This window comes from Desulfuromonas sp. (assembly GCF_002868845.1).
In the GTDB taxonomy this organism is placed as follows: domain Bacteria; phylum Desulfobacterota; class Desulfuromonadia; order Desulfuromonadales; family BM501; genus BM501.
The window spans coordinates 1-91,926 of record NZ_PKUB01000022.1; the positions used below are offsets into that span (position 1 = coordinate 1).

Below are 91,926 nucleotides of genomic sequence, written 5' to 3' on the forward strand. Positions count from 1 at the left end.
TTAAACTTCCTTCCGGTGAGCTTCCCGTCCCCTGCTACCAGGTCCCCATGGATCTCGTCGTTCAGGACGAGGCGGTCATGGAAAGGGCGTTTAACCCCTTTTTGCGAGAAGGAGTTGAGATGGCAATTTCGGAAAAGTTGCTTGAGTTGCTGGCATGTCCCAAGTGCAAGGGGGAGGTGCATCTCCGAAAAGAGAAGAACCGGATCGTCTGCGAAGAGTGCCGGCTGCTGTACCCGATTCTGGACGACATCCCGGTCATGCTCATTGACGAGGCGGAGAGTTTTTGATCCCTGACCATGGGGCCCCGGGCCCAAAGCCCGGAGTGGGCACGGTAGATAAAGGCATGCTGCGTTCCCTGCATATTATCGGCAGCCGCAAAATGGGCGGAGCCGAACAGTTTTTCCAGCGGTTGGTCCGTGGACTGAACGGGCCGGATCACTGCGCCACGGCCGTGGTGCGGCCGGGCAGCGAGCTGCGCCCCGTCGTCGGAGACTCCACGCGCCAGTTCCACGTTCCCATGCGAAACGGCTGGGACATCCTCTCGGGCCTCGCAATCCGCCGCCTGGTGCGGAAGGAGCGGATCGATATCGTTCAGAGCTACATGGGCCGCGGCACCCGCCTGACCCGCATCCCCCAAGGATGGGGAGTTAAGCACGTGGCGCGACTGGGGGGGTACTACAAAATCGACGGCTATTACCGGCACGCCCACGCCTGGGTCGGCAATACCCGGAAGCTGTGCGACTATCTCGTTCAGCAGGGGCTGCCCTCGGAGCGGGTGTTCTACATCGGCAACTTCGTCGAGCCCCGACCCGCGACCTCCCCGGAGGACCGGGAAACGCTGAGAAACTTACTCCGATTGCCGGAGGACGCTTTCGTCCTTTTCGCCCTCGGGCGGTTCACCGAGGTCAAAGGTTTCGACGACCTGCTGCCGGCCTTTGCGCGGCTTCCTGCTGAGGTCGGGGGGCGGCCCTTTTTCCTGGTCATTGCAGGGGACGGCCCCCTCAAACAAAAGCTTTTGGCCCAGGCCGCAGAGCTTGGCATCGAGAAGCGGTTGCGCTGGGCGGGCTGGCAGAACGATCCCCATCCCTATTTCGACCTCGCGGATCTCTTCGTTTGCCCTTCCCGGCACGAAACGCTGGGCAACGTCATCCTGGAGGCGTGGGCTCATCGGTTGCCGGTCGTGTCGACCTCCTCGCTGGGCGGTGCGGAGTTGATCCGGGACGGGGAAAACGGTCTGCTGGTTCCTTGCCAGGATCCGGTCGGGATGGCGGACAGGATGTCCGAGCTGATCCGGGCCAGTGACTCTGACCGCAGCCGTATCGCCGAGAGGGGGTACCAGACCCTTTGCTCCGAGCACAGCCCTGAAGCCGTACTTGCGGCATACCGCGCTCTTTACCAGGAACTGCTGACCGCATAGACATCCGGGGAGGAGACGATCGCCTCCCGCTCCTTGGAATATGAAAAAGATACTGATCATCAGACCGAGTGCCATCGGCGACGTGGTCATGGCATCGCCCATGATCAAGGTGCTGCGCTGTGCCTACCCCGGGGCAAGGATCGCCTGGCTGGCCGAGCCCCAGGTCAAGGATTTGCTTGCTTCCAATCCGGACCTGGACCAGGTTTTCCTCTGGCCTAAAGGGCATTGGCGCCAGCTTCTCCGCCGGGGCCGCCTGCTGGCACTGGCCAGGGAGGTGTCGGTCCTTGCGCGGCAGTTGCGCCGCGAGGAGTTTGACCTCGCCATCGACGCGATGGGGCTCCTTAAGAGCCGGGTTCTGGCCTGGCTGTCCGGGGCGCGGCAGCGGGTCGGGTTCGATTCCCGCGAGCCGGGCCGGTCTCTCATGACCCGGATCGTCGCCCGGGGCTCCGGCGACAAGAGGATGAGCTCAGAGTATATTCGCATGATGGAGGACCTCGGCCTCAGTCCCGGAGGGTTCGAACCGCACATCGCGGTCTCCCCCGAGGACGAGGAGAGCGCCCTGGAGAAGCTCCGCGGGGCGGGCGTGGAGTTCCCCTTCGCGGCCTTCGCACCCTTCACGACCCGGCCCCAGAAGCACTGGCTGGACGAACGATGGGCCGGGGTGGCCCGGGGAGTCAGGGACAAGTTCGGGATGCAGGCGGTCATGCTCGGCGGTCCCGGGGACGTCGAGCGTGGAGCCCGGATCGCTGCCTGCGAAGAGGGGACGTTGGTCGATTTGGTGGGGAGCATGACTCTCGGCCAAACCGCCGCGGTCCTCAAGAATTGTTCCCTTCTGATCGGGGTGGACACCGGCCTGACCCACATGGGCGCCGCTTTCGATCGTCCGACCGTCGCCCTGTTCGGATCGACATGTCCCTACCTCAGGACACCGAGGGACAAGTTCCGGGTGCTCTACAGCCCCATGGACTGCTCCCCCTGCCGTAGGCGACCCACCTGCGAGGACGGGTTTCTCTGCATGGAAGCACTTGGCCAGGAGGACGTTCTTCGTGCCGCCCAGGAAGTGGTCGCCTGAGATGAAGATTCTTCACATCGAAACCGGTTTGCATCTTTACGGAGGCGCTCAGCAGGTCCTTTATCTGCTGGGCGGGCTGAAGGCGGGAGGCGGCGTAAATATTCTCGTCTGTCCCGCCGGCAGTGCCATTGGCGCTGCGGCCGTCTCTAGCGCCGATGTCGTCGAAGCCCCGATGGGCGGAGAACTCGATCCGAGGTTTCTGTTCAGTCTGGTGCGGGTCATCCGGGAAAGGCGCCCCGACCTGGTTCATGTGCACAGCCGGCGCGGAGCTGACCTCTGGGGCCCCATCGCAGCCCGCCTCACCGGAACCAGGGCCCTTCTGACCCGTCGGGTCGACAATCCCGAACCGCCCTGGCTCGCGCGCATCAAGTACAGCCCCTATGAACGGGTCGTGACCATCTCCGAAGGGATACGACGGGTCCTTCTTTCCGAGGGGCTTCCTCCGGAACGGGTCCGCTGCGTTCGCAGCGCCGTGGACAGCCGTCCATTCAAAGGAGAGCGAGACCGGGAATGGCTTAGGCGGGAGTTCGGTGTCGGGCCGGAGGAAACCGCCGTCGCCGTAATCGCCCAGCTCATAGAGCGCAAAGGGCATCGTTCCCTTATCCAGGCTGTGCCGGGGATTCTGCGCAAGTGTCCCCGCGCCCGGTTCCTGTTTTTTGGCAAGGGTCCTCTTCGGGGAGAGCTCGAACAGCTCTGCCGTGAGGCCGGGCTCGGCGAAAAGGTTCTTTTCGCCGGCTTCCGCAAGGACCTGCCGCGGGTCTTGCCCTGCCTCGATCTGGTCGTCCATCCGGCTTTTATGGAGGGACTCGGGGTCTCTTTGCTGCAGGCTTCTGCCGCCGGGTTGCCGATCGTGGCGGGTCGGGCGGGCGGTATCCCCGAGGTCGTTCGGGACGGCGTCAACGGCTACCTGGTGGAGCCGGGCGATGTTTCCGCCCTTGAGGAGTCGGTGGTGAAGGTCCTCCTCGATCCCGGCCTGGCCCGCAGGCTTGGGCATGCCGGGCAGGAGATCGTCGGGGGGGAATTTTCCCTGGAGGCCATGGTCGAGGGGAACCGGAGGGTCTACCGGGAGATCCTCGGACTAAACGAGGCCGGCGCGCCGTAAGACGGCGGCGATCCCTTTTGCGGCCGCCGTTTTGCGGCCAGTGCAGGATTGAAGAGATGAGACCGATTTTCATCGGCGGCTGTGACCGCAGCGGAACGACCATGCTCGGGGCGATGCTCGGAGCGGGCTCGGGGAATCTGTGCACCCCGGAATCCCAGTTCATCGTCAAGGTTCACGAAAAGGCGGCCCTGAAGGGCAGGGGGAACGATTCCGCTTTTCTGGCCCGGGCGCTGGTCGACCACTGGCGCTTCAAGATCTGGGGTCTGGACGTTGCTCCGGAGGAGGCGGTGTCCGCCGCGGGGAAGGGGAGCTTCAGAGACCTCGTCGAATGGGTCGTCGGCCGCTACGGGGAGAAGGCCGGAAGGTCCGCTCCCGAAGTCTGGATCGATCACACTCCCTGGAACCTCCGGTACGGACTGCTTCTCGATAAGCTCTTCCCCGAGGGGAAATTCATTCACATCGTTCGCGACGGCAGGGGGGTCGCCTCCTCGGTGATCCCTCTCGACTGGGGTCCCAACAACGTCAGGGACGCCGCCCACTGGTGGCTTGAAAAGCTCTCCTACGGCCTGGCGGCAGAATCGTCCCTGGGCACGGGGAGAATCCTCCGGGTGCATTACGAAAAACTCCTGCAGGACCCCGAGGGGGAATTGCAGCGGATCTGCGCGTTTGCCGGAATTGAGTATCAACCGGAGATGTGTCGGGGGGAGTTCAACGTGCCCGGGTACACCGCCCGACAGCATCGCCTGGTCGGCAAAGCGCCCGACAAGGGGAGGGCCGAGGGGTGGGTCGACTCCCTCTCCGGCCGCGAGGTTGAGGTGTTCGAAATGATCGCAGGGCAGATGCTGGGGTATCTCGGCTATCGGCGGCGGAGCCCTTATCTTACCGAGAACATCAGCAGCAGGGAGAACCGCAGGTTTTCCCTGGGTCATTTTTTCAAGAAAAACCTTTCCCGGAAATTTTCCGGAAAAAAAGGATTATTCCCGGGGCTTCCGGGGGATCTTCCGAAAACGCATTGTAGTCGGATTTGCCCCGTCATAAAGAAAAAACAGGGCGCAGGGTCGCCTTTTTCGGATTCCGTTCTGGAAACCAGGCGATCAGCCATGTCATGCTCAACCTGATGAACGCCATGGTGGACCAGGGGGTATCCGTCGATCTTCTTCTGAACAAGACCGACATTCCGGAGCTCTCCCGGGTGCGCCCCGAGATCCGCATCGTGGAACTGGGCCACGGCAGCGTCTGGTACCGGGTCCGGGCGCTGGCCCGCTACCTGGAAGAGGACGAGCCGCAGGTTCTGTACACCAATCACAAGGAGCGGGCCAACCGGGAGGCGATATTCGCCAAAAAGATGACCGGTTCCGGGGTCCACCTGGTCTTCCGCATCGGAACCACTCTCTCCAAGGCGCTGGAACGGCGGAACGCCCCGAAGCGCTTCCTCATGCGGACCTCGGTGAACTACTGCTATCGTCGGGCCGATACCATTATCGCCAACGCCCGGGGGGTGGCCGCGGATGTTTCCGCCATTACCGGCATCCCCCTGGAAGAGATCCACGTGGTGAACAACTCGACGGTGACTCCCACCCTTTATGAGCGGGCTCTGGAACCCCTCGACCATCCCTGGCTGCAGGGAGACGGGGTGCCGGTCGTCGTGGGGGTGGGGCGTATGACGAGGCAGAAAGATTTTCCGACCCTTTTCCGTGCCTTCGCCCGCATCCGGGCGACCCGAAGCTGCCGTTTGCTCATTCTCGGCGAGGGCAAGGAGCGTGGGCGCCTGGAGCAACTGGCCAGGGAACTCGGTATCGAAGCCGATCTCGACATGCCCGGCTTTGTGGCCAACCCCTTCGCCTACATGCGCCGGGCCTCTCTCTTTGTCCTGTCCTCGGCGTGGGAGGGATCTCCCAACGTGTTGATCGAAGCCCTGGCCCTCGGAATTCCCGCCGTCGCCACCGATTGCCACAGCGGGCCTCGGGACATTCTTCAGGGAGGAAAGTACGGCCCCCTCGTTCCGGTGGGCGATGTCGATGCTCTGACCGAGGCGATGCTTGCGGGGATGACCCGCCCCCATCCCGCCGAGTTTCTGAAAAGGGCCGCCGAGCCCTTTCACGCCGATCGGTGCGCCGGCGAATACCTGGCCGCCGCCGGTTCGGCCGTTGCCGAAGAGATTTTTTGATGCCACCCGGGAAAACGCCTAGCAGACCGAGGATCGCCGTCTTTGTCTCCTTCTCCGGAAAGGGCGGGGTCGAGAGAATGATCACGCGGCTGTGCGGAGGCTTCATCGACCTGGGGTGCCAGGTGGACCTGCTCCTGATCAAGTCCCAGAGCGAGCACCTGAACGAGCTTCCGCCTCAGGTCCGGTTGGTCAAGCTGGGGGCCTCGCACAGCCTGACTTGTCTTTGGCCCCTTGTCCGTTACCTGCGGAGGGAACGCCCCGATGGGTTGCTCGCAGCCAAGGACCGCGCCAACCAGGTGGCCATTATCGCCCGCTGGCTGGCCCGGGTTCCGACCCGGCTGGCGATTCGCATGGGAACGACCATTTCGGCGGCCCTGGAGGGCAAGGGCACTCTGAAAAAATGGCAGTGGTATCTCCCCATCTGGCTGCTCTACCGCCAAGCCGACGAAATCGTAGGGATCTCCCAGGGCGTGGCCGACGACTTGGCCTCGATCACCGGACTGCCCCCGAAGCGTTTCCGGGTGATCACCAACCCTGTCATCGATCCGCAGACCGGAGAGTTGGCCCTGCAGGAGGTTGCCCACCGGTGGTTTGCCCCCGGGGAGCCGCCGGTCGTTCTCGGCGTCGGTCGTTTGACCCGGCAAAAGGACTTTCCCACCCTTATCCGCGCCTTTGCGCGGCTGAGGGAGCAGAGGGCATGCCGCCTGGTGATCCTCGGCGAAGGGGCGGATCGAGAGAGACTCTCGGCCTTGACGGAGGAGTTGGGAATAGGGCAGGATGTCGATTTTCCGGGGTTCGTGGCAAATCCCTTCGCCTACATGAGCAAAGCCTCCCTTTTCGTCCTTTCCTCGGCGTGGGAGGGGTTCGGCAATGTTCTGGCCGAGGCGATGTCTGTCGGCACGCCGGTGGTCTCAACGGACTGCCCCAGCGGTCCGCGGGAAATGCTGCGCGGCGGCGAGGTTGGCCCGCTGGTTCCGGTCGGCGATGTCGCCGCTCTGGCCGAGGCGATGCAGGCCGTCCTGGCCGACCCTCCCGACGGCGAACTGCTGAAAGAGGCGGTCTGCGAGTATACCGTGGAAAACAGCAGCCGGGCCTATCTTGCAGCCCTGATGGGGGACAATCTCCCAGCGGACAAAGGATGATGACAGGATGTTGCTCTCCCTTAAATACAAGTTCCTCTTTGTGCACATCGCCAAGACCGGAGGCACGAGCGTTCGCGCGACCCTGAACCGCTACCGATGGCGGGACCCCTGGTATTACCCCATGTTCATGTGCAGCCGCCTCAGCTCTCTCTCCGGCCACAGTATCGGGGCGAAACTGCCGCGCCACGCCAGGGCGATTTGCGCCTACGAGATGCTGCCCCGGGAGCTTTACGACTCCCTTTTCAAGTTCGCCTTTGTCCGAAATCCCTGGGATCTGCAGGTCAGTTCCTTTCATCACATCGGGCGCGAGAGACCCCACCTGATGGAAGGTCGGGAGGACTTTGAAAGTTTTCTGCGCTGGAAACTCGATCCCGAGAGGCCCCACCAGTACCATATCGACACCTCCATCGAACTGCAGTCCGATTATCTCGTCGACCTTCACGGCAAGGTCATCGTCGATTTCGTGGGACGCTACGAACGGCTCCAGGACGATTTCCGTCAGGTCTGCGAGCACGTCGCTCTCCCGGCGCCGAAGCTGGCGCACAAAAGGCAAGCCAAAGACCGGGGTTCTTTCCGCAAATACTACACCGATGACACAGCCGCCCTGGTGGCCGAACATTTCAAGGCGGACATCGACATGTTCGGCTACACCTTCGATGGGGATTAGCCGCCCCTTCAGGGGCATGGCTTGTCAACAAGGCAGGGAATGGTTATGACAGAGCAAATCAAGCAAGTGTTCGAAGAGCACCTCCGGACCATCGAGCGCACCGCAAATACTTTGACCGGACCGATCGAGGCGGCGGCGGCGCTCCTTACGGGCGCCCTGGAGGCGGGGAATAAAATTCTGGTCATGGGCAACGGCGGATCCGCGGCTGACGCCCAACATTTTGCGGCGGAAATGGTCGGGCGTTTTCTGATGGAACGCAAGGCTCTACCCGCCCTGGCCCTGACCACCGACAGCTCGATTCTCACCGCACTGGGCAACGATTACGGTTTCGAAAGGGTCTTTTCACGGCAGGTTGAGGCCCTGGCCGCTCCGGGCGACGTCGTTATCGGCATCTCGACCAGCGGGAACTCCGAAAATGTTCTCGCGGCCATGAAGGCCGCCCGGGAGATCGGTTGCCGAACCGTCGGACTGCTGGGGGGCGAAGGAGGAGGCATGACCGGGCTCGTGGATGTGGCCCTGACCGTCCCTTCGGACAGGACCCCTCGGATTCAGGAGGCGCACCAGACCGTCATCCACATTCTGTGCGATCTGGTTGAAACGCGGCTGTTCTCCGAAGGGACACCGTAGCCGGTCGCCATCGTCAAAAACTCTTACGGATTCCTTTGCTCTTATCGGGCGGGGCCGAATCCGTTGCAAGGAGGGCAAGAGTGAATCGCAGCGAGGCTGAAAAATTCCTGTCCCGCCTCGGAGATATCCGGGTACTGGTCATCGGCGACCTGATGCTCGACGAGTATCTGTGGGGTCGGGCCGAACGCATTTCTCCCGAGGCTCCCGTTCAGGTGGTGGACGTCTCCCGTGACGAGATGCGGCTCGGCGGGGCGGGAAACGTTCTGCACAATCTGCTCGCTCTCGGCTGCCAGGTCCAGCTTGCCAGCGTGGTCGGCAACGACCGCGAAGGGGAACTCCTTCGGGATGCGCTCGTTGCCAAGGGGATCTCCGACGAGGGGGTTTTTCGGGAGCCGGGGCGGCAGACGACGCGCAAGACCCGGATTCTGGCGGGCAACCAGCAGATGCTGCGCATCGACCGCGAATGCCGCCAGCCGATCGGTGCAGCAGCCGAGGACCGGCTCTTCGACTACATTTCCGGGACGGCGAAGGGGTGCCAGGCGATCCTGGTTTCCGATTATCTGAAGGGCGTCCTGACCGAGGGGCTGCTGGCGAGGATCATCGCTCTCGGTAAGGAGTTTGAAATCCCCGTGGTGATCGACCCCAAAGGGGACGACTATGCAAAGTACCGGGGGGCCACCCTGTTGACCCCCAACCGCAAGGAGGCCGAGAGGGCGTCCAAAGTCGCCATCGTGGACGAGGAGAGCCTCGTGCAGGCCGGCCGTCTGTTGCGCGACAGCCTCGAACTGGACTCCCTGGTGCTGACCCGCAGCGAGGAAGGGATGACCCTCTTTGCGGCCCAGGGCGGGGAACTTCACCTGTCAGCGGAGGCCAGGGAGGTTTTCGATGTCTCCGGGGCCGGCGACACCGTCCTTGCCCTGCTCGGGGCAGGGCTGGCCGGAGGCCTGGTCCTTGAGGATGCCGCACACCTGGCCAATATCGGCGCTGGGATTGTCGTCGGCAAGGTCGGGACATCGACCGTCTCCCCGCAGGAAATCCTTCTGGTGTTGGGCCGGCAGCACCACGACTCTGACCTCAAGATCAAGGATCGGTCGATTCTCGAGGGGCTCATGGCCCTGGAGAGGGAGCAGGGGCGGACGATCGTTTTCACCAACGGATGTTTCGACCTGCTCCACGCCGGTCATGTCAAACTTCTGCAGCAGTCCCGGAGCTTCGGGGATGTGCTGGTGCTCGGCCTCAACTCCGACGCCTCCATCCGGCGCCTGAAGGGACCCCGCCGCCCCCTCATCGAGCAGGATGAACGGGCGCATCTGCTGGCTGCCCTTGACTGCGTCGACTATGTGGCGATCTTTGACGAGGACACCCCCCTGGAATTGATCCGGCAGTTGCGGCCCCACGTCCTGGTCAAGGGAGGTGACTACGCCCCGGAACAGGTGGTTGGAAAAGACGTCGTGGAGAGTTGCGGCGGGCGGGTGGAGATCGTGCCCCTGCTCGGAGGGAAGTCGACCACCGGCCTGATCGAGAGAATCAAGCGGGACCATTAGGCCGGACGGGGACCTATGAAAAAGTCAAGACGACCAGCGGTCTTCCTCGATCGGGACGGCACCATCAACGTCGAAAAGTCGTACCTGCACCGGGTGGAGGATTTTGAATTCATTCCCGCTGCCGCTGCCGCCATCCGCCGGCTCAATGAGGCCGGTTTCCTGGTCATCGTCGTGACCAACCAGTCGGGAGTCGCCCGGGGGTACTACGGTCTGGACGATGTGGATGCGCTCCATCGCCATCTTCAGGGGGAACTCGGCAAGGTAGGCGCCTTTATCGATGCCTTCTATGTCTGTCCTCACCATCCCAGCGAGGGGGTCGGCGCTTTCGGAATTGACTGCTCCTGCCGCAAGGGGAGGCCGGGCATGTTGCTTCGGGCCGCGGAGGATCACCATATCGACCTTGCGCGATCCTTCATGGTGGGGGACAAGGCCGCGGCCGTGGAGGCCGGCTTGCGGGCCGGTTGCCGTTCCCTTCTCGTTCTGACCGGCTACGGAAAAAGCGAGGCAGAACTTGCCAGTGCCCTGGGGGGGCGCCCCGTTGCCGACCTGGCAGCCGCGGTGGACTATGTTTTGGGTCAGGGTATAATCAAAACCGATTGAATAGAATTTAATACCGGTGCAACAGGCGTCCGGTGGCCGTCTCTTCGGACGGATCCTTCGATGTCAGAGGGGCAGCCAGGGGCTTTAACACGGCCGGTGATGAGACCGGGTTCATCGGTTCCTCCATCGTGGAAGAACTCCCTGGTCGGGAGGCTTTCCGCAACCGGGGCGCCTTGAACGAGGCTTGACCGCAGGCCCCCGCTGGTTTATGCTCCTGTCCGGCCGCCATCGATGATGGTCGGCCCATCCCACTTTGTTAAGGAAAATTGACATGATAAAGAGCATGACCGGCTACGGCAAGGGACGCAGCGCCAATGAAACACTCGGGCTGACCGTCGAAATCAAATCAGTGAACCACCGTTTCTGCGACGTCTCGGTCAAGGCTCCCCGCTCCCTGATGGGGCTTGAGGCAGAGATAAAGAAAAAAGTCGGCGAGCGGCTGCGCAGAGGCAAGATCGACGTCTTCGTGAACCAGGAAATGATATCGATCGCCCCGGTCGTGCCGACTCTGAACCGAACGCTGGCCGGTGCCTACGTAGAACTTTTTGAACAGATGCGCACCGAATTCGCCGTCGATGGCGGGATACCTCTTGGCCTTCTCGCCGCACAGAAAGATGTGGTCGTCCTTCGCGACGCGGACCTGGACACGGAGATGGTCGGGGACTGTCTCGCGCAGGCCCTTCGGCAGGCCCTGGACTCTCTGGAGGCAATGCGCAGCGCCGAAGGCGAAGCGACGGAAAAGGCGATGGAGAGCTACCTCGATTCCGCCGAAGGACTTTTGGGGGAGATTGAGAAGCGGGCCCCCGAAGTTTCGGTAGAGTGGAAGGAAAAGCTGACCGAGCGTCTCGGTCGGTTGAGCAAGGATTTCGAATACGACCCCCAGCGGGTTGCCCAGGAAATCGCCCTCTTTGCCGACCGCTGCGATATCTCCGAGGAGGTCGTTCGCTTCAACAGCCATCTCGACCAGTTTCGCAAGTTGTTTGCCCAGAACGAGCCGGTGGGGAGGCAGATGGATTTCCTTCTTCAGGAATTGAACCGGGAGACCAACACCATGGGTTCCAAATCGAACGATGCCGAATTGACCCGCCGGGTGGTGAGTATCAAGGCCGATTTGGAGAAGATCAGGGAGCAGGTTCAGAATATCGAGTAATATGAGCGACCTCCCGAGGGGCCGAGCCCTCTCGAGGCAAGTCCGTTCCGGGAAAGCCGGTTTTGAACGGGCTCTTTTTTCAGAGAAGGGAAGTATGAAACGTAATGGTATCGTCTTCGTCGTATCCGCACCGTCAGGGGCCGGCAAGACGACTCTATGCAAGGAACTTATTGACTTGTTCCCCCGCCTGCGGCATTCTGTCTCCTACACGACGCGGCCCAGGAGGCAGGGTGAACGCGACGGTTCCGACTATCACTTCGTCACCGCGTAGCGATTCTCGGCCATGGTGGCGGCGGGGGAATTCGCCGAGTGGGCCGAAGTTCACGGCAACTGTTACGGGACGGCGATCCAGACCCTGGATGATTGGCGGGCCGCCGGCGAGGACGTCCTGCTGGAGATCGACTGCCAGGGGGCCGCTCAGTTGAAGCGAACCTGCCCCGGCGCCGTATTTGTCTTCATCCTCCCTCCCGGTTTCGCAGAGTTGAGACAGCGCCTTGAGGGCCGCGACACCGATGCCCCCGAAGTTATCGAGCGGCGCATCGCCAACGCAAGCATTGAGGTCCGGGAAGCCGCCTGGTACGATTACGTGGTGGTCAACGATGAGCTGCCCAGGGCCCTTGAGGAGCTGAAGGGCATTGTCGTTGCGGAGGGGGCGCGCGCCCGCAGGGTATTGCCGGGGGTGGCCGAAGAGTTCCGCATCCCATTGCCTGCGGCGGACAGCGGCGGACAGGGTTCACAACCATAATCCTCTAAGGAGATTATCATTCATGGCACGCATCACCGTTGAAGATTGCCTGCATCAGGTTCCCAACAGATTCCTGTTGGTCATGGTGGCCGCCAAGCGCACCAAGCAGTTGTACAAAGGAAGCCAACCCCTGATTGAAAACAAGGGCGGTAATAAAAAAGTTGTACTCAGCCTGAGGGAAGTCGCAGCGGGGAAGGTCGACTTTGAGATGCCCGTCCGCAAGGGTTGATCAGAAAGGCTGTGCCTTTTCCCGGCAGGAAGGAACGCTATCGGCTGCCGTTGCCACTGATTTTCCTGCCTTTTGTCTCTTCCTAACGATTGCCGGCGCTCCTTCGCCGGCAATCGTTTTTCTTGGTTAGGGTCGCCATGGTTCGCATCGGCGATATTCTAGAAAAAATCCATTCCTACGACACCTCGGCAGATCTCGACGCGGTGCGTAAGGCCTACGTTTTTTGCGCTCACGTGCATAAAGGACAGGTCCGCCTCTCCGGCGTACCCTACCTGACCCACCCCATGGAAGTGGCCAATATCCTCGCCGACCTGCGCCTGGACGTGGCCACGATCATCACCGGCCTTCTGCATGACACCGTAGAGGATACTCTGGTCACCAAGGACCAGCTCGAAGAGAATTTCGGCCCAGAGGTCGCAGCCCTTGTCGACGGGGTCACCAAACTCGGCAAGATGACCTTCCGTACCCGGGAGGAGCGGCAGGCGGAAAGCTTTCGCAAGATGCTCCTCGCCATGGCCAGGGATATCCGTGTCATCCTGGTCAAACTGGCCGACCGCCTCCACAATATGCGCACCCTCGACCATCAACCGGAAGCGAGGGGGCGGGATATCGCCCAGGAAACTCTCGATATCTACGCTCCGCTCGCTAACCGTCTCGGTATCAGCTGGATTAAGGGCGAAATGGAGGACCTTTCCTTTCGTCATGTCAGGCCGGAGGTCTTTTACGACCTTGTCGGCAAGGTCGCCAAGAAGAAGACGGAGCGTGAAAACTATATCGGAGAGGCCAAGTCCGGTATTCTCAAAAAACTTGAGGAACACCGCATTGAGGGGGAGGTTTCGGGCAGATCGAAGCATCTGTATTCCATCTACCTGAAGATGGAAAAGCAGGGAATCGACTTCGACCAGGTCTTCGACCTGATCGCCCTCCGAATCATCGTCAAGACGGTGCGGGACTGTTATGCCGTGCTCGGCATCATCCATTCGTCATGGAAGCCGATACCGGGGCGCTTCAAGGACTACATCGCCATGCCCAAGGCGAACATGTATCAATCCCTCCATACCACCGTCATCGGACCCCACGGGGAGCGGATGGAGGTCCAGATACGCACCGAGGACATGCACCGGGTGGCTGAGGAGGGGATTGCCGCTCATTGGGCCTACAAGGAAGGAAAGGCTCTTGTCGGGGGCGGCCCCGGGGACGACCATCGCTTCGGCTGGCTGCGTCAGATGCTCGAGTGGCACCAAGAACTCAAGGATTCCAGGGAGTTCATGGACTCGGTCAAGGTCGATCTGTTCCCCGAGGAAGTCTACGTTTTCACCCCTCAGGGGGATGTGAAAGAACTTCCCAAGGGGGCCACGCCCATCGATTTTGCCTACAGCGTACATACCGATGTCGGGCATCGTTGCGTTGGAGCCCGGATCAACGGAAAGCTGGTCCCGCTCAAGACCCATCTCAAGAACGGAGACATGGTCGAGGTGATGACCGCGGCCAACCACACGCCCAGCAAGGACTGGCTGAAGTTTGTCAGCACCTCCAAGGCTCGTAATCGAATCCGCCAGTGGGTCAAGACCCAGGAGCGGGAACGAAGCATCGAAATGGGCAAGGAACTGGTGGAGAAGGATCTCCGCAAGTACGGAATAGGGTTTAAGCGGCTTCTGACCACTGAGGAGTGGGCGCATGCCGTGGAGGAGTTGGGATTCCAGGGGGGCGATGACCTGCTCGCCGCTATCGGCTACGGAAAAGTCTCTCTCGGCCAGGTGCTCGGCCGCGTCGTTCCCCAGGAGAAACTGAAGGCAGAACGCGCCAAGGCGGCCCCCAAGGCAGGACGACTCGGACGGGTCCTGGAGAAAATCCGAAAAAAGCCGACCAGCGGAATAAAAATCGACGGTGTTGAGGATATCATGGTCCGGTTTGCCAAGTGCTGTAATCCACTTCCGGGGGATCCGGTCGTCGGTTTCATCACCCGGGGACGGGGAGTGACGGTGCATGCCAATGAGTGCCCTCATGTCCTTGAGGCGGACCTCGAGAGACGCGTCGAAGTGGAGTGGGACCAGAAGAAAAAGGCCTCTCGTCCGGCAAAGATTCGAGTGCACTGTGCGGATCAGAAGGGGATGCTGACCGGGATTGCCGGGGCCATCTCAACCTGCGAGGCCAATATCATCAGCGCCAATGTCCATTCGACCGTCGATCGAAAGGGAGTAAATACCTTCGAGGTGGATGTGCAGGACCTGGATCACCTCAACCGGGTGGTCAACGCCATTCTCAAGATCAAGGGAGTGTACAAGGTGGAGAGAATGCGCAATTAAATGGCGGTCGAAAAAACAAGGAAGGGGAGGTTGTCATGACGATTACAAGAATCGAAACGGAGCAGGCCCCTGCGGCTATCGGACCCTATTCGCAGGGGGTCAGGGCGGGGGATTATGTCTTTTTTTCGGGGCAGATTCCCCTCGATCCTGTCAATGGAGAGATGATCGCCGGAGGTATCGAGGCTCAGGCGGAGCAGGTGATGAGCAACATGGGAGCTGCTCTCGAGGGGGCCGGTCTGTGTTTTGAGCAGGTGGTCAAGACTACCATCTTTCTGACGGATCTGGCGGAATTCGCCGTTGTCAACGAGATTTACGGAAGGCGGTTTCCTGGGATTTCCCCTGCACGAGCCACGGTTCAGGTTGCAGCTCTGCCGAAGGGCGCCAGGGTCGAGATCGAGTGGACGGCTTTTTGCGGTTGAGTCAGGGGCACCCCGGCAGGAATCCGGAAAAACGAACAGGGGGAACGGCGTGAGCCGTTCCCCCTGTTCGTTTTTTTTACCCGTCGATATCAGAGCGCCTTGGTGACAGCCCCTGACCGGATGCAGCGGGTGCAAACCTTTACGGTGCGCACGGTGCCTTTGTCGATCGCCTTGATTTTCTGCAGGTTGGGATACCAGACTTTCCGGGTCTTGTTATGTGCATGACTGACATTATTGCCAGTCGTAGGTCTTTTTCCACAGATTTCACAAACTCTTGCCATTTTGGTTACCTCCTGAATGTTTTGAACGTGATTAGATACCACGGTTTGTTTTGTATTGCAACTTTTTTTTGGTCTTTCCACTGGGCCGCTTCGTCCTGATGCGAACTCAGGTCTTGCCCTTTTTGTCCAATCTTTTCAGCAGGTAGTTGGCCGTTGAAAGGCCCAGGATCACCCCTCCGAGAGTGCCGAGGTGGGGCAAGACCATGGTTTCGCTGCAGAGAAGGGACTGGCGCCCGCAACGGATAGGGCTTGCCCCGGCGGGAAAAGCCTTTGCGGCCGTTTTTCCAGCGGGATCATCGGAATGCTCAAGAAGGTCTTCTCCTGCGAAATTGATCGTACAGAAGGGCAGGACCTGGGCCAGGCGGGCTATGATTTCCTGCTCGGACGGGGCCTTCTCTTGCAGGGGCGCGGCATATTGCACGGTGCATGACGTATTGCCCGGACTTGGCGCAAAGGTCAGGCGCAGGGGGAAGGGGGCCGCCTGGATGACTTCCGGTGCGAGCAGGGGGGAGATGTCACCCGTCAGCTCGGCGTGGAGGGTTCGGCTTGCGGTTTCGGGTGCCTTAAGTCGGTCGCAAAGAAACGCCGGAAGCAAGGGGAGCGCCGTTGCGCTGCCGATGAGGTAATGGCGGGCCGTACATTCGTGTCCGCCCTTCAGTACGATGCCGACCGGTCGCCCCCCCTCGGTCATGAATTCCTGAAGGCGGGAGAGCTTTTCCTGCGCTCCTCGAAATTGTCGATAGCGATTTTCAAGGATCTCGTCGAGCTCAGCAGGTGAAATACCACCGGGGCGGGTAGCCCAGTGCCAGAGAAGGGCCGCCTCGGCGACCGAGAGCGTTTCATGGGGGACCAGGGCCAGTCCGGCGAAGAGGGTCGCCATCGCTTCGGTGACCTTCCCATCTCCGAGCTCTTCCAAGGCCTTGTCCAGGGGCTTATTAAGCTTCCTGGAGGTCAGGCGTTTTTTGAACAACTGTCGGGAAAAACGCAGCCGGCTGGCTATCCCCAGAGAGGGTAGGCCGCCTGAGTCGAAGAGGGATTCTTCCAGAGCGTTTCCCAAATATTTCAGGTCGGTCAGAAACTCTCCGATCCGTTCCGAAGCTTCGGGAAACTCCCGCGCCAACTCCTCCTTGAGCGGGGCGGCTCCGTTGAAGTCGATTCGTATATCCTCGGAGATAAGTTGAAAGGGAGGGGGAGAGCACTTGGTGGAGGCGGAAACCAAGTTTTCGAGGAGCCGGTCCAGGTGTAAAGACGACAACGGCTGGACGGAAGCGGCGGGACCGGCCTCATCAAGGACGAGAGTACGCCAGCCTCTTTTTGCAAGGAGGGTGAGAGCAATGCGGGTTGCCCGGCTGCTGCCCAGAGCTATGACATCGTAATGGTGTTGGGACACGGGGCGGGGTCTTGGTCGTTGCTGGGCTCTCCTTCGCACATGGATGCCGTGGAGAAGAGCAGGGTTTTTAATAGGGACCGGTCAGGGGCCACCCTTAGGGGCGCCACGCCATCAGAGGTCCTCTTCGGAGCGCACTTGAAAGCCGCGGCGCGACAGAAGAGCGCATGCCACTCCCTGACCCGGGACAATCGTCTCTTCCAAATAGACCTGATGAACACCACAGGAGGGGCTGCGCTCCTTGAGCAGGGCTTCAGTGCAACCGGACAGACGGGCGACTTCCAAAGTCTCTGACGCGCCCCTCAGGAAGGCATCGTTGACGATCTTCCCCTCGCTGTTTTTGACCGTTCCGGTTCCGTTAAGCACCCCGGTTCCGTCGCCAGAGGTGAATCGGGTGGCAGGCCGTGGCGTGGCCAGTCCCGCGAGCTGTTCGGGACAGACCGGTACGGGGGTCAGGTTCCGGTCGGCAAGGTAGCGGAGCACTGCGGCGTTGCGTTTCGCGGCTCCGTCGTACCGGGTCTGGAGACCGAGCAGGCAGGCGCTGACCAGGATGGGGCGGGGCATGGCGTGCTCACTTGCCTGGAAAATCAGGCGTCCAGGGGCGGATTGGCCAGGGACGCTTCTGCCGGAGTGAGGGGCGGAGAGATGCGAACCCGGCGTCCCTCGATCTGCAACCGTCCTTCGGCGAAAAGCTGGATGGCCCGTGGATAGACCCGGTGTTCCTGCACGAGGATGCGCGCCGACAGGGATTCTTCCGTGTCGTCGTCAAGCACCGGAACCACCGCCTGGATGATGATGGGGCCGGTGTCGACCCCCTTGTCGACGAAATGGACCGTGCACCCGGCAAAGCGGGCCCCGTATTCCAGTGCCTTTCGTTGGACATGAAGACCAGGAAAGGCCGGCAACAGGGCCGGGTGGATATTCATGATCCGTCCTGGGAAGGCGTCGAGGAAGACCTCGGAAATCAGGCGCATGAAGCCTGCCAGGATCACTAATTCCACCCCGGCATCCTGAAGGGTCTGTACGACCGCGCGGTCGAAATCCTCACGACTCTGGAATTCGCGGTGGTCGAGAACACTGCAGGCGATGCCGGCCTTTCGCGCCCGCTTCAGGGCGCCGGCCTCGGGGTTGTTGGTGAAGACGAGGGCGATTTCAGCATCGAGCGAACCGTTCTGGCAGGCGTCGATGATGGCTTGCAGGTTGGTTCCCCCGCCGGAGGCAAGGGCCCCGATGCGCACTTTTCGGGCCAAGACTTCCTCCCTTTGTTACACCAACTGGATTCGCTCGTCCTCTTTGGAGCACTTGGCGATTTCGCCGATCGGGAATGCGGTTTCCTTCAGACCCGAAAGGCGCAGCATCACGTCTTCTGCTTCTTCTTCCGGAACCACCAGCACCATGCCGATGCCGTAGTTGAAGGTGCGGTACATTTCCAGTTCGTCGATATTGCCACCTTGGCGAAGGACCTCGAAGATGGGGGGCTTGTCCCAGCTGTTCTTCTCGATAATGGCCTGGCAGTGCTTGGGCAATATCCGGGGGATGTTCTCCACGACCCCGCCCCCGGTGATGTGGGCGATTCCCTTGATCTGGAAGTCCCGCAGGAGATTGAGTATCGCTTTGACATAGATCCGGGTGGGGGTGATGAGTTCCTCTCCCAGGGGCCGGCCGATCTCGGGCAGGGTCGCATCCAGGGCAAGGCCCATCCGCTCAAACAGGACCTTGCGGGCCAGGGAATAGCCGTTGGAGTGAAGGCCGCTGGAAGCGATGCCGATCACCCGGTCGCCGACGGTGATGGACGATCCGTCGACGATGCGGCTGTTGTCAACGACACCCACGGAGAAGCCTGCCAGGTCGTACTCTCCATCGGCATAAAACCCGGGCATCTCGGCGGTCTCACCGCCGATGAGGGCACAGCCGCTCTGCTTGCACCCTTCGGCGATTCCCCGGACAATGTCCGCTCCCTTCTCCGGGGCGAGCTTGCCGGTGGCCAGGTAGTCGAGGAAGAACAGGGGCTCGGCGCCCTGCACGACGATATCGTTGACGCACATGGCCACCAGGTCGATGCCGACCGTGTCGTGCTTGTCCAGAAGGAAGGCAAGCTTCAGCTTGGTCCCCACCCCGTCGGTCGCCGCCACCAGGGTGGGCTTTTCGTACTTGTCCACGTGCAGGGAAAAGAGTCCCCCGAACCCGCCGATGTCGGTCAGCACTTCTGGCCGCGAAGTGGCTCTGACAAGAGGCTTGATGAGTTCGACAAAACGATTGCCGGCATCGATATCGACGCCGGCATCCTTATAGGTAGCCTTCGGTTCTTTACCCAATGGTCTATACTCCCGTAGCAAAGTCGCTAATTAATAGATCAATCTTCCAGGGCTTGTCAACGCCAAAGTCTCCCCGCGGAGGCCATTAATTTCTTCCGTCCTCGCCGATTCGGGACTCGGGGCCGAACGGAGGGGTTTTGCTTCGCGTCCCAAGCTGGCATAATCCCTTTACAGGGCCATAGGGGTGCCTTATTATACTATGCTCCGCCGGCGGGCTGTTCCTACATGAATTATAGCCATCCGGTCGCTGAATACTACCCCCATGACCTGTCGCTTTCGGGTTCCGTTTCGACCTTCGGGGGACATTAGACGATCATGCCCGACTGCCACACCATTCGCCAGATGACGCCGGAAGACCTGGAAGCTGTCCTGGCCCTCGAATCGACCTGCTATCGACAGCCCTGGTCGAGAGAGCTGTTCCTTCGGGAGCTTGAAAACCCCCATGCCGAAATCGATCTTTTGTGGATTGGTAACCGCCTCGCAGGTTTCCTCTGTTCCTGGATGATCGGCCCGGAGTTGGAAATTCACAACGTGGCCACGTCACCCGAGCTGCGCAGGGGCGGGGTGGGGAGTTCTCTTCTGCGCCACGTCCTTTCACGCGGCAGGTCCCGGGGGCTGGAGCGCGCTTTTCTTGAAGTGCGAAAGGGGAACTTGGCCGCCATAGCCCTTTACCGGGCTTTCGGGTTTTCTACTGTCGCGGTACGGACGGGGTATTATCAGGACGGCGAAGACGCCCTCATCATGGAGCTTCACGAGGCTGACGCGCCGGAATAGGCATGCGCCGCCTGTTAGGTTTTTCGCCGGTTCAGACAAGGACGGGCCTGCCTGAGGCCGTGCCCGGGAAGGACAGAGACGAAGCATGAAAGATTACAAAACCGTTGTACTCTCCAATCAGGAAATCTCTCCCGGTTACTTCCGGATGCGCCTTCTGGCCCCGGGAGCCGAAGAGATGGTCCGGGCGGGTCAGTTTGTTATGCTTCGGGTAGGAAGGGACCTGGCCCCTTTGCTGCGCCGCCCCTTCGGGGTCTTTCGCACAGGCTTTCTGCCGCCCGACTGCGAGGGGCTTCCCCCCAAGGAGTATATCGAACTGCTCTACAAGGTGGTGGGGCGCGGCACTGCGACTATGAGCGCCCTTCACGAAGGGGATCAGGTCGAACTGATGGCTCCGCTCGGCAAGGGGTTCGATCTCGGTGCCCCGGGGGGGCAGAGCATCCTCGTCGGAGGCGGGATCGGACTTGTTCCTTTGTTCCTGCTGGCCGCAGAACTGGCCAAAACGGGTCGGGTCAATCTTCTCATCGGAGTACGCACCCGGGACGACATCATCGCCGTGACCGAGTTCGAGAGACTTGGTGTGGAGACCTACGTCTCCACCGAAGACGGCAGCCTGGGCGAGCAAGGTCTGGTGACCCGGGTTCTGCAGAGCAAACTCGACGAGGAGCCCGGCGCTGGCGTGTACGCATGCGGGCCGATGCCCATGCTTGAGGCGGTTCATTCCATCTGTGCCGATCGGGGAGTGCCCCTGCAGGTCTCCCTTGAGGCGCTCATGGCATGCGGTGTCGGGGCCTGCCTCGGTTGCGTCGTCAAGGGGGCGGGTCACAGCGAGGGGAAACCGCGCTTTTTGTGCACATGCAAGGAGGGTCCCGTGTTTCGGGCCGAGCAACTTGATTGGAGCAGGATCGGTCAGGAGGAAGGATACTGCGAGGGGTGCAGATCATGAGACAGGGAGAAGCTATCGTGTCGGAGGGGGACGAGCGTCCTAGCCTGGCCGTGGAGGTCGCGGGAATCCAAATGAAGAACCCGGTCATGCCGGCTTCGGGGACCTTCGGTTACGGCGAGGAGTATGCCCCTTATCTCGACCTGGAGAGGATCGGTGCCATTGTCACCAAGGGGCTGTCCCTGAAGCCCAAGGCGGGCAATCCCACGCCCCGCATCGCCGAGACGCCCGGCGGCATGCTCAACGCCATCGGGCTGCAGAACGTCGGCATAGACGCCTTTGTCGAACACAAACTGCCGTTCCTGCGCGAGGTCAACACCCCCGTCATCGTCAATTTCTTCGGCAACACCCTGGAGGAGTACGGTGAAGTGGCCACTCGCCTTTCGGACCTTCCTGAAGTCGCCGGGGTGGAGCTTAACATTTCCTGTCCCAACGTCAAGCAGGGGGGGATCGTCTTCGGCACCGACCCGGAGGCCGCCGCCGCCGTCGTCGGCGTGGTTCGCCAACGCCTGGCCAAACCCCTGATCGTCAAGCTGACTCCCAACGTGACCGATATCACGGTCATGGCGAGAGCCGTCGAGGAGGCCGGCGCCGACGCAATCAGCTGTATCAACACCCTGACCGGCATGGCGGTGGACATCCGCACCCGCCGTCCTAAACTGGCCAACACGACCGGCGGACTCTCCGGCCCGGCCATTCGGCCGGTTGCCGTGCGCATGGTCCACCAGGTCGCCCGTGCGGTAAAGGTCCCGGTCATCGGCGTGGGGGGCGTCATGGAAGCCGAAGACGCTCTGGAGTTCCTTGTCGCCGGGGCCACCGCCGTGCAGGTCGGCACCGCCAACTTCGTGGAACCGACGGCCATGCTGAAGGTCATCGAGGGGATAGAGCAGTTCTGCATCGAGGAGGGGATCGCGGATATCCGGGAACTGATCGGCAGTCTCCGCCCGTAAGGGCGAGGAAGGGACGGGTTTCGGTCATGGAAGTCATCACCACTCACGTCAATGCCGATTTCGACTGCCTCGGCGCCATGATCGCGGCCAAGAAGCTCTATCCCCGGGCCCAACTTGTTTTCGCCGGCGCCCAGGAGCGCAGCCTCCGTGAATTTTTTCTCAGAAGCGCTCTTTATGCCTACGACTTCAAGCGAATCCGGGATATCGACCTCGATGCGATCACCCGCCTGATTCTGGTCGATGTCCGGCAATCGCAGCGCATCGGCCCCTTTGGAGCGGTTGCGGAACGGGACGGCGTCGAGATCCACATCTACGATCATCATCCGTCCGGACAGGCCGACATCCGTGGAACCCTCGAGCTCATCGAGCCGGTCGGGGCCACCGTCACCGTCTTTTCCCAGCTCTTCATGGAACGGGGTATCACCCCCGATCCCGAAGAGGCCACCATGATGATGCTTGGGCTGTACGAAGACACCGGCAGCCTGCTCTTCAGCTCCACCACCGTCCGGGACTACCAGGCGGCGGCCTTTCTCCTTTCCTGCGGCGCCAACCTCGACACCGTCTCCGACTTCCTCACCCAGTAGTTGACCCCCGACCAGGTCGCCCTGCTTCACGAACTCATCAAAAATCGCACCGTACTCAACGTCAACGGTGTTGATGTCTCCATTGCCCACGCTTCCCTGGATCATTTCGTGGTCGACCTGGCGGTTCTGGTCCACAAGCTCAAGGACATGGAAAACCTTCAGGCGCTGCTCGTGGCCGTTCGCATGGGGGACCGGGTATTTCTGGTCGGCCGCTCCCGGCTTCCCGAAGTGCATGTGGGGGAGATCTTCGCCGAGTTCGGTGGGGGGGGACACGCCTTCGCGGCCTCGGGAACGGTTCGCGACCTGACCATGGTCCAGATTCTTGAACGGCTGCCCGATGTCCTCAGGCGCCACGTCAATCCCTTGTGGGAAGCCCGCCACCTGATGTCCTCTCCGGTCAAGAGCGTCAATGCCTCGGACACCATCGGGGACGTTCGCAAGACCCTGACCCGCTACAACATCAACTCCCTGCCGGTCATGGACGATGGCGAGATGGCAGGGATCATCACCCGGCAGGTGGCTGACAAGGCCGCCCACCACGGGCTTGGCAAAATCCCCGTTCGGGAATATATGAGCAGGGAGTTTGCCTCGGTGACCCCGGATGCCTCCGTAGAATCTCTCAAGGAACTCATTGTCGGGAACAACCAGCGCTTTGTTCCGGTGTTCGAAGAGGGACGTCTTGCCGGGGCCATCACGCGCACGGATCTCCTGCGTCACATGGTGGCAGGGGTTCGCGCCAACCACCGTCAAGGTGCGGGGAACGGGAATTCGGAACTGATTCCTCGAAAGCGGTCGGTGGCACGGCTGCTGCGCGACCAGTTGCCCCCCCCCATACTGAAAATGCTGCAGGACATGGGACAGGTCGGGGACGCTCTGGGAATGAACATTTTTGCCGTCGGCGGCTTTGTTCGGGACCTCCTGCTGCGCCAGGAGAACCTCGATGTCGATATCGTTGTGGAGGGCGAAGGGATCGCCTTCGCCACCGAATATGCCAAGCAGCACGAGTGCCGGGTCCGCGCCCACCGCAAATTCGGCACTGCCGTGATCATCTTTCCCGACGGCTTCAAGGTTGATGTCGCCTCGACCAGGATGGAATACTACCTCGAGCCCGGGGCCCTCCCCACCGTGGAGCATGCCTCCATCAAGCTCGATCTCTACCGGCGGGATTTTACCATCAACACCTTGGCGCTGGCCATCAACGGCGAACACTACGGAGATTTGCACGATTTTTTCGGGGGCCAGCGGGACTTGGAGGAGAGGGCCATTCGGGTTCTTCACAATCTCAGCTTTGTCGAAGACCCGACTCGAATGTTTCGCGCCATCCGCTTCGAACAGCGCCTCGGGTTTCACATGGGCGTACATACCGAGCAACTGCTGCGCAGCGCGGTGCGCATGGGGTTTCTCGACAAGGTCGGGGGGGGACGTGTTTTCAACGAACTCGTCCTTATCTTTATGGAGGCCGACCCCCTTCCCGCGGTTCTGCGCATGGCCGAACTGGACCTTCTCAAGTACATCCACCCCTCCCTGGCTGGAATCAAGAAGGCCCGTCCCCTGTTCGAGGCCGCAAGCCAGGCCCTCCATTGGCATGCCTTGCTCTACACGGGTGAGACATGCCGGCGCTGGCTGGTCTATTTTCTCTGCCTGACCGCAAGTCTCGATCGGGACGCCATTGAAGGGGTCTGTAGCCGCCTCAGTATAACGGCCCGCTACCGAATGGTGGTGGCGCAGGAAAGAGAGGAGTCTCACCGCGTTTTGCAAGATATTCACCGCTACCGATCCCGGGGCCGCACTCCGCGGGCCAGCCAGGTTTACCGCTGGCTGACCCCCTTTTCAACCGAAACACTGCTCTACCTCATGGCCAGCGCCGGTCACGAGGAGGTGCGCCGTTGGATCTCCCAGTACTTCACCCGTCTGGCCGGTGCCTCAAGCATCCTCACCGGAAGCGACCTGAAGCGTATGGGGTTACCGCCCGGGCCCCGTTACAGGGAGATCCTCGATGGCCTGCTCGATGCCCGGCTCAACGGCAAGGTGGTTACCAGGGAGGACGAGGTCGCCCTGGTGAAAAAGCGGTTCCTCCGGTCGGCTCCGAAGACCTAAGACTCCTGCGTCCCTCTCGGTTCCCTTTGTCGGCCGCATTGACTTCCCCCCGCCCCATCTGCTACAAAGACTGTGTTTTCCCTTTGGAGATGCGCAATTAATGGAAAGCATTGTCGCCAAAATCTCCGTCATGCTGGTGCCAGCCCTGCTGGCGGTGACCATCCACGAGGTATCCCACGGGTACGTTGCCGAGCGCCTCGGCGATCCGACCGCGCGAATGCTCGGCCGGCTGACCCTGAACCCCCTCAAGCACCTCGACCCCATCGGGACCTTGGCTCTGCTCTTTTTCGGCTTCGGCTGGGCGCGGCCGGTTCCGGTCAATTTCCGCAATCTCAAGCGTCCCAAACCTCATATGATCTGGGTGGCGCTGGCCGGGCCGAGCGCGAATTTTTCCCTTGCCCTGGCCTCGGCCCTTCTTTTGCGCGGTCTGGCTCTGCTCGAGGGGGACCTGGCCCCCGGCGCCGGGACGCTTTCCGCGATGCTGGAGCCGGTGAAGCTGATGGCCGGATTCAGCCTCTTCATCAACATTATTCTGGGGGTCTTCAACCTGATCCCTATCCCGCCCCTCGACGGGGGAAGGGTCTTGAGCGGGATTCTTCCCCAGCGCCAGGCCGACCTGCTGGCCCGGCTTGAGCCCTTCGGCTTCGTACTCGTCATTTTTCTGGTCTTTTTCACCGATCTCTGGCGGCTGGTCTTGCAGCCGATCGTCTTTCAGCTTGTGGCCTTTCTGTCCGGTCCCCAGGCGCCGACTGTGGAGAGGGCCATCCACTTTCTCTTCGGGCGCTAAAGGGTCCTCATGGGCTATCAGTTCAAAATTGACAATTTCGAGGGGCCCCTTGACCTGCTGCTCCATCTCATCCGCAAGAACGAGATGGACATCTCCGACATTCCCATCGCCGAAATAACTGTCCAGTATCTGGCCATTCTCGAAGGGATGAAGAGCCTGAACCTCGAGGTCGCCGGCGAGTTTCTTCTCATGGCCGCCACCCTCATGCACATCAAGTCCCGCATGCTCCTTCCGGCATCCGCCGACGAGGATACGGACGATTTCGAGGAGGACCCCAGGGCCGAACTGGTTCGGAGGCTGCTGGAATACCAGCGCTTCAGGGAGGCCGCCGCCTCTCTGGAGGAACTGCCCCGGCTCGGGCGGGAGGTCTTCACCCGCACTCTTTCGCCAACCGAGACGAAGGAGCGTGAAGAGCAGGAGGAACAGTCTCTTCAGGCCGTCGGACTGTTCGAACTGGTCGAGGCTTTTCGATCCCTTCTGAAGGGAGCCCCGGAGCCGGGGGTTCATGAGGTTGAGCCAGAGAGTTTGTCGGTGTCTGAGCGGGTTAACAGTATCCTCGGCCTTCTTTCACAACGGCCGAACCTGGCCTTTTCAGAGATTTTCTCCCAGGCCCCCGGGCGCCAGGAAGTGGTGGTCACCTTTCTGGCCATGCTCGAACTCGTGCGGCTGCGCCTGGTGCACTTCATGCAAAACTCTCTGAGGGGGCCCATCTTGCTCTTCCCCTCAGAGTCAGCCGTGGCCGTGGGCGATCTCTGGATCGCGGAGTCTTCTCTTGGATACGGCTGAGCTGAAGGGGACGATCGAGAGCCTGCTGTTCGCTTCTGCGGAGCCGCTCGTCCCGGAACGGCTTGCCGAGATTCTCGAGATCGACCTGGAGGATCTGGAGACGGTCCTGGCTGAGATGGAAGAGCACTTCCGTCAGGGGCACGGACTCTTGCTTGAGCGGGTCGCGGGAGGCCTTCAGTTCAGAACCCGGCCTGAACACGGGGAGTGGGTACGGCGCCTGCATCGCAGCCGGCCTTTCCGTTTTTCCCGGGCCGCCCTGGAAACTCTCGCGATCATTGCTTACCGTCAGCCCATTACCCGCGCCGAAGTCGAGTACCTGAGGGGCGTCGACTCGGGCGGAGTGCTCAAGACCCTGATGGAGAAGCACTTGGTGCGCATTTTGGGCAAGAAGGATTCCCCGGGTCGTCCCATGATCTACGGCACGACGCGCGGCTTTCTCGAGCTTTTCGGCCTGCGGGATCTTGCCTGCCTGCCCACCCTGAAAGAGTTCGGCGAACTTTCCGCCGGGTCGGGCCTGGAGGGGGAGGGGACCACCCCGTCACTTTTCGAGACCGCGGAAACCTCAGAAGACTAAGAGCCATTTACAGGAGTGCCGCCCGATGCGGGTGGGGTTTTACATGAAACAGCGCTTGCAGAAACTCATCGCCCAGGCCGGTCTGGCCTCCCGCCGCGAGGCCGAACAGTGGATTGCCGCCGGCCGGGTTACGGTTAACGACCAGCCGGCTTCCTTAGGCGACGGTGCCGACCCCGATCAGGATCTGGTCCGGGTCGACGGGGCCCTCCTCGGGCAGGGGGAAAAGAAGGTTTATCTTCTGCTCAACAAGCCCGTCGGATACGTGACCACCTTGCGCGACCCGCAGGGAAGGCCGACCGTTACCGACCTGGTCAAAGATATCCCTGCCCGTCTCTTTCCGATCGGCCGTCTCGATCTCAACACCGAGGGCCTGCTCCTACTCACAAATGACGGCGATCTGGCTCACCGGCTCGCCCATCCACGCCACCGCGTGGAAAAGACCTACTTGGTGAGGGTGCGGGGTGCGCTTTCCTCCCAAGCCAGGCACCATCTGCAAAAAGGGGTGATGCTGGAGGACGGTCTCACCGCGCCGGCACGGGTCGAACAGGTGAGGTCCGGGGGCAGTCACACCTGGCTTCAGATCACCATCCGTGAGGGGCGCAACCGCCAGGTGCGGCGCATGTGCGAAGCGGTCGGATACCCGGTCAGTCGCCTGAAGCGTCTCAGTATCGGGTTTCTGGATCTCGGGAACCTTCCCGCCGGAAAGTTTCGCCGCCTTTCCTCCGAAGAAGTAGTGCGCTTGAAAAAAACATGAATTCCGGCATACTTACTACTTGGGTTCCCTCAGCAATTCAACTTTTAGTTTGAAATGGCTTCCTTTTAAAGATGGGCATGCCGAGGATTGAGCTCTTCGACTGACGCTGAGCCAGTCGTCTCGGGATATCCCTCCCGGGGCGGTTCCGCTTTTCCTTGGGACTTGTAGGAATGCGTTTTTTCTAGCTTATTTCCTCTTCCATTTTCTTGACAGGGCGGCGCTTTTTGCCCTAAGGTATGCTGATACCCAATTAACTATAGACAGGGGACGGCTTTGGCCAAAAAAGAAAAATTATTTGCCTCCGCGCAGAAAAATCTTCAGAAGGGGCAAATCACCCGGGCCATCAAGGATTATCAGAAGCTCGTTGAGATCGATCCGGGAGAGGTTCGCCATCGGCAAAAACTTGCGGAACTCTTCAGCCGGGCAGGGTCCAAGGACAAGGCTCTTAGTGAATATGAGACGGTGGCCAACTACTATGCGGAGAACGGTTTTCACCTCAAAGCCATTGCCGTCTGCAAGCAGATTCAAAAACTCGATCCGGGACAGGTCAAAATCTACTACCGTCTCGCAGAGCTGAATGAAAAGCAGGGCCTTGTCGGCAATGCCCTTTCGGAATACCGGAATCTGGTCAACTATTTCGAAAATCGCAAAGAGCCTGACGAGGTTGTCAAGACCCTGGAAAAAATGAAGGATCTTGCGCCGGATAATCTGAATATCCGGGTCAAACTCGCCGAAAGCTATGCCGCGGCGGGGCAGAATGACAAGGGCTTGGAGGAGTTCCGGGAGATTCAGGAATCTTTGCGGCAGAAGGGGGATATCTCCAAGATCCTCAAGCTCTATGAGATTTTCCTTCCCCTCTTCCCCGATGCGTCGGAGATGAAAACAGGGCTCGCTCAAGCCCTGATAGAAAAAGGAGAGGTAGAAAAGGGCATCGCCATTCTTCGGAAGGTGCTCGAAGAACACGCCGGGCACACCGGGGCTCTTCGCCTGCTGGCCCAGGGGTACGAATCTCTGGGAAGAGGGGGGGAGCAGGAGGAGGCTTTGCGGCAGCTTCTGGAGGACGACTCCTCCGACCCCGATGCGCGGCTGGGGCTTGTCCGACTACATCTTCGGGAGGGGCGTTTGCACTCCGCACTGGGTGAACTCGACCCCTGGCGGCAGGCTCTGCTCGATGACGGACGCTGCGCCGCCCTTCAGGAGATCTATGAGCAACTCAAGGAGGCTCTGCCGCAGGACGAGCAGGTGCTCCATTCTCTTCGCGCCGTTTATGAGCATGCAGGAGAGGGCAACAAGCTCTTCGACATGATTTCGAGCTCCAGCGGAGAACCCGAATCGTCCGCTTTCATGGAGGTCGACCTTTCCGCTGGCGAAGAATCCTGCGATCATCCTTCGGCGGACCTGCCTGTCGACATCGAGGCTCTTGGTTGCAAAGGCGGAATCCCTGAAGATGCGGATTTTTCCGGTGGCTCCGATGGTGAGGATGGTTCAGGTGAGGTCGAGGAAATCCCCCTGGAATTCCTCGAAGAGGTCGCAGAAACCGCCGCAACATCCGTTGTTCCCAAACCTTCCGAGGAGCCCGAGGAGCAGGAACTCGAATTCGAGATAGAGCTGGAACTGGACGAACCGGCGACGGAGGAAACTTCCGCCGCCGGCAGAGACGTGAGGGTTGAGGTGGCCTCCGAAACCGATGCCCCGGCAGCGGTCTCGGCCTCTGGCGCCCCCAGCGAATCCGATGAGGAACTTCTTCTTGACTTGGCCTGGGAGGAAGAACCTGAAGTTGGCCCGGAGGCATCGCCCGTTGCCTCGGCGGCCGGGTCTGCCGAACTGGAAGAAGCCGAATTTTACCTGCAGCAGGGTCTTCTCGAGGAGGCCGAGGGCGTCTGTCGTGCCATTCTGGATCGCGATCCGGACAACGCTCAGGCCTGCGGCAAGCTTGCCGTTATCGTCGAAAGGCTCGGGTCTGAGGCAGCGTCTCTGGAGCCGCCGACGGACGGGGATCCCTTGGGAATCTTCCCGGCCGATGACTCCGTTGGCGGGAGCGGCGATGGGGATGAAGCCTTTGCTCTTGAAGAGACCCTCAACGAACTGAGCGGCCCCGAGGTCTCCGCGGAGGAGGCTGAAGATCTCGAATCCCATTACCACCTCGGTATCGCCTACAAGGAGATGGGACTGCTCGATGAGGCTCTCGGCGAATTCGACAAGGCCATGAAAAGACCGGAGCGCCGAGTGGACTGCCTGACCCTGAAGGGGCTCTGCCTCGCCGAAAGGAGCTCTTTCGAGGAGTCAGAAGGTGTTTTCAGGGAGGCCCTGGCCGATAAGGGACTCAGTTCCGGCCAGCGGGTCAGCCTGCATTATGAAATGGGCGCGATGTACGACAACTGGGGGCTGACAGACAAGGCTCTGGAGAGTTTTCAGGCCGCGGCCGGCATCGATTCCTTTTTTCGGGACGTCGGCGAGAGAGTCCAGCAGCTGCAGAAGACCCTCGGGGTCGAAGGTCCTGTTCCGGAGAGCACGGGGCAGGGCAAGGGTAAAAAGGACCGCATCTCCTATGTTTGAGGGGAGGGCCGCGAGCCCTGGGAGGGAGCATGAGTTATATTGAGCATTTTGGCCTGGAACGGGAACCGTTTTCAAACGCCCCCGATGCCCGATTTTATTTCAATACCGAGCAGCACAGCCAGGCCCTCATCCGGCTCATGTATGCCGTCGACTCCAACAAGGGGCTGGCGGTTCTGGTGGGAGGGGTCGGGACGGGGAAAACCACCCTCGCCCGACGCATGCTGGACAACCTTCCCGAGGAGCATTACGAGTCATCGCTCCTGGTCATGGTTCATTCCGGCATCACGCCCGAGTGGATTCTGACCCGGATCGCCATGCAGCTGGGCGTCGAAGACCCCGCAACCGACCGGCTCAAACTGCTCCGGCAGCTATACGAACGGCTCGAGGAGATCGAAGCCTCAGGGCGCAAGGCGGTGGTCCTTATTGACGAGGCCCAGATGCTTCAGAGCCGGGAGTTGATGGAGGAGTTCCGGGGTCTTCTCAATTTGGAGATCCCAGGGAAAAAGCTCCTTAATATCGTTTTTTTCGGCCTTCCCGAGGTGGAGGACTGCCTCAGCCTTGACGAGCCCCTCGCCCAGAGGGTCGCCGTGAAATATCATCTTCACTCGCTCCCAGTCGATACGACCGAATCTTATATCAAGCACCGCCTGCAGGTGGCGGGCGCCAGCAAAATGCCTTTCACCGGCGATGCCATCCCGGCGCTTCATCGCTATGCCGGCGGTGTGCCCCGGCTCATCAACACCCTCTGCGACAACTGCCTGTTCGAGGCCTACATGCGCAAGATGAACAAGGTTGACGCTAAGATCGTGTTCAGCATCGCGGGCGATTTCGGTCTGCTGCGTCAGTCACCCAAGGGGGCCGAGCCCCGGAACAAGCTCGAAGACCTCGACGAGATCGAGAGCATGCTCGACAGCCTCGAGCAGAAGATGTAAACCAACCATCAACTGAGTACTGGAAGACGGCCGGCGTCGCCGGCCGTTCGCGTTTCCGCTCGATGCTGCCAATCACGAGACAGTCGTCTCCAGGACGTTCCTTGTGGATAAACATAAAATAAGCATTTTGCCTGAAACCCTCTGCAACCAGATTGCCGCCGGCGAGGTCGTGGAGCGGCCGGCCTCGGTGGTCAAGGAACTGGTGGAAAATTCACTCGATGCCGGGAGCAAGGATATTCGGATCGAAGTGGAGAAGGGGGGCAAGCGTCTGTTGCGGGTAACCGATGACGGCGAGGGGATGGGCAAGGATGATGCCTTCCTCTGCCTGGAGCGCCACGCCACCAGCAAAATCACCTCTTCCGAAGACCTTTTCCAGTTGCGCACCCTCGGTTTCCGGGGCGAGGCTCTGCCCTCGATCGCCTCGGTTTCCCGCTTTACCCTCCGGACCCGCTCGGCCGAGGCTCAGGAGGGATGGGAGATCTACGCCGAAGGGGGAATTGTCCGGAGGGCGGAGGCGGCGGGTCTGCCCGGCGGTACGGTTATGGAGGTTAGAGACCTCTTCTTCAACACACCGGCGCGGCGCAAGTTCCTGCGCCGCGAGGAGACCGAACTGGGCCACATCGGCGATGTCGTGACCAAACTGGCCCTGGCCCATCCGGAAGTGCAGTTTCGCCTGGTTCATAACGGACGCGCAATCCTGGAGGCCTACCGGCAGGGCTCCCTCGAGGAGCGGGTCGGGGCGCTTCTGGGCCGTCCCCTCCTTAAAGACCTACTGGCCATTGAGATGGATGATGGTGACGGCCTTAAATTGACGGGGCTCGTCTCCCAGCCCGCCGTCACCCGCTCGACAACCGGCTACATTTACACCTTTATCAACGGGCGCTACGTCCGGGACAGGGTCGTCCAGCATGCTGTGCTTGGGGGGTACAGGCACCTGCTTATGAAAGGGCGCTATCCCGTTGCGGTTCTGTTCCTCGAGATCGATCCCGAAATGGTCGACGTCAACGTTCATCCGACCAAGCACGAGGTTCGGTTCCGCTAGCAGGGACGGGTCCACGACTTTCTCGCCTCCTCGGTTCGACAGACGCTGAGCCCCTCCGAGTGGCTCTCCCATGCAGATGAGGCTCCTACCCCCGAGACCATACCCGCCGCATCGATTCGCGAAGGTGGGTCTGCGGGCGCCGTTCCTGATCGCCCTGCCCAATCGCCCGTTGCCGCCCCTCAGGTTGCTCTGACGGGGGTTCGGGAGGCTCTTACGTCCTATGCGGGCGGCGCACCGGCCGTTCCAGGCTCTTCCTCCGCCCCCCCTCGCCGGTTCGAGAACGCCCCCGAACCGCTCATGATCGCCACCGGCGGGTTTTTCTCCTCCCTGGAGCTTATCGGGCAGTACCGTTCCAGTTACATCCTTTGCCAGGACGGGGAGGACCTGATCCTGGTCGATCAGCATGCAGCCCACGAGCGAATCGGTTTCGAGCGCCTTCGTGCCCAGTTCCGGCAGGGAACGGTCGAATGCCAGGCACTGTTGTTCCCGACGGTCATTGAGGTCGATTTTCGCGAAGCGGCCCTTCTTAAAGAGCAGTTGGGGGAGTTGGAGCGGCTTGGGTTTGAACTCGAACCGTTCGGGGGGAAGAGTTTTGCTCTCAAGGCCGTCCCCCGCTTGCTGCGAGACGCCGAGGCGGAGCAGCTCGTTCTGGACGTCGCGGCCGAAATTGCTTCCGTCGGCAAGAGCGGGCTCGCCGAGGAGGCCCTTGACAAGGTCCTCATGCTCATGGCCTGCCACGGTGTAATTCGGGCCAACCAGGGCCTGGCCCCTGCAGAAATGCTCGCCCTGCTTCGCGATCTCGACGGGGTCGATTTCAAGGCCCACTGCCCCCACGGCCGGCCCGTTATGTCGCGCCTGGCCGGTGTCGAGGTTGAACGCATGTTCAAGAGGACCTGATGGGGGAGGTGTCTAAAGACCCCGGGGCCTTGCCCCTGCTGGTCATCTGCGGTCCCACCGCATCGGGAAAAACGGCGCTGGCACTGCGTTTGGCCCAACGGCTCGAGATGGAAATCATCTCGGCCGACTCCCGCCAGGTCTATCGTCATCTCGATATCGGCACCGCCAAGGCGACCCGGGAAGAGCGCGGGCGGGTTCCCCACCACCTGATCGACGTGGTCGATCCGGACCAGGATTTCAGCGCCGCCGATTTCGCCCGGCTCGGCAGAGAAACTGTTGGGCAGGTCTTTGGCCGGAGCCGTCTGCCGGTGGTGGTTGGGGGAACCGGACTATACATACGCACTCTTACCGAGGGGCTGCTCCCGGGACCGCCCGCCGATCCCGGTCTGCGGCGCGAACTGCTCGAGGCGGAGGGCGCCGAGGGTGAGGGCGCCCTGCACCGGCGCCTCGAACAGATCGATCCCACGCTTGCCCGGCGCCTTCAGCCCCGGGACCTGGTGCGCATCGTGCGGGCCCTGGAGGTTTACGATCAAACAGGGCGACGCCTCTCGGATCTCCAGGCGGAGCACGGTTTTCGGGAGGCTCCTTACCGAATCCTTCAGTTGGCGGTCTCCTCATCGCGGGAAGAGTTGTATCAGCGTATCGACCGGCGGGTTGAGGCGATGGTGCAGGAGGGGCTCCTCGACGAGGTTCGCACTCTCCTGGACATGGGGTACTCGCCCTCGCTAAAGGCTCTGCGTACCATCGGGTATCGTGAGTGCATCGCCCACCTGAAGGGGGAACTCTCCCTGGATGAGGCGGTAAGGCTCATCCAGAGGGACACGCGGCGGTACGCGAAACGGCAATTTACCTGGTTTCGCAAAGACAATTCAATAATTTGGGTTGATTCCTGTGGAGAGTTTGATAGAATCCTCGCATTGATTGAAGATTTTTATGCAGAGTAAAAGGAGCGGACATGGCCAAGACCCCATTCAACATTCAGGATCAGTTTCTTAACCAGGCCCGCAAGGAGCGGGTTCGCGTGACCGTGGTGATGATGTCGGGGGAAAAACTGGAGGGGTTTATCAAGTCCTTCGACAGTTTTTGCCTGCTCGTGGAAAGCAGTGGAGACATCCTGCTCTACAAGCACGCCATTTCCTCGATCACCTCCTCTGACGGGTCCTTCCGACTGCACGGTGGAAGGGACTGATAACCCGTCCCCAGGGGGTGTCCCCCGCGAACACAATTTGGGTCCCCGCTCGGAGGCTGTTGCAGCCTAGTGCGGGGGCCCTTGTCTTTTCGAGCGATACCGTACTGGGAAACTCACCAAATTCCGGTTCGCTGAGAAGGGGCCCATGGCGCATGGGATGAACATCCCCAATGCTCTGACCCTGCTGCGATTGCTTTTGGTGCCGGGGTTCCTGATCGCCGTCATTTACGGGCGGTTGCCGGCGGCCCTTACTTTGTTTGTCGTAGCGGCTATCACCGATTTTCTCGACGGCTTGCTCGCACGCATCCTCGGGCAGGAGACGCTTCTCGGTGCCTACCTCGACCCGGTCGCCGACAAGCTGCTTTGCATCACCGCTTTTGTGTCCTTGGCTGCCGTTGGGGTTTTGCCGGCTTGGCTCGCGGTTCTCGTGGTGGCCAAGGACCTCTACGCCGCTCTCGGGGCACTGATCGTTCTATTCTGCAACCGACCGCTTCCCGAAGGACCATCCCCGTGGGGCAAACTGGCTACCGGTCTGGAACTGCTGACTGCCGGAATAGCCCTGCTTGCCGTTGCCGTTGGGGCGGGCGGCGCGTTTCTGCCGCCCCTGTTTGCGTTGACCGGTGCGATGACCGCCGTAGCTGGTCTTCATTATGTCGTCGGCGGCGTTCTCTTCCTGTCGCGCTGACCTCAGAGCACGGTGGCTCCGGCCGGAACCTTCCATGGCGCGGTGGCCAAGTGGTCATGTTTTCTGATTCCCGAGACAAACATATGATAGAAATCCTATCGGTAGACCCCGGCAGCATCGGCGCTGAACTCGACCTGGAACCGGGTGATTGCCTTCTTTCCATCAATGGCGAAGTGGTACGCGATCTGCTCGACTTTCAATTGCAACTCTCAGAGGAAGAGCTCCTCCTCGAGGTGCGCAAGAAGGAAGGCGAACTCTGGGACATCGAGTTGGAAAAGGACGCAGGCGCCCCGATGGGTCTGCATTTCGAGCACCCGGAGCCGAAGCAGTGCGGCAACAACTGCATTTTCTGCTTCGTCCACCAGCTGCCGAGCGGCATGCGCTCGACGCTCTACGTCAAGGACGAGGATTTCCGCTTCTCCTTTCTTTACGGATCCTATATCACTCTGACCAATCTGGATGAGGCCGATATCCAGAGAATCATCGACCAGCACCTTTCGCCTCTCTATGTGTCGGTACACGCCACCAACGACCAGCTTCGTTCCAGGCTTCTCGGGGTCGAAGGCCCGCCGATCCTCGATCTGCTTCGGCGTTTGACCGCCGCCGGGATCGAGGTGCATACCCAGATTGTGCTCTGTCCTGGGTTGAATGACGGTGAGGAGTTGGAGCGGACCGTGGAGGATCTTCAGGCCCTCCATCCGGGCGTCATTTCCCTGGCGGTCGTTCCCCTCGGGCTGACTGGGTACCGGCAGCGGCTTCCCACGTTGGAATCAGTCTCTCCAGAGATTGCTCGGAGTGTTCTGGAAGTCCTCGAGCGCTATCAGGAGCAGCTGCTGGATCGATGCGGAACCCGCTTCGTCTTCGCAGCAGACGAGTTTTACCTGAAGGCAGGAATTGATTTTCCTCCTATCGAGGCCTACGAGGATCTGGGGCAGTTGGAAAACGGCGTCGGGATGGTCCCTCTGTTCCGGTCCGACGCTGCCGAAGCGCTGGCCGAGGCCCGGTCACTTGAGTCTCCCGAATTTTCCACCATTACCGGGGAGTCGTCGCTGCAGGAGCTGGAGAAGTTTTGCGTTGCGTTGTCCAAAAAGACCGGGGTCATCATCCACCTGCACCCCGTGCGTAACGAATTCTTCGGCGGTCAGGTCACGGTAACCGGACTCCTTACCGGCCGCGACGTGGCGGCTCAACTGCGGGACAAACCCCTCGGAGAAGTTCTCCTGGTCCCCGATGTCATGCTCAAGGACGGGGAGGATGTATTCCTGGACGACTTGTCTCTGAATGATCTGGAAGCGGAACTGGGGGTGCGGGTTGAAAAAGTCGAGAGTTCTCCCTGGGGGCTGCTTGAAGCTCTTGAACGACATGCCCGATAAAGCTTACCAAGAAGACAGGTGTATGGACGAGCACCAAAGATGGCACCGCCGGAGCCTGCTGGAGCAGGCCGCAGTTGCCCTGGAACGTAACGGTTTCGCCACCACCGTCTGTGAGAGTCGGGAGGAGGCCGTCGCATACCTGAAGGGGGAGGCCGATGAGGCGCAGACTCTCGGGTTCGGAGGCTCCATGACCCTGGCGGACATGGATCTGGTGGGGCTTTTCGAAGGGGCGGGGAAGAAGACCCTAGTGCATGGCAGATCTGGCTATTCTCCCGAGCAGCGTCGGGGCGTGATGCAGGATCAACTCAACTGCGACTTGTTCTTTACCAGCACCAATGCCCTGACCCTTCAGGGGCACCTGGTCAACATCGACGCCACCGGCAATAGGGTCGGCGCCATGGCTTTCGGGCCTCAAAGGGTCGTTGTCGTGGCGGGGGTCAACAAGGTCTGCCACAGCCTTGAGAGTGCTTTGCGCCGGGTCAAGGAGGTGGCCTGCCCGCCCAATGCGCGCCGTCTCGGTTTCGATACACCCTGTGCAAAAACCGGCCTCTGCTCCGACTGCAATTCGCCCGAGCGGATATGTCGCATCACAACCATCATCGAGCGCAAGCCGCGGGCCACAGACCTGCGTATTTGCCTGGTCAACGAACAACTGGGCTACTGAGCGCAGGATTGTGAAAGGACGAGCACCATGAAGGAATTCGAGGATCTTTTGAGAGAGGGCCGGGAGGCCCTTGAAACAGGCGATTACCGGGCCGCCACCCGCGCCCTGAGGCAGGCCGCTCAGCAGCAGCCCGAGTCGGCCGAAACCCATCTCATGCTCGGCGAGGCCCTGGCCGAGGACGGCAAGGTCAAAGAGGCCATTGCATCTTTTCAGAAAGGCAGGCAACTCGAGCCGGAGAACCTGGAAGTGCTCTTCGCTCTGGGGGATGCCTTTTTCGAGGGGCAGAGACCGGAAGAGGCCCTGCAGGTCTACCGGGACATACTGGCCCTGGACGACAGGCAGGCCGATGCCTGGGTAAGCGTGGGTCTGGTCAATTTCAACCAGGAGCGGGTCGAGCAGGCCATGGAGTCCTTCCACAAGGCCCTGCAGATCGAGCCCGATTCGATCTTTGCCATCAACTCTTTGGGAGACGCCTGTTTCGCTCTCGGTCGCAACGAGGAGGCCCTCGGGCATTTCCGCCGGGTCATTGAACTCGATCCCGAGGATCCCCAGGCCTACTACAACCTGACGGAAATGTACTACGACGCGGATGAACTCGAAGCGGCCGAGGAGGCCTGCCGGGAGGTTCTGCGCCTCGATCCCGCCTTTGCCTTTGCCTACTTGACCCTGGGCAATATCTGCCTCGACCAGGAAAGGCCTGAAGAGGCTTTGAGCAGTTTTCAGGAGTTTTTGGTTCTGGAGCGCTCCCCCGGGTCCAAGGAGATCCGGGACGAGGTTGCCGCCGTCGTGGAGGGACTCAAGGCCGAGGTTTGAAGAAGGGGCTTGGCGGCTCTGCTGAAAAAATCGGCCGGTTTCGTGTGGCCTTTCTCGAGGCATGATTCCAATAAAAAAGGGCAGACCCTACAGGGCCTGCCCTTTTTTTCAAAACGGAGGGACGCGTTACTTCTTGGCGGCCTTCTTGGAGGCTTTGAGGGGGTTGACCCGGGCCTCTTCGGTCTTGATGTCGATTTTCTTGTGGGTAGCGAAGTTGCACAGTCCAGCGGACCATTTCCTCTCGGGGGAGGGGGCCACGGAACAGACCTGGCCGATGGATCCCTCGACGATGCGGTCGCATCCCTGACATTCGTCGATGACGGTCTGGCAGGTGTTGTCCTCGAAGGTGCAGCCTTTTTTAGACCAGAAGGTACACTCGGTACCGGAAAGAACGGTTTGACACTGCATGGGTCTTGCCTCCTCGCGTTTACGTTGCGCTTTGTCGCCTAGTCAGAACCAACATATTTAATCGGTTTGGCTGGTTTTGTCAACGACTATTTGACTATTTGAAGCTCCTTTGCATGTTGACCGGTTGGTCAGCCATCAGCTAGGCTGTCAGGAAACAGGGAAGGGGAGGTCGGACTTGGAAACGGAAGCCTGGGAAAAGCTCTGCCGGCGCTGCGGGCGCTGCTGCTACGAGAAGGTTGAATTCGAAGGTCGGGTTTACTACACCGACGTGCCCTGCGAAAAGCTCGACCTCGAAACCCGACTCTGCACCGTTTACGATTTTCGATCATCGGGCCGGCCCGGCTGTGTTTTATTGACCCCCGATCTTGTGCGGCGCGGAATTCTGCCCTGCGACTGTCCCTACGTTGAAGGGATACAGGAATATCCGGCGCCGCTCGACTGGGACGAGGAGAACCCCTGATGAACCTGATGACCATTGCCGGGATGTCTTTCCTCCTGGGGCTGTCCGGCGCCATGATGCCCGGTCCTTTGTTGACGGTAACCGTGACAGAGACGGTGCGCCGGGGGATGTGGGCCGGGCCCCTGCTGATGGCGGGGCATGCTCTGCTTGAGGGAGCGTTGGTCCTGCTTTTGTTTTTCGGCCTGGCGGACCTTGTCCAGGACGGGTCTGCCTTCTCCGTCATCGCTCTGGCCGGGGGGGGGATGTTGCTGTGGATGGGCTACGGAATGCTGCGCAGCCTGCCGACCCTGCGCCTGGAACTGGTGGGCGAGGAGGGGAGCGGCCTGCACCCGTTGGCCGCCGGCGCAGTGGTGAGCCTTGCCAATCCCTATTTCACCCTCTGGTGGGCCACCGTCGGAATGGGGTACCTGGCCGTGGCCCACAAGGCGGGACCCGCCGGGGTGGCCGTCTTCTACCTGTTCCACATTCTGGCGGACTTCGTGTGGTATACTTTCGTCGCCGGAACGGTCAGTTTCGGCCGTCGATTTCTCAGCGACAGAGGCTACCGAATCCTGGTCTGATCCTGTGCGCTCTTCATTCTCGGATTCGGCCTTTATTTCGGCTACCGGGGAGCGCAGGTGCTGCTTCGCTGAATCGTGGCGCCCCGTTTTCGGCCTTTCGGTTTGTTACAATTTAATTCAAGGTAGGTTTGAGATTATGGCTCGCATTCAGTTTGGCACCTCCGGATGGCGGGGGGTTTTCTGCGAAGACTTTACCTTCGCCAACGTACGCATCGTGACCCAGGCCATTGCCGACTACCTTCGGGAGGCTGGGCAGGGGGAGAAGGGGGTCGTTGTCGGCTACGACAGCCGTTTCATGGGTGAGTTCTTCGCCCGCGAAACGGTCCGGGTTCTGGCCGGCTCCGGGATCAAATCCTACCTGTGCAATCGGGACACCCCGACGCCGGTCATCGCCTTCGAGCTTATGCGGAGGAAGGCCGGCGGCGGGATTAATTTCACCGCCAGTCACAACCCCTTCGACTTTAACGGGCTCAAGTTCTCCCCCGACTGGGGCGGCCCCGCTCTCCCCGAAACCACCCGGGACATCGAAGATCGGGCCAATGCCATGGTGGGGGAGGTCTGCTTCCACGAGATGCCGATGGACCGGGCTTTCGAGGCGGGCCTGGTGAAGAATATCGACCCCCGGAAGCCCTATTTCGAGAGGCTACGGGAATTGATCGATTTCGAGGCTATCGGCCGCTCGGGCATCAAGGTCGCCGTCAACCCTCTCTATGGTACCGGGCGGGGCTACCTTGACGCCCTGTTGCGAGAGGCCGGCGTAGACGTAGTGACCATCAACGACCATCGCGACCCCTACTTCGGTGGGCATCCCCCGGAGCCGGCGCGAAGTCATATCGCTGATTTTATAGACCTTGTCAGGGGGGATGACGCCATCACTCTCGGCCTGGCCACAGACGGCGACGCCGACCGCTACGGGATCGTCGATCACGACGGCACATTCATCGAGCCCAACTACATCCTCGCCCTGCTCTTCGATTACCTGTTGCGCACCAAGGGCCAGCGCGGCGACGTGGCCCGCTCGGTCGCGACCTCCCAACTGGTCGATGCGGTCGCCCGGCATCACGGGATGAAGGTGCACGAGACTCCGGTCGGCTTCAAATTCATCGGCGAGTTCATCCGCGACGACGAGATCCTCATCGGGGGCGAGGAGAGCGCCGGGCTGACTCTGCGCGGCCATGTTCCGGACAAAGACGGCATTCTCGCCTGCCTGCTCGTGGCCGAGATGGTCGCCGTGGAAGGCAAGCCCCTCACCGAACTCCTTGCCGACCTGTATCGCAGGGTAGGAGAGGTCTACTCTCACAGGGACAACCTGCGCCTCGGGCCCGACATCGAGGGCAACCTGGCGCAGAAACTCGCATCCCCGCCCTCCAACCTCGCCGGCAAGACGATCGAGAAGGTCATTACCATCGACGGCTTCAAGTGGGTCTTTGGCGACGATTCCTGGGTGCTGTTCCGCAAGTCGGGGACCGAGCCCGTGGTCCGGGTCTACAGCGAGGCGAAGAGCGCCGATGACCTGGCGCGCTTGAGCAAGGCCGCCGCCGAGTTCGTCCAAGGCTAGGCGGGACCGGGGAGGAAAGGGGCCGGCCGGCCCCTTTCCTCGTTGCAGATAACGAGGGAGGCTTCCATGGCAAGACACCTTGCTGTTCTAATCCTGCCCCTTTTGCTCATCGCCTTTTCTCTTTCCGTATGCCTGGCCGAAGGCGCCGGCCTGGTCGGCCTGGGAGACCCCTTCCCGGAACTTTCCCTGACGACCCCCGCCGCCTCCGATGCCCGGGACTATCTTGGCCTGGCGCCCGGAGAGCGGTTCACCCTCAGTCAGGTCGAGGCGGACCTGGTCCTGGTGGAGATGCTCAATGTCCATTGCCCCCACTGCCAGATGCAGACCGGTCCGTACAACGAGCTATTCGAACGGATAGAAGCCGATCCGGAGACCCGGGGGAAGATCAAAATTCTCGGGCTGGCCGCCGGGAACGTTGCCGACGAGGTGGCACGCTTCGTTGCCGACTTCCGGGTCCGGTTCCCCATCGTCGCCGATCCGCAGTTCCGGTTCCACCGCGCTCTCGGCGCCGGCACCACTCCCCTGTCCATCTACGTCCGCCAGGGCGCTCCGGGCCAGGAAGGGGTCGTCGCCGGCAGCCACCTCGGGATGAACCTTGAGCACGAAAGGCTTTTCGCGGAACTGCGCGGCCTGGCGTCCGAGGACCTCGAGGACCTGCGTCGGCGGGGGCGGCGGATCGAGAAAGCGCGAACCGCCATCGCGCCCCTCTTCAGCGAGGAGGAGCTTCAGTACCGGGTGCGCACCGCGGTGATCGATGCCGGAGGGGTGATCGTCGAGTTGAGTCCGGTGGCGCTGCGAAGCGGCCGCCGGGTCTATACGGCCCTGATGAAGAGGGACGAGAGGCGGGAGCGGCTCTTCGCCGAGGTGGTCAGCCGCACTTCGGTGTGCGACATCTGTCACGACGTTCACTTCGTCTACGTCTTCGACGCTTCGGGCCGGGTGGTCGGCTTCGAGCCACTGCAGTTGACCAAGTACGGCAACGAGCCCTGGAGTCCCGGGGATGTGCAGAAGATGACCCGTCGTGTGCTGGGCAGGCCTCTCGTTTCTCCGGCTCCCTTCGACCCCGAGGTGGACGCAGTCACCTCGGCCACCATCACCTCGGCGGTTATCTTCGACAGTCTGGCTCAGGGGGAGGGGCTGCTGGGAGAACTCCGGGAGAAGGGATTGCTCTAAAAAGGGGGAGGGGCTGTAGAGGGAACTTCCGAAGAAGGGAAAAGGAACGGGGCCGGTCGGCCCCGTTCCTGCGTTTTGCGGTGGTCACGCCACCGAATTTCTAGGCTCAGCCGAAGCCCGAACCGGGCGGGGGCGTGCAGCCGCCGCTGCCCCCGCTCGAAGACGCTGCAAAGACAGAAACGCTGCGGCGGGCCGTCTTTCCGCAAGCCGGGCAGGGGGTCTCCTCAGACGGTTGACGCTCGATTTTTTCGACGACCTGTTGGCAGTCGCTGCATCGGTATTCGTAAATGGGCATGGGACCTCCTTGGGATTCTGCTTGATATACTGAAAATCATATATAAGAAGGGGGCCTGTTACAAGCGCCAATCGGCGGGCGAGTGGTCCTTGTTTGGAAACCGCAATGAAAACGATGCTCTGGAATGGGACGCTGGAATCATTCTTAGGGAAATCATGGGGAAGGATGGGAGGGGATTCGGCTCCTTCCCCGGTATGGAATGGTTCGAAGAGTCGAAGATCTGCCTTGGAACCGGAAATGCCCGAAGGGCCCTGATCGTTCGATCAGGGCCCTTCGGGTCGTGTGGTGATTCTTTTTTCCTGGCGGAAGCGACCTAGTCGCTTCCGAATTTCCAGGAATCATCCGACTCCCCGGTACAGAGGAGGGAAATGTCCTCGTAGGACATGTCCGGTTCCGTCTCTGCCAGTTCCTCCTCGTCGATCCAGAACGCCTTTGCCGCTTCTCCCATGGTCCCTGCTCCTTGTTGGATTGTTGTTCGGAAGATCCCTTCCGTCTTCCGGCCCGCCAGACATGCGCAGCCTGCATGCCCAAGGACGATTGCGAGAGTTGTGCCAACAACGCATATCCTTCCAACTACCCGAATTGGCAATGAAATAACCGTTTTCCGTATACGCCTCAGGCGGATGCGGGTCAAAGTGCCCCAGGCCTCCGGGGCAAAATGACCCGCCCGAGCCTGAACGGGGCCCTTGGAAGGGTTTTCGGGCGGGACACGAATAGGATTTCGGTGAATTCAATGCCTCGAGCCGGGGGGGGCTATTCGCCTCGAATCTCTTCGGCCGCCGGGCTTTTCATTTGACTTCCTCGGCTAAAAGTAATAGGGAATGTAATAGGTTCTCGGAGAAAAGTAGCAAGGCATGGGAGGGGCCGCTTCGGCCCTCCGGCCTGCTAGGCTCGAGAGGGGCCCGGTTCCCGTTGCTCGAAGGGCTGTCGGAGGCGAAAGGCTCTCTGCTTCCCACTCGCTGCTCCCCTTCGGAGGCACCCCGGGAAAACCACCACTTGGCCGTGCCGGGGAGGCAATGGGGCCTTCCTGCCACCGGGGTGTCTTCTCATCCCCGGAACAAAGGCCAGAAAAGGGGCATCAAACATGACGCGAAGAAGCGTCAGACAGCGCTGGTTACCCCTGCTCGCCTTTCTGCTCCTGGTTTCCATTCCCCAGGGCGCCGAAGGGACCAACGGGATGAACCTGATCGGCTTCGGGGCCGTCTCTCCGGCTATGGGCGGGGCCGACCTGGCGCTTGTCGACAACGCCACGGCGATGAACATCAATCCCGCCGGACTCTGCGAGTGCGCCGGGCCTGAAATCGGACTCGCCCTCAGCCTCCTCATGCCGCAGATCACCCATGGGCATTCTCACGGCGAAAGCCACGACGCGCAGGACCAGGTATTTCTCCTACCCCTGCTTACCTACGCGCAGCCGGTGACCCTGGCAGGGGTTCCCCTGACTGTTGGGGTCGGGCTCTTTTCCCAGGGGGGGATGGGCGTGGATCACAGGGGACTGCACACCCCGTTCGGCACGGTCGACGACCTCAGTTCCGACGTGCGGTACGCCAAGGTCACCCCGACGCTGGCCTGGCGCAGCCCGGTGAGCGGCCTGAAGCTTGGGGCCAGCCTCAATCTCGGTTACGCCAACACGGAAATGGAGCTCTTCCCCGAGTCATCCGGTCCCGAGTTCGCAGGGATGGATCTCGAGGGGATGGAAGCCTTCGGCTACGGCTTTCGCCTCGGCTTTCAGTATACCCTCGGGCGCGTGACCTTCGGAGGCGCCTACCTCTCCAGGTCGGAACTCGACTTTGACGGGGGGAACATGGTTCTCAATTTCGGCGAGGAGAAGGTTCGATACGACGCCGAGATGGAGGGCTTCGACTGGCCGCGACAGGCGGGGCTGGGGATCAGCTACCATGTTTCGCCGCGGATCCGACTGGCGGCCGATGTCGACTGGATCGATTGGGAGGGTGCCATCGATACGATTATCATCCGCCTCGATAACCCCTCGAGCCCTACCGCGCCGGCCAGCCGAACCATTCGATTTCCCATGGACTGGAAGGAGCAGTGGGTCTACGCGGTCGGGGCCGAAATAGAAGCCCTGCCGGGGTGGCTTCTGCGCCTCGGGTACAATCACGGTGATTCCCCCGTTCCCGACACCACACTCTCCCCGCTCTTCCCGGCGATCGTCGAAGACCACCTGACCGCCGGGGTCGGCACCCAGCACGGGCAATGGAGTTTCGATCTCGCCTTCGAGGTGGCCCTTTCCGCGCGGCAGGACAACGACAACCCCAGCAACCCCTTTGGGGGGATCTTTTACGAAAAGCACTCCCAGTTTCTCGCCCACGCCATGGTGCGGCGCTTCTTCTAGGCCGGCGGAAGCCTTCTCGGCGATGCGACGGGTCACTTTTCCAATCGGACCCCCCCTTTCGGTCCGCTTTTCCAAACTGCGACAACCCAAAAAGATGTTGTTGACTTCTCGGCCACCTCCTCGGCGTGCTGGGTCAGGGAGCCGTCCCGCCATCCCTTTCTCGCGCGGGAATCTGTACGGAAAAAGCCTCGCCCACCGGTTTCGGAGGGCGAGGCTTTTTGATGTGCGAACGAGCGGGTTGAAATCAGCCGAGAATCGCCTTGAGGTCCTCGTCGGCTGTGCCGATGGGGGCGATGTTGAAGTTCTCCACCAGGAAGTTGAGGACGTTCGGGGTGACGAAGGCCGGCAGGGTCGGCCCCAGTTTGATGTTCTTTATCCCGAGGTGGAGCAGGGTGAGAAGGATCGCCACCGCCTTCTGCTCGTACCAGGAGAGGATCAGGCTGAGGGGCAGGTCGTTGACCCCGCAGTCAAAGGCGTCCGCTAGGGCCAGGGCGATCTGGACAGCGCTGTAGGCGTCGTTGCACTGGCCGACGTCGAGCAGGCGGGGGATGCCCCCGATGTCGCCGAACTCGAGCTTGTTGAAGCGGTACTTGCCGCAGGCCAGGGTCAGGATGACCGTGTCCTTGGGGGCCTTCTCGGCGAACTCGGTGTAGTAGTTGCGCCCGGACTTTGCGCCGTCGCAGCCGCCGATGAGGAAGAAGTGCTTGATGGCGCCGGCCTTGACTCCCTCGATGACCTTGTCGGCGACGCCGAGAACTGCATTGTGACCGAAGCCGACCAGGATCTCCTTGCCGGGTTTCTCCTCGAACCCCGGGCTGGCGAGGGCCTTTTCGATCACAGCGGAGAAGTCCCAGCCGTCAATGTGCTTGACGTCGGGCCACTGCACCAGGCCCCAGGTGAAGAGGCGGTCCTTGTAGGCATCTGTCGGGCGCTGGATGCAGTTGGTGTTGAAAATGATGGCGCCGGGGAAGTCGGGAAATTCCTTGGCCTGGTCCTGCCAGGCGTTGCCGAAGTTGCCGGCGAGGTGAGGGTACTTTTTGAGGCCGGGATAGCCGTGGGCGGGGAGCATCTCGCCGTGGGTGTAGATGTTGATCCCCTTGCCCTCGGTCTGCTTGAGCAATTCCTCGAGCATGCGAAGGTCGTGGCCGGAGACGAGGATGGCCTTTCCGGCCCTGGTGCCGAGCTGGACCGGGGTCGGAACCGGGTGGCCGTAGTGGTCGGTGTGAGCCTTGTTGAGCAGCTCCATGGTGACAAGGTTGATGCGGCCGCATTCCATGGCGAGGGTGACGAAGTCCGTCAGGCCGAGGCTGTTGTCGAGGGTCGCGGCAAGGGCCTTGTGGGTGAAGGCGTAGATCTCGTCGCTTTCGGCGCCAAGGGTGAGGGCGTGTTCGGCGTAGGCGGCGTAGCCCTTGATGCCGTAGATGACGAGTTCCTGCACGCTCTTGACGTCCGGGTCGATGTCGTTGCTCTTGACGCCGTGGGCTTCGCCCTGCTGCACCAGGGCGGCGCTGCCGATGGCCGGCTGCCAGTCGGCGGCCTCGGGGACGGGCCCGCTGACAGGGCCGGCCAGGGACTTGGCCTGCTCTTTGACCTCGCCGCACTTGCGCAAGACCCTTTCGATGGCAGCAGGGTCGAAGTCGACGTTGGTGACGGTGGTGAAGAGACCCTCGATCATGAAGCGGTCGATTGCGGCCTCTATTTTTCCGGCCTTGCGCGCCTCGTTGGCCCAGAAAGCGACCCCCTTGAGGCCGTAGACTAGCAGGTCCTGCAGGGCGGCAACGTCCGGTTGCTTGCCACAGACGCCGACTTTCGTGCATCCGGTTCCCTGGGCGGTTTGTTCGCATTGGTAACAAAACATCTTGTATTCCTCCTCTTGGTCGGGTGTTGGTGTTTGGTAAATCCAGGCGGCAGGACCTGATAATTTTCCCCCGATAGGCCGATGATCATTCCTTGAAGCGGTATAATTGCTAAGCGAAGTTTATCAGGGATTTGCGCTTAGGATAGGTCTAGGGAGCGGGGGGCACCTTGACCAGAGTCAAAAATGTTGACCCAAAAGAACGTTTTCTGGGAGCGGGGTGGATATCTTCCGCTGAAGGTCCAGACCTTGTCGGCTCTGGCTTTCGGTAACCGAGGAGGCAGAAAGTGAAGAAACTCGGAAAGTATTTCGGCATAGGTGTCGCCATACTGGTCGTTTTGACGATTGTTTTTGCGATCCTTGCCAAGGTCCTCATCACCCCGGAGCGGGTGCGCGATACCCTGCAGCCCCTCGCCAAAAAGGCACTGCACCGCGAGGTCGGCCTCGGCGCGGTGGAGGTGAGCCTCCTCTCCGGCATCACCCTCGGCGACCTGGTCGTTGCCGAACGCGACGGAGCCGATCCCTTTGTGGCGGCAGAGAAGGTTGTGCTGCGCTACAGTTTATGGCCTCTGCTCGCAGGGCGGGTGGTTGTCGATGAGGTTCGCCTTGTGAAGCCCTCCATCCGGGTCGTACGCCTTGCCGACGGGAGTTTCAATTTCAGCGACCTGCTCGGTGCCGGGCCAGTGGACCCGGTCCAGGAAACGGAAAAGAGCGCGGAGCCGGAAGTTACCCCGGATGGCCAGCCCCTCGACCTCCTGGTGTCCGAGGTTTCCATCGCCGAAGGGGAGATTCTCTTTCTCGACCATGCCCTCGGGACCGAGGCGCCCTACCGGCACAAGGTGTCCGAACTGGAACTGCGCGCCCGGGATATCTCCCTGGAGGATGCCTTCCCCTTCGATCTCAGCGCCGTCGTCAACGGGGGCTCTCTGGCCGTCTTGGGGGAAGCTAATCCAAAGGCGCTGTCTGGAAGTGCCGATGTGAAGATGAAGGGTCTGGACCTGGTCCCCTTCACGCCCTACTTCCGAGAGGCGCTCCCCGGAAAACTAGGTTCTCTCAAGGTGAGTCTCGATCTTGCCCTGGAGGGAGGCGCAGGCAAAGTCAGTTCGAGCGGGAAGGTTGGCCTGGATGAGATCGACCTTCTTTTGAATGCCCTTCCGGATGCTCCGATTCAGGGCGGCGCCCTTCACCTCGACTATGCCTTGGGGGTCGACCTGAACGCAGGACGGCTCGACCTGGAGCGTGGGGTCATCGCATTTAATGGCGTTCCGCTGGAGGTTTCCGGCCATGTGGAGGATTTCCTGCAAAGCCCCGTACTCGCACTGGCCCTCGTCCTGAAGGATCTGGAACTTGAGCCCAGCCTTTCAGCCCTGCCTCCGGGGCTGGTGCCGGAGCTCGGCGAGCTGAAACCTGCCGGCTCCGTCAATGCCCGGATCAATCTGGCCGGAAGCACAGCAGAGCCGATGAAGCTCCTGCGGGACGGAGAGATCCGGCTCGAAAATGTACAGGCCAGCGCAGGGGGCGCCCGGCCGGCGCTGTCGGGGGTGATCGCCCTTGAGAAGGACTCATTCAGGTCCGAGGGACTCAAGCTGGTCCTGGGAGAGAACCGTGCCGACATCGACCTGAATGGGAGCAACCTCTACGGAAAGCCGATCGTAATATCCAGTGCCATCCGTTCCGACCGCTTTCTGATCGAGCCCCTTCTGGGGACGGCCGCGGCGCCGGCCGCCGCAGCAAAGAAAGGCGGGGCCGGGGACCAGGCACCGAAAGCGGGTTCGGAAGTCGGGCCTCTCGACCTGCCTCTGCGGGCCGAAGGGACGGTTCAGATCGGCCAGACCGTTTACAAGGGGCTCGCCGTGAACAACTTCGACATGCACTATCTTCTCGACAAAAACATCCTGACCGTGGACCGGATGACCGGTGAAATGGCGGGGGGTACCCTGAGCGAGACGGCCCGGGTCGATCTTGGCCAGAAAGGGCTCGCCTATACCGCCGACCTGGCTTTCAGCGGGGTGCAGGCCGACCCCCTGGTGAGCGCCTTTGCCCCCAAGGCGAGCGGCATGATCTTCGGTCTGCTCAATTTTCAAACCCACATGAGCGGCCGCGGGACCCTTCCCGAGACCTTCAAGCGCAGTATCTCAGGAAAGGGCAAGCTGACTCTGGGCGACGGAAAACTGACCGGTGCCGGTCTGGTCGTGGGCCTCGCCGATTTCCTCGGACTTCCGGAGCTTCGGGAGCTGCGGTTCAGCGATGCCAAGGGGAGTTTCACCATAAAAGATGGACGGATCAACCTGTCGAGCGATTTCAACGGCCGGGAGGTTCGCCTGGCTCCCAGCGGCAACGTCGGTCTCGACGGTTCCCTCGACGTGGTCCTCGACGGCCGGCTCTCCCCGGAGCTGACCGCCAAGCTCGACAAGGCGGGCAGGACCAGCAAGTTCCTGAGGGATGCCGAGGGGTGGGGTCAACTGCCCCTGAAAGTCACCGGCACGATGGGGTCGCCCCGGTTCACACTCGATACAACGGCTGCGGTCGAACAGGTGAAGGAGAAGGCCCGGGAAAAGATCGAGAAGACTATACAGGAGAAGATATTCAAGAAGATCGATCCGGGAGCGGCCGAGGGTGAGGGCGTCGAGGAGCCGGCCAAACAACTCCTGGAAAAGACCTTCAAGGGGTTGTTCTGCAATTGACAGGCCCGATTCACCGGCCTAGGATGGATCCATCATTCAAGTCCGGAAACGGCCGTATCCCAGCGGGGCGGTGCGGGGTGCCGGGGCAACGACAAAGGAGCATGGTCGATGACGGGAGTCGAAGATTTCAGCGGGTTCGAGGTGGTCAAGGCGGCCATGGAGGTGGAGAAGAACGGCCACCGCTTCTATTCGGCCATGGCCCAGAAGGCCGACAGTGAATTGGCGCGGGAGATTTTCTCCTGGCTGGCCCAGGACGAGGTCCAGCACCTGAAAACCCTTGAAGACCTCGTGCCCAAATACGAGGAAGGCGCTTTCTGGGACGACGAGGAGCAGTTTCTACCCTACCTGCGTCGTTTCCGGGCACAGGAGATCTTCCCTTCCCGAGAACGCCTCGAAGCGCTGCTTCACCAGGGCGATTCAGATGTAAAGGCTCTCGACCTGGCCATCGAGGCCGAGGAGCGCTTCTCCGAGTATTTCCACAAGGCGTCCCAAAGCGCGCGGACCCAGGACGGCAAGGACGCCTTTGCCTGGCTGGCATCCGAGGAAGAGCGGCACGCCACGATTCTCAAGGAGCGAAAGGAAAAAATTCTCTCCGCCTCTTAACCATGAAAACGGCCCGACCCCCTCTCCGGGCGCCTCGCAGAAGAGGCGCCTTTTTTGTTTTCCGCCTTCTCTGCAGAGGCATTCATGGCCCCCTGGTGCGGCCTTGACAGTCCATGTTCTCCCGCTAAAGTTTTAGTCACCGCATATCCCCGGAGGCGGCGAAGGCTACGATCCGGACAGGCCTGAGGGCGGGGGCGGCGGGATCCTGACCTCGAAGGAGAGGACGTTATGAATGTTTTCGATTTTGCACTGCAGATGGAAACGGACGGCAAGGTGTTTTACGAGAAAATGGCCCGGGAGACCAAGATTCCCGGTTTGAATACGATTTTCTCCCGCCTCGCCGACGACGAGCAGAAGCACTATGAAACGATCCGGGCCCTCAAGGACGAATCCCCGCCCTCCATGGCTCAGACGATGGTGCTGGAGGCGACCCAAAACGTCTTCACGGAACTTCTTCACGAAAAAGACGCCCTCGGCCCCATCGAGGGGGACCTGGAGGGATACCGCTACGCCATGAAGATCGAGGCCGAAAGCTTTCGATTTTACGAGAACGCGGCCAAGCGGGATAAAGACCCGGCCGTTGCGGCCCTGCTGCTCCGGATTGCCGATGAGGAACGGAAACATTTCAATATCGTGGAAAACATCCTTCACTTCGTTGACGCCCCCAACAACTACCTGGCCTGGGGCGAATTCAGCAACATCGAAGAGTTTCGCCAGTTCGGCCGGGACGTTGACCTGTGACGGGGCGGTGAATCTCCTTTCGCTCAGTTTCGCCCCGGCAATCCCTCGGTTGCCAGCTTGAGCCCCAGAAGAATGACCGGCAGGAGGTGAAACAGGAGGTCGAAGATGTCGACCGGCCGGCGCAGTGCCCCGCTCAGGAGCATGCGCACCTTTTCCACGAGGTGGGGCTCGGGTACAAAGGGCGCCAGTCCCAACGCCACGACCAGGACGATGAGGACCGGGTAAGGAATGTCCTTGAGGATCGGGATCTCCATAGCGTCGGTCTTTCCGTATCCGGGGTTCAGTCACCCCGGTTTAAAAGTTCCAGCACGGCCCGGGCGGTACTGGCGCTTGACTGGGGGTTCTGGCCTGTGATCAGGTTGCCGTCCCTTTCCACATGGTCCTGCCAGTTGGATCCGGTCACGAACTTCGCTCCCAGTTCCCTTAGCCTGCTCTCCAGAAGGAAGGGCATCAGTCCGTCCAGTTCAACGGTTTTCTCCTCCGCGTCGGTAAAGGCGGTGAGGGTGCGGCCTGCTACAAGGGGGCGCCCGTCCTTCCCCAGCGCCCCGACCAGTCCCGCCGGGCCGTGGCAGACCGCGGCAATCACCTTCTCCTGTCCTTCGAAGGTCTCGAGCAGTCGTTGAAGCGCTTTGCACTCGGGTAGGTCGAACATGGTCCCGTGCCCTCCCGGAAGGAACAGGGCTTCAAAGGGGGCCGAATCGACCCGATTCAGGGGGCGGGTCTTTTCCAAGGCCTTCCGGGCCGCTGCCCATTGTTCCTTCTGTTCTTCTGGGGGTGTGCTGCGAGGGTCGATCGGTGCGGATCCGCCCCCGGGGCTGGCCACCTCGACATCGAATCCGGCCTCGCGAAAGGCCTCGAAGGGGACCGCGAACTCTTCCAGCCACAGGCCGGTCGGATGATCGGAATCGATACGGTCGCAATTGGTCACCACAAAAAGGATGCTTTTCCCGGGGTTCATGCCGTCCTCCCGATATGGGGTGCTCAGGTCGAAACTGCGGAACTGCCGTTCCTAGTATAGCAGAGGGGCATGCCTCAATGCCCTGCTACGCGGCGGGAAGGGACTCTGTTGGCGGCAGGGCACCTCTTTATCGTCGGAGATTGCAATTGGTCGAGATCGATGGATCGATGGGGGAGGGGGGCGGGCAGGTNCGGGCAGGTCCTGCGCAGCGCCCTGACCCTTTCCCTGCTGACGGGCCGGTCGATGCGGATCCGGTCCATCCGGGCCGGGCGCAGAAAACCCGGTCTGATGGCTCAGCACCTGAAGGCGGTGGAGGCCGCCTCCGTCATCAGCGGGGCGAAGGCGGAAGGAGTCCACGGGGGATCGACGGAGCTCGTTTTCCGTCCCGGGAACCTTTCCCCCGGAGAATACCGATTCGACATCGGCACTGCGGGGTCAACCTCCCTGGTGCTTCAGGCCGTTCTGCTGCCCCTGGCTCTGTGCGGAGCCCCCTCTTCGCTGGCCATCACCGGGGGAACCCATGTGGCCTGGAGCCCCTGTTTTCATTACCTCTCACTGCACTGGATGCCCTGCCTGCGCCTGATAGGCCTGGTGGGTGAGTTGACCCTGGACAGGGCCGGATATTATCCCAAGGGGGGCGGCCGCATCAGGGCTCGGATCGCTCCCTTGTCGGCCCTGACTCCCCTGAAAATGAAAGAACGCGGACCCCTGCAGAGTGTCCACTGCCTTTCCGCGGTGACCAACCTTCCGCTGTCTGTTGCGGAGCGTCAAAGCTGGCAGGCGCGGACCAGGTTGGAGGGGCTCGGGGTCGATGTGTCTTCAGAAGAGATTCGGTTGCCGGGGATCGGCAGAGGGACGCTGCTTCTGCTCCTGGGGGTTTTTGCCGCGTCCCGGTGTTGTTTTTACGCCCTTGGAGAGCGGGGCAAGTCGGCCGAGGGGGTGGCCGACGAGGCGGTCGAAGCTTTGCTCGGCTTTCAGAAAACGGAGGGAGACGTTGACGAGTATCTGGCCGACCAGATGCTTCTTCCCCTGGCCCTCGCCCCCGGTCTTTCGGAGCTGAATACGGCACGGGTGAGCAGGCACCTGCTCACGAATGCCGAGGTCATAAAAACGTTTCTCCCGGTCCATATCGAGATCGATGCCCCCGCGGGCCGGCCGGGTCTGGTCAGAATCGAGGGATGCGGGCTCGATGGGCTCCGAAGGATGAGGCGGGGAGGATTGCCCCTTTCACTTCGCTAGTTGCGATTAGAAACCTGTCGTTCGTCTTTGCCCCCTTGTTCGTTCGGGGGGATTTTTATTTCCCTGCACGGATCCGTTGACGCGCGCAAGTGAAGAAGGAAGATCGAGAGAGGATGAGAAAAAGCTAAGGAGTAACGGTATCTTGAACGGTTTGACCCGCGATGTCTACAGGAGATTCAGGTTGACGCGCCGGGCCCGAGTTTGATAATAATAAAAAGTTATTTGATACCCAAACCTTGCAGGGAAAGGATGGCAGGGACGTGCCGAAAATAGTTATCGACGAGATGCGCTGCAAGGGGTGCGCGCTATGCACCATCGCCTGCCCCCGGGGCCTGATCCGCCTGAGCGAGCATATCAACAAGCAGGGATTCCTGCCTGCCGTGATCTCCGAGGAGGACCTGGCCAAATGTACCTCCTGCGCTCTCTGCGCCCAGATGTGCCCCGACGTGGCGATCTGCGTCTTCAAGGAAAAGAAAAGGGCCTGACGGCCGTCTGCGGAGGATGTTTTGAGCAAAAGGCTCTTTGTCAAAGGGAACGAGGCGGTCGCCATGGGGGCCATTGAGGCCGGGTGTCGTTTTTATTTCGGATATCCGATCACCACCCAGAGCGACATTCCCGAATATATTTCACGGGAATTCCCAAAGGTGGGCGGAACCTTCATCCAGGCGGAAAGCGAAATCGCCTCCATCAACATGCTGCTCGGAGCCAGCGCTTGCGGCGAGCGGGCCATGACTTCGTCGTCCAGCCCCGGGATCTCCCTCAAGCAGGAGGGGATCTCCTACATGGCCGGCAGCGAACTGCCCGGGCTGATCGTCAACATCTGCCGCTCCGGACCGGGTCTCGGCGGGATCGACGCCTCCCAGGCCGACTATTTCCAGTCCGTCAAGGGCGGCGGTCACGGCGGTTACCACATCATCGTCCTTGCGCCAGGTTCGGTGCAGGAAATGTACGACCTCACCATGCTCGCCTTCGATCTCTCCGACCGCTACCGCGTCCCCGCCATGATCCTCGGCGATTCGGTGCTCGGCCAGATGAAGGAGGCGATGACGCCACACCCCTACGAGCCCCCCGTGGACCTGCCGGAGAAGGACTGGGTCGTGACCGGCAAGGGCGCGCACGGTGGGCAGCGCATTGTCAAGTCCCTCTATCTCGGCGACGGCGAACTGGAGGCCCACAACTGGCGTCTGCACGCCAAGTACGCCGAACTCAAGGAGAAAGAGGTGCGCTACGAGGGGGTCGGGCTGGAGGACGCCGAACTGGTCGTCACCGCCTTCGGTTCCACCGCCCGCATCGCCAAGACCGCCATTCGCATGGCCCGGGACGAGGGGCTGCGGGTCGGGCTGCTGCGCCCCATTACCGTCTTCCCCTTCCCAGAGCAGGCGTTCCTGCAGGCCACCGAGACCGCTAAACGGGTGCTGTGCATCGAACTCAACGCCGGGCAAATGGTTCAGGACGTGCGCCTGTCGGTCGATCGGGACGCCGAGGTCTTTTTTTACGGCCGTCCCCCCGGGGCGGGCTCTCTGCCGACGCCCGAAGAGCTTCTGGAACAGATTCGAAAATACTACAAGGACTGAACATGACCCAGCCTATGCAGCAGGTCTTCGGCCACCCCGCCTCGCTCAAAGACGTACAGACCCATTTCTGCCCCGGTTGCCAGCACGGCACCATCCATCGCCTGGTTGCCGAAGCCATGGACAGTTTCGGCGTTCAGGACCGGACCATCGGCGTCGCCTCGGTGGGATGCTCCGTCTTCCTTTACGGCTACTTCGACATCGACGTTGTGGAGGCCCCCCATGGCCGCGCCCCGGCGGTCGCGACCGGGGTCAAGAGGGCCCGCCCCGACCGGATCGTCTTCACCTACCAGGGCGACGGCGACCTGGCCGCCATCGGCACCAGCGAGATCATCCACGCCGCCAACCGGGGCGAAGCGATGACCGTTATCTTTGTCAACAACACGACATACGGCATGACCGGTGGCCAGATGGCTCCGACCACCCTGCCCGAACAGAAGACCACGACCTCCCCCTATGGGCGGGACGTGGAGCAGGCCGGCCACCCCATCCGAATGGCCGAACTGCTGACCGGCCTCGAGGGGACCGCCTACAGTGCACGGGTCTCGGTCAATTCCCCCAAGAACATCCTGCAGGCCGGACGGGCCATCAAAAAGGCCTTCGAAATGCAGATCGAGGGGAAGGGGTTCGCCTTTATCGAGGTCCTGTCGGCCTGTCCCACAAACTGGGGGATGAACCCTCTGGCGGCCAACGAGCGGGTGGCCGAGGAGATGATTCCCTACTTTCCGCTTGGCGTGTTCAAGGATAATTCCGAGGCCTGAGGGCCCCTAACCGATGGGATACTGTGCGATGACTTACGACGTGTTCATGGCCGGCTTCGGCGGCCAGGGAATCCTCCTGGCAGGGAACCTTCTCGCCTATGCCGCCATGGGAGAGGGGAAGAACGTTTCCTATTTTCCGGCCTACGGGGTCGAAAAAAGGGGCGGGGCGGCGACCTGCACCGTGGTGATTTCCGACGAGGAGGTCGGTTCGCCGGTGATCGGCAGTCCGGGCGCAGCCCTGATCCTCAACCAGCTGTCCATGGAGAAGTACTTTTCCCGGGTGCGCCCGGACGGGTTCTGCCTTGTCAACTCCTCCCTGGTGGACGAACCCGGTCACGGCCGGGATGACATCCAGATTCTGCGCATTCCCCTCAACGACATTGCCCTAGAGGTCGGCGACGCCCGCCTGGTCAACATGATTTCTCTCGGGGCCTACGCCGCCCGGACCGGCGCGGTGGAACTGTCCAGCATCAAGGAGGCCCTCAAGGAGGCCCTCCCCGAGAGGAACCATCGCTTCATCCCCATGAACGCGCAGGCTATCGACATGGGCGCCGAATTTGCCCGGGGCAGGGCCGCCGTCGCCTGATTTTTGTATTCGCTCCAGGGGCACCGCCATGACCAAGGTCCACTTCATAAAACTGCGGCGTCAGGAAAAGGCCAGGCACCTCTGCGATCTGGCGGATGAGTTTTACGGACGGGGTCGGAGGGTGTTGATCACCGTGCAGGACCAAAACCAGGGGGTGACTCTGGATCGTTTCATGTGGACCTGGAAGAAGGATTCTTTCATCCCCCACGCCTACGACAACGGCGCCGTCGAATGCCTCGATGAGGCGGTTGTCATCGGGAACTGCGAGCGCAATCCCAACGGCGCCAAGGTCTTGATCATGGGGAAGCCTTGCGGCCTCGAGTTCCTTCGTCAGTTCGAGGATGTCATCGATTTCGCCGAGATTTTCGATGACCAGTTGGCCGCCGCCGCGCGGGATCGTTTTGCCAGCTATCGGGAGGCAGGCCTTGAGCCAGGAATGCGTCAATAAGGGGGGCCCAAAAAGCCTGATTCGCCTGGACGCGGTCCCCGCCCTCGAGACGGAGGTGACATTGTCGCCGAAGGCCGTTGCGGCTGTGGGCTGCTGGGAAGCACGTCCCGGAGAGGTCCTGACCTGCGTCGATCCTGAGCAGGGCTGCTACCGGGCCCGCCTGGCCAGTCTCGACTCCGGCGGCGGAGTGGTTGTCCCCTTTGAAAAGCTCAAACGCCCCGCCGAGAGCCTCGTGACCCTTGAGGTTTTTCAGGCGCTGCCGGAGAAGGAGCGCTTCGAGCTGATCCTTCAGAAACTCACCGAGATCGGTGTGGCACGGATCGTTCCTTTTGTCTCCGAGCGTTCCACGACCCCCGAGGAGCGGGATGCGGGGCAGAAGAAATCCCATCGCTGGCCCGACGTGGTCCTGCGTGCCGCAAAACAGTGCCGCCGGGCGGTGATCCCGGAACTTTTCCCGGTGGTCTCCTGGGACGAAGCCCTTTACCGGGCCAACCACTGCGCCCTGCGCCTCATGCTCTACGAGGGAGAGACTTCCTGGACCCTCAGGGAAGCCCTTGAGAAGGAAAACTCCGCCCGGATCGCACTGCTGGTCGGCCCCGAAGGAGGATTCTCGGAAGATGAGGTCGAGGAGGCCAGGGCTATGGGGTTTCTTCCCGTCTCGGTCGGGCCTCGAATCCTGCGCACCGAAACAGCGGCCATTGTTGGTGCGGCCGTCGTTCAGTTCGCCCTCGGAGACCTGGGATGAATGGTTCGGTCGCTGCAAACCTGGACAATGTCTGCGTTGTTCTCGTCGAACCCCAGGGCGGGCTGAACATCGGCTCGGTCTGCCGTGCGATGATGAACTTCGGATTCTCCGACCTGCGCCTGGTCAACCCTGAAACGGACCATCTCGGCGGCGAGGCTCGGCTCATGGCGGTGAAGGCCTCCAGGCTCCTCGAAGAGGCCGCGGTGTTCGGATCGTTGGAGAAGGCTCTCGAGGACTGCCACATGGCCCTGGGGACGACCCGCCGTTTCGGAAAGTACCGAGAGGACTTCCTTCATCCGGACGATGCCGGACGGTTCCTTCTGCCTTGGAGCGAAAAGGGAAGGGTGGCCCTGGTCTTCGGGCGCGAGGACAAGGGGTTGCTCACCGACGAACTGGCGCTCTGCCAGCGCTTTATCACCATTCCCACCTCCGACCAGCTTCCCTCGATGAACCTGGCCCAGGCGGTCTCCCTCTGCCTTTACGAGACCGCAAAGGCCCTCGGGGAGTCCAGGGGCAAGGACTACGGACGGAAAAAGCAGGCCTCCGGAAAGACCCTGGAGGGGATGTACGGTCACATGAAGAAGACCCTGGTCGATATCGACTACCTCGACACCAATAACCCGGAACATATCCTGCGCACCTTCCGGCGCATCTTCGGAAGGGCCGGGCTCAACGACCGGGAAGTCCGTATTTTGCGCGGCCTCTGGAGCCGTATCGACTGGGTGGAGGGGGAACGGCGCAAAAAAGGCTGAACCCCGAAGTGTCCCGGTCCATCTTCTTTTGCCTTCTGTTTTCAGAGACGCTATGCAAACCCTGATATCCAGCAAAAGACTGGCCAACGGGCTGGTCGTCGAATTCCACGACGCCTCCAACCGCTATTACGGTGATTTCCACCGGGTGTGCATCGAAGTCCGGTGTCGCATTCCCCTGGCGGAGATTCCCCGTGAGGTGCTCCAGGCGGCTGGAGCCGACCCGGAGGGGGGCCTCGCCGTTCTCGGAGAGGTCGCAACCTTTTCGCGAACCCTTGAGAAAATGGGCGTGGCCGGGCCCGACCTGGAGAAAACAAGGGACGAGCTTGTGGAGGCCTTCTCAAAAAACACATTCCCCTATCTAGAAACCGCCAGGTTCCTTTCCGGCATGGTCGCCCGGAAGCTGGCCGGCAGCCGAAAGTCACCTTCTCCCTTCGCCCCCAGATCATGATCGACGACCTTCTCATCGAAACCCTTGCCTACGGAGGAGCCGGAATCGGGCGCCACCAGGGCAAGGCTATTTTCGTTCCTTACACGGCGCCTGGCGACCGGGTCCGGTGCCGCGTCGTCCGAGAGAAAAAGCGGTACGTCGTCGGCGAACTGGTCCGCCTGGAGGTTCCCTCCGATCGGCGGCGGACTCCCCCCTGTCCCGTTTACGGCGTATGCGGAGGTTGCCAGTGGCAGCACATGCCCTATGCCGAACAGGCGAGGTGGAAGGAGCGCATTTTCAGCGAAGCTCTTCGACGGGGCTGCGGAACCGAGGGTCCTTTCCTCCCCCTGGCGAAAACTGACGGTGAATGGGGATACCGCAGTCGGGTCCAGTTCAAATGCGGCCAATCCGCAGGCGCTTTCGTTATGGGGTTTTATCGCCGCGGTAGCCACTCCGTGGTGAACATTGAGCATTGTCCCATCGCCGCCGCCCCGATCAACAAGGCCCTCGGCCTTTTCCGCAACTGGCTGCCAGGCGCCCCCCGTCCCGACTCGATTTCTCAGGTGGAGATGGCCGTGGACGATGAAAACGGGGTGCGGGCTACGGTTCATTGTCTGGAGGCGGCCGCCGAGGACCTCGGCGCCTACCTGGCTCCGTTGGCGGAAGAAGCCGGACTTTCCCTTTTTCTGCAGAGCGGCCGCAAGGATTCCCTAATACGGGTCCGCGGCGACGACAATCTCTGGATCCGCCCGCTGGCGGGCAGCGACCTGCGACTCGGTTACGGGCCCGGCGGCTTCGCCCAGGTGAACCTGGAACAAAACCGGGAGCTGGTTCGGTCCGTTAGGAAAGCCGCCGGACTCACTGGACGGGAGAGGGTGCTGGACCTGTTTTGCGGCATGGGGAATTTTTCCGTTCCCCTGGCCCTGGATGCCGAAGAGGTCGTCGGGGTGGAGGGATACCCCCCGTCTATCGCCAGGGCGAGGAAGAATGCTGCTGCAAACGGGGTCAGCAATGCGAATTTTCTGGTCATGGAGGCAGAGGGCGCCGTCTCGGCACTGAGCAGGGACCGTGCCTTCGACCTGGTTGTTCTCGACCCGCCCAGGACCGGCGCTTTCGGGGTGACGGGGGAACTCCTCTCTGCGCGGCCGAAGAACATCCTGTATGTCTCTTGCGACCCTCCAACGCTGGCCAGGGACCTTGCCCCTCTCCTGCGAGGTGGTTACGAGCTTCGTTGGTCAAGGCCCTTCGACCTCTTTCCGCAGACTTACCACGTCGAAAGCGTCACTTTGCTGACCCGCCGCCCCTGAGTTGGGCCGAGGTCCCCGGCAACGGACCCTTTTCGAACCTACCGTATTGCTGTTTGCAGCCTCCCATGAATCTGTTATGCTCAGAAGCATGAACGCTACCTGTTATATCGGCAGAGTCCTGATGGTGATGGTGACCCTCTGCTTGCTGAGCGGTGGATGCGCCCCACTTCCGCAACCCGCCCAAACAGTCTCTATCGCTCCGGACCTCGAACTGGGCCTGACCCTTCCCGGGGATCGCTGGGTGGTCGCCGAAAGTGCGCCCGATTTCCTGGTGGCCGACCGAGCCGAACATCTCGAGCACGATCTGGTGAAACAGGGCAAGAGCGCTACGTCCGAGCAGATTGCCGAAATGGCTTCGAAGCGCCTGGCTGGAAGCGAAGTGTTTATTTTTAATCCTTCGACCCAGGCCCGCCTTGAGATCGACTTCAGCGCTCTCGGACCTGGCGAGGCTTTCCCCTCGGCCGGTGCAGTATCCCGATCGGCTCGTTTTGCCGCGGAAAGCCTGGAAGGCGAAGAAGGGATCGAAGAAGTCGATGTGCGCACCGGTCGAACCAAGGTCTATGGCTCCGAGGTGGCATACCGGCTCGATGCAGGCTACCGGGCTCACGGGGAAGATACACGCTTCGTTGGGGTGATCGGTTTCGCCGCCCCCTACTGGTTTTATTTTTACTATACCGATTCCCTTCGCGATCCCCTTGACAGGGAGGAGATGGAGGGGATTTTACGATCCCTCACGGTGACCGTTCGGGACGGTTCAAAGTAAACTTTTTTCTTGCAATTCACGGCTCTGCATGGTATCAAACCAGCGTAATTGTTAGTTCACTGAAGAAGTGAGCATCTTGCTCGCTTTTTTTTATTTGGAGAGAACGACACGTGTCTCAGTCCACATTGCTTGACCAGATTCACACGTTGATTGGTCCGGTTCTGGAGGAGATGGGCCTGGAATTGGTCGATCTGGAATACAAGCACGAGGGAAGGGACTGGTTTCTGCGGATTTTCATCGACAAGGAGGGAGGGGTCAATCTCGACGATTGCGCCGACGCAAGTCGGGAGGTCGGTACCCTCTTGGAAGTCGAAGATCCGATCAGGACCGCCTATCGGCTCGAGGTTTCCTCGCCCGGCCTTGAACGGCCGTTGAAGCGTCCTCGGGATTATGAACGTTTCAACGGGAAGTTGGTCAAGGTTAAGACCTTTGAGAAATGCGACCCGGACGGTCGCGGTTACGAACGGAAGACCTTCGTTGGAACCCTTCTCGGGCTTGATCAGGGGCAGGTGAGGATCGAGCAGGTCGATAAGAAGGGGGGGGTTGCGGCGTTCCCCCTCGAGAGCATCGCCCAGGCCAACCTCGAAATGGACTTTTGAGAGACGCCACGGACAGTGAGCGCACGGGATAAACAGAATCACGCCATGCGCAGACACCGCTTTGGCGGGTCTCGGGCAGAAGATTGAATAGGGGGATTGTGGGATGGTGGTAAATTTGAACAATATCATCGACCAGGTCGTTAAGGAAAAAGGGGTCGAACGGGACGTTCTGGTCGAGGCTCTCGAGTCCGCCGTGCTTTCCGCGGCCAATAAAAAGTACCGCAACACGCGCGATCTGGAGGCCCATTTCAACGACGAGTTGGGGGAGGTTGACCTCTTTGAGTTCGTTACCGTGGTGGACGAGGTTCAGGATTCCTACAAGGAAATCGACCTGGAGGAGGCGCGGGAGATCGACCCGGACGTCGAACCTGGTGACTCCCTCGGGATGAAGATGGATGCCGGTAATTTCAGCCGCATCGCCGCTCAGACAGCCAAGCAGGTGATTATCCAGAAGGTTCGCGAGGCCGAGAGGGAAGGGATCTTCCACGAGTTCAAGGATCGCGTCGGCGAGTTGGTCAACGGTATCGTGCGACGCTATGAGCGTGGAGACCTGATAGTCGATCTGGGCCGCGCCGAAGCACTCCTTCCCCACCGGGAGCAGGTTCCGAGGGAGAACTACCGGCAGGGTGACCGCGTCCGGGCCTACATCTCGGAAGTGAACATGTCGTCCAAGGGGCCGCAGATTATCTTGTCGCGGACCCATCCGGGAGTCGTGTCCGCACTGTTCCAAACCGAGGTTCCCGAGATTTCCGAAGGGATCGTTGAGATCATGGCCGTTGCCAGGGAGCCCGGAAGTCGGGCCAAGATCGCCGTGGTGTCCCACGATTCTGACGTCGATCCGGTCGGAGCCTGTGTCGGCATGAGGGGGTCCCGGGTGCAGAACGTGGTGTCGGAGCTGCGCGGGGAGAAGATCGACATCATTCCCTGGATTCCCGACATCGCTCGCTTTGCCTGTTCAGCCCTGTCTCCCGCCGAGGTGACCCGTGTCTACGTCGACAACGAGGAGCAGTCTCTGGAGGTCATCGTTCCCGATGACCAGCTTTCCCTGGCCATCGGGAAAAAGGGACAGAACGTTCGTCTGGCCGCTAAATTGACCGGCTGGAGAATCGACATCAAGAGTGAGAGTCGGGCCGCCGAAGAGGAACTCGGCCTTGTCGAGGAGGAAGAGGCCGCCGATGCCGCAGAGGCAGCACCGGAGGAGTTGGCGGACGCCTACACCAGGGACGACCTTTATGAGTTGGCCAAAGAGCACAAGTTGTCCGGGCGCAGTAGCATGACCAAGGAGGAACTGGTCAAGGGGCTGGCGGAACTGGGAGTGCTGGATTCGGTTCAGGCTGACGATGTCGTTGCCGACGCCCCTGCCGAGGACGATTCCGAAGGCGAGCCTGAGGCTGACGAGACAGCTGGGGACGAGACGCAGGAGTAGGGCGCTTGGCATTTTCGGGGCGCAAGGCGCAGAGGACCTGCCTGGGTTGCCGCAAGGCACAGGACCAGGATTTGCTGGTGCGATACGTTCTCACTCCCCAGGGGGAGATCGTGGTCGACTACCGACGGAAGCTTCCGGGACGCGGCGCGTATACTTGCATCGATCCGTCCTGCGTTGCCTCGGCGGTGAAACAAAAGCAATTTCAGAGGGCGTTCAAGAGCGAGATTTTGTCCCCGCAGGGCGACGCGCTGGTGAAGAGCCTGGAACTGCAGATTGAGACGCGTATCCTGAATCTGGTAGGGATGGCGCGAAAAGCTGGAAAGGTCGCAACGGGAGGCAATTTGGTCCTGGGCGCCTTGCGGGTTCCAGGGGAGTTGGCCCTGGTCCTTTTGGCCAGGGATGTTTCCTCGGGAATTGCCGACAAGGTTCTGGCCAAGGCTGAGGTCGCGGGTGTGCCCTGTTTCAGTCTTTCGGACAAGGGTCGCTTGGGCCAAATCACCGGGAAGGGCGAACGAAGCGTGGTCGGTCTTCGGCCCGGGCAACTTGGGGATTCCCTAAAGGGCGAGTTGTTGCGATATAAGTACATCGTAGGGGAGAGTTGATGGCAAAGACAAGGGTATATGAACTGGCACAAAAACTGGGCCTTGACAACAAGGTGCTGCTGGAACGGCTGCATCAGGCCGGAATCGAGGCCAAGAGCCATATGAGTGTTCTCGAGGATGACGAGGTCCGGAAGTTGGAAACTTCGGTCGAACCGGTTGCTGCAGGTGCGTCTGAAGAAAAGGTCGAAGAGCGGGTGGTTCGCCCAGGACTGATTCGCCGTCGCCGCCGGGAAATTCCCAAGGCTGTCGAGGAAGCCGAAGCTCCGGCCGAAGAGGTGGCCGAGGCGCCTCAGGCCGCCGAGCCTGAGAAGGTGCCTGTCGAGACTGAGACCGCTCCTCTCCCCGAGAAGGTTGTCGAGACCCCCACCAGCGAGGCGGAAGCCAGGCATGAGGTTAAGGTAGAAGAGCCTGAGGTCAAGGGCGAGACCGCCCCTGAACCGAGCGCAACTCCTGCAGAGCCGAAAATTGAAGAAGAAGCTGATCTTCCCAAGGAAGAGGCTGTCGAGCCCGCAGCGGTTGAAAAGCCGAAGGTTGACAAGGTGACCCCCTCGCGGGCCAAGATTCTCGGCCGGGTCGAGTTGCCCAAGCCCCGTGTCGCTACGCCTCGAGGCGGGCGTCCCGCCGCTGGCGGGGAGGCCGGTGCCCCCGGGCGGCGCGATGCCGGTAAACGCCCCGGCCGGCCAGCCCCTGCGCCCCGTACTGGTCGCCCTGGTCCGGGTGGGCCCATGATTGCACCGGGGCCCGCCTCTGCGGAAATACCCGGCAAGGACACGCGGGGAAGAAAGAAGGGCAAGAAGGGCAAGTCAGAGGCGCCGCGCGATGTTGAGCAGGCTCGTCGCAAGGGGCGCCGCGAGGTTTTCGAGCCCGACCGCACCGACCGCTATCGCAAGATGCGCAGGGGGGCAAAGCCCGCTAAGAAAACCGAAGTTACAGTCTCCAAGGCCATCAAGCGCATCATCCGCATCAGCGACGCCATTTCCGTCGGTGAGTTGGCCAAGCGCATGGGGGTCAAGGCTAACGACCTGATCAGGGAACTTATGCGCCAGGGGACCATGGTCACTATCAACCATCCCCTTGACTTCGATACCGCAGCTCTGCTCGCCACCGAGTTTAAATACGAGGTAGAGAACGTCGCCTTCGACGAGGAGACGATTCTTGAACATGCCAGCCTAAAAGGGGGCTCCGAGGAGGAGAAGCCGGAGGATCTTCAGGAACGCCCGCCTGTGGTGACCATCATGGGCCACGTCGACCACTGCAAGACCAGCCTGCTCGATGCTATCCGCGCAACCAATGTCACCGAAGGCGAAGCGGGCGGGATTACTCAGCACATCGGGGCCTACGACGTCGAGCTGGAAGGCAAGAAGATCAGTTTCCTCGATACTCCCGGGCACGAGGCCTTCACCTCCATGCGAGCACGTGGCGCACAGGTGACGGATATCGTCATCCTGGTGGTCGCTGCAGACGACGGCGTCATGCCGCAGACCAAGGAGGCGATCAATCACGCCAAGGCCGCCGGGGTGCCCATCATCGTCGCAGTGAACAAGATCGACAAGCCCGGCGCAAACCCCGAGCGGGTCAAGCAGGAGTTGACCGAATTCGAACTTGTCCCGGAGGATTGGGGGGGGGAGACGATCTTCTGCGAGGTTTCCGCCAAGGAGAACATCAACATAGACAGCGTGCTTGAGATGATCCTTCTGCAGGCCGAGGTCATGGAGCTCAAGGCCAACCCTAACAAGCGTGCCAAGGGGGCCATCGTTGAGGCCCGTCTCGATAAGGGACGTGGTCCCGTTGTCACTATCCTTGTCCAGGAGGGGACCCTGCGAATCGGAGATCCCATTGTCAGCGGGGTTCATTTCGGCCGGGCGCGTACCATGACCGACGATCGTGGGAACCGGGTGGAAGAAGCCGGACCGTCCATGCCGGTCGAGGTCACGGGCCTGTCCGGGGTGCCCGATGCTGGAGACACCTTCCATGCGGTGGACGACGAAAAGATCGCCAAGGAAGTTGCCGGCCACCGCCAGCAGAAGCTCCGCGAGGCCGAACTGGCGAAGACCAGCAAGATCTCTCTGGAACAGCTCTACGCCAAAATCCAGGAAGGGGAGGCTATGGAGCTCAAGGCCATCATCAAGGGCGATGTCCAGGGATCCGTCGAGGCCGTTAAGGAATCTCTGACCAAGCTCTCTACCCCCGCATGTCGTCTTGTCGTTATCCACACCGGTGTCGGGGGAATCACGGAGAGCGATATCTCCCTGGCTTCGGCGTCCGACGCCATTGTGCTTGGGTTTAATGTGCGGCCCGAACCGAAGGCGTCGGCCTTGGCTGATGTCGAGGGTGTCGACATCCGCATGTACAACATCATCTATGATGCTGTCGCCGACATCCGTGACGCCATGGAAGGGCTGCTTGCCCCGACCCTGAAAGAAAACGCCCTCGGACGGGTCGAGGTGCGGGAGACCTTCTCCGTGTCGAAGATCGGGACAATCGCCGGGTGCTACGTTCTTGATGGGAAGGTTCTGCGCAACGCGCAGGCACGGCTGGTGCGGGACAACGTCGTCGTCTGGGAGGGGAAGATGGATTCCCTCAAGCGCTTCAAGGACGATGTCCGGGAGGTGGCTGCCGGGTACGAGTGCGGCATTGGCCTGGAAAATTACAACGACATCAAGGTTGGCGACATCATCGAAGTCTTCGAGATGGAAGAGGTGAAGACGACCCTTTAGCCTCGCTTTTTATCGGTCCTGCTGCTTCCCCGTCGAGGACGTCCCATGGTGGTCGGAGTTCTGCGTCTGGAGCTTTTTCTCCATACTCCCCAGAGCCTCAAGGAGAAACGGAGCCTTGTGAAGCGCCTGCTGGGCCGGTGCCGGGAACGCTTCCCGGTCTCCTGCGCGGAAACCGGGATGCAGGACCTCTGGCAGAGAGCCGAACTCGGTTTCGCTTTCGTCTCCCATGACGAGGCTAGCGTTCACGCCCTTTACGAGCGCCTCGAAGAGGAGGTTGCACGGATCGGGGCGGGGGATGTCTGTGACCGCTACCTGGAACTCATTCGTTTCTGAGGGGGGTCCCGCTCGGCTCCCCCCCGCCTGAACGTCACTGGAGAACATCGTCTTGGATAATCCTCGTTCGCATCGCGTAGGCGAGCTTATACAGAAGGAAGTATCTTCTCTGCTTCTCAAGGGGATAAAAGACCCCCGGGTCGGTTTTGTCACCATAACCGCCGTTGAAGTGACTTCGGACCTGCGCCTGGCCCGAATTTATTTCAGCGTGATGGGGGACGAGGCCGCCCGCCAGGAGACCGAAAAGGGGCTGAAGAGCTCGGTGCCCTATCTGCGCCGTCAACTTGGGGGACGGCTTCACATGCGTCACATCCCCGACCTGCTTTTCCTGTATGACTCCAGCCTGGAATACGGGAGTCGAATCGAAACCCTGCTGAAAGAAATCCATTCCCGGCAAGACGATGATCAAAGCGATACTGAAGACGATTGAGGACGGGCAGCGCTTTGTTGTTGCCTCCCATGAAAATCCCGACGGAGACGCCCTGGCCTCCACTCTTGCCCTTTGCCTTGCCCTTACCGAGATGGGGAAGGATGTTGTTGCATACAACCGGGACGGGGTTCCTGAGGCATATGCCTTTCTGCCAGGAAGCGAAAAGGTCGTCAGCGACCTGGGCGAGGATGATTTTTTCGACGTCGGATTTGTGCTCGATGCAGGTGAACTGCGACGGGCGGGCAGCCACCTCCGCAAGAAGTGCCGGACCCTGGTCAACGTCGATCATCATCCCCATTCCGAGCGTTTTGGGGAGATTCACTTCGTTGACGAAGGCGCCAGCGCCACCGGAGCCCTTATTTACCGCGTTTTGAAGTCTGCTGGGGCCAAGATCTCAGGGGACGTTGCATTGTGCATCTATACGGCTATCCTTTCCGACACGGGGTCCTTTCGATATTCCAATGCTGACCCCGAAGCTTTCCGCATTGCGGCCGAGATGGTCGAGGTGGGAGTCGATCCCTGGACTGTGGCCTCCGGGTTGTACGAGAATCAGGATGCCTCCCGGCTGCGCCTTTTGGCTCTGGCCCTGGGAACCCTCACCGTCTCGCACTGCGGCCTTTATGCGTCGGTCAGCGTCACTCAGGAAATGATGGAGGAGGCCGGTGCCGGTCCGGAGCTTACCGACGGTTTCGTCAATTATCCCCGCTCCGTCAACGGGGTAGAGGTGGCCGTATTTTTTCGGCAGCTCGGTCCGGAGCAGTTCAAGGCGGGCTTCCGCTCCAAGGGGAAGGTCGATGTGGGCGCCTTGGCCAGGGAGCTCGGCGGGGGGGGGCATCACAACGCTGCCGGCGCGGAGGTGAAGGGCACCCTTGAGGCCGTCAGAGGTTCGGTCTTCTCGCGCCTTGATGCACTCCTTCCCTCCTGCAAAGTCTCGGCTTAGGCCGGAGGCCTTCGTTTATGCACGGATTGCTGGTCATTGACAAGCCCCGAGGCTTGAGTTCTCACGACGTCGTGAGGCAGGTGCGGCGGGTGCTGAAAACGCGTAAGGTCGGGCACGGCGGGACTCTCGATCCCCTTGCCACCGGGGTCCTCCCGGTCGCCGTCGGGGAGGGGACGCGCATTCTTCAATTCCTTCTTGAGGGGGACAAGGCCTACCGGGCTACGTTCAAGCTCGGGGAGGTTACGTCCACCCAGGACTCCGACGGTGAACTTGTGGAGAGCCGTCCCCTTGATGGGGTGACGCAGGAGGCCGTCGGGAAGGCTTGCCGTCGTCTTGTTGGAACCATCAGCCAGGTTCCGCCCATGTACTCGGCCCTCAAGCATAATGGCGTTCCTTTGTACCGCCTCGCCCGGCAGGGGGTGGAGGTTGAGAGGAAGGCCCGGCAGGTCGAGATACACCAATTGGACCTGGTCGAGGTCGATTTGCCCTTTGTCACCATCGAGGTCACCTGTAGCAAGGGGACCTATGTCCGGACTCTTGTCCATGACATTGGGGCGGACCTGGGATGCGGCGCTCATTTGACCGCTCTGCGGCGAATCCAGAGTGGGCCTTTCAGCGAGTCGGACAGCGTCCCTCTTGGTGAAATTCAAGATTGGGAGCCCGGGGAGGCCGAGGGGAAGCTCCTTGACCTTTCCGAGGCGTTGCGGCAATACCCTGGTCTGGAAGTCGACGGAGCCGCAGCCGAACGGCTGCGCCATGGCATCCCCCCTTCTCTGGAAGAGGCGGTGGGACCTTTCCCGGGGGAAGAGGGGAACATGGTCCGCCTCCTTCAGGGAGGAGTCCTGATGGCCATCGCCCACTTTGCGCCCTGTCGGAAGCGTGAGAAGCGAGGCGATTTCGAACTGATCAAGGTCCTTAATCTTCCGCCGGTCTCGTGAATTCTTCTTTACAGTCGGGGCGGGGTGTGTTAAAAGAAAAAGCTTTTCAAACTGGAGCCGGCCGCAGTAGGCCATGGTAAACTATTAGCCACAAGGAGGTCACCGTGCTGGTCACGGAACGTAAGCAGGAACTCATTGACAAGTTCAAGACCCATGATGGTGATACTGGGTCTCCCGAGGTTCAGATCGCGCTTCTTTCAGAGCGCATTACCTATCTGACCGAACACTTTCGCACTCACAAAAAGGATCATCATTCCCGGCGGGGACTGTTGAAGATCGTCGGCCAGCGCCGGCGCCTCCTCGATTACCTAAAAAGGAAAGACGTCGAGCGTTACAGGACGATCATCAAAGCACTCGGCATCCGCAGGTAGAACAGGGCAGCACGCTCCCCGGGACGATGGGGGCCTGCTGCCTTAGTTTTTCCATCATGGCACAGGAGGCTGTCCGGAGAGAGGGTCTGCATCGCCCAAGGGCGAATTGACGCAGGGTCTGTCTCAGGCCAACCTCCTTTGTCAATTGTGTCTTAGTAACTATTGGCATAACTGCCAAAAGTCCGAGTGCCGAGAGGTCCGGACGATGCAAAGGAGAAAGTCTATGTTTACGGCTTATCACAAGGTCGAAATTGAATTCAACGGTCAACCTTTGGCCCTGGAGACGGGGAAAATGGCACGGCAGGCCGACGGCGCCGTTGTCATCACCTTCGGCGAGACCAAGGTGCTCTGTACCGCCGTTTCCGCAAAGACGATGAGGGAAGGGCAGGGTTTTTTCCCCCTGACCGTCAACTACCAAGAGAAGTTCTTCGCCACCGGCAAGATTCCCGGCTCTTTTTTCCGCCGGGAGCGCGGCACGAATGAACGCGAAACCCTTATTTGCCGCCTTATCGACCGTCCCATGCGCCCTCTCTTCCCCAAGGGGTACATGTTCGAGACCCAGATCATGCCGACGGTCATTTCCGCCGATTGCGTCAACGACCCTGACACCCTGGCGATGGTCGCCGCCTCGACCGCCGTGGTCGTCTCCGACATTCCCTTCGCGGGGCCCATCGCCGCAGTGCGCGTCGGCCGCGTCGACGGTAAGCTCATCGCCAACCCTACCATCGAGCAGATGGAGCAAAGCGACCTGGAGATCGTCGTTTCCGGCTCCAAGGACGCCGTTATGATGGTTGAAGGAGAGGCCAACCTCGTCTCCGAAGACGAGATGCTTGAGGCGATCTTTTTCGGCCACGAGGCGATGCAGCCCCTCATCGACATGCAGACCGAGCTGGCCAAGCTCGTCGGCAAGGCCAAGCGCGAATTCAGCGTCCCCGAGATTGACGAGGCGCTCATCGCCCGGGTCACAGAGCTTGCCGAAGCCAGGCTCGCCGAGGCCGCCCGGATTCGCGGCAAGCAGGAGCGCTACGCCGCCGTTGACGCCGTCAAGGCCGACGTCAAGGCAACCCTGGCCGAGGAATTCGAAGGCTGCTCCGAGGACATCTCCTCGGTTCTCGGTTCGATCTCCAAGCGTCTGGTTCGCCAGATGGTCACCAAGGAGAAGATCCGCATCGACGGCCGCGACAGCAAGACGATCCGCCCCATCAACTGCGAGATCGGCGTCCTCCCCCGCGCTCACGGCAGCGCCCTCTTCACCCGCGGCGAGACTCAGGCCCTGGTGGCCGCGACTCTCGGCACCACTCGCGACGAGCAGCGCATGGACAACATCCAGGACATGACTTTCAAGAAGTTCATGCTTCATTACAACTTCCCTCCCTTCTGCGTCGGCGAGACAAGCATGCGTCTCTTCCCCGGCCGTCGGGAGATCGGCCACGGCATGCTCGCTGAGCGCTCCATCGCTCAGGTTCTCCCCGCCTACGACGACTTTCCCTATACCATCCGCGTCGTCTCCGATACCCTTGAGTCGAACGGTTCCTCCTCCATGGCGAGCGTCTGCGGCGGTTCCCTGGCCCTCATGGACGCAGGCATTCCTGTTAAGGACGCCGTTGCAGGCATTGCCATGGGTCTGATCAAGGAAGGCGACGATGTCGCGGTACTCTCCGACATCCTCGGCGACGAGGACCATCTCGGGGACATGGACTTCAAGGTCACCGGCACCGCCGACGGCATCGCCGCCCTGCAGATGGACATCAAGATCACCGGCGTCGACAAGGCTGTCATGAAGCAGGCCCTCGAGCAGGCGAAAGAAGGCAGGACCCATATCCTCGGAAAAATGGCCGAAGCGATCGAGAAGCCGAAGGGCGACCTCTCCCCCTACGCGCCCCGCATTACAACCATCTACGTCAAGACCGACCAGGTCCGCACCGTGATCGGTTCCGGCGGAAAGAATATTCGCGGAATCATTGATGCCACCGGTTGCTCCATCGACATCGAGGACGACGGCCGCATCAATATTGCCTCCGCCGACGGCGACGCCTGCAAGAAGGCCATTCAGATGATCCGCGATCTCACCCAGGAAGCCGCTGTCGGCAAGCTCTACATGGGCACCGTCAGAAAGATTATGGAGTTCGGGGCTTTCGTCGAGATCTTCCCTGGCACCGACGGCCTTGTGCATGTCTCTGAACTGGACAAAGAGCGGGTTCGCAACGTCACCGACATTCTCAATGAAGGTGACCAGGTTCTTGTCAAGTGCATCGGCATCGACCGCAGCGGCAAGATCAAGCTCTCGCGCAAAGAGGCCCTGGGCCAGAAATTGCCCGAAGAGGGATAGGTACGGGGCAAGGCAATGGTCCAGAGTTCAACCCTCGAAAACGGCATCCGTGTCGTCACCGAGCAAATATCTGCTGCCCATTCGGTGGCCATCGGCTTCTGGGTTGAGTCGGGCTCTCGGCATGAGAAGCTCTCCGAGAACGGCATCAGTCACTTTGTCGAGCACATGCTCTTCAAGGGGACCGATCGGCGAAGTGCCCAGGATATCGCCCGGGAGATCGACTCCGTGGGGGGGGTGCTCAATGCATTCACCGGCCGGGAGTTCAGCTGCTACTTTGCCAAGGTCCTGGCAAAGAAGCTGCCCCTGGCCATCGATCTCCTCTCTGATATTGTCCTGGCGTCGGTTTTCGACCCCGATGAGATCGAGAAGGAGCGGCGGGTCATCCTCCAGGAAATCCACATGGTGGAGGACACGCCCGAAGACCTGGTCCACGATCTCTTCAGCCAGTCCTTCTGGGAGGGACACCCCCTCGGCCTTTCCGTTCTCGGAACGGCCGACACGGTCGGCCGCATCAGCCGGGAGGGCCTTCTCGGCTATATGTCGGAGCGGTACTGCGGCAAGAGTATCCTCATCAGCGCCGCTGGCGACCTCGTGCACCAAGACATCGTGGACGAGGTCGCGGCGGCTTTCTCCCGGGTGCCTGCCGGGTCCGAGCGGCCTCTTTGCCCCCTCCACAACTACCGAAGGTGCGTCGGTGTGGTCGAAAAGGACCTCGAGCAGGTCCACCTCTGCCTCGGAACGCGGGCTCTGCCGCAGAACCATCCCAAGCGCTTTGCCGCCCACATACTCAATACTCTGCTGGGCGGGAGCATGAGCTCCCGCCTCTTTCAGACCGTTCGCGAAGAACGGGGTCTTGCCTATTCCATTTACAGCTACCTTCACGGCCACACCGACGCGGGAGGGCTGGTCATCTACGCCGGTACCGCACCGGAGGACGCTTCTGAGGTCGTCAATCTGGTTTTGAGGGAGCTTCGTCGGTTGAAGCGGGAGACGGTCTCCGATGAGGAACTGCGGTCCGCCAAGGAACAGTTGAAGGGTAACCTGATGCTGTCCATGGAGAGTACCGACAGCCGGATGACACGACTTGCCAAGAACGAGATTTACCTCGGGAAGTATCTCAGCCTTCGGGAGGTGCTCCGAGGCTTCGATCGGGTCACCCGTGAAGATCTGCGGGACCTCGCCGATTACATGCTTCAGGACGAGTACCTCAACCTTCAACTCCTGGGGCGGGTACGGGAGTCGGAATTTCCCTCCGACTCCCTGAACCTCAGCTAGGCTGGCAAGGTCGCTAAAACCCTTCTCGGGGCCCCAAGGGGAGTTGTCGAGTATGGAACCGATCACCATCCGCGTGAAAACCCTTCGCAGGCAGGCCGTTCTTCCCCGCTACATGACCGACCTGGCTGCCGGCATGGATCTTCATGCAGCCCTTGAAGTCCCTTTGACTTTCGCTCCTGGCGAGCGTGGGCTCGTTCCCACCGGCATTGCCATGGCCATTCCTGTCGGTTATGAGGGGCAGGTTCGGCCCCGCTCCGGGCTGGCGCTCCGGGAAGGCCTGAGCCTCGTTAATTCCCCGGGGACGGTGGACGCTGACTATCGTGGCGAGATCGGAGTTATCGTTATTAATCACGGTCAGCAGGAAGTGTCCATCGCACCAGGGGACCGTATCGCTCAGATGGTCATCGCCCCTGTGCGCCGGGCCGTTCTTCAAAGCGTTGAGGCTCTCGATGAAACCGTCCGAAACGGTGGCGGTTTCGGTCACACCGGCATAACCGGCGGAGGGTGAAGGTGGAGAAAAATCCCCAGGGCGAAGACCTGCTCGAGTTCCCCTGCGACCATCAGTTCAAGGCCTTTGGCCCGAACGAGGGTGACTTTTCCGCTACCGTCCGGAAGGCGATCGGTTCAGTCGTTTCCGTCCCCCTTGATGCTGTCAGGTCCCGACCGAGCAGCCGGGGGAGCTATGTCTGCGTTTCGGTTCTGGTCCGACTGCACAGTTACGACCAGATGAAAAGAATCTATTCCGCCCTGCAGGACATCGACGAGCTCAAGTACCTGCTCTGAAAATGTGCGTTGGGGCCATCTCTGAATAGGTGCTCACCATGCTTTTGTCCATCAATCCTGAAAACCCGCAACGTAGGCATATTCAAAAGGTGGTGGAATGCCTTCGGCAGGGAGGGGTCATCGCCTATCCTACCGACACCACCTATGGGATCGGTTGCGACATATTTAACAGGAAGGGGGTCAAGAAGATTTACCAGATCAAGCAGCGCGATCCCCGCAAACCCTTTTCCTTTATTTGCGCCGATCTCTCCGATGCCGCCAACTATGCCCAGGTGAGCAATTTCGCATTTAAAACCATGCGGCGGCGACTCCCCGGGCCCTACACCTTCGTTCTCGATGCGACTCGGACCGTTCCCGATCTGCTGACGACCCGGCAGAAGACGGTGGGGGTACGGATTCCCGACAATCCCATCGTCCTGTCAATCGTCCGGGAACTCGGGCATCCTCTCGTCACGACCAGCGCCAACATTGCCGGGGACGAACCCTACCACGACCCCGCCCAGATCGAAGACGCCATGGGGAAGGTTCTTGACCTGGTGGTCGACGGGGGAATCCTTCTCGGCGATCCCTCATCGGTCATCAGTCTGCTCGGCGATCGGCCCGATGTGCTCCGGCAGGGCAGCGGCGACACCTCCTGGATCCATTCACTCTGAACAAAAGCAACACCCATCTCCGGGATGAATCATGCAGACTAAAGAAATCACTCTGGCTTTTTATGGCCGTAGTTTTCCTCGCAGCGATTGGCGCCAGGACCTGGACGAGGATGCACTGGACGCTTTTCTTGGGGATTTGCAGACCGAGCTGGCTCCGCTCCGGGTCGTGGTGCGCGTTTTGCGTGAGCCGGGGACGGTGCTTGACATAAGGGGCTACGGAGATCTTCTCAATACGGTGCGGCTGCGTTCACCGCGGGATGGGATCGGCAACCTCTGCCTCGGCCACATCATCGGCACCAGTCCCAACCGGAACATCTTCGAGGATATCCGGAGAGGGGTCAACAGGGTCGCCTTTGCGCCCGAGACGGTCATGCCCGAAGACGGCAACAGAAAGGTCTGCCACAACTGCGGATGTGGGTGTTAGTTTTCCTGGCGTGAGCGCAGGTGAAGAAGGAGTGAATTCATCTCCGTGGATTCCCCATCCATGAGCCGGCCCAAAAGGGCGCTCTGGAGGCAGGCATTAATGGCTGTCTTGAGGGATGCGTCATTCAGGCGGACGATATTCTTCAGTCCGCGGCTGACCGGATGGCAGGATGAGCAGCTATTGCCGCTGCTGCCCAGTTTCGGTGAATCGTAAAGGATCCGGCCAATATCGGCCGAGGGGCCTTCAAAGCCTATTGCAGCTGCGGCCCCAAAAAAGAGCAGGGCCAGAGACACTGTCCAGGAGCGCATCGGTCCACCTCCCGTTGGGTTCATGAGGAGCATATCGCTATTCCGGTAAGATGCAACTCGAAGCGGGTTGCGCTGAGGAATGACTGCCCGGCCACTTGGCCGGGTTTTTTATAGCATCATATTAATGGGGGAAATCCCCTTGTGGGTAGGGAGATTTCCCCCAATCGCAGGGGTAATACGTTGCTCTGCGGTTCAAGCACGGAAGGGTTATGCCCAAGGTCTGGCGCCTGCACGGTACAGGGCTTTGGATTTAGGGTGGAGGTATCTTTCTGGTATCAAAAGGAAAAATTGAATCTCGAACCGTTTTCGCCGTTGAAAGAGAGCAAGGAAGGGGGAGGGGGCGCAGGTCGGTCTGTTTTTGGCACAGGTGTTGCTCTACAGCTATAGATTATTGAGCAGCGCTGGTGTAGAGCATTGGCTGGCCGAAGAAATACGAGGGAAGCAAGAGATGGATACCGTCCCAGGAAAAGTCTCCCGTTGCAAAGATGCCTGTTCCTGCTCCTGTGGCGAGGGGAAGGGGAATTGTTCTGCTGAACAGTGCCCGGGGAACAATCTGGTCTACATCAAGCCCCTGAACAAGGAGTCTTGTGAGCATCAGATGAACTTCGGGAAATACTGCATCTGCACCTGCCCGAAACGCAACGAGCTTTATCACGACCACTGAGCCTCTCCGAGGTCCTTTCCTTAATAAAAAAGACCCGGCCCGTCTGTGACGGACCGGGTCTTTTTTTGTTGAAGCGGGACCACCACCGCTATAGAGCCTCTCTCCCGCCGTCCGGCCCTTCGTTAGCTGGTAAAGGTCAGTTTTCGTTCCAGGTCGAGCGAATTGCTCACCCGCTTGGCCTCTTCCAGGGTAATGACCTTCTGCTTGCACAGGTGAATCAGGTGCTGGTCCATGGACTGCATGTGATACTGCGCCCGGCCATTCTCGATGTGTTTTCTGATCTCCTCGAGGCGTCCTTCCCGAATACAGGCTTGGATGGTCGTTGTCGAGCGCATCACCTCGACGACCGGCAGGATGTGCTCACCGCTCTTGTCTTTGATGAGGCGCAGGGAAACGGTTGCCACGAGGATGTCGGCCAGTCGCTGACGAATAATTTCCTGTCCCTCCGGGGGGAAGTTGCCGACAATGCGGTTGATGGTCGAGACGGCATTCTGGGTGTGGAGGGTCGAAAGGACGAGGTGGCCCGTCTCGGCCGCCTTGAGGCAGGACTCGATCGTTTCGGCGTCGCGCATCTCCCCGACCATGATGACATCCGGGTCCATTCGCAGGGAGGCTCTCAGGGCGGTGCTGAAATCTTCGGTGTCGATGCCGACCTCTCTCTGAATGATGCAGGAGTTCTTCGACGCGAAGAGAAATTCGATGGGGTCTTCGATCGTGACGATATTGTAATTGAACTTCTCGTTGATGAAGCGAAGCATCGAGGCCAGGGTCGTCGATTTGCCGTTGCCGGTCGGGCCCGTGACCAGGATCAGGCCGTTCGGGGCCTTTACAATCTCGCCGAGCACTGGGGGGAGGTGCAGGTCCTTGAAGTTGGCGACATGGGGCGGGATGACACGCATGACAATGCCGACATGGCCCCTCTGCCGGAAAATGCTCGTTCGAAACCGACCGCCGTTCGGCAGGGAATATGATGTGTCGATTTCCCTGAGGGCATCGGGGAGCGTGCGTCCGTTGTGCTCCATGATGCAGCTGGCGATGAACTGGGTATCCTCGGGGGCCAGGTTCTGGAGTTTGGAACGAACCAGCTGTCCGCGCCCTCTGAAGAAGGGAGGGTTGCCGACTTCGAAATGAACATCCGAAACCCTTTTTTCAAAGGCGATCTCTAGGATCTGGTTCAAGGTCTTTATGTTCATTGCAACCCCCTTTGGTCTGTCGAATAGGAGCAAAAATCCGGTCTACTGTTGGGAGACCTTTTTGAGTTGTTTGCGGCAAAGAGCGTTTTCCAGAACCAGTCCCGCATGAGACGCGAGGATCTCCAGGTCCGGCCCCGGAAAGGGTGAAGGCGCGTTCTGCCCGGAGTCCCCATAGATGAGGGCGACGGGCTTGCCATGGATCTTCAACGCCAGAAGGAGGGCCTCCGAATGCCGGGGCGGTCCGATGGCTTCAAATAGAGGTCTCGTGAACTGGTTGTCGACAATTTCCCCGAAAAACAGGCCCCCGGTCTCGACCAGGCGGAGAGCGGCCTTCGAGCCTGTCAGGGGGATTCTCAGATCAAGGGAATTGGATTTGCCTTTGCCGGCCTCTCCTCCGACCCCGATCACCTTCTCGGCGAGCAGTTCGTTTCTGCCGACAATGAAAGTGATCGCCCGCTCGAACGTCTCTGCCGCACGCCGAAGAAGCACGAAGGAGATCTCCGAAGCATCTTTGAGGCCCCGGAGTGATTCGACAGCGCCCAGCAGTTCGGTGCCGGCCTGCCCGTTCTTCGGTTCGGACGGCCTTTTTAAATAGGCATGGAAAGCCTCAAGGAACTCAATGGTGTCCTCGGCGAATGCTTCGTCTTTTTCACCTCTGGCGGGCCTGGGAATCACCGCTGCAATGCCATCGCGATAGGCTTGCAGGGAGGATCGGAGATCGTCCGGAGGGGCGAATCGAACGATGGGGGACTCTGGGAATATCTCTGCGAGCTGGGTCTGAAGGGCGGCTCTTTTCCCCTGGGATAAAGCATCCTTCGCCTCGAGGGGCCCATCGAAAACGAGAAGGGGCACGGCGCCGGCTGGCAGAGACCGGTCCAAAGCGGGGGTCAGGTCCAGTTCATCGCCGATGAGAGTAACGCCGATACCCTCGTGCCTGCAGATCGTTTCGGCGGCATGGCCCAAGAATTCGTCTTCGGTGACGAGGATGAGGGGGCGGGTCCGTGGTCCCTTCATGGCTCTGCCGGCGCCGGTGGCCACTTCGGGGAACCCCTCCAAAAAGGATACGAGTTTCTGCTGATCGCCGACGGCGAGGCCTTCGAGGGCCTTGCTCACTTTGGTGGCATGGCCTTCTGCCGGGTCGAGACCTCCGAGGCTGGAAAACACATCCGGAATTTTCTGCTCCAGCAGGTCGAGGTCTGCCAGACCGAGGTCGACGGCAGAGAGCGAAGGATCGGCATCTTCCTGGTCTTCGTTGCCACCCTCGGGAAGGAGGGGCTCGTCCGCTTCCTCAAAGGCGTCTTCGATGTAAAAATCTTCGTCACCGATTTCGCCGTCCCGTTTCTTCTCGTCGTAGATTCGCAGGGCATCCATTAATACCCTCTGGGTGTCCAGATTGAAATCCTGGTCAAACTTCGCAGGGTAATATTCATATTCGTCGGATGCTTTTATCGAATCGACATCGAGGATGAACGTCCCGCTTTTCCATGTCAGTATTTCGACGACGGTCATCTCGATCAGGTATTCGAGGCCCTTGTATCCATCATCCCTGTCGATTTGACCGTCTTCAATCAAAGTCGCTATGAGAGGTTTTTTATTCTTCCCGGCAGCCTTTTGAGCCGCGAGCGCTTTTCTCAGTACTTCGGTGGTGATGAACTCCATTTCGACAAGGATTTGGCCGATGCGGATATTGTTCTTGGAATGATTGGCGCTGACGATGAAGCCGTCCCTGAAAACGAGCTGACTTTCCCCCTTGCCACTTTTGACGCAAAGGGTGCCCGACTTCCTGGTCGAATGCAGCAGTTGAACGACGTCAACAATGGGCAGGTGCTCCAGGTCGCCAGTAAAGGACATGCGTTTAGATCCTCGTTTTGAAAAGGGCTGTTTCTTGAAAAAGGCGAGAGCCGATTCCTTTGCCACATTAAACTCAAAAACGAACAAAGATTCAAGTACTCAAGTCGGTTGGGTGGGCTAAAAGGTTAAGGCGGGATATTCCCGGAGTGATTTTTTCCCCCTGGGGCCCCGATGATGTACTGAGGGGAGCTGGTATCCTGAAAGCCGTCAATGTTCAGCAGCGGCAAAAGATGCAGGCGCTGATCAGGGGATTGAAAAAGAAAAAGGCCCTACCTGACGGTCGGGCCTTTCTTGATCCCCATGTTTGGGGCTTTTTAACTGGTGCCGAAGGCGAGACTCGAACTCGCACGACCGTTAAGTCACCGCCCCCTCAAGACGGCGTGTCTACCAGTTCCACCACTTCGGCAAAGGGAAAATATTTATACTTATTTGCTCTGCCGGTGTCAATATTAAATACCGGCTTGTCTGGTTTTTTTATTCGGCGGCCGGTTTCGGCTCGGTCGGGATCGCGGCCGGAACCTCCTGAGTTGCGGGGGCCTGGGGTGCCACGGCGGTCGGCATGATGCTGCTTGAGCCGGGCTGCCCGTAGAAGTAGGCCAGCGTAAGGCTGGTGAGCATGAAGATGACTGCAGCGCTGACGGTGATTTTTCCGATGAAGCCGCGGCTGCCTGATGCCCCGAAGACGGTCTGGCTGGCCCCGGCGCCGAAGGATGCGCCGATCTCCGCGCCTTTGCCACCTTGAAGGAGCACGATGACGATCAGGGCGATGCAAACGATAATGTGAACAGAGATCAGAAAATAAGTCATGGTCCTCGCAAACTCCTCAAAAGGTATGTCGTTTTCCAGCTGAGAAATCTATCACAGTTTTTCCGGGGAGAAAAGGAAAAACATCAGGCCCGCTCGAATTTGACAATCCGGGCGAAATCGTCGGCCTGCAGGCTGGCTCCGCCGACCAGGGCGCCGTCCACGTCGGGCTGGGCCATGAGGCCGTCCACGTTGCCCGGCTTGACGCTGCCGCCGTAGAGAATGCGAACTGCCTCGGCGGTTTCCTCATCGAAAAGGCCCCGGACCAGGCCGCGGATGAAGGCGTGTGCCTCGCCGGCCTGCTCGTTGCTGGCGGTCTTGCCGGTGCCGATGGCCCAGACCGGCTCGTAGGCGATGACCACGTTCTGCATGTCGGCCGCATCAAGGCCGGTGAGGCCCTCTTTGACCTGGGCGGAGAGGACGTCGTACATCTGGTCGCTCTCGCGCTCCTGAAGAGTTTCGCCGATGCAGAAGATGGCCTGCAGTCCCTCGTCCAGCAGGGCCTTGACCTTGGCGTTGACGAAGGCGCTGGTCTCTCCGAAGATTTGGCGCCGCTCCGAGTGGCCGACGATGGCGTAGGAGCAGCCGGCGTCCTTGAGGAACGGGGGGGAGACCTCCCCGGTGTAGGCGCCGCTCTTTTCCGTGTAGCAGTTCTGGGCTGCCAGCGAGATGTTGCTTCCGTCCAGTGCTTCGGCGACCTTGGTCAGGGCCGTGAAAACGGGAGCCACCACGATATCGACGCCATCGACGCCCGCCACCTGTTTCTTCAGGGCTTCTACAAGTTCAAGGGCCTCGCCGATTGTTTTCTGGAGCTTCCAGTTGCCGGCGATAAAAGGTCTGCGCATGGGGTCATCCTCCTTTGCGGAAAATCGGTAGGGAGATCTAATCCTTGTCGGAAAGGGCGACGATACCCGGTAAGGCCTTGCCCTCCAGGAACTCGAGAGAGGCCCCTCCGCCGGTGGAGATGTGAGTCATCTTGTCGTTGAGGCCTGACTGGTTGACGGCGGCCACCGAGTCGCCCCCTCCGATAATGGAGACCCCTCGGGATTGTGCCAGGGCTTCGGCCATCGCGAACGTTCCGGTCGAGAAGGCCTTGAATTCGAAGACCCCCATGGGCCCGTTCCAGACGACCGTGGCGGCCTTTTTCAGTGCCCCGGCGTAGGTTTCCACCGTTTTGGGCCCGATGTCCAACCCCATCCAGTCGCTCGGGAAGTCGTCGTTGCCGCAGGTGCGGTGTTCGGCGTCCGCTTTGAACGCCTTCGCCACAACGTGGTCTACGGGAAGCAGAAGCTCCACGTTTTGCGCAGCGGCCTTGGCCATAAGGTCCCTGGCCAGTCCGAGCTTGTCCTCCTCCAGGAGGGATGTGCCGATGCCGTATCCCTTGGCCTTGAGGAAGGTGTAGGCCATCCCCCCTCCGATGACGAGGGTGTCGACCTTGGCGAGCAGGTTCTCGATGACCGTGATCTTGTCGCTCACCTTGGCTCCACCGAGAACGGCGACGAAGGGCCGCCTCGGGTTGGCGAGGGCCTGGCCGAGATAGCGGATCTCCTTCTCCATGAGCAGGCCAGAGAGGGCAGGGGAGAGGATGCGGGCCACCCCTTCGGTCGATGCGTGGGCCCGGTGGGCGGTGCCGAAGGCGTCGTTGACGTAGATGTCGGCAAGTGCCGCCAGGGAGCGGCTGAAGTCCGGATCGTTCTTCTCCTCTCCGGAGTGGAAGCGGACGTTTTCCAGGAGCAGGACCTCTCCTTCGGCGAGGGAGGCGACCATGGCCTCCACCTCGGGACCGATACAGTCCTTTGCCATGGAAACAGGGCGGCCGAGGAGGGCGGAGAGGTGGGGCGCCACCGGGGCCAGGCTGTACTTGGGGTTGGCCTGGCCCTTGGGGCGGCCGAGGTGGGAGGCGAGAATCAGGCGGCCGCCCTGGTCAAGGATGGCCCTGATGGTCGGCAGGGCCGCCGCGATGCGGGTGTCGTCGGTGATCTTTCCCCCGTCGTCGAGGGGCACGTTGAAATCGACCCGGCAGAAGATCCGCTTTCCCTTGAGGTCCACGTCGTTGATGGTCATTTTTTTGAGCATGTTCTGTCTCCGCAGCGGTTGGGAAAAAGGAAAGGGCAGGACCGTCAGATCCTGCCCCCTTGCCCGTTGAGCCGCCGGCCTACTTGGCGGCGATGTACTCGACTAGGTCGAGGACCCGGTTCGAGTAGCCCCATTCGTTGTCGTACCAGGAGAGGACCTTGACCATCTTGCCGCCGATGACGTTGGTGCTCATGGCGTCGACGGTGGAGGAGACGGCCGCCCCGTTGAAGTCGCAGGAGACGAGGGGAGCTTCGGTGTAGCCGAGAATGCCCTTGAGCGGCCCTTCGGCGGCCGCCTGAAGGGCCGCGTTGACGGCCCCGGCGGTGGCGTCCTTCTCGGTCTCGACCACCAGGTCGACCACCGAGACGTTGGGGGTCGGCACGCGGATCGCCATGCCGTCGAGCTTGCCCGCGAGTTCGGGCAGGACCAGGGAGACCGCCTTGGCGGCGCCGGTGGTGGTCGGGATCATCGACAGGGCCGCGGCGCGGGCCCGGCGCAGGTCGCTGTGGGGCAGGTCGAGGATGCGCTGGTCGTTGGTGTAGGCGTGGATGGTGGTCATCATGCCTTTGACGATGCCGAAGTTCTCCAGCAGAACCTTGGCCACCGGGGCGAGGCAGTTGGTGGTGCATGAAGCGTTGGAAATGATGTTGTGGCTGGCCGGATCGTAGTCGGCCTCGTTGACCCCCATGCAGACGGTCAGATCGACGTTCTTGCCGGGGGCGCTGATGATGACCTTCTTGGCGCCGGCCGCGATGTGCTTGCCGGCGGTTTCCTTGCTGGTGAAGAGTCCGGTCGACTCGATGACGATGTCGGCGCCGAGTTCTTTCCAGGGCAGGGAGGCGGGGTCTCTTTGGGCGAGGACCTTGATGCGCTTGCCGTCCACCACAATCGCGTCGTCGGCGACCTCGACCTCGGCGCTGAAGACTCCGTGCACCGAGTCGTATTTGAGCAGGTGGGCCAGGGTCTTGGCGTCGGTCAGATCATTGATGGCGACGATCTCGATGCCGGGCATGTCCTTGGCGGCGCGCAGAACGTTGCGGCCGATGCGGCCGAAGCCGTTGATCGCGATTTTGGTAGCCATGGGGAATCCTCCTTGAAAGTGGTTAGATTGGGAGAAGCACCTATATATATGGTGTGACTCATTAGGCCAAGCACCGCGGGATGATAGCGAATCGCCCCGGAGGCGTCAACCCCTTTTCACATGCCGCACCGCGCGGCGGAAAATCGCCCGGAGGAGGAGGGAAGAGCAGCGTAACGGGACAAGGCGGAAGGACGCCTCAAAATGTATCGCAGACCGGGAATAATGCAACGGTAAAAACCGGCCGTTCCGGAGGACGGGTCCGGGGACGGAATGCCGACACGGCGGAAGCTGTGGAGCGGGGTTTCATGATGCAGGTCCAAGAAGAGGGACGTCAGGGAGGGGCAGGGGGATTTTCTCCCCGGAAAATGGTGTTTTCCCTTGCAGGGCAGGGCGAAGTTCGCTATATAAACATCGCCCGCCAAGGAGCGAGGAGGGATTTTGCGCGTCTGTTTACTGGCCAGCGGCAGCAAGGGAAACGCTGTCTATATCGAAACCCCCGAGAGCCGCGTCCTGATCGACGCCGGCCTGTCGGCCAGGGAGCTTTCGGCCAGGCTGGCCGGGATCGGGGTGGACGCCGCCGATCTCGACGCACTGCTGGTCACTCACGAGCACCAGGATCACTGCCGGGGCGTCGGACCGCTGGCGAGGCGTTTCGGGTTGCCCGTCTATCTTCACCCCGAGACCCGCCGTGCGCTGCCCCGCCTGGGTCGGATCGACGATTTGCGCGAATTCGAGGTCGGCTCCGAGATCGTTCTACGGGACCTTCACGTGGAGGCCTTCCCCTTGACCCACGACGCCGCCTCCCCCGTGGGCTTCGTTCTGCAGGCCGGGGAGGGGAAGGTCGGGGTCGCCACCGACCTCGGCATCGCCACCCGGCTGGTTGCCGACCGCCTTCGGGACTGCCGGGTGCTGATTCTCGAATCGAATCACGACGAGGAGCTGCTGCGCGATGGACCCTACCCCTGGCATCTCAAGCAGCGCATCCGCGGAAACCACGGTCATCTCTCCAACGGGGCCTCGGCCCAGCTGCTTGAAGGGCTGCTCTGGGACGGTCTGGAGGCGATCTTTTTGGCTCATCTGAGCGAGACCAACAACGACCCCCGCCTCGCCGAAGACGCCGCCCGGGAAGTTCTGGGGGGCCAGAATCTCTGCGGACCGCAGCTGCACGTCGGCACTCAGGATCGTGTCAGCGCCTGCTTTGCGGCCTAGGAAAACCATTTTAAAACAGGCCCTTTGGGGCCAACCTCTAAGGATGTCTCGAGCTGTGACCACCTATCGCGACGCATCGCAGAGCAACCATCGTTCCGCAAACCGGGCGGCGGCAGGGTGCAATCAAGGCCGATCGAACCTCACGAGGATTGTAGAACTGGAAGCCGGGCAGGGGGAGTCGAGATACCTGCCCTTTCTTTTTGGGAATCAACGGCAGTAACGCCGGGGAGAGAACTATGGCTTGGCGCATAGTCGTGGGACTGAAGGACGGGGTGCTCGACGCCCGGGGGGAGCGGGTCAAAAAGGAGATCCGCGATCACCTCGGCCTGGAGCTGGACGGGGTCCGCACCATCGATGTCTATACCGTCGATGCCGAACTGAGCGAGGAGGAGGTGGCCGCTGCGGCCCGCGGGCCTTTCTCGGACCCGGTGATCCAGGAGGCGGCGGTCGACGCTCCTCTGGCGCGGGATTTCGACATCCTCATCGAGGTCGGTTTCCGGCCCGGAGTGACCGACAATGTCGGGCGCACCGCCAGGGAGGCGATCCAGTACATTTCGGGGCGTCCCTTCGGTCCGGGCGAGGGGGTCTACACGTCGGTGCAGTATCTGCTGCGCGGCAAGCTGCGCCGCGAGGACGCCGAGCGCATCGCTTCCGGCTTTCTGGGCAACGGCCTGATCCAGCGCTGGACGATCGTCTCCCGGGAGGAGTTCGACCCCGAGCGCGGCCTGCCCGTCTCCATCCCCCGGGTGACCTCGGGCGCCGAGCCTACGGTGCGCCACCTCGACCTGGAGGTCTCCGACGAGGACTTGCTGGCCATCAGCCGCGAGGGGATGCTCGCCCTCAACCTCGAGGAGATGAAGACCATCCAGGCCCACATCGCCGATCCCGGCGTGATCGCAGCGCGCAAGAAGGCCGGCCTCGGCGCCCGCCTCACCGATGCGGAGCTGGAGGCCATCGCCCAGACCTGGAGCGAGCACTGCAAGCACAAGATCTTCTCGGCGAAGATCGAGTACCGGGACGAGGCCGGCAAGCTCGAGACCATCGACTCCCTGTTCAAGACCTACATCGTCGGGGCCACCCGCGACGTGCGCAAAAAGATGGGAAAAAAGGACTTCTGCCTCTCGGTGTTCAAGGACAACGCCGGGGTGATCCGGTTCAACGACGACTGGAGTCTGGTCTTCAAGGTCGAGACCCACAACTCCCCGAGCGCCCTCGACCCCTACGGCGGCGCCCTGACCGGCATCGTCGGGGTCAACCGCGACGGCGTCGGCACCGGCATGGGGGCGCGGCTGATCTTCAACACCGACGTTTTCTGCTTCGCATCGCCATTTTTCGACAAGCCCCTTCCGGCGCGCCTGCTTCATCCGCGGCGCATCTTTGAAGGGGTGGTCGAGGGGGTCGAGCACGGCGGCAACAAGAGCGGCATCCCCACCGTCAACGGATCGCTGGTCTTCGACGAGCGCTTCGCCGGCAAACCCCTGGTCTATTGCGGCACCGCCGCCATCATGCCCGCCGAGCTGAACGGCAAGCCCTGCCACGAGAAGAAGGTCCAGGTCGGCGACCACATCGTCATGGCCGGCGGCCGCATCGGCAAGGACGGCATCCACGGCGCCACCTTCTCCTCAGAGGAGCTTCACGAGGGCTCCCCGGTGACCGCTGTGCAGATCGGCGATCCGATCACTCAGCGAAAAATGTTCGACTTCCTCCTTATCGCCCGGGACAAGGGGCTCTACAACTCCATTACCGACAACGGCGCCGGGGGGCTCTCCTCCTCGGTAGGCGAGATGGCAGAGGATACCGGCGGCTTCGAGATGCACCTCGACCGGGCGCCCCTCAAGTACCCCGGTCTGCAGCCCTGGGAGATCCTCATCTCCGAGGCCCAGGAGCGCATGACCATGGCGGTGCCGCCGGAGAAGCTCGAAGAGTTTATCGCCCTGGCGGCCGAGATGGACGTGGAGGCGACGGACCTGGGCACCTTCACCGACTCGGGCTACTTCCACTGCCTCTACGAGGGAAAGACCGTGACCTGCCTCTCCATGGAGTTCCTCCATGAGGGCGTGCCGCAGATGGTCATCCCCGCCCGCTGGCAGGCCCCCGACCTCAAAGAGCCCTCCCAGCCACAGCCCCTCGACATGGAGGCCACCCTGCAGCACCTGCTGGGGCAGCTCAACATCTGCTCCAAGGAGAGCGTGGTGCGGCGTTATGATCACGAAGTGCAGGCCGGCACCGTCGTCAAACCCCTTACCGGAGTGGCCAACGACGGTCCCTCCGACGCCGCCGTTTTCCGGCCCCTGCTCGACTCCTTCGAGGGGGTCGTCGTCTCCCACGGCATCTGTCCCCGCTACAGCGACATCGACGCCTACCACATGATGGCCTGCGCCATCGACGAGGGGCTGCGCAACTACGTCGCGGTGGGCGGCGACATCGAGCATGTCGCCGGCCTCGACAACTTCTGCTGGTGCGACCCGGTCCTCAGCGACAAGACCCCCGACGGCGAGTACAAGGCGGCCCAGCTGGTGCGGGCCAACCAGGCCCTCTACTACTACTGCGTCGCCTTCGGGGTTCCGCTGATTTCGGGCAAGGACTCGATGAAGAACGACTACCAGATCGGCGACACCAAGATCTCCATCCCGCCGACGGTTCTCTTCTCGGTCATCGGCAAGATCGCCGACGTGCGACGCGCGGTCACCATGGACGCCAAGCGCCCCGGCGACCTCCTTTACCTGCTCGGCATCACCCGCAACGAACTCGGCGGCTCCGAATACTACGCCATGCTCGGCGAGCTGGGGCGCAACGTCCCGCGGGTCGACGGCCCGTACGCGTTAAAGCTGTTCAAGGCGGTCAACCGGGCTCAGGCCAAGGGGCTGCTGGCCTCCTGCCACGACCTCTCCGACGGCGGCCTCGGCGTGTCCCTGGCCGAGAAGGCCTTCGCCGGCGGCTTCGGCCTCGACGTCGACCTGCGCGGGGTGATGACCGACTGGGAAATGCGGGAAGACGCGGTTCTCTTTTCAGAATCCCAGAGCCGGTTCCTGGTGACGGTGCGGCCCGAACACAAGGACGCTTTCGAAGCCCTCTTCGCCAAGTGCGACCTTTCCCCCCTCGGGGCGGTCCGGGAAGACGCCGAGCTGCGCATCACCGGTCTGGCCGGGGAAATCCTGGTCCGCTCCGATATCGATGACCTCAAGCAGGCCTGGCAGTCGCCACTCAAGGAGCTGTAGTCATGTCCAAGCAAGTTCGAGCAATCGTCATCGCCGGCAACGGCACCAACTGCGAGCGCGAGGTGGCCCACGCCTGCCGAATCGCGGGCGCCGACGTCGCCGATATTGTCCATATCGCCGAGTTGCTGGCCGGCCGGGCCCGTCTCGACGACTATCACTTCCTCAACCTGGCCGGCGGTTTTCTCGACGGCGACGACCTGGGCAGTGCCAAGGCCGGGGCCAACCGGCTGCTCAACGCCCCGGTGAAGGGGGGAGGGCACCTGATCGACCAGGTGCGCCGCTTCATCGAGGCCGGCAAGCTCGTTATGGGGGTCTGCAACGGATTCCAGTTGATGGTCAAGATGGGGCTGCTTCCGGCTCTCGACGGCGACTACCGGCGCCAGAGCGCGACCCTGACCTTCAACGACGGGGGCCGCTTCGAAGACCGCTGGACTTACCTCAAGGCCGATTCTGCATCGCCCTGCATCTACACCCGCGGCCTGGAGGGGATCTACCTTCCGGTGCGTCACGGCGAGGGCAAGTTCGTGGCCGAATCCCCCCAGGCCCTCGAGAGGATCGAGACCGGGCACCTGGCTCCCCTCAAGTACTCCGATCCCGGGTACGAAGGGCCGACCATGGAATACCCCTTCAATCCCAACGGCTCGCAGAACGCCATCGCCGGGGTCTGCGACGAGAGCGGCCGCCTGTTCGGACTCATGCCTCACCCCGAGGCGTACGTTCACCGCACCCACCACCCCCGCTGGACCCGGGAGGAGGACCTGCCCGAGGAGGGGATGGGACTGTGGCTCTACCAGAACGCGGTGCGTTTTATCCGCGAGGAACTTCTTTAATGAATCGGGAAGGCTATCTTTCCGTTCCATGGCTGTGATAAACTGAGGCCGATCGCGGCCGCGGCAAGGATGGCCGGAAACCGTTTGTTTTTCCAAGGGATTCGCCCCCCCTCGGGCGCAGAGGAGCAAGCAGTCTGAATGTTTGACAAGTTCAACGATGAGTGCGGCGTATTCGGCATCTTCGGCCACCCCGAGGCGGCCAACCTGTCCTATCTCGGGCTTTACGCCCTCCAGCACCGCGGCCAGGAGAGCTGCGGGATTGTCGCCTCCGACGGGGTCCGGCTGCGGGCCCACAAGGGGATGGGCATCGTCGCCGACGTTTTCAAGCGCGATTCCATCTTCGAGAGTCTTCCCGGCAAAAGCGCCATCGGCCACGTTCGTTATTCCACCGCCGGCGGCAACGATTTCAATAACTGCCAGCCGATCATGGTCGATTACCAGCGCGGCAGCATTGCGGTGGCTCACAACGGCAACCTGGTCAACGCCCGGGAAGTGCGCAACGAGCTTGAGCACAGGGGCTCCATCTTCTCTACCGTCGCCGACACAGAGGTCCTGATCCACCTTCTGGCGCGGGCCGAGAGCGACTCCCTCTCCGCGCGCATCGCCGAGGCCCTGCAGCGGGTCAAGGGCGCCTACAGCCTCGTTTTTCTCACCGAGACCCGGATGGTCGCGGTGCGCGATCCCAACGGCTTCCGCCCCCTCGTCCTCGGCAAGCTCGACGGCGCTTACATCGTCGCCTCTGAGACCTGCGCCCTCGACCTCATCGAGGCCGAGTTTATCCGGGAGATCGAGCCGGGGGAGATGGTCGTAGTCAACAAGCGGGGGCTGAAGTCGTACCGCCCCTTTCAGGAAGTCCGGCCGACCCCCTGCATTTTCGAGCACATCTACTTCGCCCGCCCTGACAGCATCATTTTCGGTAAGCAGGTCTACGGGGTGCGCAAGGATTTCGGGCGGATGCTCGCCCGCGAGCATCCCGTCGACGCCGACGTGGTGATCCCGATCCCCGATTCGGGGGTGCCGGCGGCGATCGGCTATGCCGAGGAGTCGGGCATCCCCTTCCAGCTCGGTCTGATCCGCAACCACTACGTGGGCCGCACCTTTATCGAGCCCCAGCAGTCGATCCGCCACTTCGGGGTCAAGATCAAGCTCAACCCGGTGCGTGAGGTGATCCAGGGCAAGCGCGTGGTCGTCATCGACGACTCCATCGTGCGCGGCACCACGGCGCGCAAGATCATCAAGATGATCCGCAACGCGGGCGCCAAGGAGGTTCATGTGCGCATCTCCAGCCCGCCGACCAGCTACCCCTGCTTCTACGGCATCGACACCCCCACGCGCAAGGAGCTGATCTCCTCCTCCCATTCCATCGAGGAGATCAACCGCTACGTCACCTCAGACAGCCTCGGCTATCTCTCCCTGAAGGGGATGGGAGACGCCGCCGGCGCCAGTGCCGGCAGCGACAAGGTCTTCTGCGACGCCTGCTTCAGCGGCAAGTACCCGGTCAAGTTCCCGCGCCTCAAGGACGACAGCCAGTTGGGGCTGTTTTGAAAAGAAGTGTTAAGTGACAGGTGTCAAGTTGAAGCAAGAAACCCTTAAACCTAAAGCTTAAAACTTAAAACCCAACCCCCTGTTTTTAGACATTTCTCCGGAGGAGATGCCATGACCCAGGAAGACCGCGCATAACTTATCGCGATTGTTCGCGAGCTGTCCTACGAGGAGCGGGAGGTGACCCTCGCCTCGGGCCGCAAGAGCAACTTCTACTTCGACGGCAAGCAGACGACGCTGCACGCCCGCGGCGGCCTCCTCGTCGGCAAGGCCTTCTGGGACGAGGTGAAACAGTTCGCAGGTCCCATCGACGGCGTCGGCGGCCTGACCCTCGGCGCCGACCCCATCGCCACCGCCACCAGCATCGCCGCCTGCCTCGAGGGACATGCGACGGCTGCCTTCATCATCCGCAAGGAGCCCAAGGGGCACGGCACCGGGCAGTGGCTCGAGGGGCGCAAGAACCTTCCCCCCGGCAGCCGGGTCGTTATCGTCGAAGACGTCACCACGACCGGCGGCTCGTCCATCAAGGCGGTCGAGCGGGCCCGCGAGGAAGGGCTCGAGGTGGTCGGCATCGTCACCCTCGTCGACCGCGAGGAGGGGGCGAGGGAGAACATCGAAGGGCAGGGGATCGCCCTGCGTGCCGTCTTTACCCGGACCGAGGTGGTGGGCGGATAGACCAACCCCGAGAATAGCTGAATAGGAATGATGGAAGGGGGATGCCGGGTGGCATCCCCCTTCGTTGTTTTAGTTTGGGGGCTTTTCGGGAGAATGCGTATTTACATTGTCTTCGCTGAAAATGAACAGGAGGCGGAACCGCCTGTCATCAAGGGATGGGCCCTCTTCCCCTCAGGAGGAGAGTGAGCACTCAGGCAGGTCGTCAAGCCAGCCGCCGTTGTCCGTCAGCCTGCGCACCAGCATGCGGGATGATTCGTCCTGGTGCCCAGGGCGGGCATGCAGCTGCTTGAGGATCAGTTTGTCGTCGATGCGCCCGCAGATCTCGAGCTTGCCGATGTCGTGGCCGATGATGAACTTGAAGCGCTTTGCGTAGCCGTCCATTTTGGCGCGTGCGGCATCGACGAGGTCGACCCCCTCCTTGAGCGGTACCTGGAAGTGGTGACGAACGCGGGTGACGGGCATGCACTGGTAAAGGTAGTAGGGGTTGACGCCGATCCGCAGCAGCCCGTCCATCAGTTCGGCCAGGGTATCCGCCGCGTCGTTGACCCCGCGCAGCAGAACCGCCTGGTTGTTGACCGTCACCCCGGCGCTGCGCAACCGCCGCACCGCCTCTCGGGCGGTCGGCGTGATCTCTCTGGGGTGGTTGAAGTGGGTCGGCAGGTAGAGGGGCTTTTCGCGGTTGAAGTCTGCGAGCAGTTCGATCAACTCGTCATCGAAGAAGCGCATCGGAAAGACCACCGGGGCGCGCGAACCGATGCGCACGTAGTTGAGGTGCTTTATGCCGCGCAGCTCCGAGAGCATGCTTTTCAGGGCGCTGGTCGGCAGCAGCAGCGGGTCGCCGCCCGACATGACCACGTTTTTAATCTCGGGGTGCGCTGCGATGTAGCTTGCGGCCTGGCGAAAGCTCTTCACCGTCTGATCGTTGGGCAGGCCGACCATGCGCTTGCGGAAGCAGTGACGGCAGTACATGGAGCAGTATTCGGTCGTCACCACCAGCGCGGTGTAGGGGTATTTGTGCAGGATGCCGTTGCCCTTGTCGTGCTTGTCGTCGCCATAGGGGTCGCCGGTCGTGGCTCCCATGTCGCCGGCCACGATCAGTTCCTCGGTGGCCGGTACCGCCATCTTGCGTACCGGGTCGTGCGGATCCCCGGGATCGATCAGCTCCAGGTAGTAGCGGGGGATGTTCATCGGGTGGGCGGCCGTGACCTGTTCCAGGTCGCGGCGCTCTGCCGGGGTCAGCGGGAGGTATTCCTCGAGCCCTTCCACCGTGGTGACGTTGTGCTGCAGTTCCCTTTGCCACTCGCAGGGTTCCCCGCCGGTCAGGGCCTCTTCTGTGCCGCCAAGGTCCGATTTCTTCGAGGTGATCATGGTGTCCCTCCCCATTTAAGCGCTTTCAAGTGTTTTCAGACAGACCCGGACGATTCGGGCATGTTCGGGATCGAGGTCGCCTCGCCCTTGTGGTTGCGCAGGTGATAGCACTGGGCATCCTTGCCGGTGATGTAGTAGTCGGGCATCAGCGGCACCTTGCCGATGTTGGTGGCGATGACGTGCATTGGCTGGGCGAGGCCGGTGGTGTGGCCGCGCAGCGCATCGCGGATCAGCTCGGCGCCTTTTTCCACCGGGGTGCGGAAGTGGTCGATTCCGGGGGCCGGTTCGCAGTAGAAGACGTAGTAGGGCTTGATGCGAACCGAGAGCAGTTTCTGGTGCAGGGCGCGGAAGGTTTCAACGTCGTCGTTGATCCCCTTGAGCAAGACCGCCTGGTTGCCGACGTTGACCCCGCAGGAGAGGAGGTCGAAGACCGCCCGGGCGGTGATCTCGGTGATCTCCCCGGGGTGGTTGCACTGGGTGTTGACCCAGATCGGCACGCGGTGATAGGCGCCGAGGACCTTTTTCAGGCCGGGTGTGATGCGCTGGGGCAGCACGATCGGCAGGCGGGTGCCGAAGCGGATCATCTCGATGTGAGGCAGTTCGCGCAGCTTGCGGATCAGGTATTCGAGCTGCTCGTCGGAGAGCAGAAAGGGATCGCCGCCGGTGACCAGCACGTCGCGCACCTCGGGGTGGGCTGCGATCCATGCGAGCCCCTCGTCGACGTCGAAGTTGAGCTGAAGGTCGCCGTCGACCACCAGCTCCTTGCGAAAGCAGTGGCGACAGTAGATGCCGCAGGTCTGGGTCACGGTGAAGGCAACGCGGTCGACGTACTGGCGGGCGATGCTGTCGGGGCGCTTCTCTTCGGTGTCGCGATTCTCCTTCCAGATCAGGTAGTCGCTCATGCCGTAGCGATTCTGCTGCTCCTGGATCGAGGGGATCACCTGTTTTCGGATCGGACAGGCGGGATCGTAACGGTCCATCAGGGAGGCGAAGTAGGGGGTGGTCCCCCAGGTGGTCTTCGTGGTGCGCAGGACCTCCTCTTCGCCGGGGGTGAGGTTGACGTGTTGCTTGAGTTTGTCGATCGTGTTGACAAACTCTCTGATTTGGCGTTGCCATTCGTCCGACATGCAGCCTCCTTTGCAGGTTGAAGTCGTGCCGAAACGATCCACCTCCCCCATAAAGAAGAGTGTGGACCCGGATCAGCTGGGGTTCCTGCGGCAGGCGTGACAAAGGAGTGGGCAGACAAAAGAGACTTTTGTCGCGGAGATAGGAAGGCAGCCAGGCAGCAGTGTGCCCGAAGAGAGATGGTGATTGGATTGTTGTGAAGAGACAGGGCCACCCGCACCCGGTATTGTGACGGATCATCACAAGCCAGTGCTGCCCTGAAGAGAGAGGGTTCGTCCCGAACGTGCCGGAGCACGAACGGTCCACCTCGTTTGCGGGTCTATGGTCGGAACGTCCTGAGGGGACGCC

Annotated in this window: 92 protein-coding genes, 1 tRNA gene and 2 pseudogenes; 73 read left to right on the plus strand and 22 right to left on the minus strand. The window is 61.1% G+C overall.

Annotated elements, in window-relative coordinates; all coding sequences use genetic code 11:
• From C0617_RS06725 to C0617_RS06800, 16 genes and pseudogenes are all read left to right on the plus strand, one after another.
• Nucleotides 1–287 (plus strand): Trm112 family protein (locus tag C0617_RS06725; protein WP_291316248.1); only part of this gene is annotated, 287 nt, incomplete at its 5' end.
• 56 nt (nt 288–343) lie between these two features.
• Complete coding sequence (locus C0617_RS06730; RefSeq protein ID WP_291316249.1) at nt 344–1,417, plus strand: glycosyltransferase; 1,074 nt, start codon at nt 344–346, stop codon at nt 1,415–1,417.
• Between the two features lie 40 nt (nt 1,418–1,457).
• A complete protein-coding gene (gene waaF, locus C0617_RS06735; protein ID WP_291316250.1) occupies nt 1,458–2,489 on the plus strand; it encodes a lipopolysaccharide heptosyltransferase II in 1,032 nt (343 codons plus the stop codon).
• Between the two features lies 1 nt (nt 2,490).
• Nucleotides 2,491–3,591 (plus strand): glycosyltransferase, encoded by a 1,101-nt coding sequence (locus C0617_RS06740; RefSeq protein ID WP_291316251.1) that lies wholly within the window; start codon nt 2,491–2,493, stop codon nt 3,589–3,591.
• 56 nt (nt 3,592–3,647) lie between these two features.
• Complete coding sequence (locus C0617_RS06745) at nt 3,648–4,709, plus strand: sulfotransferase (protein ID WP_291316252.1); 1,062 nt, start codon at nt 3,648–3,650, stop codon at nt 4,707–4,709.
• Nucleotides 4,697–5,758 (plus strand): glycosyltransferase, encoded by a 1,062-nt coding sequence (locus tag C0617_RS06750; RefSeq protein ID WP_291316253.1) that lies wholly within the window; start codon nt 4,697–4,699, stop codon nt 5,756–5,758. Before C0617_RS06745 ends, C0617_RS06750 begins: the two co-directional genes overlap by 13 nt.
• Nucleotides 5,758–6,900, plus strand: a complete 1,143-nt coding sequence (locus C0617_RS06755; RefSeq protein ID WP_291316254.1) for a glycosyltransferase — start codon at nt 5,758–5,760, stop codon at nt 6,898–6,900. The genes C0617_RS06750 and C0617_RS06755 overlap by 1 nt, the downstream gene beginning before the upstream one ends.
• A 7-nt stretch (nt 6,901–6,907) precedes the next feature.
• Nucleotides 6,908–7,567 (plus strand): sulfotransferase family 2 domain-containing protein, encoded by a 660-nt coding sequence (locus C0617_RS06760; protein ID WP_291316255.1) that lies wholly within the window; start codon nt 6,908–6,910, stop codon nt 7,565–7,567.
• 45 nt (nt 7,568–7,612) lie between these two features.
• Nucleotides 7,613–8,194, plus strand: coding sequence for a D-sedoheptulose 7-phosphate isomerase (gene gmhA, locus C0617_RS06765; RefSeq protein WP_291316256.1), 582 nt, complete (start codon nt 7,613–7,615; stop codon nt 8,192–8,194).
• 80 nt (nt 8,195–8,274) lie between these two features.
• On the plus strand, nt 8,275–9,738 hold the full coding sequence (gene rfaE1 / locus C0617_RS06770) for a D-glycero-beta-D-manno-heptose-7-phosphate kinase (RefSeq protein ID WP_291316257.1): 1,464 nt from the start codon (nt 8,275–8,277) through the stop codon (nt 9,736–9,738).
• 15 nt (nt 9,739–9,753) lie between these two features.
• Entirely contained in the window at nt 9,754–10,338 is a 585-nt protein-coding gene (locus C0617_RS06775) for an HAD family hydrolase (protein WP_291316258.1), read from the plus strand.
• Nucleotides 10,339–10,609: 271 nt separating this feature from the next.
• On the plus strand, nt 10,610–11,488 hold the full coding sequence (locus tag C0617_RS06780) for a YicC/YloC family endoribonuclease (protein ID WP_291316259.1): 879 nt from the start codon (nt 10,610–10,612) through the stop codon (nt 11,486–11,488).
• A 94-nt stretch (nt 11,489–11,582) separates the two neighbouring features.
• Nucleotides 11,583–12,233: pseudogene (gene gmk / locus C0617_RS06785) on the plus strand (guanylate kinase).
• Between the two features lie 22 nt (nt 12,234–12,255).
• Nucleotides 12,256–12,462 carry a DNA-directed RNA polymerase subunit omega gene (gene rpoZ / locus C0617_RS06790; RefSeq protein ID WP_291316260.1) on the plus strand — a complete coding sequence of 69 codons (207 nt, stop codon included), beginning with the start codon at nt 12,256–12,258 and terminating at the stop codon, nt 12,460–12,462.
• A 137-nt stretch (nt 12,463–12,599) separates the two neighbouring features.
• Nucleotides 12,600–14,768 (plus strand): bifunctional (p)ppGpp synthetase/guanosine-3',5'-bis(diphosphate) 3'-pyrophosphohydrolase, encoded by a 2,169-nt coding sequence (locus tag C0617_RS06795; RefSeq protein WP_291316261.1) that lies wholly within the window; start codon nt 12,600–12,602, stop codon nt 14,766–14,768.
• A gap of 35 nt (nt 14,769–14,803) precedes the next feature.
• Nucleotides 14,804–15,187 (plus strand): RidA family protein, encoded by a 384-nt coding sequence (locus C0617_RS06800; RefSeq protein ID WP_291316262.1) that lies wholly within the window; start codon nt 14,804–14,806, stop codon nt 15,185–15,187.
• Between the two features lie 89 nt (nt 15,188–15,276).
• Here C0617_RS06800 and rpmB read toward each other — a convergent pair whose 3' ends face one another.
• The 5 genes from rpmB to purM form a co-directional block, all read right to left on the minus strand.
• Nucleotides 15,277–15,468 carry a 50S ribosomal protein L28 gene (rpmB, locus tag C0617_RS06805; protein WP_291316340.1) on the minus strand — a complete coding sequence of 64 codons (192 nt, stop codon included), beginning with the start codon at nt 15,466–15,468 and terminating at the stop codon, nt 15,277–15,279.
• A 106-nt stretch (nt 15,469–15,574) separates the two neighbouring features.
• On the minus strand, nt 15,575–16,858 hold the full coding sequence (locus C0617_RS06810) for a hypothetical protein (RefSeq protein WP_291316263.1): 1,284 nt from the start codon (nt 16,856–16,858) through the stop codon (nt 15,575–15,577).
• 111 nt (nt 16,859–16,969) lie between these two features.
• Complete coding sequence (locus C0617_RS06815) at nt 16,970–17,419, minus strand: DUF523 domain-containing protein (RefSeq protein WP_291316264.1); 450 nt, start codon at nt 17,417–17,419, stop codon at nt 16,970–16,972.
• Between the two features lie 23 nt (nt 17,420–17,442).
• Entirely contained in the window at nt 17,443–18,105 is a 663-nt protein-coding gene (gene purN / locus C0617_RS06820; RefSeq protein ID WP_291316265.1) for a phosphoribosylglycinamide formyltransferase, read from the minus strand.
• Nucleotides 18,106–18,120: 15 nt separating this feature from the next.
• Nucleotides 18,121–19,170 (minus strand): phosphoribosylformylglycinamidine cyclo-ligase, encoded by a 1,050-nt coding sequence (purM, locus tag C0617_RS06825; RefSeq protein WP_291316266.1) that lies wholly within the window; start codon nt 19,168–19,170, stop codon nt 18,121–18,123.
• A gap of 315 nt (nt 19,171–19,485) precedes the next feature.
• On the opposite strand from purM, the gene rimI reads away from it, so the two are divergent.
• The 18 genes and pseudogenes from rimI to C0617_RS06920 all read left to right on the plus strand — a co-directional run bounded on the left by rimI (nt 19,486) and on the right by C0617_RS06920 (nt 37,567).
• Nucleotides 19,486–19,944: a ribosomal protein S18-alanine N-acetyltransferase gene (rimI, locus tag C0617_RS06830; RefSeq protein ID WP_291316267.1), complete on the plus strand. Its 459-nt coding sequence runs from the start codon at nt 19,486–19,488 to the stop codon at nt 19,942–19,944.
• 85 nt (nt 19,945–20,029) lie between these two features.
• Nucleotides 20,030–20,887, plus strand: a complete 858-nt coding sequence (locus tag C0617_RS06835) for a dihydroorotate dehydrogenase electron transfer subunit (protein WP_291316268.1) — start codon at nt 20,030–20,032, stop codon at nt 20,885–20,887.
• Nucleotides 20,884–21,834, plus strand: coding sequence for a dihydroorotate dehydrogenase (locus tag C0617_RS06840; RefSeq protein WP_291316269.1), 951 nt, complete (start codon nt 20,884–20,886; stop codon nt 21,832–21,834). The genes C0617_RS06835 and C0617_RS06840 overlap by 4 nt, the downstream gene beginning before the upstream one ends.
• Nucleotides 21,835–21,860: 26 nt before the next feature.
• Complete coding sequence (locus C0617_RS06845; protein ID WP_291316270.1) at nt 21,861–22,418, plus strand: DHH family phosphoesterase; 558 nt, start codon at nt 21,861–21,863, stop codon at nt 22,416–22,418.
• Nucleotides 22,419–24,515 (plus strand): CBS domain-containing protein, encoded by a 2,097-nt coding sequence (locus C0617_RS06850; protein WP_291316271.1) that lies wholly within the window; start codon nt 22,419–22,421, stop codon nt 24,513–24,515.
• Between the two features lie 100 nt (nt 24,516–24,615).
• A complete protein-coding gene (locus C0617_RS06855) occupies nt 24,616–25,302 on the plus strand; it encodes a site-2 protease family protein (protein WP_291316272.1) in 687 nt (228 codons plus the stop codon).
• A 9-nt stretch (nt 25,303–25,311) separates the two neighbouring features.
• Nucleotides 25,312–26,088, plus strand: coding sequence for a segregation/condensation protein A (locus tag C0617_RS06860; RefSeq protein ID WP_291316273.1), 777 nt, complete (start codon nt 25,312–25,314; stop codon nt 26,086–26,088).
• Nucleotides 26,075–26,662 carry an SMC-Scp complex subunit ScpB gene (scpB, locus tag C0617_RS06865; protein WP_291316274.1) on the plus strand — a complete coding sequence of 196 codons (588 nt, stop codon included), beginning with the start codon at nt 26,075–26,077 and terminating at the stop codon, nt 26,660–26,662. Before C0617_RS06860 ends, scpB begins: the two co-directional genes overlap by 14 nt.
• A gap of 43 nt (nt 26,663–26,705) precedes the next feature.
• On the plus strand, nt 26,706–27,416 hold the full coding sequence (locus C0617_RS06870) for a pseudouridine synthase (protein WP_291316275.1): 711 nt from the start codon (nt 26,706–26,708) through the stop codon (nt 27,414–27,416).
• Nucleotides 27,417–27,689: 273 nt separating this feature from the next.
• On the plus strand, nt 27,690–29,972 hold the full coding sequence (locus C0617_RS06875) for a tetratricopeptide repeat protein (RefSeq protein WP_291316276.1): 2,283 nt from the start codon (nt 27,690–27,692) through the stop codon (nt 29,970–29,972).
• A gap of 29 nt (nt 29,973–30,001) precedes the next feature.
• Complete coding sequence (locus C0617_RS06880) at nt 30,002–30,904, plus strand: AAA family ATPase (RefSeq protein ID WP_291316277.1); 903 nt, start codon at nt 30,002–30,004, stop codon at nt 30,902–30,904.
• A gap of 103 nt (nt 30,905–31,007) precedes the next feature.
• Nucleotides 31,008–32,843, plus strand: a pseudogene (mutL, locus tag C0617_RS17065) (DNA mismatch repair endonuclease MutL).
• Nucleotides 32,843–33,787, plus strand: a complete 945-nt coding sequence (miaA, locus tag C0617_RS06895) for a tRNA (adenosine(37)-N6)-dimethylallyltransferase MiaA (RefSeq protein ID WP_291316280.1) — start codon at nt 32,843–32,845, stop codon at nt 33,785–33,787. Before mutL ends, miaA begins: the two are co-directional and overlap by 1 nt.
• 11 nt (nt 33,788–33,798) lie before the next feature.
• The gene (gene hfq, locus C0617_RS06900; protein ID WP_291316281.1) at nt 33,799–34,032 is read left to right on the plus strand and encodes an RNA chaperone Hfq; all 234 of its coding nucleotides are present in this window, start codon (nt 33,799–33,801) and stop codon (nt 34,030–34,032) included.
• Between the two features lie 145 nt (nt 34,033–34,177).
• On the plus strand, nt 34,178–34,717 hold the full coding sequence (locus C0617_RS06905) for a CDP-alcohol phosphatidyltransferase family protein (protein WP_291316282.1): 540 nt from the start codon (nt 34,178–34,180) through the stop codon (nt 34,715–34,717).
• Between the two features lie 83 nt (nt 34,718–34,800).
• On the plus strand, nt 34,801–36,090 hold the full coding sequence (locus tag C0617_RS06910) for a DUF512 domain-containing protein (RefSeq protein WP_291316283.1): 1,290 nt from the start codon (nt 34,801–34,803) through the stop codon (nt 36,088–36,090).
• A gap of 22 nt (nt 36,091–36,112) precedes the next feature.
• Complete coding sequence (locus C0617_RS06915) at nt 36,113–36,754, plus strand: lactate utilization protein (protein ID WP_291316284.1); 642 nt, start codon at nt 36,113–36,115, stop codon at nt 36,752–36,754.
• Nucleotides 36,755–36,781: 27 nt separating this feature from the next.
• Nucleotides 36,782–37,567, plus strand: a complete 786-nt coding sequence (locus C0617_RS06920; protein WP_291316285.1) for a tetratricopeptide repeat protein — start codon at nt 36,782–36,784, stop codon at nt 37,565–37,567.
• Nucleotides 37,568–37,693: 126 nt separating this feature from the next.
• Here the strand turns inward: C0617_RS06920 and C0617_RS06925 are convergent, their stop codons facing one another.
• Nucleotides 37,694–37,975: a PxxKW family cysteine-rich protein gene (locus tag C0617_RS06925; protein WP_291316286.1), complete on the minus strand. Its 282-nt coding sequence runs from the start codon at nt 37,973–37,975 to the stop codon at nt 37,694–37,696.
• A 175-nt stretch (nt 37,976–38,150) separates the two neighbouring features.
• Between C0617_RS06925 and C0617_RS06930 the strand changes: the two genes are divergently transcribed.
• The 4 genes from C0617_RS06930 (at nt 38,151) to C0617_RS06945 (ending at nt 41,726) form a co-directional block, all read left to right on the plus strand.
• Nucleotides 38,151–38,435, plus strand: a complete 285-nt coding sequence (locus tag C0617_RS06930) for a hypothetical protein (RefSeq protein ID WP_291316287.1) — start codon at nt 38,151–38,153, stop codon at nt 38,433–38,435.
• A complete protein-coding gene (locus C0617_RS06935) occupies nt 38,435–38,995 on the plus strand; it encodes a LysE family transporter (protein ID WP_291316288.1) in 561 nt (186 codons plus the stop codon). The genes C0617_RS06930 and C0617_RS06935 overlap by 1 nt, the downstream gene beginning before the upstream one ends.
• Nucleotides 38,996–39,131: 136 nt before the next feature.
• Complete coding sequence (locus C0617_RS06940; protein WP_291316289.1) at nt 39,132–40,553, plus strand: phosphoglucomutase/phosphomannomutase family protein; 1,422 nt, start codon at nt 39,132–39,134, stop codon at nt 40,551–40,553.
• Between the two features lie 66 nt (nt 40,554–40,619).
• Complete coding sequence (locus C0617_RS06945; protein WP_291316290.1) at nt 40,620–41,726, plus strand: redoxin domain-containing protein; 1,107 nt, start codon at nt 40,620–40,622, stop codon at nt 41,724–41,726.
• A gap of 106 nt (nt 41,727–41,832) precedes the next feature.
• On the opposite strand, the gene C0617_RS06950 is transcribed toward C0617_RS06945, so the two are convergent.
• Nucleotides 41,833–42,021 (minus strand): zinc ribbon domain-containing protein, encoded by a 189-nt coding sequence (locus tag C0617_RS06950; protein WP_291316291.1) that lies wholly within the window; start codon nt 42,019–42,021, stop codon nt 41,833–41,835.
• 313 nt (nt 42,022–42,334) lie between these two features.
• On the minus strand, nt 42,335–42,469 hold the full coding sequence (locus tag C0617_RS06955) for a hypothetical protein (protein ID WP_291316292.1): 135 nt from the start codon (nt 42,467–42,469) through the stop codon (nt 42,335–42,337).
• A gap of 636 nt (nt 42,470–43,105) precedes the next feature.
• Between C0617_RS06955 and C0617_RS06960 the strand changes: the two genes are divergently transcribed.
• Nucleotides 43,106–44,374, plus strand: coding sequence for an outer membrane protein transport protein (locus C0617_RS06960; protein ID WP_291316293.1), 1,269 nt, complete (start codon nt 43,106–43,108; stop codon nt 44,372–44,374).
• A 244-nt stretch (nt 44,375–44,618) separates the two neighbouring features.
• Here the strand turns inward: C0617_RS06960 and hcp are convergent, their stop codons facing one another.
• Nucleotides 44,619–46,232, minus strand: coding sequence for a hydroxylamine reductase (gene hcp / locus C0617_RS06965; RefSeq protein WP_291316294.1), 1,614 nt, complete (start codon nt 46,230–46,232; stop codon nt 44,619–44,621).
• A gap of 284 nt (nt 46,233–46,516) precedes the next feature.
• On the opposite strand from hcp, the gene C0617_RS06970 reads away from it, so the two are divergent.
• The 3 genes from C0617_RS06970 to C0617_RS06980 all read left to right on the plus strand — a co-directional run bounded on the left by C0617_RS06970 (nt 46,517) and on the right by C0617_RS06980 (nt 50,257).
• On the plus strand, nt 46,517–48,913 hold the full coding sequence (locus C0617_RS06970) for an AsmA family protein (protein ID WP_291316295.1): 2,397 nt from the start codon (nt 46,517–46,519) through the stop codon (nt 48,911–48,913).
• A 108-nt stretch (nt 48,914–49,021) separates the two neighbouring features.
• On the plus strand, nt 49,022–49,516 hold the full coding sequence (locus C0617_RS06975; RefSeq protein ID WP_291316296.1) for a ferritin family protein: 495 nt from the start codon (nt 49,022–49,024) through the stop codon (nt 49,514–49,516).
• Between the two features lie 228 nt (nt 49,517–49,744).
• Nucleotides 49,745–50,257 carry a ferritin family protein gene (locus C0617_RS06980; protein WP_291316297.1) on the plus strand — a complete coding sequence of 171 codons (513 nt, stop codon included), beginning with the start codon at nt 49,745–49,747 and terminating at the stop codon, nt 50,255–50,257.
• Nucleotides 50,258–50,280: 23 nt separating this feature from the next.
• On the opposite strand, the gene C0617_RS06985 is transcribed toward C0617_RS06980, so the two are convergent.
• Nucleotides 50,281–50,511 carry a hypothetical protein gene (locus C0617_RS06985; RefSeq protein ID WP_291316298.1) on the minus strand — a complete coding sequence of 77 codons (231 nt, stop codon included), beginning with the start codon at nt 50,509–50,511 and terminating at the stop codon, nt 50,281–50,283.
• Nucleotides 50,512–50,537: 26 nt separating this feature from the next.
• Nucleotides 50,538–51,215, minus strand: a complete 678-nt coding sequence (locus C0617_RS06990; RefSeq protein WP_291316299.1) for a type 1 glutamine amidotransferase domain-containing protein — start codon at nt 51,213–51,215, stop codon at nt 50,538–50,540.
• A 243-nt stretch (nt 51,216–51,458) separates the two neighbouring features.
• On the opposite strand from C0617_RS06990, the gene rtcA reads away from it, so the two are divergent.
• The 26 genes from rtcA (at nt 51,459) to C0617_RS07115 (ending at nt 73,634) form a co-directional block, all read left to right on the plus strand.
• Nucleotides 51,459–52,454 carry an RNA 3'-terminal phosphate cyclase gene (rtcA, locus tag C0617_RS17070; RefSeq protein WP_365889015.1) on the plus strand — a complete coding sequence of 332 codons (996 nt, stop codon included), beginning with the start codon at nt 51,459–51,461 and terminating at the stop codon, nt 52,452–52,454.
• 260 nt (nt 52,455–52,714) lie between these two features.
• Nucleotides 52,715–52,939: a 4Fe-4S dicluster domain-containing protein gene (locus C0617_RS06995; RefSeq protein WP_291316300.1), complete on the plus strand. Its 225-nt coding sequence runs from the start codon at nt 52,715–52,717 to the stop codon at nt 52,937–52,939.
• 21 nt (nt 52,940–52,960) lie between these two features.
• A complete protein-coding gene (locus C0617_RS07000) occupies nt 52,961–54,028 on the plus strand; it encodes a 3-methyl-2-oxobutanoate dehydrogenase subunit VorB (RefSeq protein ID WP_291316301.1) in 1,068 nt (355 codons plus the stop codon).
• A 14-nt stretch (nt 54,029–54,042) separates the two neighbouring features.
• Complete coding sequence (locus C0617_RS07005) at nt 54,043–54,786, plus strand: thiamine pyrophosphate-dependent enzyme (RefSeq protein ID WP_363324359.1); 744 nt, start codon at nt 54,043–54,045, stop codon at nt 54,784–54,786.
• A gap of 28 nt (nt 54,787–54,814) precedes the next feature.
• Nucleotides 54,815–55,372 carry a 2-oxoacid:acceptor oxidoreductase family protein gene (locus C0617_RS07010; protein WP_291316303.1) on the plus strand — a complete coding sequence of 186 codons (558 nt, stop codon included), beginning with the start codon at nt 54,815–54,817 and terminating at the stop codon, nt 55,370–55,372.
• Nucleotides 55,373–55,400: 28 nt separating this feature from the next.
• Nucleotides 55,401–55,820, plus strand: coding sequence for a DNA polymerase III subunit chi (locus C0617_RS07015; RefSeq protein WP_291316304.1), 420 nt, complete (start codon nt 55,401–55,403; stop codon nt 55,818–55,820).
• Nucleotides 55,798–56,565, plus strand: a complete 768-nt coding sequence (locus tag C0617_RS07020; protein WP_291316305.1) for an RsmE family RNA methyltransferase — start codon at nt 55,798–55,800, stop codon at nt 56,563–56,565. The genes C0617_RS07015 and C0617_RS07020 overlap by 23 nt, the downstream gene beginning before the upstream one ends.
• Nucleotides 56,562–57,317 (plus strand): RNA methyltransferase, encoded by a 756-nt coding sequence (locus C0617_RS07025; RefSeq protein ID WP_291316306.1) that lies wholly within the window; start codon nt 56,562–56,564, stop codon nt 57,315–57,317. Before C0617_RS07020 ends, C0617_RS07025 begins: the two co-directional genes overlap by 4 nt.
• Before the next feature lie 52 nt (nt 57,318–57,369).
• A complete protein-coding gene (locus C0617_RS07030; protein WP_291316307.1) occupies nt 57,370–57,765 on the plus strand; it encodes a hypothetical protein in 396 nt (131 codons plus the stop codon).
• Complete coding sequence (gene rlmD / locus C0617_RS07035; RefSeq protein ID WP_291316308.1) at nt 57,762–59,051, plus strand: 23S rRNA (uracil(1939)-C(5))-methyltransferase RlmD; 1,290 nt, start codon at nt 57,762–57,764, stop codon at nt 59,049–59,051. The genes C0617_RS07030 and rlmD overlap by 4 nt, the downstream gene beginning before the upstream one ends.
• An 88-nt stretch (nt 59,052–59,139) precedes the next feature.
• Nucleotides 59,140–59,814 (plus strand): hypothetical protein, encoded by a 675-nt coding sequence (locus tag C0617_RS07040; protein WP_291316309.1) that lies wholly within the window; start codon nt 59,140–59,142, stop codon nt 59,812–59,814.
• A gap of 110 nt (nt 59,815–59,924) precedes the next feature.
• On the plus strand, nt 59,925–60,413 hold the full coding sequence (gene rimP, locus C0617_RS07045) for a ribosome maturation factor RimP (RefSeq protein ID WP_291316310.1): 489 nt from the start codon (nt 59,925–59,927) through the stop codon (nt 60,411–60,413).
• 103 nt (nt 60,414–60,516) lie between these two features.
• Entirely contained in the window at nt 60,517–61,839 is a 1,323-nt protein-coding gene (gene nusA / locus C0617_RS07050) for a transcription termination factor NusA (RefSeq protein ID WP_291316311.1), read from the plus strand.
• Between the two features lie 5 nt (nt 61,840–61,844).
• Nucleotides 61,845–62,441, plus strand: coding sequence for a DUF448 domain-containing protein (locus C0617_RS07055; RefSeq protein WP_291316312.1), 597 nt, complete (start codon nt 61,845–61,847; stop codon nt 62,439–62,441).
• Nucleotides 62,441–65,158 carry a translation initiation factor IF-2 gene (gene infB / locus C0617_RS07060; RefSeq protein ID WP_291316313.1) on the plus strand — a complete coding sequence of 906 codons (2,718 nt, stop codon included), beginning with the start codon at nt 62,441–62,443 and terminating at the stop codon, nt 65,156–65,158. The genes C0617_RS07055 and infB overlap by 1 nt, the downstream gene beginning before the upstream one ends.
• A 45-nt stretch (nt 65,159–65,203) precedes the next feature.
• A complete protein-coding gene (locus C0617_RS07065) occupies nt 65,204–65,491 on the plus strand; it encodes a DUF503 domain-containing protein (RefSeq protein WP_291316314.1) in 288 nt (95 codons plus the stop codon).
• Nucleotides 65,492–65,543: 52 nt separating this feature from the next.
• Nucleotides 65,544–65,921, plus strand: a complete 378-nt coding sequence (rbfA, locus tag C0617_RS07070) for a 30S ribosome-binding factor RbfA (RefSeq protein WP_291316315.1) — start codon at nt 65,544–65,546, stop codon at nt 65,919–65,921.
• Nucleotides 65,893–66,861 carry a bifunctional oligoribonuclease/PAP phosphatase NrnA gene (locus C0617_RS07075; protein WP_291316316.1) on the plus strand — a complete coding sequence of 323 codons (969 nt, stop codon included), beginning with the start codon at nt 65,893–65,895 and terminating at the stop codon, nt 66,859–66,861. The genes rbfA and C0617_RS07075 overlap by 29 nt, the downstream gene beginning before the upstream one ends.
• 17 nt (nt 66,862–66,878) lie before the next feature.
• Nucleotides 66,879–67,799 (plus strand): tRNA pseudouridine(55) synthase TruB, encoded by a 921-nt coding sequence (gene truB / locus C0617_RS07080; RefSeq protein WP_291316317.1) that lies wholly within the window; start codon nt 66,879–66,881, stop codon nt 67,797–67,799.
• Between the two features lie 104 nt (nt 67,800–67,903).
• The gene (gene rpsO, locus C0617_RS07085; RefSeq protein WP_291316318.1) at nt 67,904–68,170 is read left to right on the plus strand and encodes a 30S ribosomal protein S15; all 267 of its coding nucleotides are present in this window, start codon (nt 67,904–67,906) and stop codon (nt 68,168–68,170) included.
• Nucleotides 68,171–68,393: 223 nt separating this feature from the next.
• The gene (pnp, locus tag C0617_RS07090; RefSeq protein WP_291316319.1) at nt 68,394–70,499 is read left to right on the plus strand and encodes a polyribonucleotide nucleotidyltransferase; all 2,106 of its coding nucleotides are present in this window, start codon (nt 68,394–68,396) and stop codon (nt 70,497–70,499) included.
• A gap of 15 nt (nt 70,500–70,514) precedes the next feature.
• Nucleotides 70,515–71,774, plus strand: a complete 1,260-nt coding sequence (locus tag C0617_RS07095) for a pitrilysin family protein (RefSeq protein ID WP_291316320.1) — start codon at nt 70,515–70,517, stop codon at nt 71,772–71,774.
• A gap of 52 nt (nt 71,775–71,826) precedes the next feature.
• Nucleotides 71,827–72,282, plus strand: coding sequence for a dUTP diphosphatase (gene dut, locus C0617_RS07100; RefSeq protein ID WP_291316321.1), 456 nt, complete (start codon nt 71,827–71,829; stop codon nt 72,280–72,282).
• Nucleotides 72,283–72,284: 2 nt separating this feature from the next.
• Entirely contained in the window at nt 72,285–72,557 is a 273-nt protein-coding gene (locus C0617_RS07105) for a DUF493 domain-containing protein (RefSeq protein ID WP_291316322.1), read from the plus strand.
• A 38-nt stretch (nt 72,558–72,595) separates the two neighbouring features.
• Nucleotides 72,596–73,210: an L-threonylcarbamoyladenylate synthase gene (locus C0617_RS07110; protein WP_291316323.1), complete on the plus strand. Its 615-nt coding sequence runs from the start codon at nt 72,596–72,598 to the stop codon at nt 73,208–73,210.
• 31 nt (nt 73,211–73,241) lie between these two features.
• Entirely contained in the window at nt 73,242–73,634 is a 393-nt protein-coding gene (locus C0617_RS07115; protein ID WP_291316324.1) for a hypothetical protein, read from the plus strand.
• Here the strand turns inward: C0617_RS07115 and C0617_RS07120 are convergent.
• The 9 genes from C0617_RS07120 to gap all read right to left on the minus strand — a co-directional run bounded on the left by C0617_RS07120 (nt 73,631) and on the right by gap (nt 81,611).
• Nucleotides 73,631–73,975 carry a cytochrome C gene (locus C0617_RS07120; protein WP_291316325.1) on the minus strand — a complete coding sequence of 115 codons (345 nt, stop codon included), beginning with the start codon at nt 73,973–73,975 and terminating at the stop codon, nt 73,631–73,633. The genes C0617_RS07115 and C0617_RS07120 overlap by 4 nt on opposite strands.
• Before the next feature lie 355 nt (nt 73,976–74,330).
• Nucleotides 74,331–74,597 carry a hypothetical protein gene (locus C0617_RS07125; protein WP_291316326.1) on the minus strand — a complete coding sequence of 89 codons (267 nt, stop codon included), beginning with the start codon at nt 74,595–74,597 and terminating at the stop codon, nt 74,331–74,333.
• A gap of 131 nt (nt 74,598–74,728) precedes the next feature.
• Entirely contained in the window at nt 74,729–75,799 is a 1,071-nt protein-coding gene (locus C0617_RS07130; RefSeq protein WP_291316327.1) for a PilT/PilU family type 4a pilus ATPase, read from the minus strand.
• 42 nt (nt 75,800–75,841) lie between these two features.
• Nucleotides 75,842–77,650 (minus strand): DUF4388 domain-containing protein, encoded by a 1,809-nt coding sequence (locus C0617_RS07135; RefSeq protein ID WP_291316328.1) that lies wholly within the window; start codon nt 77,648–77,650, stop codon nt 75,842–75,844.
• Nucleotides 77,651–77,969: 319 nt separating this feature from the next.
• Nucleotides 77,970–78,056 (minus strand) — tRNA-Leu (locus C0617_RS07140).
• Between the two features lie 68 nt (nt 78,057–78,124).
• Complete coding sequence (secG, locus tag C0617_RS07145) at nt 78,125–78,457, minus strand: preprotein translocase subunit SecG (protein ID WP_291316329.1); 333 nt, start codon at nt 78,455–78,457, stop codon at nt 78,125–78,127.
• Between the two features lie 83 nt (nt 78,458–78,540).
• The gene (tpiA, locus tag C0617_RS07150; protein ID WP_291316330.1) at nt 78,541–79,299 is read right to left on the minus strand and encodes a triose-phosphate isomerase; all 759 of its coding nucleotides are present in this window, start codon (nt 79,297–79,299) and stop codon (nt 78,541–78,543) included.
• 37 nt (nt 79,300–79,336) lie between these two features.
• On the minus strand, nt 79,337–80,530 hold the full coding sequence (locus tag C0617_RS07155; RefSeq protein WP_291316331.1) for a phosphoglycerate kinase: 1,194 nt from the start codon (nt 80,528–80,530) through the stop codon (nt 79,337–79,339).
• A 79-nt stretch (nt 80,531–80,609) separates the two neighbouring features.
• Nucleotides 80,610–81,611 (minus strand): type I glyceraldehyde-3-phosphate dehydrogenase, encoded by a 1,002-nt coding sequence (gene gap / locus C0617_RS07160; RefSeq protein ID WP_291316332.1) that lies wholly within the window; start codon nt 81,609–81,611, stop codon nt 80,610–80,612.
• Between the two features lie 438 nt (nt 81,612–82,049).
• Between gap and C0617_RS07165 the strand changes: the two genes are divergently transcribed.
• The 5 genes from C0617_RS07165 (at nt 82,050) to pyrE (ending at nt 89,085) form a co-directional block, all read left to right on the plus strand.
• Nucleotides 82,050–82,820 (plus strand): MBL fold metallo-hydrolase, encoded by a 771-nt coding sequence (locus C0617_RS07165; protein WP_291316333.1) that lies wholly within the window; start codon nt 82,050–82,052, stop codon nt 82,818–82,820.
• A gap of 236 nt (nt 82,821–83,056) precedes the next feature.
• The gene (locus tag C0617_RS07170; RefSeq protein ID WP_291316334.1) at nt 83,057–86,038 is read left to right on the plus strand and encodes a phosphoribosylformylglycinamidine synthase subunit PurS; all 2,982 of its coding nucleotides are present in this window, start codon (nt 83,057–83,059) and stop codon (nt 86,036–86,038) included.
• A gap of 2 nt (nt 86,039–86,040) precedes the next feature.
• The gene (locus C0617_RS07175) at nt 86,041–86,868 is read left to right on the plus strand and encodes a phosphoribosylformylglycinamidine synthase subunit PurQ (protein ID WP_291316335.1); all 828 of its coding nucleotides are present in this window, start codon (nt 86,041–86,043) and stop codon (nt 86,866–86,868) included.
• Nucleotides 86,869–87,006: 138 nt separating this feature from the next.
• Nucleotides 87,007–88,413, plus strand: coding sequence for an amidophosphoribosyltransferase (gene purF, locus C0617_RS07180; protein ID WP_291316336.1), 1,407 nt, complete (start codon nt 87,007–87,009; stop codon nt 88,411–88,413).
• Between the two features lie 138 nt (nt 88,414–88,551).
• Nucleotides 88,552–89,085 (plus strand): orotate phosphoribosyltransferase, encoded by a 534-nt coding sequence (gene pyrE, locus C0617_RS07185; protein ID WP_365889017.1) that lies wholly within the window; start codon nt 88,552–88,554, stop codon nt 89,083–89,085.
• Between the two features lie 171 nt (nt 89,086–89,256).
• Here pyrE and C0617_RS07190 read toward each other — a convergent pair whose 3' ends face one another.
• Together C0617_RS07190 and C0617_RS07195 are read right to left on the minus strand one after the other, a co-directional pair.
• Complete coding sequence (locus C0617_RS07190) at nt 89,257–90,453, minus strand: KamA family radical SAM protein (RefSeq protein ID WP_291316338.1); 1,197 nt, start codon at nt 90,451–90,453, stop codon at nt 89,257–89,259.
• A 35-nt stretch (nt 90,454–90,488) separates the two neighbouring features.
• A complete protein-coding gene (locus C0617_RS07195; RefSeq protein WP_291316339.1) occupies nt 90,489–91,580 on the minus strand; it encodes a KamA family radical SAM protein in 1,092 nt (363 codons plus the stop codon).
• Nucleotides 91,581–91,926: the final 346 nt, after the last annotated feature.

Bases quoted from the DNA above. Each gene is read 5' to 3' on its own strand.
- C0617_RS06985 (WP_291316298.1), bottom strand. From the start codon at position 50,511: ATGGAGATCCCGATCCTCAAGGACATTCCTTACCCGGTCCTCATCGTC.
- C0617_RS07190 (WP_291316338.1), bottom strand. From the start codon at position 90,453: ATGATCACCTCGAAGAAATCGGACCTTGGCGGCACAGAAGAGGCCCTG.
- gmhA (WP_291316256.1), top strand. From the start codon at position 7,613: ATGACAGAGCAAATCAAGCAAGTGTTCGAAGAGCACCTCCGGACCATC.
- C0617_RS07025 (WP_291316306.1), top strand. From the start codon at position 56,562: ATGAATGGTTCGGTCGCTGCAAACCTGGACAATGTCTGCGTTGTTCTC.
- rtcA (WP_365889015.1), top strand. From the start codon at position 51,459: ATGCGGATCCGGTCCATCCGGGCCGGGCGCAGAAAACCCGGTCTGATG.
- rpoZ (WP_291316260.1), top strand. From the start codon at position 12,256: ATGGCACGCATCACCGTTGAAGATTGCCTGCATCAGGTTCCCAACAGA.
- secG (WP_291316329.1), bottom strand. From the start codon at position 78,457: ATGACTTATTTTCTGATCTCTGTTCACATTATCGTTTGCATCGCCCTG.
- C0617_RS07065 (WP_291316314.1), top strand. From the start codon at position 65,204: ATGGTGGTCGGAGTTCTGCGTCTGGAGCTTTTTCTCCATACTCCCCAG.
- C0617_RS07195 (WP_291316339.1), bottom strand. From the start codon at position 91,580: ATGTCGGACGAATGGCAACGCCAAATCAGAGAGTTTGTCAACACGATC.
- infB (WP_291316313.1), top strand. From the start codon at position 62,441: ATGGCAAAGACAAGGGTATATGAACTGGCACAAAAACTGGGCCTTGAC.
- C0617_RS07095 (WP_291316320.1), top strand. From the start codon at position 70,515: ATGGTCCAGAGTTCAACCCTCGAAAACGGCATCCGTGTCGTCACCGAG.
- C0617_RS06840 (WP_291316269.1), top strand. From the start codon at position 20,884: ATGAGACAGGGAGAAGCTATCGTGTCGGAGGGGGACGAGCGTCCTAGC.
- C0617_RS07005 (WP_363324359.1), top strand. From the start codon at position 54,043: ATGCAGCAGGTCTTCGGCCACCCCGCCTCGCTCAAAGACGTACAGACC.
- C0617_RS06745 (WP_291316252.1), top strand. From the start codon at position 3,648: ATGAGACCGATTTTCATCGGCGGCTGTGACCGCAGCGGAACGACCATG.
- C0617_RS06855 (WP_291316272.1), top strand. From the start codon at position 24,616: ATGGAAAGCATTGTCGCCAAAATCTCCGTCATGCTGGTGCCAGCCCTG.
- truB (WP_291316317.1), top strand. From the start codon at position 66,879: ATGCACGGATTGCTGGTCATTGACAAGCCCCGAGGCTTGAGTTCTCAC.
- C0617_RS06915 (WP_291316284.1), top strand. From the start codon at position 36,113: ATGGACGAGCACCAAAGATGGCACCGCCGGAGCCTGCTGGAGCAGGCC.
- rpmB (WP_291316340.1), bottom strand. From the start codon at position 15,468: ATGGCAAGAGTTTGTGAAATCTGTGGAAAAAGACCTACGACTGGCAAT.
- C0617_RS06730 (WP_291316249.1), top strand. From the start codon at position 344: ATGCTGCGTTCCCTGCATATTATCGGCAGCCGCAAAATGGGCGGAGCC.
- nusA (WP_291316311.1), top strand. From the start codon at position 60,517: ATGGTGGTAAATTTGAACAATATCATCGACCAGGTCGTTAAGGAAAAA.
- waaF (WP_291316250.1), top strand. From the start codon at position 1,458: ATGAAAAAGATACTGATCATCAGACCGAGTGCCATCGGCGACGTGGTC.
- C0617_RS06860 (WP_291316273.1), top strand. From the start codon at position 25,312: ATGGGCTATCAGTTCAAAATTGACAATTTCGAGGGGCCCCTTGACCTG.
- purF (WP_291316336.1), top strand. From the start codon at position 87,007: ATGTTTGACAAGTTCAACGATGAGTGCGGCGTATTCGGCATCTTCGGC.
- C0617_RS06780 (WP_291316259.1), top strand. From the start codon at position 10,610: ATGATAAAGAGCATGACCGGCTACGGCAAGGGACGCAGCGCCAATGAA.
- C0617_RS06800 (WP_291316262.1), top strand. From the start codon at position 14,804: ATGACGATTACAAGAATCGAAACGGAGCAGGCCCCTGCGGCTATCGGA.
- C0617_RS06815 (WP_291316264.1), bottom strand. From the start codon at position 17,419: ATGCCCCGCCCCATCCTGGTCAGCGCCTGCCTGCTCGGTCTCCAGACC.
- gap (WP_291316332.1), bottom strand. From the start codon at position 81,611: ATGGCTACCAAAATCGCGATCAACGGCTTCGGCCGCATCGGCCGCAAC.
- C0617_RS07155 (WP_291316331.1), bottom strand. From the start codon at position 80,530: ATGCTCAAAAAAATGACCATCAACGACGTGGACCTCAAGGGAAAGCGG.
- C0617_RS06835 (WP_291316268.1), top strand. From the start codon at position 20,030: ATGAAAGATTACAAAACCGTTGTACTCTCCAATCAGGAAATCTCTCCC.
- C0617_RS06755 (WP_291316254.1), top strand. From the start codon at position 5,758: ATGCCACCCGGGAAAACGCCTAGCAGACCGAGGATCGCCGTCTTTGTC.
- C0617_RS06775 (WP_291316258.1), top strand. From the start codon at position 9,754: ATGAAAAAGTCAAGACGACCAGCGGTCTTCCTCGATCGGGACGGCACC.
- C0617_RS07130 (WP_291316327.1), bottom strand. From the start codon at position 75,799: ATGAACATAAAGACCTTGAACCAGATCCTAGAGATCGCCTTTGAAAAA.
- C0617_RS06945 (WP_291316290.1), top strand. From the start codon at position 40,620: ATGGCAAGACACCTTGCTGTTCTAATCCTGCCCCTTTTGCTCATCGCC.
- C0617_RS06795 (WP_291316261.1), top strand. From the start codon at position 12,600: ATGGTTCGCATCGGCGATATTCTAGAAAAAATCCATTCCTACGACACC.
- C0617_RS06920 (WP_291316285.1), top strand. From the start codon at position 36,782: ATGAAGGAATTCGAGGATCTTTTGAGAGAGGGCCGGGAGGCCCTTGAA.
- C0617_RS06980 (WP_291316297.1), top strand. From the start codon at position 49,745: ATGAATGTTTTCGATTTTGCACTGCAGATGGAAACGGACGGCAAGGTG.
- C0617_RS07010 (WP_291316303.1), top strand. From the start codon at position 54,815: ATGACTTACGACGTGTTCATGGCCGGCTTCGGCGGCCAGGGAATCCTC.
- C0617_RS07075 (WP_291316316.1), top strand. From the start codon at position 65,893: ATGATCAAAGCGATACTGAAGACGATTGAGGACGGGCAGCGCTTTGTT.
- miaA (WP_291316280.1), top strand. From the start codon at position 32,843: ATGGGGGAGGTGTCTAAAGACCCCGGGGCCTTGCCCCTGCTGGTCATC.
- C0617_RS06910 (WP_291316283.1), top strand. From the start codon at position 34,801: ATGATAGAAATCCTATCGGTAGACCCCGGCAGCATCGGCGCTGAACTC.
- C0617_RS06935 (WP_291316288.1), top strand. From the start codon at position 38,435: ATGAACCTGATGACCATTGCCGGGATGTCTTTCCTCCTGGGGCTGTCC.
- C0617_RS07110 (WP_291316323.1), top strand. From the start codon at position 72,596: ATGCTTTTGTCCATCAATCCTGAAAACCCGCAACGTAGGCATATTCAA.
- C0617_RS06870 (WP_291316275.1), top strand. From the start codon at position 26,706: ATGAAACAGCGCTTGCAGAAACTCATCGCCCAGGCCGGTCTGGCCTCC.
- C0617_RS06950 (WP_291316291.1), bottom strand. From the start codon at position 42,021: ATGCCCATTTACGAATACCGATGCAGCGACTGCCAACAGGTCGTCGAA.
- hfq (WP_291316281.1), top strand. From the start codon at position 33,799: ATGGCCAAGACCCCATTCAACATTCAGGATCAGTTTCTTAACCAGGCC.
- C0617_RS06960 (WP_291316293.1), top strand. From the start codon at position 43,106: ATGACGCGAAGAAGCGTCAGACAGCGCTGGTTACCCCTGCTCGCCTTT.
- C0617_RS06760 (WP_291316255.1), top strand. From the start codon at position 6,908: ATGTTGCTCTCCCTTAAATACAAGTTCCTCTTTGTGCACATCGCCAAG.
- dut (WP_291316321.1), top strand. From the start codon at position 71,827: ATGGAACCGATCACCATCCGCGTGAAAACCCTTCGCAGGCAGGCCGTT.
- C0617_RS06845 (WP_291316270.1), top strand. From the start codon at position 21,861: ATGGAAGTCATCACCACTCACGTCAATGCCGATTTCGACTGCCTCGGC.
- rlmD (WP_291316308.1), top strand. From the start codon at position 57,762: ATGATCGACGACCTTCTCATCGAAACCCTTGCCTACGGAGGAGCCGGA.
- pnp (WP_291316319.1), top strand. From the start codon at position 68,394: ATGTTTACGGCTTATCACAAGGTCGAAATTGAATTCAACGGTCAACCT.
- C0617_RS07040 (WP_291316309.1), top strand. From the start codon at position 59,140: ATGAACGCTACCTGTTATATCGGCAGAGTCCTGATGGTGATGGTGACC.
- C0617_RS06940 (WP_291316289.1), top strand. From the start codon at position 39,132: ATGGCTCGCATTCAGTTTGGCACCTCCGGATGGCGGGGGGTTTTCTGC.
- C0617_RS06990 (WP_291316299.1), bottom strand. From the start codon at position 51,215: ATGAACCCCGGGAAAAGCATCCTTTTTGTGGTGACCAATTGCGACCGT.
- C0617_RS06905 (WP_291316282.1), top strand. From the start codon at position 34,178: ATGGCGCATGGGATGAACATCCCCAATGCTCTGACCCTGCTGCGATTG.
- C0617_RS07175 (WP_291316335.1), top strand. From the start codon at position 86,041: ATGTCCAAGCAAGTTCGAGCAATCGTCATCGCCGGCAACGGCACCAAC.
- C0617_RS06925 (WP_291316286.1), bottom strand. From the start codon at position 37,975: ATGCAGTGTCAAACCGTTCTTTCCGGTACCGAGTGTACCTTCTGGTCT.
- C0617_RS06955 (WP_291316292.1), bottom strand. From the start codon at position 42,469: ATGGGAGAAGCGGCAAAGGCGTTCTGGATCGACGAGGAGGAACTGGCA.
- C0617_RS06880 (WP_291316277.1), top strand. From the start codon at position 30,002: ATGAGTTATATTGAGCATTTTGGCCTGGAACGGGAACCGTTTTCAAAC.
- C0617_RS07135 (WP_291316328.1), bottom strand. From the start codon at position 77,650: ATGTCCTTTACTGGCGACCTGGAGCACCTGCCCATTGTTGACGTCGTT.
- rimI (WP_291316267.1), top strand. From the start codon at position 19,486: ATGCCCGACTGCCACACCATTCGCCAGATGACGCCGGAAGACCTGGAA.
- C0617_RS07115 (WP_291316324.1), top strand. From the start codon at position 73,242: ATGCAGACTAAAGAAATCACTCTGGCTTTTTATGGCCGTAGTTTTCCT.
- tpiA (WP_291316330.1), bottom strand. From the start codon at position 79,299: ATGCGCAGACCTTTTATCGCCGGCAACTGGAAGCTCCAGAAAACAATC.
- hcp (WP_291316294.1), bottom strand. From the start codon at position 46,232: ATGTTTTGTTACCAATGCGAACAAACCGCCCAGGGAACCGGATGCACG.
- C0617_RS06975 (WP_291316296.1), top strand. From the start codon at position 49,022: ATGACGGGAGTCGAAGATTTCAGCGGGTTCGAGGTGGTCAAGGCGGCC.
- C0617_RS06740 (WP_291316251.1), top strand. From the start codon at position 2,491: ATGAAGATTCTTCACATCGAAACCGGTTTGCATCTTTACGGAGGCGCT.
- C0617_RS07015 (WP_291316304.1), top strand. From the start codon at position 55,401: ATGACCAAGGTCCACTTCATAAAACTGCGGCGTCAGGAAAAGGCCAGG.
- C0617_RS06750 (WP_291316253.1), top strand. From the start codon at position 4,697: ATGCTCAACCTGATGAACGCCATGGTGGACCAGGGGGTATCCGTCGAT.
- C0617_RS07120 (WP_291316325.1), bottom strand. From the start codon at position 73,975: ATGCTCCTCATGAACCCAACGGGAGGTGGACCGATGCGCTCCTGGACA.
- C0617_RS07030 (WP_291316307.1), top strand. From the start codon at position 57,370: ATGCAAACCCTGATATCCAGCAAAAGACTGGCCAACGGGCTGGTCGTC.
- C0617_RS07170 (WP_291316334.1), top strand. From the start codon at position 83,057: ATGGCTTGGCGCATAGTCGTGGGACTGAAGGACGGGGTGCTCGACGCC.